The sequence below is a fragment of the Rhizobium sp. Leaf341 genome (assembly GCF_001424325.1).
Lineage (GTDB): Bacteria > Pseudomonadota > Alphaproteobacteria > Rhizobiales > Rhizobiaceae > Ferranicluibacter.
This window is the reverse complement of sequence record NZ_LMPE01000012.1, coordinates 113560-228902: the sequence shown is the minus strand read 5'-3', so window position 1 is coordinate 228902 and position 115343 is coordinate 113560. Positions and strand designations below refer to the sequence as shown.

The following is a 115343-nucleotide window of genomic DNA, read 5'->3' as shown; positions in this document are numbered from 1 at the left end:
AGCATTGACGTCCTCTCGATTTAATGTAGGACAATAAACGCATCTGACGTCGTTTTGCGCAAGCGAAAAGCCTATAGACTTTGAAATGCCCAACATAATGTTGAGACCTCGCAAATGTCGGCACGAATGAACACGGCCTCGGACCTGCCGGACACCAAGGCGTCGGCGGTGGACGAGGTGGTGATGCAGATCCGGGCCATGATCCGGGACCGCCACATGGGCATCGGGGATGTTCTGCCGGGCGAGGTCGAGCTTGCCGAGATGTTTGCAACCAGTCGCGGGACGATCCGCGAGGCCATCCGCACGCTGAAGGCCTATGGCATTGCCGAGTCCCGCCAGAAACTCGGCGCGGTGCTGACCGACGGGCACAACACCGCGATGCAGGATCTCTTCGCGTTCGCCATGGAGGTTTCAACGGATGCGTTCCAGGACATCCAGGGCTTCAGACGCCTCACCGAAATGAACCTCTTCGATCTCCTGGTGGCGCATCTGGATGCCGAAACCTTGGCAAGGCTGGACGCCATCAATGCCGCCATTCCCGCGGCGACAAGCGCCGACGAAGCCTCGGAACGCGATTTCGCCTTCCATATGGCGCTCGTCAGCGCTGCCGGCAATCGCACGCTGACACAGACATATGGCATGCTCCAGCCTGTCATCCGCCGATTGATGATGGCGGGCAAGACCAAGCGTTCCACGCTGGACCATGTCTTTGCCGAACATCAGGCGATCGTGGAGGCGTTGCGCAGCCACGACCGGATCGGCTTTGCCTATCATATGGATCGGCATCTGAGCGCAGGGCTCGTCTTCATGCCCGACGCCCGGATTCCCGGGTCGAGACAGTCAGAGGAGATGGGCCGTGCGTGAGGAGAAGCGCGAATTGGCGCAGAAGATCGCCGTCGTCACCGGCACCACGGGCATCGGACGGGCAGTCGCCCTCACGCTCGCCGACAGCGGTGCGACCGTGTTCGCGCTCGGCATCGACCAGCAGGCCAACGCGGCGCTGCGCGAGATCGCAACGGCGCGCGGCCTTGCCGTGTCCGTGCTCGACGTCGATGTCTCCATTCCCACGGCGGTCCAGGCGGCCATCGCCACCGCAGCGGCACCCGCCGGGGGTCTCGACATCATCGTCAACGCCGCTGCGATCCATCCCTATGGCGATGCCACACAGACGTCGTTCGAGACGTTTCTGCGCTGCATGGCGGTCAATGTCGGCTCCATCCATTTGACGGCCCAGTTCGGCGTTCCCGAGATGCGCAGGCACGGCGGCGGCGTGATAGTGAACCTGTCGAGCGTGCAGGGCCACGCCTGCCAGAGCGGCGTCTCGGCCTATGTCGCCTCCAAGGGTGCCATTCATGCGATGACACGGGCTATGGCGCTCGATTTTGCGGCCGACCGAATTCGCGTCGTGTCGATCAGCCCGGGTTCCGTCCGCTCGCCCATCCTGGAACTGGCCGCTCGCACATTCGAGGGCCCGGAAGCGGATATCGAAGAGGTCTTCCGGCGGTTCGGCGCCGCGCATCCGATCGGGCGAATCGGTGAGCCGGAGGAGGTTGCCGATCTCGTGGCGTTCCTCGTCTCGGACAAGGCCGCCTTCATCACAGGCTCAGACCATCGGATCGACGGCGGCCTCACCGCCGGCATCGGCGTGCGATAACATATCAAGGAGAACGCCATGACGGACAAGCTGCTGCGAAGCACCATCAACCGCTCTCTGCGCGAGGCCGAGCTCTTCATGGCCTCCCATGGATATGTCCTGCCCCCCTTCGCCAATTGGACCCCGGCCGACATGCAGAGACGCCGGGGCGAGATCGGCAACATCATCGATGCGGGCCTCGGCTGGGACATCACCGATTTCGGCCTCGGCGATTTCGAGCGGACAGGGCTTCTCCTGTTCACGACCCGCAACGGACGCCTTGCCGACCTGAAGCGCGGCGGCGGCATGCTCTATGCCGAAAAGGCCATGATCTCGCGAGAAGGCCAGATCACGCCGAGCCACACCCACCTTCTGAAAACGGAGGACATCATCAATCGCGGCGGCGGAACCCTGGTGGTCGAACTCTTCGGCGACACCGAGGGAGCCTGCAACCGGAGCAAGGGAACGACCGTGCTCTGCGATGGCATCGAGCGCGTGCTGCCGCCCGGCGCACGGCTCACTCTCGAGCCGGGTGAAAGCGTTACGCTCCGGCCGGGCGACTGGCACGCGTTCTGGGCGGAAAGGGCCGACGTTTTCGTCGCGGAGGTCTCGACCGTCAACGACGATGCGGCCGACAACATGTTCGAGAACCCCGCCGTTACCCGCTTCTCCGGGATCGAGGAGGACGAGGCCCCGGCCCGCCTGCTTGTGTCCGACTACGCAACCTGGCTTTCCTGAAAGCGAAAAGGAGGGGCCCATGAAAGCGCTGTTTCTCGACGCTGTCGGACAATTCGCCCTGCGGGACACCCCCAGGCCCGAGCCGGGTCCGCACGACCTGCTCGTGCGCGTGGAAGCGTGCGGCATTTGCGGCACGGACCGGCATCTCTTTCTGGGGGAGTTCCCCGCAAAGCCACCGGTCACGCTCGGGCACGAGTTTTCCGGGATCATCGAAGCCGTCGGCGCGCGCGTCTCTGGTTTTGCGCCGGGCATGCGCGTAACCGGCGATCCGAACATTGCCTGCGGTCGCTGTCCGGAGTGCCACCGGGGCCGCGTCAATCTCTGCCATCATCTTCAGGCGATCGGCATTCATCGCAATGGCGGCTTTGCCGACTACGTCCTTCTGCCGGAGACACAGGCGTTCGCCCTGCCCCCGTCGCTCGATCCGCTCCACGGCGCCTTCTGCGAACCTCTCGCCTGCTGCCTGCACGGTGTCGATCTCGCGGAGATCAAGCCGGGCTCTTCCGTCATCGTCATCGGCGGGGGCGTCATCGGGCTGCTCGTCGTGCAGCTCGCGCGTTTGGCAGGCGCAACCGAGGTTGTCCTCCTGACGCGCAGCGAAAGCAAGCGCAGGCTGGCCGAGGGTCTCGGCGCAACCGCAACGCTCGACCCTTCCGGCGGCAATGTGGTCGAAAGCACCGTCGGGCCTCATGGCGCGATACCGGGAGGCGCGGATGTCGTCTTCGAATGCGCCGGGCTTCCCGAGACCGTCGAGCAGGCACCTCACCTCGCGCGACGCGGCGGCACGGTCATCATCCTCGGTGTTCTCCCGCAAGGTGTGACGGTCGCGCTCTCGCCGTTCGACCTCTTGTTCCGGGAGATCAAGCTGATCCCCTCATTCCTCAACCCCTTTACCCATGCCCGGGCCGCAGCGCTGATCGCCGCGGGCACGATCCAGGTCGCACCCCTCATCAGCCGGACGATCCGTTTCGATGAAGCGGCCGACGCCATCTCCCATCCTGCCGGAAGCGGCGAGATCCGGGTTGTCGTCGTCCCCTGAGCGTCGGCATCATCGCGCATGTCCTCAGGATCGGCGGAACCGCCGCTTTAGAAAGCGCGACGTCTTGTAAGTCACGCCGGCCGGCCGCTCGGGATCGGTGATATCGGACTCTGCCATCAGCTCCTCGGCCGTCGTCAACTCCCGCATCGCGACCGGCACGAGACGACGTCCTGTCTCGGGTGTCAGCCGCTCGATGGCCTTGACCAGCGAGCCGTGCTCGACGATGGCATCAGCCACTTCTTGCGCCGTCCGCCCGAGATGTTCCCCGATCAGCGCATCGCGACGGGTTGCAATCGTCTGCGCCGTTTCAGGCTCGTTTTCCCGCGCCTCAATCAGCACGTCGCATTCCGTGTCGTAGCCCATGGATCGGTTGTTGAGATTGGCGGAGCCGAGCTTCAGGATCCGGTCGTCGGCAATCATGATCTTGGCATGGACATAGATAGGCGTACCCGCATCATTGACCGGATAGAGAAGTCGGAACCGGTCGAACCTGTCGGCATCCCGCACATGCTTCATCAGCCGAATGCGGGCGGAATCCATGACCTGCGCCTCGAGCCAGCCGTTCGCCCCTTGCGGATTGATGACGACGACCTCGGGTCCCTCCGGCTCCGCAAGGCGAGCGGCCAGCGCTTCGGCGATCCGTCGCGAGGCGAAGTACTGGCTTTCGATATAGAGCGTCTTTCGCGCGGCAGCGATGATCGCAAGTGTTGCCGTCTCGATCTCGACGACCTGCCGGCGCCGGTCGTACTCCGGCAGGGTGCGCGCGATGCCGAGATCGATATTGCGGAAATCCACGGCGAGATCGTCCGGCCAGGGGTTTGATCCGCTCTCCACGGGTGCGAGCGTCTCCCCCGTGGCCTCGAGCCAGCGGGATCGCGCGAGTTCGGCCAGGGCAGCCGCCGCTTTACCCGAAAAGCACGTGGTCGCGTCGTGCCAGGGATCCTGCGCGAACCCCAGCGGCGAGCGGCGGCGCTTGTCCTTTTCGAGGTGATCCGTCGTATCCCACCGCCCGACCGTCATGTCGATCCCGCCGCAGAAGGCAACGGCGTCGTCGATGATGAGGAGCTTCATGTGATGGGCCGACATGGCCGGGTGAGCGCTGTCGAGCTTCAGGCTGACGCGATCCGAAAACAGCCAGCCGAGCATATAGACCGGCGTCTCGCCGCGGACGAGCGAGGCGAACAGGCCCATATCCCATTTCAGAATACGGATGTTCAGCGCATCGTTTCTCTTGGCGAGCCAATTGAAAAACCGACCGAGCTTGTCGGGCGTTCCGTCCGTGCTCTTGCCCGGCACCAGATCGATGCGCGTGTCGAAATCCCAGCCGATCAGCACGATCGATGTCTTCGCCTTCAACATCGCCTGCCGCGCATGGCGGAAGAAGGCCTCGGCATCGACGATGACCGAAAGCCGATCCGCCCGCGCGATCCGCCAGCAGGTTTCTCCCTCTGCCAGTATCGTGTCCATCACCCCTCGCTTCCGTCAACGTTCCGCAGCACAAGATAGGGCCTGTTCAACGCCCGGCCATCTCCCGATGCCACGGAAGTTCGCGTGACCGACCTTGCCGCGTTGATCTGCAGCGCTTGATGGTCGAGGATGCGTCGAACGCAATGCCGGAGACATGGAATGGTGATGGTGCAGGACAAAACGGACGAGATCCAGCAGCGGATGACGATCCTTGGCGAGCTCGATATCGCGGCCTTTCTCCCCTGGATCCATCGGCATGCGGCAAAGCTCGGACTAAGCCAGACGGTCGCCCACGCCGACGACGCACGGATTGAACTCGACCTGCGCGGCCCCGAGGCCCTGATCGACATGATGGAGATCGGCTGCCTGCTCGGGCCGATCGATGTCTGGGTCGAAACGATTGCCCGCGCACCGTGTAACGCCCAGTTTCCCAACGCAAAAACAACAGTTTGATGGGAATGACGAGAAACCTGTTGCCCGTTATTTGATCACGATTGCCAATGCGTTTTTTCTATGCAAACGTAAGCCCAACGGAGCTGAGAGTCCGGCGGTCTGCTCGTTCTCTCTCCTCGACAAACTTGGACCTTCCCGGGAATTTGACGCATGCGCTCCGATACGACAGGCTTTTGGACGCCAGTCGCCCTTTCTGCCGACGTCCTGGCCGGAACTGTCATCCCGGCACGCGTTTCCGCAGGAATCATTGCCCTCTGGCGCAGTCAATCCGGACAGGTCGCAGCCTCCGCAGATCGCTGTCCTCATCGCGGCATGAGCCTCTCGCACGGTTTCGTGCGCGGTGAGGCCCTCTCCTGCATCTACCACGGCTGGAGCTATGGGCAGGACGGGCGCTGCGTCCGCATTCCCGCGCATCCGGGCCTGACGCCCCCGGAGACCATCCGTGTCACGACCTATGCGGTCCGCGAGAGCGATGGCATCGTATGGGTCGCGGAAGGCACGCCGGCGTCCGATCCGCCGTCGCTTGCCGGATGGATCCCGCTGCGGACCCTGACCGTCGAGGCCGACCGTGAGGCGATCGAGACGGCGGCGGGCGCTTCGGCCGATGCGGACGGCTTGCTCGAGACGACCCGCGCCGACGCGCGGCTCTGCCTCCTGCTCTCCCCGTCTCAGCAGGTTCGCACCGGGATGCAGACCGTCACCCACGTGCTTGTCGCAGACGGGTGCTTGCCGCCTGTGCGCATTGCGGCGTCGAGGAGCGCCGAGAGGCTGCGGCGCAGGGCGGAGACCGCCGCCGAGAAAGGACGCTTGCCATGACGGACGATACCGCCTCCGCTCAGGCCATGACCGACGAATGGTATCCGGTCGGCCTCATCAGCCAGCTCGACAAGACCGGAAGGCAAACCGCCCTGATGGGCGAGCCGATCGTCGTCGCTCACGATGCCGATGGCCAGGCGCTCGTGACGGGCCATAACGGCCGGCGTCTCCCGGTCAAGCTGCGCTACGGGCATGTCTGGTCGTCGCTGGGCACGCCGAAAAAGGATATTTTCGCGATCCCCGAGGCCGATCAGCCCGGTCGCCGCTTCGTGGATGTCGGCGTGGTGCGCGTGCGGTGCTCGCCGCTGCGTGCCGTCGAGAATTTCCTCGATATCGCGCATTTCCCGTTCGTCCACACCGATGTGCTCGGCGCCGAACCGCACACCGAGGTCTTGAACTACACGGCGGAAATCCGTCCGGATGTGGACGAGGTCTGGGCCACGGAGGTCAAGTTCTACCAGCCGCAGGCGTCGAAGTCCGCCAGCGGCGGCATCACGACGGAGTACATGTATCGTGTTCCTGCGCCCACCTGCTCGGTGCTCTACAAGACCTGTCCGCCGCGGCCGACCGAGTGGGATGTGATCACGCTTTTCGTCCAGCCGCTGGCCGAGGATCTGTGCGACGTCTGGCCGTGGATGGCGCTGTTCGACGACGAGACGGCCATGACCGATCTCATTCACTTCCAGCAGATGATCTTTCTTCAGGACCGCTCGATCCTCGAAAACCAGGTCCCCCGTCTGCTGCCGCTTGATCCGGGCATGGAGATTCCGACACGCGCGGACTTAACGTCGATTGCCTATCGGCGCTGGCTGAAGCGGCACAACTATACCTATGGCGCACAGCTGGTGGCGCGATGATGAGACTGTACGACTACGTCCTTTCGCCGAGCTGCTACAAGGTTCGCCTGATGGCGGCGCTTGCCGGCGTGTCGCTGGAGTTGAGACCCGTCGACTTCCACCCCGGAGCGGAGCATCGGGGACCGGAGCTGTTGTCGCTCAACCCGGCCGGCTCGCTTCCCATCCTCGTCGACGGGGACCTCGTCCTGACGGAATCCTCGGCGATCCTCGTCTATCTCGCGGGCAAGGCCGCGTTGCAATGGCTCGGACGCGCGTCGCCGGTCGATGCCGCGCGCGAGCAGCAGTGGCTGTCTTTCTCGAGCCGGCTGACGACATCGCTCGGGTCGGCGCGTCTGCACGAGATGTTGCTGCGTCCCGGCGACATCGGCGCCCTGCAGGCGGCGGGCATCGCCGCGCTTCGCGAGCTGGAAGCCGGGCTCGTCGAGCAGCGCCTGCAAGGCCGGGCGTTCCTTGTGGCCAATGCGCCGACGGTCGCCGATATCGCGTGTTTTCCGTATGTCGCGCTGGCACCGGACGGCGGCGTCTCGCTCGACCCCTACCCCGCGATCCGCCTCTGGTCGCGCGCTCTTCGCGCGCTTCCCGGCTTCATCGAGATGCCCGGAATTCACCGCCTGCACGAGCTGAAACCCGAACCTCTTCTCGAACCGGGCGTGGTCTGACATGAGCGGCTATCTCCTCACGAACTGTGCAGCCGCGATCGTCGACGAGGGCGATGGACTCCGTGTGCGTCGCAATGTCGACCTGCTGACGGTGGGGTCCGCCATTTCCGCGATTGGCGTCGATATCGCGCGCGATGCCCTGCCCGCGGGCACCGAGGTTCAGGATGCCAGTGGCTGGTTCGTCTATCCCGGCCTCGTCAACACGCATCACCATTTCTTCCAGTGCTTCGTGCGCAATCGGGCCGATCTCGACTGGACGAAGCTGTCGGTGATCGAATGGCTCGATCGCATCTATCCGATCTTCTCGCAGCTTACCGAGGCCTGCTTCTACCAGTCGTCGCTGACCGCCATGGCCGAACTGATCAAGCACGGCTGCACCACCGCTTTCGACCACCAGTACAATTTTCCGCGACACGCCGGAACGCAGCTGATCGACCGCCAGTTCGAGGCCGCCGACCTCCTCGGCATGCGGTTCCATGCGGGGCGCGGCGGCAACACGCTGCCGAAATCCGAGGGGTCGACCATTCCCGACGAGATGCTGGAGACGACCGATGCGTTCATCGCCGACTGCGCCCGCCTGATCGATCGCTATCACGATGCCCGCCCCTTCAGCATGCGCCAGGTCGTCGTTGCACCCTGCCAGCCGGTCAACTGCTATCGCGAGACCTTTGCCGAGTCCGTGTCCTTGGCGCGCGATCGCGGCGTGATGCTGCACACGCATGTCGGCGAGGGCGAAAGCCCGGTCATGCAGGCCCGCCACGGCCGCCGCACCGTCGACTATCTGGAAGAGCTCGGCTTTGCCGGGCCGGACACCTTCTACGCCCATTGCTGGGAGCTGACGCACGACGAACTGCGGACGATGGCGCGAAGCGGCACGGGCGTCTCGCACTGCCCGGAGCCCGTCTACCTCGTGGGCGCCGAGGTGACAGACCTTCCCGCCATGTCCGCCTTTGGACTGCGCCTCGGGCTCGGCTGCGATGGCGCCGCCTCGAACGACAATTCCAACCTAATGCACTGCCTGCACTCGGCCTACATGCTCCAGTGCCTCGTCTCCTCCCGCCGTGCGCATCCGGTACCCTCGCCGGTCGATTTCCTGCGCTACGGGACGAGCGGCGGCGCGAGCCTGCTCGGCCGCAGCGATATCGGACGTCTTGCGCCCGGCATGGCTGCGGACCTCTTCGCCATCGACACGCGGCGCATGGACTATGTCGGCACCCGCCACGATCCCTTAAGCCTGATTGCACGCGTCGGCATCGGTGCGCCGGTGGACATGACCATGATCAACGGCCGGATTGTCTGGCAGAACGGCGAATTTCCGGGTCTGGACGAAGCGCAGATGGCCGCCGATGCCGAAGCCGCACTGGCAAACGTTGCATTCTAAGACAATAACAACACAGGGAACCGTACTCATGAACACCGATCTGACACGCCGACACCTGATGAAAGCCGCCGCAGCGACGGGCCTTGTCGGCGCGCTGGGAAGCCGCCTTGCCATGGCCGCCGACGAACCCTTGGGAATCGCCCTGGTCATCCCGTCGCCGATCGGTGATGTGGGCTGGGGGCACGCTCTGGCGGCCGGGCTCGAGCCGATCAAGGCAGCCTACGGCGACAAGGTAAAGGTCACGATCCTCGAGAACATCGCCGAAGGACCCGATGCCGACCGCATCATGACGAAAACCGTTGCGGACGGAAACAAGGTGCTGATCGCCGGCTCCTTCGGATACCAGAACGGCGCGCTGCAGATCGCCCGCCGCGATCCCGGCGTGACCGTGCTGCATGCTTCCGGCTTTCAGGTTGCACCGAACTTCTCACCCTTTGCCGCCAAATATTTCCAGGGCACCTACCTGCTCGGCATGGCCGCGGCCGCCCTTTCCAAGACGGGCAAGCTCGGCTCGGTCTCGGCTTTCGCCATTCCCGAGCTGATCACCTCGATCAACGCCTTCACGCTCGGTGCACAGGCCGTCAATCCGGCGATCGAAGTCTCCGTGGTCTGGGTGAACTCCTGGTTCGATCCGGCCAAGGAGCAGGAGGCCGCCAAGGCGCTGATCGCACAGAAATGCGACGTGATCTTCTCCAATGCGCAGGACACGCCCTCGGTGGTGGCCGCCTGCGAGGAGGCCGGAATCTACGCCTTCAACCTGAATTCCTCGATGAAGAAATATGCCGAAAAGACGTATCTCGGCTGCGTGTCGACCGACTGGTCGCCCTTCTTCAAGGCCTCCGTCGAGGCCCATCTCGCCGGCACGTTCAAAGGTGCGAACGCGTTTCTCGGCGTTGCGGAAAAGGTCGTGGAGGTCGTCGACTGGAACCCCGCCATCCCGGCCGACACGATGACCAGGATCAAGGATATCGAGGGACAGATTGCCGCCGGCAGTTTCTCGCCCTTCACAGGCCCGATCACCAAGGCCGACGGCAGCGAAGGCGTGGCGGCCGGCGTCACGCTGGCGGATCCGGAGATCATTGCGATGAACTGGCACGTCAAGGGTGTCGTCACGCCTTTGCCCAAGTAAGTCATGCGCCCCCCGCTCCTGTCGCTTCGCGGCATCTCGAAAAGCTATGGTCCGATCAAGGCCAATCAGGACATCGACCTGGATGTCGGCGAGAGCTCGATTCATGCGATCCTCGGCGAGAACGGGGCTGGCAAATCGACGCTGATGAAGCTGATCTACGGCGTCGAAACGCCAGATGGCGGAACCGCCGTCTGGCAGGGTGCGCCCCTGACCCTCGCCTCCCCTGCCGACGCGCGGCGTCAGGGGATCGGCATGGTCTTCCAGCACTTTTCCCTGTTCGAGACCCTGACGGTCCTCGACAACATCCGCCTCGTCGTGCCGGGCCGCAAGGCGGCGCTCGTCGCGCGTGTCCGCGACATCGGGCGCAGCTTCGGGATCGAGGTGGACTCCTTCGCCCAGGTCCATGCGCTTTCCGTCGGCGAGCGGCAGCGGGTGGAGATCATCCGGTGCCTGATGACGGAGCCGAAGCTCCTCATTCTCGATGAACCCACCTCCGTTTTGCCGCCGCAGCTTGTCGAGACGCTGTTCGAGACGCTCCGGCGCCTGCGCGACGGCGGCGTTTCGATCCTGTTCATCTCGCACAAGCTGGAAGAGATCCGCGCGATCTGCGACCGGGCAACCATCCTGCGCGGCGGGCGGGTCACAGGGCATGTCAATCCGCGCGACCACAATGCGCAGGATCTGGCGCGGATGATGATCGGCCGCGACATGCCGGAGCCGATCCCCGCCGTCCCCCTCGCCGAGGGTGAAAAACGGCTGGAGATCACCGGCCTCGACCATATGCCGGACGATCCGTTCGCCGTCCCGCTGTCGAAGATCACGATGTCTGTCCGCGCCGGCGAAATCCTCGGCATTGCCGGCATCTCCGGCAACGGCCAGCGGGAACTGGCCAGTCTCATCTCCGGCGAAACGACGCTGGGACGCGAACATCCGGACCGCATCTTCATGATGGGCCGGGATGTCGGGCGGCTGCGTCCGGCGAAGCGCCGCGCTCTTGGTTTTGCTTTCGTGCCGGAAGACCGTCTCGGTCGTGGCGCGGTGCCGGAAATGTCGCTGGTGCTCAACGGCCTTCTGACGGCGCATCCGCAGAACCTCCTCAAGCGCGGCCTCATCGATCGAACGCAGGCACTGGCTTTCACGACCGACTGCATCCGTGACTTCGACGTGCGCGCGCAGGGACCCGAGAGCGAAGCCGGCTCCCTTTCGGGCGGCAATCTTCAGAAATTCATTGTCGGCCGGGAGATCATGCTGGCACCGAAGCTGCTCTTCCTCGCGCAGCCGACATGGGGCGTCGATATCGGCGCGGCCTCCGCCATCCGGCAACGGCTCATCGCGCTTCGCAATGCCGGCATGGCCATCCTCGTCGTTTCCGAGGAGCTCGAGGAACTCTTCGAACTCTGCGACACGATCCAGGTCCTGCACCACGGGACGCTAAGCCCCCCGCTTGCGACCCGGGACACGCTGCCGGAGGAGATCGGCCGCTACATGATCGGCGCACAGGCGCAAGCAGGAGATATCACGGCATGACGGGATCGGCGCTTTCCATGGTTCCGTCTCTGGTGCGCCGCGATCGCGCATCGCTTGCGGCGACCCTCATCGCGCCGCCGGTCGCGCTCGCCGTGGCGATCCTCCTCAATCTGCTCCTCGCCATGGCGATCGGTCGCAGTCCGTCGGCTGTGCTGCATGCGATGCTGCTCGAACCCTTCCTGTCCTGGGCCTCGTTCTCCGAGGTGCTGCTGAAGACCGGCCCGCTGTTGCTGATTGCCCAGGGGCTGGCGATCGGCTTTCGTGCGCGGGTCTTCAATATCGGCGCAGAAGGACAGTTCGTGCTCGGCGCCATCTTCGCCTCCGCCATCCCGGTCTGGTTTCCCCAGGCGACAGGCGGCTGGATCTGGCCTTTGATGCTGCTGCTCGGGGCGATCGGCGGCGCGCTCTGGGCCAGCATCACGGCGTTCTGGCGGGTGCGGCTCAATGCGAACGAGATCCTGGTGTCCCTGATGCTGAGCCTGGTCGCGGTCCAGCTGCTCTATTTCCTCCTCCTCGGACCATGGAAAGATCCGAACGGCTTCAATTTTCCGCAGTCGGTGCTGTTTCAGGTCGATGCGATGGTGCCGACGCTGATCCCGGGAACCCGGGTCAACGTCTCCCTCCTCCTCGCCGTCGCCGCGTCCCTCGCCGCCTGGGTGTTCATGCAGAAAAGCTTTCTCGGTTATACGCTGCAGGTGGGTGGCATGGCACCGCGTGCGGCAAGCTACGCCGGCTTCAACGAAAGTCGCGCCATCTGGCTGTCTCTCCTGATCGGCGGCTTTGCCGCAGGTCTTGCCGGCGCCGCCGAGGTTGCCGGGCCGCTCGGCCAGCTGCAGCGCTCCATTCCGACGGGCTACGGTTATGCAGCGATCATCGTCGCCTATCTCGGTGGTCTCCATCCCCTCGGCATCGTTCTCTCGTCGCTGGTCATGGCGGTGATCTATATCGGCGGAGACAATGCGATGGTATCCGCCAACCTGCCCATTGCCGTGGTGCGCGTCTTCCAGGGGATTCTGCTCCTCTCCTATCTCATCGCCGTCGCCTTCGTGCGCTACCGTCTCGCCTGGCCGACGGCCGCAAGGAGCCCGACATGAACGCGATCGAATTCATCCTGGCCGGGATGCTGGCCGCCGCCACGCCGTTCCTGCTCGCAGCCCTCGGCGAGATGGTGGTCGAGCGCGCCGGCGTTCTCAATCTCGGGGTGGAAGGCCTCATGGCACTCGGTGCCGTCATTGCCTTTATCACCGTCTATCACGGTGGCGGCCACCTTCTGGGGTTTCTCGCAGCGGGCGCTGCGGGCACCCTCCTTTCGCTCGTGTTCGCCTTTGTCGCGCTCGGCTTTCGGGCCAATCAGGTCGCAACCGGTCTTGCCATCGGCATTCTCGGCCAGGGCCTCTCGGCGTTGTTCGGCAAGTCCTATGAGAGCCTGACGGTCAAGGGCCTGCCGAAGCTTTCCGTGCCCGGCCTTTCCGAGATCCCGGTCATCGGCGGTCTCTTCGTGCAGGATCTTGTGGTCTGGCTGTCCCTTGGCGCAACGCTTGCGATCTGGGCCACGTTCACCTTCACGCGGGTCGGCCTCGTCCTTCGTGCGGTCGGAGAAAATCCGAAAGCGGCCCATGCGATCGGCTATCCCGTGATCGCCGTGCGGGTCGCAGCGATCGCGTTCGGCGGCATGATGGCGGGGTTTGCCGGAGCCTATGCGGCGGCGGTCTATACGCCGCTCTGGGCGGACGGCATGATTGCCGGGCGTGGCTGGATCGCGATCGCACTTGTCGTCTTCGGCACCTGGCTCACCGGTCGCATCTTCCTTGGCGCCTGCCTCTTCGGCGCCGTGTCGCTGATGTCGCTCGCAGCGCAGGCCGGCGGGCTCGACCTGCCTTCGCAGCTTCTGTCGAGCCTTCCCTATCTCGTCACCATCATCGTTCTCGGCATCATCTCCGCCGACCGGCGCCTTCTCAAGCTCAATGGTGTCGCATCGCTCGGCGAGCCGTTCGAGCGATAGCCCGCGGCCCCGGCATCCCGCGACGTCAGGGCCTCCCAGCAGTTCGCGCCGTCATCGAGGCTTTGGGCTTCACGCGCCAGAGGTTTCCCACTCCCGGAGCAGCGTTTCGCTGTCCGTCACGACGCCGAGATGCAGCGAGATCATGGCGAGGGCTGCCTTTTCCAAAGGCTCGTCGGTTCCGCGCACCAGATCGTCGAGAACCGTGACGCGGTATCCAAGATTGGAGGCGTCGAAGGCGGTGTTCAAGACGCAGCAATCCGCCATGCATCCGGTGAGGACGACCCGGCGGGCTCCCATGTTTCTCAGGAGAAAGTCCAGGTCCGTCGGATAGAAGGCCGAGAGCCGCTTCTTGCCGTCGACGATCATGTCGGAAGGCTCCACACGCGTGACGAACTCCGTCCAGCGGCTGCCTGCAAGGGCATGCGCGTCGGCATTCGGGATGTCGCCGACAAAGAGCGGGAATGTCATGCGCCACGCGGCGGGGATCCCCTTGACATCGTCCACGCCTCCGGGCCGCAGGGTGCTGCGCACGTGGATGATCGGCACCCCGAGTTCACGGGCACGGTCATGGAAGCGATCGACACCCTTGACGATCTGGCGAGCCCGAGGCGCGGGACAGGGACAGTCCGGATCTTCCGACAGATGGCCCTGATGGAGGTCGATGCTGATCGCGACCGTATCCTCACGCCTTGTGAATTCCTGGAAATGGTCGGGTAGCTCGACGGGTTCGCCATAGACGCGTGCCTTCATGATACCTCTCTATCGTTCTTGAGAGCCCGGGGCCGCGTCAGCGGCGCTCCTCGCGCACGTAGGGCTGGCCGAGCGCGCCGGGTTCGTCGCTCGGCCGGTTCAGGTGCCGGATGGAGACCCAGATCATGACGCCGAGCGTGGCGAGATAGGGCGTGGTCATCAGGAGATATTGCGGGAGGACGACGCCGGCGGCGGCAAGCTTGGGGATGACCGCCTGGATGGAACCGAACAGGAGGGCCCCCGCGGCCGCCCGCCACGGATTCCAGCGCGCAAAGATGACCAGCGCAATGGCGATCCAGCCACGACCGGACGTCATGTCGTCGATCCAGACCTTGACGTTCGCAACGGCGATATAGGCTCCGGCGAGGCCGACCAGGGCGCTGCCCGCCGTGACGGCGAGAAAGCGCGTCATCGATACGGGCACGCCCATGGCGTCGGCCGCTTCCGGGTTTTCTCCGACGGCGCGGAGGCGCAGGCCGAACCGCGTCCGCTGCAGGAGATAGGACACGCCGAAGACGATCGGGATCATCAGATAGACGATCACGTCCTGGCGAAAGAGGATCGGCCCGATCACGGGGATATCGGCGAGCACCCCGAGGGAAACCGGACCGAGACCGGAGAACGCCTTGCTGGTCCAGCCGAACAGATTGCCGAGAAGGCTCGTCAGCCCCTGGCAGAAGAAGACGATGACGAGACCGGCGATGACCTGATTGACCCGGAGCACGATGACCAGGAACGAGAAGAGCACCGACACGGCGGCTGCCGCCAGCATCCCGGCCATCATCGCCACCAGCGGATCCGGCCTGAACGTCAGGAGAACGGCCACGGAGGCCAGGGCACCGACGAGCATCAAGCCCTCGGCCGTCAGGTTGAGGACGCCGGCACGCTCCGAGAAGATGAGGCCCAACGCGGCAAGGGCATAGGGCACGGCGAGCTGGGGAATCGTGGCAAGCCACGTCACGAAAAATGTGGTCATGCGCGGTACCTGATCCAGTGAACGCGATGGATGACGAGGAAATCGGAGGCGGCAACGCTCATGACCACCACGGCCTGGATCAGCTGAACCATCGACGGGGGAATGGCGTAGAAGACTTGAAGGTTCTGTCCGGCGATGACGAGGACCGACATCAGCAAGGCCACCACGGCTGCGGCAACCGGGTTGTTGCGCGCAAGGAAGCCGATCAGGACCCCTGAAACGCCGTAGCCCGGAAAGAAGGATTGCGTCAGCCGCCCCTCCTGACCGCTGCTCACCACGAAGCCTGCCAGTGCGGCGAGACTGCCGGACACAAGCACGACGAAAAGCACCATGTTCGCCACGGGCAAGCCCAAGGCCCGTGCGACACCCGGGTTTGCGCTGACGAACCGCATGTAGAACCCCGCGCGACTTTGCGCGACGAGATAGGTCATCAGGAGGGTCATCCCCCCGGCAAGGACGAGCGAGACACTGACCCCGCTGTCCAGGGTCGGCAAAAGCTCCGACGCGGCATAGGCGGGCGAATGCGGAAAACCGTCGTCATCCTTCCAGGCGCCATACAGAAGATGCAGCAGGACGTAATAGGCGACGTAATTGAGGAGCAGTGTCGAGATGATCTCGTTGACCGAGAGGCGCAGTTTCAGGAAGGCAGGGATTAAGGCCCAGAGGGCACCGCATGTGACGGCGGCGAGCCCCATCAGCGGCAGGCGCGCCCATTCCGGACCGAGATGCAGAAGCGAAACGAGGGTCGCTCCAACCCCGCCGAAGATCATCTGGCCCTCGATCCCGAGGTTCCAGAAGCGCACGCGAAATGCCATCGCCGCCGCGAGACCGACAAGGATCAGCGGTGCCGCCTGAACCAGAACGGCTTTGAAATTCATCGGGTCCAGGATCGTTGCGGTGACGAATTCGTCGGCGAGGCTCTCTGCCGGCACGCCGACCAGAATGAGGGCGAAGGCCGAAAGGCCAAGGCCTGTCACCAGAGCGGCCGCGAGCGCAAACAGGCGCAACGGGAAGCTGGCGCTTCGGCGAACCTCGATCGATATCTGCCCGAAGCGCCGCTGGCGCCCGGCAGCCTGCGCCTTGGCGATGACCGCGTTGCCGGTGGTGTCGATGGGAGATGCGCGTCGCGTCGCCTTGGAAACGTCGTCACGCATGGCCCACCATTGCCCCGCCGATTTGCTGCCGGTCGAACGGCGCCGTGAATTCCCCAACGAGTTTGCCGCCCGCCATGACGCCGATGCGGTGCGCCAGTTTCATCGCTTCATCGAGATCCTCGCTCACGAGGAGGACGGCCGCACCGTTGCGCGCCGATGCCTGCAACCGGGCATGCACGGCCGCCGTTGCGCGGGCATCGAGGCCTCGACTGGGGCTTTGCGCCACGATGATGCTCGGCGGGTCCGAAAATTCGCGCGCGATGACCAGTTTCTGCGCGTTCCCGCCGGAAAGCAGCGCTGCCTTCTGGGACAGCGCGCGGACGCCCTGAACGTCGAAGCTGGACAGCGCCTCCTCGGCATTCTTGCGCAGACGGCCACGCCGCAACCAGAGCCATGAGCCGTACCGCCCACGGGCCACGTCGCCGACGCCGTAGTTTTCGGCGACCGAGAGACCTCCTGCCAGCGCGTACCGGTACCGGTCGGCCGGAATGAATGCGACACCATACCGTCGCAGGCGCGCCGGATCCGCCGCGTTGACGGTCTCTCCGGCATCCTCGAACTGAACCGAGCCGGAGCCAGCGCGGCGCAGACCCATCAGCACTTCGGTCAGCTCGCTCTGGCCATTGCCGGACACGCCCGCAATCGCATAGATCTCGCCCGCCCGCACATGAAAGGAAACGGCGTCGACCGCCTTGGTCCCATCCGCGCGCCGGACGGAAAGGCCCAGCGTCTCCAGCCGTCGCCGTCCGAAGACCGGTTGCGTCTCCCGCGCCGTCGGCAGGGTCTCCCCGACCGTCAGGCGGGTCAGTTCCTCCAGCGAGGTGCCCTTGGGGTCGACGGAGCCAACGGTGCGCCCACCCCGCAGGATCGTCACGCGATCCGCAAATCGCTTCACATCCATGAGCTTGTGCGTAACGAGAACGACCGCCGTTCCGCTTGCGGCCAGTCGTCTCAGGGTCAGCATCAGCTTTTCGGCTTCCTGATCGGTCAAGACGGCCGTCGGTTCGTCGAGAATGAGGATCCGCGCGCCGGCAATCAGCGCCTTGATCACCTCGACCCGCTGCTGTTCGGCGATGGATAGACTGTCGATGCGGGCATCCGGATCGAGCGTGCCACCGAGTGCGGCTGCCTGCTCGTGGATGGCGGCACGCATCGCCAGGCGTTCGCCCTTGGCCGACACGAAGCGATCGGCGGAACCGAGCCGTGAAAGGAGCACGTTGTCGAGAATGGAGAAGGGGCGCACGAGCTTGAAATGCTGGTGCACCATGCCGATGCCGAGAGCTGCAGCTTCTCGAGGACCCGAGAGCCGGGTTTCCCGCCCTGCCAGTCTGAGCGAACCGCTGTCGGGGGTGTAGAGCCCGCAGCAGATATTCATCAGCGTCGACTTCCCGGCTCCATTCTCGCCCAGCAAGGCATGGATTTCGCCTGCCGCCGCAGAAAAGCTGGCCCCGTCGAGCGCCTGGAAACCGTCGAACGCTTTGCTGACGCGCTCGAGCTCCAGAAGGGAATGGGTCATGGACATGCTTTCCGGATGTGTGGACTGCGCCCGGCGCTGGCGAAGGACCATCGCCGGGCCGTTGCCGTTACTTCTGCGAGATGACGCCGGGCACGAACCAGTCCATCGTCCACAGTTCGGGATCGGTGATGGCGACATTTGCCGCCAGACGCTCTTTCCCGTCCCGGTCCTTCAAGGGCCCGGTGAAGACCGGATTGCCGTCGATGATCGACTGTCGCGCCGCCATGATCTTCTTCTTATTGTCGGCGGAGACGGCCGGTCCGCAGCAGGCGATGTCGGTTCCACCTTCCTTGATTCCCGGAAAGGCCCCATACGGCGCAGGCTCCCAGCTTCCCGCCTTTATTTTTTCGATCTCCGGCGCCAGGAATTTTGCCCAGGTCCACACCGAGGAGCACTGCGTGGCCTTCGGAGCGAACTCGGTCAGGTCGCGATGGTGCCCGGTGCCGTAAACGCCCCGTTCCTGCGCGACGATCTGCGGCGTGGGCGTATCCACATGCTGGCCGATCACGTCGATGCCCTCATCGATCAGTGCCGATGCTGCGGCCCGTTCCTTGACGGGATCGTTCCAAGAGCCAGTGAACACCACCGTCAGGGTCGCGTCGGGATTGATCGTCCTTGCGCCGAGTTCGTAGGCATTGATCGTCCAGTTGACCACCGGAAGCGGGTTTGCGGCGACGAAACCGAGCTTTCCGGTCTTGGAGGCGGCGGCTGCTGCCATGCCGCAGAGATACTGGCTCTGATAGGTGCGCCCATAGAAGGATTCGAGATTCGGACCGTTGGTGATGCCGCTGGCATTGAGGAAGGCAATCTTCGGATAGGACTCGGAAAGCTTCTTGAACGTGTCGGAGTATCCGAAGGCGGTGCCGATGATGATGTTGTAGCCACGCTGGATGAAGCGTTCCACCGGCGGGCTGATGGAGGCCGAATCTTCGGACACCTTTTCCACCATCGGGATCTTCGCACCGAGCGCCTTTTCCAGCGCAGGGCGAGCCTCCTCGAATGCCTGGCTCCACCCGCCGTCGTTCTTGGGCCCGAACAGGATGACGGCGGCCTTCGGCGCTCCCTCCACCTTGAATTCGGCAGCCGATGCGAGCGACGCGGCAAAAATGGAGGCGGCGGCCGCTAGAATGACGGCCTTCTTTCGTCTGATCATTCGTCAGTTCTCCTGGGATTGGCCGACCGCGAGAGAGGTCGGAGATCGAAGTGCAGTCACAGCATTTTATTGATTCGAAAGACGTTTCCCTCAGGATCGAGGAGGACGGCCTGGTACCAGTTGTAATAGGTCGTGTAGGGCGGCTTGATGAGCCGCGCACCCATGGACACCGCAACCGGCACGAGGCGATCGACGTCCTCCGGCTGGTCGACGTCGATGTTGAGGAGGAATTTGATCCCCGTCGGTCCGGAGAATTCGCCGAGGCCGAGAAGGTCGTAAGCGTCCTGCGCGTTGAAGCCGAGACAGCTTTGCCCCGTCCTCAGGCCGACGAAGATCGGCGAGCGGATGTCCGGAATCTCTTCGAAACCGAACAGGTCGCGATAGAAACCCGAAAGCGAGACGATGTCTTTCGTGAAGACGTTGACATAGGACAGGTTCACGGGGCCGACCCTTGCTCGGAGAAATCGATAGGCGCGCGGGCATGCGGACACGGCAGACGGAAGACGCCGTCCGTGTCCTGCCGTCCTTCGCGGGGATGGATCAGGCGGCTTTTTCGCCCTTGCCGAAGGTCGTCTGCTTGACGAACTTGCTTTTCAGATGGTCGCCGGACGTGACGCGCTCGTATTTGGCAGCCCCACCCTTTTCGATGCAGCCCGGCAGGCACTCGATGATCGCGTCGTAATTCGGCTGATGGAAGAACACGATCGAAAGGCGATCCACGTTGTCTTCCGACTCCAGCGACGGGTTGACCACCCGGTGAACCGTCGAGGTCCAGGTATCGTTTGTCCACTGCTGCATGAGATCGCCGATGTTGACGATGAAGGCCCCTTCGATCACGGGGACGCCGACCCAGTCGCCGGCTTTGTTCTTCACCTCGAGGCTGCGATCTCCGCGTTCCTTGCGCAGGATGGTCATGCTCCCATAGTCCGAATGGGCGCCCGCGCGCAGCTGGCCGGGAAGAGGCTCCATCGTCTGCTTTGGATAGCGCAGCACGCGCATCATCGAGATGTTGCGGTCGATCGTCTTGTCGAAATAGTTTTCATCAAGGTCGAGCGCCAGCGCGAAGAGCCGCATCAGGTCGGTCGCGAGCGCGTCGACGGCCCGAAAGTATTCTTCCCAGACGTCCTTGAGGGCGGCCGGCACCGCGGGCCAGACGTTAGGCGCGAAATGCGGACCGGCGCTTGCCGATGTGTAGTAGGGATCATTGGCCGGTACGTCGACGGGCCCGATGGAGAGGGACTCCTTGATATCCGGCGGTGTCGGCTCATCGAGACTGAACGACAGCCCCTCGCCGCCCACGGCGGAGTATCCGCGAACCTGGTCCGGAGCCGGCCGGTCGCATTTGACCTTCTCGCCATGTGGCAGCGCAAAGAATTCGGCGGAGACGGCATGAGTCTTGCGAAGAAGATCTTCGGAAATGCCGTGCCCGGAAACGACGAGAAAGCCGATGTCGCGGCACGCCTGTCCGATCTTCGCAGCGACGGCTGCTTTTCCTTCGGCAGACCCTTCCTTGTAGGGGGCAAGATCGATTACGGGAACTTCAAGCAAGGTCATCGGTGTCTTCCTCGATCGGTTGGGCGCGTTCGAACGCTGTTCGCTCATGCTGCAGACAGGAAATGCAAACGATATGCCAACCGCAAAACCAAGCTTTCCCGCCGATCAAGGGCTTTGAAATTTACCAGTTGATCAAAAAACCTTCACTTAAATTAAGATCGTCTAAAATTTAGGCGATCTGCTCTGCTCGAGGATGCGTTCGATGCGATGTGCGCCGACACTGTCCCGAAACCTGTTCTCACGGCATCCGGCACGGCGCCAAATGCTATGTAAAACTTAGAAAAGAGGCGTTGAAAAGCGGCGCTACAGGCGTAGTTCCCCGATGCGAGGATCATGTCATGTGGAGGATATCATCATGTTCAAGCTATGGCCCGGAATGGTTGCGGCGAGTTGCGTCGCGGCCGTGATGGCAAGCGCACCCGTCTACGCTGTTGAACCTCCGGCGTCCCCGCCGGCAGACACGCCGTTGAAGGCGTTCGTCACCTCTGTCGAGGCGGACAAGTCGATCACGTTCCGCCTTTTTGCCCCTGCGGCAAGGTCGGTCGCCGTGGTCCTCGGGCAGCAGGCGCCGATGATGATGACGCGGGGCGAGAACGGCGTGTGGACGGCCAAGAGCGACGTCCTCGCTCCCAACCTCTACGAGTATTATTTCAACATCGACGGCTTCCGCAGCATCGATCCGGGCACGAACCAGCCGAAGCCGCAGAGACAGGTCAATACAAGCCTCATTCTCGTGCCGGGCGGCATCCTGGACACCCGCGACGTGCCGCATGGCGACCTGCGCCTGGTGACCCTGTCGTCCAAGGCGCTGACATCGCAGCGGCAGATGCACGTCTACACGCCGCCCGGCTATACCGACGCATCGGAGCCCTTGCCGGTCGTCTATCTCTACCACGGCTTCGGAGACACCGTGGATTCCTGGGTGACACAGGGACGCGCGCCCCAGATCCTCGACAATCTGCTGGCGGAAAAGAAGATCCGGCCGATGATCGTCGTCATTCCCGACACCGAGGCCGATATCCCCGAGGCCATCGCCGAAAACTTTCCAGCATCCGAGCGTCGGAAGGACTTCTATCCGATCAATGCGGAGGCGATCGACCGCGAGCTGATGACGGATCTCATTCCCTATATGGAAAAAACGTACCGCGTACGCACGGATGCCGATGGCCGGGCCGTCGTCGGCCTCTCGCAGGGCGGCTATCAGGCGCTGGTCTCAGGCCTCTCGCATCTTGGAACCTTCGGCTGGGTCGCGACCTTCAGCGGCGTCTCGACCACCACGGTGCCCAACAAGGCCGTCGATGCCGCGCTGGACGCGCCGGATACGATCAACAAGGCGCTGCGGAACTTCACGGTGACCGTGGGCTCGAAAGATACGGTCACGGGAAAGGATATTGCCGGCCTGAAGGCAAAGCTCGACGAGAAGAAGATCGCCCACGAGTATCATGAGTACAAGGATCTGCAACACGAGATGGATGTGTGGCGACCGTCGCTGATCGCCTTCCTCGAAAGGGCCTTTAGGGAATAGCGCTCAATCGTCACCGCTTTTTCGAGATCCGATCTCCGACGATGCAGCTGACGTGCTGTCATACGTGTCCGGCACATACATGTCCGCCGGCACGGGCTTTCGGTAATAGTCGGCGTGCCGGGTGCGCGCCGGCAATTCGATCGACGGCTTCGGCACGTCTTCGTAAGGGATCTGCTGCAGGAGATGCGAGATGCAGTTCAGGCGGGCCTTGCGCTTGTCGACGGCGTCCACCACCCACCACGGGGACTCGGGACGGTGCGTGCGCTCCAGCATGTCCTCCTTGGCCTTCGTGTAGGCCTCCCAGTGAATGCGGCTCTCCAGATCCATCGGGGACAGCTTCCATTGTTTCAGGGGATCGCGGATCCGCATGTTGAAGCGGAAGGCCTGCTCCTCGTCGGTAATCGAGAACCAGTATTTGATCAGGATGATGCCCGAGCGTACGAGCATCGACTCGAACTGCGGAACCGACTGGAAGAACTCTTCGAGTTCATCCGGCGTGCAAAATCCCATCACGCGCTCCACGCCCGCCCGGTTGTACCAGCTGCGATCGAACAGCACGATCTCGCCGGCGGTCGGCAGGTGCTGAACGTATCGCTGGAAATACCATTGATGGCGCTCGCGCTCGGACGGCGCCGGGAGCGCGACCACGCGGCAGACCCGGGGATTGAGCCTCTGGGTCACGCGCTTGATGGCTCCGCCCTTCCCGGCCGAATCCCGCCCTTCGAACAGCACGACGACCTTCAGCTTCTTGTACTGGACCCAATCCTGCAGGCGGACCAGCTCATGCTGGAGGCGAAACAGCTCGCGGAAATAGATCTTGCGGTCGAGAAGCGGCGCGCCCGTTGGCGTGCCGTCTTCCTCGAAGAGGTCATCCAGCCGATCCTCCTCCAGCTGCATCTCCAGCTCCTCGTCGAAACTGTCGATGATCTCCGCCTTGATGCGGGCGAGCTGGGCCGGGTCATTGATGTTCATGGGGGCTCCGTGACGGAAGGCAGATGGCGGAAGGGGCGGATCGGGCAGTGGAGGACGTTACAAGCCTACCTGTGTCAGGAGAATGACGATGGTGTTGCAGCTGTCGGCGCGGCCGCGCGACCGCAATCATCAGGATCCTCGTTCGCGTGCATTGACTTAACAGCCATCTTGCGGCCCTGTCGACGCGTGCCGCGGCTGACGCTGTGCCCGATCGAAAGAACAAATGACAGCGATGCCAGGACGTCCACGGGGGACCCGACCGGGCATCGGAACTGAAAGGACGTTTTCTTGGCGACAGGCTTGATAGCGCTACTGGATGACATCGCGGCCATCGCGAAGCTCGCGGCCGCGTCTCTCGACGATGTCGGTGCACAGACGGCAAAGGCCAGCCTCAAGGCCGCCGGGGTCGTCATCGACGACACGGCCGTCACACCGACCTACGTGGTCGGCCTGTCGCCGAGCCGGGAACTGCCGATCATCTGGCGGATCGCCAAGGGCTCGCTGCGCAACAAGCTGGTGTTCCTGCTACCCGCCTGCCTGCTGCTCGGCACCTTCGCGCCTTGGCTGATCACGCCCCTGCTGATGCTTGGCGGCACCTATCTCTGCTTCGAGGGGGCGGAGAAGATCCATGCCGTGCTGTCGGGACATGGCCATGCCGATGCCGCCGCGGCATCGACTGTCGATCCTGCAACCCTCGAGGAGCAGAAGGTGTCCGGCGCCATCCGCACGGATTTCATTCTCTCGGCCGAGATCATGGCGCTGACGCTGGCCAGCGTCTCCACCTCGAACACCGTCACACAGGTCGCCGTGCTCGCCGCTGTCGGCGTTCTGATCACGGTTGCTGTCTATGGCCTCGTGGCCTTCATCGTCAAAGCCGACGATATCGGCCTTCACCTGGTCGCGACGGGCGGGACTGTCGGTCGGGCGATCGGGCACGGCCTTGTCAAGGGAGTGCCCGTTTTCCTCCAGATCCTGGCGATCGTGGGAACCGCGGCCATGCTCTGGGTCGGCGGGAGCATCGTCATTCACGGCCTGGCCGAATTCGGCCTTCATCAACCGGAACATCTCGTCGAGGGCGCTGCGGCCTACGCGCAGGCGGTCGTGGCCATCCTGCCGCAGGTGGTGCACTGGCTGGCGGCCACTGTGGTACAGGCAGTCTTCGGGGCCATTCTCGGCGGCATCGTCGTGCTCGTGATCACCGCGGCGACACCGATCTTCAAGACGCGAAAGACCTGAAAGAACAGGCTGTGCGGCGCGCGGCGCGCGATCACGAAGGGGGTGGCAGCCGACAGAATGCTCGCCACCCACGAAAGCGGTCTTGCGGGATCGCCCGTCTGATCGCATAAGCCCTGCATGTCTGATTCACGAATTTTCGTCGGCCTCAAGTCGGCCAAGAAGAAGTCCAAAGCCGCTGAGGCCCCCTCGGGACCGCAGTGCCAATGGCATGGGTGCGAGAAGATTGGCACGCATCGCGCGCCGGTCGGCCTCGGAGGTGAAGGCCTGTTCCTGATGTTCTGCCTGGATCACATCAAGGAGTACAACAAGGGCTACAATTTCTCTCCGGATCTGTCCGACCCCGTCGTTGCGCGCTACCAGCGTGACGCGATCAGCGGCGCGCGGCCTAGCTTCGGCAAGCCGATCCAGGAGGCGACGGAACTGCCGATGCCCTTCACCGTGCGCTCGGGTTCGGCAAAATCCTTGAACGCCCGCAAGAATGCGGCGCAACGCCTGATGCAGAAGCGCGAGGCGCAGGCGCGGAAACTGAAGGTGCTCGAGGCAAAGGCCTTCGAGACGCTCGGGCTTGCGCATGACGCGACGCCCGACCAGATCAACCGACGCTACAAGGAGCGCATCAAGCTCCACCACCCGGACACGAACGCCGGCAACCGCGCGTCGGAAACCGAACTCCAGGCGACGATCGAAGCCCACAAGATCCTGAAGCTCAACGGCTTCTGCTGAGATATCGACCTCCGTCGCTCACGTGACACCCGCGTCGTCGCCTCTCCCGACGACGCGTCAGCGTATCCGGGATCGCGATCGTCGCCGCCGCGAAGGATTTATCGCCCGATCCGCAATTCCTCTCGCGCAGAACCTCAGGATCCCTATAATCGCCTCCATGGATGCGAGCAGCATCGTCCACGGGGAGGAGAGACCGTGTCGCAAACCATCGCGTTCCTGCCGCCGCGGGCCGGGGTCCTGTCGCAACGGGCGCAGATCATCGCCGATCTCTCCGCCCTACTGCCGGACGGTGGACTGGTGCACGAGGCGCGCGAACTGGTTCCGTTCGAAACGGATGCCTATGTCGCCTATCGGCAACTGCCGCTCGCCGTCGCCCTGCCCCGCACGACGCAGGAAGTGTCCGACGTCCTGCGATACTGCAACCGCCATGGCATTCCGGTCGTCCCGCGCGGTGCAGGGACGTCGTTGTGCGGCGGGGCCATTCCACAGCCGGATGCCGTCGTCCTCGGTCTTTCCCGCATGTCCGCCATTCTGGACATCGATCTCGAAAATCGCGTTGCGCGCGTGCAGGCCGGCGTCACCAACCTCTCGATCTCCGAGACGGTCGGACCCGACGGCTTCTTCTACGCGCCGGATCCGAGTTCCCAGCTTGCCTGCACGATCGGCGGCAACATCGGCATGAACTCCGGCGGCGCGCACTGCCTGAAATACGGCGTGACCACCAACAATCTGCTTGGTGTAACCATGGTGCTGATGGACGGCACCGTCATCACGCTCGGCGGCAAGCATCTCGATGCGGCAGGCTACGACCTGCTTGGGCTGGTCTGCGGCTCGGAGGGGCAGCTCGGCATCGTCACCGAAGCCACGGTGCGCATCCTCGCAAAAGCCGAGGGCGCCCGGCCCGTGCTCTTCGGTTTTGCCACATCGCAAGAGGCCGGCGCCTGCGTTGCCGACGTCATCGGCGCGGGCATCATCCCCGTCGCGATCGAGTTCATGGACCGCCAGGCGATCGAGATCTGCGAAGCCTTCGCCAAGGCCGGCTATCCCCTCCATGTCGGCGCGTTGCTCATCATCGAAGTCGAGGGGTCGGAAGCCGAGATGGAGGCGATGCTCGCTGCCATCGTGACGATCGCCCGCCGCCACGGCGTGATGACGGTGCGCGAAAGTCAGTCGGCGACCGAAGCCGCCCTGATCTGGAAGGGCCGCAAGTCGGCCTTCGGCGCGACGGGCCGCATCGCCGACTATATCTGCATGGACGGCACGGTGCCGCTCGGCAAACTGTCCCATGTGCTGCAGCGGACAGACGAGATCTGCACCGCGCTCGGTCTGCGCGTCGCCAATGTCTTCCATGCCGGCGACGGCAACATGCATCCGCTCATCCTGTTCGACGCCAACAATCCCGAGGAGGCCGCAAAGGCCGAAGAGGCGGGCAACGAGATCCTGAAAGTCTGCGTGGAGGCAGGCGGATGCCTGACGGGCGAGCACGGTGTCGGGATCGAGAAGCGCGACCTGATGCGCTTCCAGTTCTCAGATGTCGATCTCGCCCAGCAGATGGCTGTCCGCTATGCCTTCGACCCCGATTGGCTGCTGAACCCCTCCAAGGTCTTTCCGCTCGAAGGGCGGCCAGCCGCATGAGCGATGTTTATCGTCCGCAAAGCGAAGCGGAGGCCTGCGAGATCATCCGGCACGCGGCCGGGGTACGGATGCCGCTATCTCTCGTCGGCAGCAACACGCGCGCCGGTCTCGGCAATCGCGTCGAGGCCGATATGGTCGTAACGTCGACCGGCCTTACCGGGGTCATCGATTACGATCCGGGCGAGATGGTCATGACGGCAAAGGCCGGGACCCCGCTGTCCGATATTGCGGCGCTCCTTGATGCCAACGCCCAGATGCTCGCCTTCGAACCGGTGGACCATCGCGGCATCATGAACACGCGGGGCGAGCCGACCATCGGCGGCGTTTTCCTGTCCAATGCCTCGGGCCCGCGCCGTCTCTCAGCCGGCGCCGCGCGCGACAGCCTTCTCGGCCTGCGTTTCGTCAACGGGCGTGGCGAGGCGATCCGTGCGGGAGGACGCGTGATGAAGAACGTGACCGGGCTCGACCTCGTCAAGCTGCTCGCAGGATCGCACGGCACGCTGGGCTTCGTTACCGAAGTGACCTTCCGTGTCTTGCCGCGCCCGGAAACCGAGGCGACCATCCTTCTTCGCCATCTCGACGACGCCAAGGCCAGTGAGGCGATGGCGGCCGCGATGGCCCAGGCCGCCGATGTTTCCTGCGCGGCAAACATTCCAAAGGCCTTGGCCAACGGCATCTCCGACAGTCTCGGCACCGCGGACGCCGTCACGGCTCTGCGTCTTGAAGGTCTTTCGGCATCGGTTGAGGTAAGGGTGACGTCGCTTGCGGCGAGGCTCTCCGCCTTCGCACCCGTCGAGGTGCTCGACGCTCCGACCAGCACGCGGCTGTGGCGTGCCGTGCGCGACGTCGCGCCGTTGCAGGCACGGCAGGATCGGCCTCTGTGGCGGGCGTCCGTCGCGCCGACGGCGGGCCATCGACTGGTCGCCGCGCTCCGTCAGTTTGTCGAGATCGATGCGTTCTACGACTGGCAGGGCGGTCTCGTCTGGCTCGAAATGTCTGGCGAACCGTTGGCCGATGTCGTGCGCCGGGCGATCGCGTCGGTCGGCGGCGGGCATGCGACGCTGGTCCGCGCATCCGATCACCAGCGATCCGGGATGTCCGCCTTCGAGCCGGAACCGGAGCCAGTTGCCGCCCTCTCCGCACGGATCAAGGGCAAGCTCGATCCGGCGGGCATCTTCTCGCCCGGAAGGATGGCGCCGGTCGTTCGGCCAAAGGCGGGATCGATGGGGATGACAGGATAAGAGATGCAGACATCCTTCACGCCCGAACAGTTGGCCGATCCGCAGGTCGCAGAATCCGAGAAGATCCTGCGGCGCTGCGTCCATTGCGGCTTCTGCACGGCAACCTGCCCGACCTATGTGACGCTCGGCAACGAACTCGACAGCCCGCGCGGGCGCATCTACCTCATCAAGGACATGCTCGAGAACGACCGACCGGCGGATCGCGAGGTGGTGACCCATATCGATCGCTGTCTCTCCTGCCTCGCCTGCACGACGACCTGTCCGTCCGGCGTTGACTACATGCACCTGATCGACCATGCGCGGGTGCATATCGAACAGACCTACAAACGCCCTTTGGCAGACCGGATGATCCGCGGCCTGCTCGCAGCGGTCCTGCCCTATCCTGCCCGCTTCCGTGCGGCGCTTGCGCTTGCGCGCATCGCACGGCCTCTGGCTCCGCTTCTTCGGAGCTTGAAGCCTCTCGTCCCGCTGTCCGCCATGCTTGAACTGGCGCCCCCTCGGGCAGCCGTGCGGCTACCGACGCCCGCCCTGCGCGAGGCCCGGCCCGCCCGCGGCCGCGTGATCCTGCTCGAGGGCTGCGCGCAGCCCACGCTTGATCCCGGTATCAATGCAGCGACGATCCGGCTCCTGACCCGGCGCGGCATTGCGGTCGCCGCGCCGAAGGGCGAAGGCTGCTGCGGCGCGCTGGTCCACCACATGGGTCGTGAACCCCAGGCGCTCGATTTTGCCCGCCGCAACATCGACGCCTGGATGCGGGAGATCGATGCAGGCGGGGTGGACGGTATCCTCATCACCGCGTCGGGGTGCGGCACGACGGTCAAGGACTACGGGCACATGCTGCGCCATGATCCGCTTTATGCGGACAAGGCGGCACGGGTATCGGCGCTTGCGAGGGACATCACCGAATATCTTTCGACACTGGAGCTGGAAACCCTTCCGAAACGCGACCTCGTCGTCGCCTATCATTCCGCCTGTTCGCTCCAGCACGGCCAGAAGATCACCGCGCTGCCGAAGGCGCTTCTCAAGGCGGCGGGCTTCACCGTGCGCGACCCCGCAGAGGGCCATCTTTGCTGTGGCTCGGCCGGAACCTACAACATCCTTCAGCCGGACATCTCGGCCACGCTCAAGCAGCGAAAGGTCCGGCATCTCGAAGCGACCAAGCCCGATGTGATCGCGGCCGGAAACATCGGCTGCCTGACACAGATCGGCTCAGGGACCGTGATCCCGGTCGTTCATACGGTGGAACTGCTCGACTGGGCCTATGGCGGGCCCAAGCCCGAAAAATTGACGGGCGGAACCGCAGAGCATGCGGCCCTGCCCTGATCGTCGTGCTCTCATACGATCCCGACCATCGGGCCCGGCGACATCGCCTCCGAGGCCTCGTCTCCAAGACCTTGTCTCCGGCGAGAGGGCGCTGTAGGGGGATGCTCACCTCCAACAGGCAAAAATCATGACGGATGTAAAACCGGGCGCGGCCGCCGGCGGCTCGATCCACTGGAGGCGAAACCTTGCCGTCTCCCTCGTCGGCTCGTTCACCACGATCGTCGCCATGACGCTGCTGCTCCCCTTCCTCCCGCTGTATGTCGAGGAGCTCGGCATGCGCGATCACGCCGCCATCGTGCAATGGTCGGGGATTGCCTATGGCGCCACTTTTTTTGCCGCGGCGCTGGTCGCGCCACTCTGGGGGCGTCTCGGCGATATCTACGGGCGCAAGCTGATGCTGGTGCGGGCAAGCCTCGGCATGACGATCGCGATCGGGCTGATGGGGGTCGCCGAGAATGTCTGGCAGCTTGTGGCCCTGCGGCTGTTTGTCGGCCTCGCGGGAGGCTATTCCTCGGGATCCATGGTGCTCGTGGCCACGCAGACGCCACGGGACCGGTCGGCCTGGGCGCTCGGCATGCTCTCCTCCGGCATCATGGCCGGCAATCTCGTGGGCCCGTTGATCGGCGGCGTGCTGCCCCCGATGATCGGGATCCGCAACACGTTCCTCGCAGCCGGCGGCCTGATCTTCCTTGCTTTCCTCGCAACGACATCCCTTATCCGGGAGGAAAGCGTGCCCGGCCGCCGGCAAGCGGCGAAGGCGGGTTCCGGCTGGGCCGCCATACCGGACAAGGCGCCCGTTCTCGCCATGCTGGCAACGGGCATGTTGCTGATGCTTGCCAACATGTCGATCGAGCCCATCATCACCGTCTACTTGGCGCAGCTGGTCGAAAGGCCGGAGACGGTGACGATGTGGGCGGGCGTCGTCATGTCGGCTGCCGCCTTCGGCAGCATCCTGTCGGCCTCACGGCTCGGGCATCTTGCCGATCGGATCGGCCACTGGCCGGTCATCGCCGGCGCTCTCGTTGCGGCCGGCGTGCTCTTGTTGCCGCAGGCCTTCGTGACGAGCGCCTGGCAGTTGCTGCTGCTTCGATTCCTGATGGGGATTGCGCTCGGCGGGCTCCTGCCCTGCATCGCCGCCGTCATCCGCCACGGGGTTCCGGATCGATCCGCCGGCACCGCGCTCGGTCTCTCCGTGTCCTCTCAATATATCGGCCAGGTCGCGGGTCCGCTCCTCGGCGGTTTCATCGGAGGCCATATCGGCATGCGGGTCGTGTTCCTCGGCACAAGCATCCTTCTCCTCGCCGGCGCGGCCTTCGTCTGGTCCGCCAAGCCGCCCCGGGCACGACAGGTCGATCCGCAGCCCTAATGCATATCGCCCGAAGGTGTGCAGCGGTTTCGGGAGACGACCTGCATCAAAACAAGACCTTTAGTTGTAGGTGATCGTGTCCGAAGCCCGCGGGCGATTGAAGAAATAGCGATCGAAGCTGTAGCCGCTGGAACCGGTGAAATAGGCGAAAAACGCCGAGACCGGCGTGGTCAGCGTATACTGCGCCCGCGTCAGGACAACCTGGACGCCTGCCTGCTGAATATTTGCAGGAACAGAGACGGTGCTTTTCGAGCCGGCCGCAAGCGGCGGCGTGTTGAACCCCGCTGACCAGTTGACGACCGCCGCACCTCCTGGGACGATATCCTCCACCGCCACGGTGATCTTCAGTGCGGACACGCTGTAGGGCTGCACGATGAAACTGGCGCCTGCCAGAAGCTTGTCGACATCGAGCTTGGTCCACGTCCCCTGCTGCGAGATCATGTCGCCGGTCGTCGCCGTGATTTCGTCCATCTTCCGGCTGACCGTCAAGGCGTGGCCGAGATCGGCTGTCCCCGCGAGGAGCGCGAGCAGGATGGGGAGCACCAGAGCGAACTCCACGCCGGACGTGCCCTCGCGACGCACGACAAATCCCCGCAGCAGCGTGGTCAGCCGACGGCAGCGTGGCAGATGTTCGTGCTGGATCATCAGAACGGCTCGTTACGAAAGAGGACGGCGGACCCAAGGAGGTAACGGCCATCCGCCAATCGCGCATTGGAAAGCGAAAAGAAGCTGATGGCGGTCCAGGGGAGGAAGGCCTGGACGAGGACATAGTCGCTCGTCCTGCCTGGATTGAAGCTCTCGTTGACGGCAAGGGTACCGCCAGGACCGATGGGATCGGCGGCCGCGATCGACGCGAGATCGGAAACAACGGCAACACGGACCAGCAGATTGTCCGTGCAGTTGAACAGCAGGGACATCTCGCCGCAGATCTTGGACTTGAAGTCGCCGAGCGAAACCGCGGCCGCGGCCACCTGCCCGGTGCGAATGGTCCGCGAAACCTTGCGCACCGAGGCATCGAGGCTCGCATCGACGAAGAACATCAGGGACACCTCGATGATCCCGAAAAGAATGACGAAAAGCGGCAAGGCCACGAGAGCAAATTCGATGGCCGCCACGCCCGTGCGATCGGCGAAGAAGCGGCGGATGAAGCGTGTCGCGCGCCGGGCCATCATTGGGTCAACCGAACGGAGCTGAGATATTGCTTGAACAGAGCGGACAGGCCGGCGGTGATGTCGGCCGACGAGGACGCCCCGATGAAGAGGCTCTTGGACGACGCACAATCTGTCAGCGCGTATGGAATATAGTCCCGCCGCGAGATGCTGGTGGGCACGGCGCTGTTCATCACGCCGCCCCAAGTCTTGCGCCAGTCGGCGCTCGCCATCGTCGCCCCCACGGTGCTGTTATAGCCCCAGTCGCTCGTGATCGGCAGGTATTCGGTGTACAGCACGGCAATCGTCGCAGCCTGCTTCTTGATCGGCGCGCACCAGGCCGGGTTCATCGGCGCGACCTTGTTCCAGTACCAGCCCGGCGATGAAATCCGGCTGCCGCTCCATTTGACGCCATCCGTCACCCATTCGCGTTGCGACTGGACCCCATCGGTCAGCAGTAGCACCAGTTTCAGCGGGTTGGATGCCGACGTACCGTCGCCACCTGCTCCGACCTTCTTTTCCAGAGCGGCCAGCGCCACATCGAAATAGGTGTAGGTCGTCGAGGTCGCCGCTGTCAGTCCATAGCTGTCATCGGTCAGACGCTTGCGGGCGGTGGATGTATCCGACGTCGGCGCGAGGACTTCGGTCGCGGTATCTCCGATCGAATAGAGGCCGACCTTGATCCTCGCATGATTTTGGTCCGCCTTGTCGATCAGATCCAGCACCTGTCCGACGGCATCGACGGACACGCCTGCGCGCAGCTTGATGTTCTTGGCGACGCTGTAGGTATAGTTGTCGGCGTAGCGAACGCCGTTGACCGTGTGCTGGTCGCCGGTGTGGCAGGCGAACTGGCAGCCCACGCCGTCATACATCGTCTGCTGCCCGGCGGCCGTCGCTGCAAGCAGCATGGACGGCGACTTGTCGAGGACCACATAGACGTTGAGATAGGAGGTGGACGGCCCCTGCACAGCGCTTTCCACGCTGACGGCAACGGAGTTGACGCTCGCGATCTTCATCAGGGTCGTCGGCACCGCGCCGCTCGCCGTTGCCGTGATGCGGTGGTTGGAGACGTCGATCGAGACAGCGCCGAGGACATAGCCGCTGTCCGCCTGGGCATGGAACCAGTCGGCGATCTTGCCCTTGAGAACGGTCGGATCTTCCGTATCGATCTGCTTGACGGCGGCGATCAACGCGGCATCGAGATCGCTCTGCATGCTCTGTCGGGCATTGTACGACCGGATATAGTCGATGCTCGCACCGACGGCGAGAACCATCGGCACCAGGGAGAGCGCAACCGTTACGGCGACGTTACCCTTCTTGTTGCCGGCAAGTCGCGCAGCGACGGACGTCAGATATCGGAACGGTCTGGAAAGCCTGTAAGTCACGATCGGCATCCGCTGATTGGAAGGCAGTATCGCCCCCATCAATAACAGCCGATGCTTACTAAACAGTATTCGCCTTCCAACTATTTTACCGGTTCCGACTTTACAGCCGGAAGATGCTCTAACGCAGAACGACCACGCGTTACCGCCACGATGCCTGTCCGTGTCCCGTTGCACATTTCGACGGGACTCGCGCGCCAGTATAGATGCGCGCGGCTCGTATTCCTCGAAACATCGCTACAAGGTGCCCATACAAAGTCTTACTTTGAGATGGACGCCTATGGGTGGCAGACATAGGCCCGACTGACCATGTTCCAATTGTCCTGAATACGGCGCACCGGGCCCTCAACTTCGATCTGGCTCCGCAGCCGGATCGCCGCGCTCGAGCTGCCGACCATGAGCTCGAACGTGCCCGCCTCGACGATGCGGATGCCCTCTGGCCCCGTAAAGGACAGCATATCGGTGGGAACGCGGAAGGTGACGTGGGCACTTTCGCCGGGCTCGAGATAGACGCGCTTGAAGGCTTTCAGTTCCTTGATCGGACGAACGACCGAACTCTGGATGTCGCGGACATAGAGCTGGGGCACATCGAACCCGGCCCTGTCCCCGGCATTTCGCAGGGTGAAGGAGACGCCGACGCTGCCGCCCTCGCTTTCAACGCGGGTCCGGTCGAGCGTCAGGTCCTCGTAGACGAAGGCTGTGTAGGAGAGCCCGTGGCCGAAGGGATAGCGGCTGCCGAAATGACGGGCAACGGGCGTACCTGCGCTCTTGAACTTGTGGTTATAGAAGTAGGGCGCAGCGCCGGCGCTGCGGGGGACCGAGACGGTCAGCCGGCCGGAAGGCTCGACGGCGCCGGTAAGCACATCGCACAGAGCCGGACCGCCTTCCTGCCCGCCGAAGAAGGCCATCACCTGGGCGGCAACACGGTCCTCGAGCCCGCCGAGCGTGTAGGGCCGTCCGGATGTGATGACCACGACCACGGGTGTCCCCGTTTCCACGACGGCCTCCAGCAAGGCCTGCTGAACGCCCGGCAGCGCCAGAGTATCGGTGTCCGAGCCCTCGCCCACGGTCCCGGTCTGGAAGATACCGGAAAGATCTCCGACGCAGACGATTGCGACATCGGCCTGTCGAGCGGCCTCGACGGCGGCCGGGATGAGATCGAGACTCGTGGAGACCGGAGAGGCCTGCGAGAGTGTGGTCATGTCGGGAACATCGCCCGGGAAAACCGGCGCACCCGACTGACGGCCCTCCAGAATATGGCAGCCCTTCGCGTAGCGGATCCGCTCCTTGCCGAAGCGCGCCTCGAACGCGGCGCGCGGCGTGACGACAGCCGTTGCGGCGTCCGTGAGATCGCTGACGATCAGGTGAACCGGGAACGCGTAATCTCCGAGCAGCGCCAGCGGATCGTCGGCCGTCGGGCCGATCAACGCGATCGTCCGGTTTTCGGCCAGCGGCAGGAGACCATCATTGGACAGGATGACGACGGACTGGTCGGCCACCCGACGGGCGACGTCGATCGCCTCCGGGGTCTGCAGCGCGATCCCGGCTTCGTCGGTAAAGGGCTTTTCGAAAAGTCCGAGGCGCATCTTTTCGGTCAGGATCCGCCGGACGATCTCATCGATCGTATCGGCGGCGATCAGACCGCGGTCCAGGGCCTGCTTGAGATGCCGGGCGCAGTCGTCGCCCGGCAGTTCGATGTCGAGACCCGCATTGAAGGCCAGGGCAGCAGCTTCGGCAGGATCGGCGGCGACGCCGTGATGCTTGTAGAGCAGGCTGACGCCGATGTAGTCGGCAACGACCAGCCCGTCGAAACCCCAGTCCGACCGCAGCACCTTCGTCAGGAGATGGTGCGAGGCGTGGCACGGTTCGCCATCGATATCGTGATAGGCCGGCATGACCGATCCGGCGTCCGCCAGCCGCACGGCCATCTCGAAGGGAAGAAGGAAGGTGTCGTTCAACTCCCGCCAGCCAAGATTGACCGGCGCATGATTGCGCGCGCCTTCCGAAAGCGAGTGGCCGGCATAATGCTTGAGCGTCGCCAGGAAGTCGCGGTCCCGGCCCTGCAGGCCGCGGACATAGCTGGAGGCCATGAGACCGACGAGATAGGGATCTTCGCCGAACGTTTCCTCCGTCCGCCCCCACCGAGCGTCGCGGGCCACGTCGAGGACCGGGGCAAGTCCCTGGCGGCAGCCGATCGAGCGTGCTTCCTGGCCGATGACCTTCCCCACCTCCTCGATCAGCGCCGGATCGAAGGTCGCACCGAAGGCAAGCGACGAGGGAAACAGCGTGCCGCCCTGCGCCATGATGCCTGACAGGCATTCCTCATGGGAGATCACGGGAATGCCGAGCCGGGTTTCCTCCACGAGGAATTTCTGAAGGCTGTTGAGGGCGCGAACGCCGGCAAGCGGAGCGACGGGGCGACTGCCGAGGGGCCGCGTGATCTGCCCGAGACCGAGAGAAAGTTTCGTCTTCAGACTGTCCGCATCGGCAGCGCCCGTGAATTCGTCCGCGCGCACATCGTGTCGCCCATCTTCCGACAGGAACAACCAGAAGGCGTGCATCTGTGCGATCTTTTCGTCGAGGGTCATTCGACCGACAAGATCAGCCACGCGTCGTTCGATAGGGTGTGAAGGGTCTTTATACAGTGCGCTCATCGTTGCAGGCCTGATTTTGATTGAAGCATGGCGTATGGTGACGAAGGATTAACGAGAATATCTGCAACCGTCAACATGCCAAGGTAGTGTAGTACCAAGGAAACAAGAACTTGAGCGCAGATTTATCGATGTACCGACCACAAACTTCCACCCCAAAATCCGTACTTATTGCGCAAACACGATCAAAACACGTCCCATTGTGGGCCACATGACGCGCGCGTAAAGCTAAGTCGTCGTCTTTCGTCGTGCATCTCGCGAAGAGTTTCAGGGTTGTTCGTCGGCGTTTCTTTACAAAAAGCGTAAATAAATCAGTAGGTTTTTTTGACTACCGCGTATTTTTATCCGCTCGTAACCGTGGATGTGTGGCCTTGTTAAATGATCATCATCATATTAAAGCTGATGCTTCCGATAAGCCGCGAAAAAAAATGCACGTGAGCTGACATGACGTGCGTAAGCAGCGACCGTCCGCGTAAGAGCGTGCCGACTTTCAAGGCCTCTGCCTCTTATCTGCCTTTCGTCTCGCCCCGCATCTCCGCACTCTCGTTGAACAGGAACAAGGATGGATGTCTTCCGGAACAATCAGGCGGGACTCTCGGGTCTCGATCAATTACGGGCCCTGCTGGCAGCGAACACGCCTCCGCCCATCAACCATACGATGCGGTTCGTCCTGATCGAGATCGCGGAGGGACGCGCCGTCTTTGAAGGAAACCCGGATCGCAGCGTCTACAATCCGATCGGTTCGGTCCACGGCGGATATGCCGCCACCCTGCTCGACAGTGCCTGCGGCTGCGCCGTCCACTCCAGGCTGGCGGCCGACCAAGGCTATACGACGCTGGAACTGAAGATCGCCTATCATCGTCCGCTGACCGAGGCGAGCGGTCCCGTTCGCGCGGAAGGACGGGTTTTGTCGATCGGGCGGCGCGCCGCGTTCGCCGAAGCAACGCTGACCGATCGGGACGGCAAGCTCTGCGCCAGTGCCACATCGACGCTACTGGTCTTTGCGATCGAGCGGCCGACGGCGGCCGTCTGACGGTGGCCAGCTGACGGCATCCCTGCACAGCAGGCCGCGATCGCCCGTCCCGCTTGCGGTCGAACGGCGCCATCATCGCTTGGCGGCGCCGGCGGGTCCTAGCCTTTCAGGGCCGCGGCCGGTGACTGGCGGTAGGCAAGCACGGCCGGGACCACGGCGAGCACGGCGGCAAACGCCACGACCGAGGCCGCAAAGACGATATCCTCACTGTCGAACATCACGGGCATCGTAAAGCCGTTCTGTCGGGAGACAATGTTGCCAATGATCTCGGAAGCAAGATAGCCAAGGCCGAAGCCAAGAAAAATACCGGCTAGGACGATGGCGAAGAGCTGAAACCAGATGATCCGGAACACGACCGTGCGCGGCGCACCAAAGGCGCGAAGCGCCCCGATCTGACGCCGACGCTGCGCGACATGCATGATCGTCACCAGGAGCAGGGCGGCGGCGATCAGGGCCTGCGTGCCGATCGCGACGGCGAGCAGGAGAACCTTGGCGTCTCCAAGCGTCGCATAGAGACGTGTCAGAACCTCGCCGGGAAAGACGGCGAGCGTCGTGCCGGAGCGATATTCCTGGCGAAGTTTGTACGCGTCGGCGATGGTCCTCGGCTTGACCAGCACGGCCGGAAGTCCGGCGGCATGCGCCGCCCAGTCCTCGTCGAGAGCGGCCGCGGGATCGGCACTGTGCTCCAGGTCGCCGCTTGCAGGTCCGGCCGACGAATGTTTGGCCTGTTCACCTTCGGCCTCCGCATGATCCGCCTCGGCGTGACCCATGCCATGCAGGTCCCACACCGCCTGGATCGGAACGAGGATGGCCCGGTCCCAGGGAGTGCCCGTGGGCTTCATCCGGCCGACGACGGAATAGGCGATCCCGGTATGGGTATGGCCCCCGCCTTCGGCCGTGCCATGCATCGGCTTGATCACGGCGGCCATGGCCAGATCGACCGCCGCGCCGATGACGGCATCACCCTCCCGGCGGAAACCCGCCCCCTCCTGCAGCTGCGGCGAAAGATGGGCGACAAGCGCTGACGATGTGCCGACCAGTGGATAGCCTGCAAAACTGTCACCAAAACCGATCGGTGCGGCAAAGGCGACGCGCGGATCGGTCGCCAGCCGCTGGAACACGGCGCCGTCCATGAGCGGCAGGGGGGCCGCCTGAAGAAAGATCGAGGAGAGCACCAGCTGCGTCTCGCTCCCGGCGGCTCCGATCACGAGGTCGAAGGCATTGGCTGCGCGCGCGCTTCCGAGCCGAAGGGCGCGCTCCTGCAGAATCACGGAGACGGCCAGCGCCACGGCAACGGCCACAAGAAGGAGGATGGCAAGCGTTCCGGCCTTGTGGCGGCGGATATCGGCGAGGATGAACCCGATCATGGCGTCACCGCCCGGCTATCCTGCGTGATCTTCCCGCTCTGGAGCGTGATCCGCCGCGGCAGGCGCGCGATGAGCCCCGGATCGTGCGAGACCACGATCAGCGTTGCGCCGACCGCCCCGGTGAGACCGACCAGAAGGTCCGCGACGATTTGCCCGCTCGCCTCGTCAAGGCTGGCTGTCGGCTCGTCGGCAATGACGACGCCCGGTGCACGCACGAGCGCGCGCGCAAGAGCGACCCGCTGCATTTCGCCGCGCGACATCGTCTCGACCGCTTGGCTCGGCCGCTCGAGACCCGTGCTGGCCAGGAGATCGCGTGCCCGGCGCTTGACGGCCGCGGACGCCTCCGAAGCGAGGCGCGCCGGCAGCAGCACATTGTCGAGCGCCGACAAGCCGGGGAACAGATGGAAGTCCTGCATGACGAGCCCGACATGCGTCCCGCGCCATCGGTCGCGCCGATGCTCCGCAAGACCCGCGAGATCGGTGCCACTCCAATCGACCTGCCCCTCCCGGAGAGGCTCCAATCCTGAAATGACGTTCACGAAGGTGCTCTTGCCGGAGCCCGAAGCGCCCGTGACCGCAAGGATCTCGCCGGCACCGACCTCAAGATGCGGGATCGCAAGAACCGGTGCACCGAGGCCCGGATAGGAAACCGAGATATCCTTGAGGGTCAGGGACAGCATGGGCTCACACCGACCAGTATCGGGCGCTTCGAAGGCGCAGGCGGCTGACGAAGCCCGTCTCGGGGTCGGTCCACGTACCGACGTCGAGCATGCCGGAAACGGAGATCCGCGTCCCCGGCTGAACGAAGGTCTGTGCCGCGTCGAGATAGACAACCACGATATTGTCCGGCCAATCCGAGTCGGACGAGCAGAAGGGGCAGATCGACATGGGAATTTCGGTGAGGACGAAGAAGGTCGCCTCGGCCTTGAGGGGCGGCGCCATGAACCCGCTCATCGTCACGCTTTGCCCGTTCAGCCTTTTGACCGTATCGGAGAAGGTCAGACCCAGCACGCCGACGCTGCCATAGAGATCATCGAAGCCGACCTCCGTGGCAGCATGGGCCCGCGGCACTCTCGTCAGCACCGGCAAGGCGGCGAGCAGGCCAAGCAGGGTACGGCGTCGCATGGGCTTCGTCTTCGTCATCGCGTTTCCTCGAGCGGGCGGCGGACGCGCCCGACCATATCCATTTAAAGCAAGGCCGCCCCAACCTCGATCGACCGGCATGAACAGCGGCGAGGCCGTCCGGCAAGCCCATGCGCACCGGACGGCCGCGCCCAGGCCGGATCGCCGCTTATTTCGCCCCGATCTTGTCGGGTGCGCCGAGGGCGAGCGTGTCGGCAAGAACCCGGTAGATGTCGCTTTCTTCCAAATAGCCCTTGAACGCTTCGGCACCGGGACCGCTCGCCTGAAGCACGACGTCGTCCACGGCGTGGACGGCGCTTTCCGAGGCCCGCGGCAGATTGCCCTCGCGCAGAACGGCACCGGGGACGTCCTTGTAGGCCGGGTTGGCGACATACTCCTTCTTTTCATTCTGAACCGTCGGCTCGAACGGGCCTTCAAGCTTCGGACGGAACGTCTCGTAGTAATCCGGGAAATTGCTGGAGAAGACAGCAAGACGGCGCGTCGGGTCGACCTTGTCCGGATAACCGTCCCCGTCCTTGTCCTCGTAGTTCGGGAAGCCGGCATCGGCGTAGACGCCGACCTTCTGGCGCATCTCGGTGCCCGGCTTTTCGTCGTCGATCGTGCCGACGATGGACATGCCATGCGTGTGGTCGCCGGTGACGACGATCAGCGTTTCCGGGTTTTTTGCAGCGAAGTCGCGCGCGACGGCGACGGCCTTGTCGAACTCGATCGTCTCGTACAAGGCCCGGTCCCAGTCCATGGGGTGGGACATCTTGTCGATCGACGCGCCTTCCACCATCAGGAAGAACCCCTCCTGGTTCCGGGAGAGCTGGGTCAGCGCGGCGTTCGTCATGTCGACAAGGCCCGGCTGGTTGGGGAATTTGGAAACGGTTCCCTTCTTGAGGAAGTCCCGGTCGAGGACCGTATCCATGTTGCCTGTGTGGAACAGCCCGAGAAGCTTGGCCGCGTTCGTTCCGGAGGAGGCCGCAAGCTCCGTCTTGTCGGTCGCCAGCGCATAGCCGGCGTCCTTGAACAGCTGGATGTAATCCTTGTCGTCCTTGCGCTTGGAGCCCGGCGTTGCCTGCGGAAGGAAATAGGCGGAGCCGCCGCCGAGGATGACGTCCGGCTGAACGGCGTAGAACATGCCGACGATATCGGCCTTGTCGGCGCGTTTGCGCGTGTGGGCGACCACGGCGGCTGGTGTCGCATCCTCGATCTCGGCAGTCGACACGACACCGATCGCTTTCTTCGTGGTGCGGCGCAGGGCTTCCGCAATCGTCTCGACCTTGGGATCATCGAGGCTTGCCGGTGTCCGGTCGGCATAGACGCCGAGCGCGTTGACGGCGGTCTTGTGCCCCGTCATGTAGGCCGACATCGTATTGGCGCTGTCGGTCGCGATCGCATCCGTTGCCGACGTCCCCACGAAGGCCATGTGATCGAGATCGTCCATGGCGAGGCGACCGTTGGCTTTGCCCTCCGTCATGCCCTTGGACATGATGCGGGCGCCCGTCCGATGCGCGACGGACAGACCGTCGCCGAGAAGGAAGATCACGTTCTTCGCCTTGGGCTGGGCGATGGTGTCGTAGACCTCCCACGTCACCGATTTCGTTTCGCCGCCCGCCGTGACATCGACCTTGTAGCTGCCGGCCTTGAGGATCCGCGCCCCGCGCAGGATCAGGGCGGAACCGAGGACCTTGTCCTCCTTGCCCTTCTCTTCAGCCACGAACGCCGCAGCCGATCCGAGAGCTGCGACATAATCCTCCCCGTTGACCGTGATCTTCACGTCATCGGCCTTCACCACGCCGGGCAGCTCGACCTTGAAGTCGAAGGGCGATCCGGCAAGGATCGTTGCGCGCGAAAGCGGATAGACCGTCGTGGCCTGGGCCGTGCCGGCAAGAATGGTGGTTGCGACGAGCGCAGCAAGAAGGGTCCGCATGATAACCTCGTTCGGATCGCGTGAGACTGTTTGCGGCAGCCTTAACCGTCCTGTGTGACGGTGGGATGATGGTCAGGCCCCCTCGCTCGAGCCGAGCGATCGACGCGCCCCCCTTCGAGGTGCGCGTGCGCGCGGCGCCGGCGGCCATTCTGCCTGTTTGATCGTCGACATCGTGAAGCGGCGCGGCAATCTCCTTCGGCTGCCGCGTCGCTGCTATTCATCCGTCCGCAAGGTACGTGTCCCGAGCGTCAGGCGAATGTCCGCCTCAAGACGGGCACCCGTCGGATCACGAGGATGTCTAACCCGACCATGGCGACGATCAGCAGGCCCGAGAGCGGAAACATCACGCCGAAGACCACCGCCATGCCCCAGAGGACGCCGTAGACCCTGCGGCTCGTGGGATAGGGCGGCACGCCGAGGCGGCCGGCCGGCCGGCGCTTGAGCCACATCACGACGGCGGCCACCGAGGACAGGATGATCGCGAGGCACGTCGCCAGCATCAGGAGCTGGTTCACACGTCCGAACTGCTGGCCCATGTGGATGTTGATCCCGAACTCGGTGATCTTGGCGAGCGGACCGTAGTCGGCATAGCCGATATCGACCAGAGGTTTCCCACTATACTGATCGATATGAATCGTGCGTACCTTTGAAAGGTCGTCGGGAAAGACGGCCGTCGTGAAGACGCCGGTCGCGTCGTCTGGAAGCGTGACCTCGAACCCCGGTGCCAGGCCGCGCGCGTGTGCGATCTCTACGATCCTGTCGATGCCGAGAGGGGCGGCCTCCGCGCCCTTTCCCATCGGTTCCGCTGTCATCGTGCCATCGCCCGTCATGGGATGCGACATCGGCATCGGCGAGGCCTCCATCGTCCATCCGACGGTCTGCAGGGCATGCTGAGCGTGCTCGTTGGATGTCGGAACGGCATCCCAGAGCGCCGCGGGATACCCCGTGCCGGTCGCCACCGCCAGTTCCGTCAGCTTGCCGCCCCAGAAGGACGACCAGGGCAGGCCCGACAGCGCGAGGAAGGCGATCAGACCGCCGGCGACAGCCCCGGTGACGGCATGGGTGTCACGCCAGAACACGCGACGCGACGGTGTTCCCCGCACGCTCAGCACCCCGCCGGTCTGCCGCCGCGGCCACCAGAGATAAAACCCGGAGATGACGAGGATGATAGCGAATCCAGCCATCGCCTCGATGAGACGATTGGCATAGGGACCGAAATACTCAAGGCTGTGCAGCTTGCGCACCACCTCGTTGAATTCCTGTCGTTTCAACATCGTGGCGAGGATCGCGCCGGAATAGGGGTTCAGGAACACGTAGGCTGCGCCATCCGCCGTTTCGAGGGTGACGCGTGCCGAGGAGGTCGGACCGGCGGGAGGCCGGTAGGCCTTTACCCGCGCTGCCGGGACAGCCGTCTGCGCACGGCCGATGAGAGCGCTCGGCGCCTGTTGCGGCGTCGATTCCAGGGCGACGACTGTACGATGGGCGAAGGCCGAGTGGTCGATTTCGTCGCGGAAGAGATAGAGCGAACCGGTGACGGCCAGCAGGATCATGAAGGGAACGGCGATCAGGCCGGCATAGAAGTGCCATCGCCAGATGGCGCGGTAGAGGTCGACAGACGGAGCGGAATCGCCCGCCGGCCGCGATGGGGTGACATCAGTCATGGTCAATCCTCGAACGGGTGCGCAGATCGGCGCAGAACAGCGCGCGGATCGGCGGAAAAAGCGTGAAACCGAGACATCGGCCGGCGTGGAAACGCGCGCCGCGGCGGACGTCTTCAGCTCGGATGAGGCGGGCCGTCAGCCCGTCAGCTGCTTTTCCGGATCAGGCGGGCGGCCCTTGGGCGTCGTAGCGCCTGACATCCACAATGGCGGACAGCGGCGTGGCGACGTCGACGGGTTCGTCGATAAAGACAGAAAACCGGATCGGCAGGCCGGTATCGTCGACGGGTGCCAGAAGGGACTGCACGTGCACGCCGGCATGGCAGAGCGTGCTGCAGGGGCAATCCTGATGATGGCCATCGGCCGGGCGATGCGCGCCCTGTTCCGACACGCAGAGGACCGAGAGGGGATCCGGCGCCGCCATCGCGGCACTGGACCATCCAACGATCAGCGTCTGGATCGCAAAGGACAAAGCGAGCAGGACGCCGAAGAGCCCTCCCGTCTGCCTGTCTTCGATGATCCGGCGCAGAAATGTCATGCCTCAGGAATGACACACTCCATCTCGCCTGTCATCGCGACATTTTGGAGCAAGAGCGCGTGTTCTGGCGACTGCGGCGACGCATGTTGCTCGCGGCGAGCTTTGCCAGGACCGAGCCGCGCCAACCGCTTCCCGCCAGTATCGTGCCGCGCGATCGGCGCGGTCTTCCAACGGGTCGTTCTCCCGAAAAGGGCAGCCGCCTCGAACTGAAAGGCGGCCGCGCCGAGATCCGGCAAGCAGAGCCTCAGCTTCTCGGCTTGAGGTTCTCGGGGTCATAGAGCGGCTTGTAGCCCACAGCGACGATCTCGACCGGGTAGCTTTCGTTGAAGTACTCGACGGTCAGGGTTCGCCCGACGACGCAATGCGACTGCGGGATATAGGCGAGCGCAATGTTCTTGCCGATCGTCGGACCGTAGGCGATCGAGGTCGTGTAGGAGCGGCGACCGAGATCGTCGACCAGCACGGCGCCCGTTTCCGGATCGATGACCGGCAGCGATCCGACCGGATAACGCTTGACCCCGTTCGCGTCCGTGTTCTCCGTCATGACCAGCGTGCAGAGCATGGCGGGTTGATGCGGTCGCGCCTTGTATTCGAGGTGCTTGGCCTTGCCGCGGAAATCCGCCTCCTTGACCTTCGGACGGGCCAGATCCGCCTCGATCAGATTGTACTGCGTCAGGAGGTCGGCATTCTGCAGACGCAGGCTCTTTTCCATGCGGCGGGAATTTGCGTAGGTTTCCACCCCGAAGGCCATCACGCCGGTTGCGCGCAGCGCGTCCCAGACGGCCAGGCCGTCTTCGTACTTCATGTGCAGTTCCCAGCCCTGCTCGCCGACATAGGAAATGCGGAAGGCCGTCACGGTCACGCCTGCGATCTCGATCGGCTTGATCGCCGCGAAGGCAAAGTTTTCGGGATCGAGCGCGGCGGGATCGGCGACGACCTTCTTCAGCGTTTCGCGCGCGTTCGGACCCCAGATCCCGATGGTCGTGAACGCTTCCGAGACGTCGGTGATGGTCACGTCGAGGCCGCGATCCTGCGCGACGCGCTTCATGTAGTGGAAATCGCGCGGGCCTGCATCTGCGCCATTGATGAGGCGGCAGCGGTCGGCCATGCGGATCACCGTAAAGTCGGCACGAACCATGCCCTCGTCATCGAGGAAGTGCGTATAGATGCCCTTGCCGATGTTGCCGTCGCCGCCGATCTTGGCGGCGCAAAGCCATTCGAGGAGGTCGACATGATCGGGCCCCGCGATGTCCACCATGTGGAAATGCGACAGGTTGACGATGCCGCAATCCTCGCTCATCGCCAGATGCTCGGCGTTGGAGACCCGCCAGAAGTGACGGTTGTCCCACTCGTTCTCGCGCACCGGTACCCGGTCGCCATAGGTTTCGAGCAGGTGCTCATTGGCCTTGTAGCCATGGGCCCGCTCCCAGCCGCCGAGCTCCATGAAATAGCCGCCCAGTTCCTTTTCACGCTCGTGGAAGGGAGAGCGCTTGGCGCCACGGCCCGAGGCGTAGGGCTCGCGCGGATGAATCGCCGGGAAATAGATCTTCTGCGCCGCTTCGTAACTGCGGCCCTCGATGAACGCTTCCGTCAATTGATGCGGGTAGAAGCGGGCATAGTCGATCGAGCTGTGGTCGATTTCGGTGCGCCCATCGGTCATCCAGTCGGCGATCAGCTTGCCGTAGCCCGGACCGTCCTTGACCCAGATGGCCACGCAGTACCAGAGGCCGCGCACCTTCTGGCTTTCCCCGCAAGACGGACCCCCGGCGGCGGAAACCTGCAGGAGGCCGTTGAACGAGTGCCCTTCGTTGTAGCCGAGTTCGCCGAGGATCGGCGTCAGCTCCATCGCGCGCTCCAGCGGCGTGAGGATCTGCTCCATGTCGAGATCGCGCTGCGAGGGTGAGAGGCGTGCTTCGTGCTTTTCGAGGATCTCGCGGGGATGACAGAGGCGCGGGTTGTCGGCCTCGTAATAGCCCCACTCGATCTGTCCGCCCTCGGTCGTGTTCGGATCGCCGGTGTCGCGCATATAGGCGGAATTGCCCTGGTCGCGCAGCAGCGGAAAGCCGATTTCCTTGCCGGTGCCGGCAAATTCATTGTAGGGGCCGAAGAAGGTCAGCGGGTGATCGACCGGCATGACCGGCAGGTCCTCGCCCACCATTTCCGCAATCAGGCGTCCCCAGATGCCGGCGCAGACGATGACGTGATCGGCGAGAATCGTTCCGCGATGCGTGACAACGCCCTTGATACGGCCGTGTTCGACGATCAGCGACGTTGCCGGCGTGTTGCCGAAGATCTTCAGCTTGCCGGATTTTTCAGCGGCATCGATCAGCTTGCCGGCGACGGTCTGCGACCGCGGAATGACGAGGCCGGCGTCCGGATCGAAGAGGCCGCCCTGGACCTGGTCTTCCTCGATCAGCGGAAACATCTGCTTGATTTCCGAGGGGCTGACGTAATGCGCCCGCGTGCCGAAGGCCTTGGCGGAGGACAGCTTGCGCTTGATTTCCTCCATCCAGCTGTCGTCGCCGGTGCGAGCCACTTCGAGGCCGCCGATGCGGGCGTAGTGACCCATCTTTTCGTAGAAATCGATCGAGTACTGCGTGGTCCAGACCGAAAGGTAATCATGGCTGGTCGTGTAGCAGAAGTCCGAGGCATGCGCCGTCGAGCCGATATCGGTCGGAATGCCCGACTTGTCGATGCCGACGATATCGTCCCAGCCGCGCTCGACGAGATGATGCACGATCGAAGCACCGACGATGCCGCCGAGCCCGATGATGACGACCTTTGCCCTGCTTGGAAACTCTGCCATTGCCTGCCCCGTGTCTCTGATCTTGTGCGATTGTAGAGCTTAGCCCGTGCGACGCCTGATCTGAAAGCGACAAGGACTGGCCGCGAAAAACGGTGGTACAGGGTCCATCTGCGACGTCTCCGCCCGTCTCGTCCGGCATGAAAGCAGCACGTTGATAAACAGGCCCTTTATGAGAAACCTTTGATCGCCCTGCGCGTTTCGAAGCGAATTCTTACCGACACTCCGTCCAGCACAGGAACTCCCCGATGAGTACAATGGCGGCAAGCGCACATGTGGCGCCTGTAGAACCTCGGTCGCGGTCGGTGAAAGCCCTCAGCGCCGTCAACTTCTTCCTCGCCGACGTCCGCGACGGACTCGGACCGTTCCTCGGCATCTTCCTGATCGGCCAGGGATGGAGCACGGCGACCATCGGCGTCGTCATGACGATCGGCGGCATTGCCGGCATGCTGGCGACCACGCCGCTTGGCGCGCTTGCGGATGCCTCCAAGGCAAAGCGCTTCATGGTCGGGTTCTGCGCAGCCCTGGTCATCATCGCGTCGCTGGCCATTCTCTTCGTTCCCACCCTGACCTTCGTCGCGGCCTCGCAGATCGCGACAGGCATCGCAGGGGCCGCCATCGGTCCCGCCGTTGCCGGCCTGACGCTCGGTCTCGTCGGACAGAAGGGGCTCGCCCCGCAGCTCGGACGAAACGAGGCCTGGAATCACGGCGGCAACGTCTTTGCGGCGGCTGGCGCCGGTTTCTTCGGCTATGAATTCGGGCTCACCGCCGTGTTCATCCTGATGACGGCCATGGCCGCGGGCTCGATCATCGCCGTCTTGATGATCCGGCCCGGCGACATCGACCATGATGCCGCGCGCGGGATCGAGAAAAAGGCGGGCCAGGACGCCGACGCGCCATCCGGCTTCAGCGTCCTTTGGAAATCGACGCCCCTGCTGATCCTCGCCGCGACGCTCATGCTCTTCCATTTCGGCAACGGCGCCATGCTTCCGCTCCTCGGGCAGCAGGTCGCGACCCAGGCGGAGAATTCCACCGCGCCGGCCAAGGGCGGGACGACGGACACTGCAGATGCAGGCGGAAAGGCCGATGCCGCGACCACGCTGCCTCCGGGGCAGAGCAAGCCGGGCCAGCCCGCAGCCCAGCCGGTCAGCCAGCCATCGTCTCTGCAGAGCCTCCTGTCGGACCCCGTCTCCTACACGGCCGCGACCGTCATCATCGCCCAATTGACGATGATCCCGATCGCCCTTCTCGCGGCCGGCTTTGCGGGACGGCGCGGCTATTTCCTGCTTCTCGTCGCGGCCTTGGTGGCGTTGCCCGTTCGCGGGTTGATCGCCGGTCTCTGGCCGAGCCCCTATGCGCTCATCCCGGTCCAGATGCTCGACGGCGTCGGTGCCGGCCTCCTCGGGGTTGCTGTGCCCGGTCTCGTGGCGCGCATGCTGAAGGGCACGGGCCACATCAATGCCGGCCTCGGCGCCGTCATGACCGTGCAGGGCGTCGGCGCGTCCCTCAGCCCTGCGATAGCCGGCGTCATCGTCTCCCATTACGGATTTTCGGCGGCCTATCTGACGCTGGCAGGCTTTGCCGTCTGCGGATTGGCCATCTGGCTTGTGTCGATGAAGAAGGTTGCAGCCGCCTGCGCCGGCGACTGATCGCGGCCAGCGCACCTCCGGTCGCAAGCGCCCCGCCAGCCGGCCGGGGCGCTTATTGCCGTCGCTCGCGGCTCGCAGCGACCCGCTCTCTCCGGCCGAGGTAAAGCTCGATTGCCGCACGCGTCAGGAACGATGCGAGACCGACCAGGATTGCAACGATCCGGATCCGCGCTTCGTCACGGTCGACCTCCGACTGCCGCGCCGACAGGAGCGCCTTCTCATTTTCCGTGATCGAACCGATCACGCGGCGGATGTCGTCCATCGTGGCGCGGTCCATCATGGCGATTTCCAACTGCCGGGCCGCCTCGAAACCGTCCGCGTCATGAGCCGCGATCGATCGCTTGAGTTCGCCGAGCTTCTCGTCGATCATTCCGCCGAGCGTCTCCACCCGTTTGATCTGTTCGGCATTGTCGGAGATGTGCGATCGCAAGCTGCGCCGCAGATCGGACAGTCGTGTCAGGGCTTTGTCGTAGGGTTCGAGGTATCGGCGGTCGCCACTCAACAGGTAGCCACGCTGTCCCGTCTCGGCATCGTCGAGGCCGATCAGCACATCCTTGGTCGTATCGATCGCCTCATAGGTATGAACGACGAGGTCCTGATGATCGCTGAGGAGCATATGCGTCCAGGTCGTTGCGACAACACCGGCGGCGATCACAACGCCGACCGGTATCGACCGCAGCAGAACCGGCGTCGTCAGGTATCTGGCACGCAGCGCACCCCAGGAGGAGTTCATCGTTCTGGCTCTCCCATGGCCGCCCGGGCCGTCGCCGGCGCTCCGCCGACAACGACCGATCCGTGACCGTCAACCGTACGATGTTCCTGGGAACGCCGTATCGTGGGAGATGAAGTGGGACAAGGACCTCTGCGGACAAGCTGGTTCATCGCAAAGGGCAAAAATATAATGGAGCGCCCTTCTTCCCTGCTTGTTCGCCTCTGACCTTCGCCCCGTCCGTCGATCCCGGCCTCGCTGCGGGTCCGTAGACGCCTGTTAGCCTTCGCGTGCCCTGCGCGCAAAATCGTTCACGGCCGCGAGTGTCGGATCGAAGCGTTTCTCTGCCTCGGCAAAGCGGAGGAAACCGACCTTCTCGACAAGAATCTCGGCCGGTGTCGGCTGCCGCGAGAACAGCGCCATGACCTCGTCCATGAAATCGCCAAGCGGCATGTAGCCGTCGCGTGTCGACTGCCCCGGCGTCAGCTCGGTCTGCACGGCGGGTGGCGCAAGCTCGATGACCTCGACCTTGCCCTTGAGCGCTTCCCGCAAACTCACCGTGTAGGAATGCATCGCAGCCTTCGTTGCGGAATAGGTCGGCGTCGCGATGAGGGGCACGAAGGCGAGACCGGAGGTGACGTTGACGATCGCGGCGTCGGGCCGTGTCGTCAGATGATCGATCAGGGCGTTGGTCAACCGGATCGGGCCAAGGAGATTGGTTGCGATGGTGGATTCCGCATCGGCAAGATCGCGCGACCGCGTCAGGTCCTCGAACATCATCACGCCGGCATTGTTGATGAGAACGTTGATCTCCGGATGATGGCGGACGACCGTCTCTGCGAAAGCGTCGATGCTTGCGGGATCCGCAATATCGAGCGCATAGCCGACGATCCCGTCATGGGTCGCGGCGACTTCGTCCAGGCGCTCCTGTCGGCGCCCGGCGATGATGACGGTGTTGCCCTGAGCGTGAAATCGCTCCGCCAGTTCGCGCCCGATTCCGGACGCGCCGCCGGTCACGAGAATGGTGTTTCCGCTGGTTTTCATGGTCTGCCTCGCACAATGGATTGGTTGGCGTTGATTGTGCATCGAAGCTAACGTTGTTACTCTCCATCGAACAGAAGGCACCGAAAAGATTTATACGCACCTGAAGGAGAGTGTCGATGCGAAGCCTGCCCGCTGACGCGCCGCTGCGCGTCATTCCCGACGTGGTGGATCCGCGTGTCGAGGCACTGGTCCACGAGCTGATCGGGCGCGTTGCCGACAAATGGACGATGCTGATCCTGGAAACACTGGAGGAAAAAGGCGAGTTGCGCTTCACCCAGCTCAGCCGCGAGATCGGCACCATCAGCCAGAAGATGCTGACCCAGACGCTCCGGCAGATGGAGCGCGACGGGCTGATCAAGCGCAAGATCCATCCTGTCGTTCCGCCGAAAGTGGAATATCGGCTGACCGAGCTTGGCAGGAGCCTTGGGGAAGCCTTCTGCGGCGTGTGGATCTGGGCGGAGGAAAACCTTGCCAAGGTCCATGAAGCGCGCGAGACCTTCGAGACCGCGGCCAAGGCCTGACTCTTCAGGCACGACACCAGGACGTCCGGACGGGAGCCCGCATGGCAGACGCACATCGCAACAGAGCAGCACAGATCGAGGCGCGCCGGTGACGCCCTCCACGGGTATTTTCGACACCGACGAAGGCCAACGTGTCGCGAACGCCGAAGCCGCGGGCTGGCGGCGCTGGGGCCCCTATCTCAGCGAGCGGCAGTGGGGCACGGTGCGCGAGGACTACAGCGCCGACGGCGATGCCTGGTCCTTTTTTCCGCATGATCATGCGCGCTCGCGCGCGTACCGCTGGGGCGAAGACGGAATTGCCGGCTTTTGCGACGAACATCAATATCTGTGCCTGTCGCTGGCGCTCTGGAACGGCGCGGATCCGATCATCAAGGAGCGCATGTTCGGCCTCGCCAACGAGGAAGGCAATCACGGCGAAGACGTCAAGGAGGTCTGGTGGTATCTCGATGCGACGCCGTCGCACAGCTACCAGTCCATGCTCTACCGCTATCCGCAGGCAGCCTTCCCCTATGACGATCTCGTGGCAGAGAACGCCCGCCGCAAAGGCAGCGATCTGCCGGAGTACAAGCTCGAGGACACCGGCGCGCTTGATGACCGCCGATATTTCGACGTCGAGGTCAGCTATGCCAAGGTGACGTCGGACGACATCCTGATGCGCGTCTCGGTCGTCAACCGTGGGCCGGACGCTGCGTCTCTCCATGTCCTGCCGCAGCTTGTCTTCCGCAACATCTGGAGCTGGGGCGCTCCGGGCGAAAAGCCGGGGATGACGCTTTGCGAGGACAACAGCGTCGCGACCCGCCATCGCCTGATGCCGCCTTGCCGTTTCCAGGCGCTGCAGCCGGCGCAAATGCTGTTTTGCGAGAATGAAACCAACATCCGCCGTCCCGATATCCGCCGGCATGGAGAGTGGAGCCCGTCCCGCGAGGCCGATGGCGATACCCTCTACAAGGACGCCATCAACAACCACCTGATCGGGGGAAAAACGAGCACCCTGCCCGGCCACGGCACCAAATGTGCGGCCCTGTCGGAGCATCGCATCGCCTCAGGCGACACGCTCGTGCTCCGCTACCGGCTGTCACCGACAGACGGTAGCGCGCCGCTGTCGGTCGAAACCTTCGATGCCGTCTTTGCCCAACGGGCGCAGGAGGCGGACGCGTTTTACGCCTGCGTGCAGGCCGATATCGCCGATCCGGATGCGCGGCTCGTGCAGCGGCAGGCGCTCGGCAGTCTTCTCTGGTCGAAGCAGGTCTATCGCTATGACGTCAAGCGGTGGCTCGATGGCGATCCCACGCAGCCACCGCCGCCCGAAAGCCGGCGTTCCGGCCGGAATGCGGACTGGACGCACCTCGCCAATACCGATGTCGTGCTGATGCCGGACAAGTGGGAATATCCCTGGTACGCCTCCTGGGATCTCGCCTTCCACGCCATCAGCGCGGCTCTCGTCGATCCTGCCTTCGCCAAGACCCAGCTCCTGTTGCTCACCCGCGAATGGTACATGCATCCGAGCGGGCAACTGCCGGCCTATGAATGGGCATTCGGCGACGCCAACCCTCCGATCCACGCCTTCGCCGCCTTGCGCGTCTACCGAATGGATGCGGCGCAAAGCGGCACGGCCGATCGCGCCTTCCTGGAGCGCATCTTCCACAAGCTGATGATCAACTTCACTTGGTGGGTGAACCGCAAGGATGCGGCCGGCCGCAACCTCTTTCAGGGCGGATTTCTCGGCCTCGACAATATCGGCGTCTTCGACCGCTCGAAGCCCATCCCCGGCGGGGGCTATATCGAACAGTCCGACGGCACCGCCTGGATGGCGATGTATGCGCTGAACCTTATGCGGATCGCGCTGGAACTGGCCCGGGAAAATGCGGTGTACGAGGATGTCGCGTCGAAGTTCTTCGAACACTTTCTAACCATTGCCTCGGCGATGACGCATGTCGGCGGCAGCGAGGCAGAAAAGGGAGAGAGCGGACGCGGGCTATGGGACGACGAGGACGGCTTTTTCTACGATGCGCTGGTCCTGCCCGACGGCAGCGAGACGACCCTGCGCGTCCGCTCGCTCGTCGGGCTGATCCCGCTCTGCGCCGTGGAGGTTCTGGCTGCCGATGTCGCGACGCGGCATGCCGATTTCGCCGCGCGCCTTGGCTGGATGCTGAGGCATCGGCCGGACCTTACCGGCCAGGTTTCCCGCTTCACCGAACCGGGGCAGGATCAGCGCCTGCTGCTCTCGCTCCTGCGCCGACAGCGCATGACGGCGCTTCTGACGCGCATGATGGACGAAACCGAGTTTCTGTCGCCTTTCGGCCTGCGCTCCCTGTCGAAAGCGCATGATCAGGCACCGTTCGCACTCGATCTCGACGGCGCGCGCTTCGAAGTCCGCTACGAACCGGGCCTGTCGAGCACAGCGATGTTCGGTGGCAATTCCAACTGGCGCGGACCTGTCTGGATGCCGCTCAACGTCATGATCATCGATGCGCTGCGCGCGTTCGACCACTTCTACGGAGAAGGCTTTACGATCGAGTTTCCCGCAGGCTCCGGCCAGATGCTCGGCCTGCCCGCGATCTGCGACGAACTCTGCCGCCGTCTCTGCGCGCTGTTCCTGAAGGACCACGAGGGCACGCGCCCGGCCATGGCCCGTCCCGGCACGACCCGCGATCCCGCCGATATCGACCGTATCACCTTCAACGAGTTTTTCCACGGCGACACGGGAGAGGGGCTCGGCGCGGCACACCAGACGGGGTGGACGGCTCTGGTCGCCTTGCTGTTCAAACCCTATCGACCCAGCTGATCGCGGAAAAAGAAGCCCGAGGACGGTCTGCAACGGCGCTCCATCTCCCGCCCGCCAGCCACTTCAAAAAGCGCAATCGAGATCTATCTTGAAAAGCGATCGTTGATGGAGAGTGAGAGATGACCGGGGTTTGGGAAAGCGCATCGCGGGCACCAGGCGGCGCTCCTTGGAAGCGCTGATCTCGACCTACGGCATCTGGGCCGTTCTCATCGGCGCCGGCGTGGAGGGAGAGGCGGTTGCCTTCCTCGGCGGCGTCCTCGCGCATCGCGGACTCCTTGTCTACTGGCAGGTGGCCGCTGCCGCCGCGTTCGGGTCATTTGTCGCCGATCAGCTGTTCTTCCTGATCGGCCGCCATTCCGCGCGGTTTCGCTTCGTCGCCCGCCTCGAAGCGACCGCGGCCATGCGCCGGGCAACGGGGCTGCTGGAGCGGTATCCGGTCGGCTTCATCCTCGCATTCCGCTTCATTTACGGCATGCGCATCATCAGCCCGCTGCTGATCAGCCGCACCAATATCTCTGCCCTGCGCTTCCTCGTGCTGAACGGCATCGCGGCCTGCCTCTGGGGCATGGCCATCACCGCCGTCGGCTTTCTTTTCGGCAACGCGGTGCAGATCCTTTTCGGCCATCTGCGCCTGCACATTCATCTCCTGATCGCGATCGCGGCACTCGTTCTGGCGATGGCGGCCACCGCCGTGGCCGTGCGCTCTCGATCCCGATAACCGGTCCCCTTCTTACGGGAAAATGCTCATGCCTGAACGCCTGAAAACACCAAGCCTTGACCGAGCCACCCTTCAGGAATTCCTCGGCGGCTTGAGCGAAGGCGTCATGTTCCTGGACAAGAAAGGACGCATCACCTTTGCGAACGCGGCCGCGCTTGCGATGCATCGGGTCACGCGCATCGATGACCTCGGTGGCGACGCCAAGGGGTATCGACGGACGTTCACGCTGCGCTATCGCAACAATCATCCGCTGGAGGAGGGAGAATATCCGATCGAGCGCCTTCTGGCGGGGGAGACCGTCGAGGACGTGACGGTGGAGATCTCGCCGGCGAGCGATCTCGATGTCGCCTGGGTGCACACCAACCGGAGCATGGTGATCACGGGAAAGGACGATGACGAGGCCGTTCTGGCCCTGGTGCTGCGCGACGAGACGCCCCGCTTCGAGGCGGAAGAGCGCTTCGAGCGGTCGTTCAACGCCAATCCTGCACCCGGTCTCATCTGCCGTCTGGACGATCAGAGGTTCATCCGTGTCAACCAGGGCTTTCTGGAAATGACCGGCTTCATGAAGGAAGACATCATCGGGCGGACGGTCGAGACGATCGGACTGTTTTCCAACTGCGAAAGCGGCGAGGATGCGCTGACAAAACTCGGCGAGGGCCGCGTCATCCGCCATCGTGAGGCGCTTGTTCCCCTGCCGGCGGGCGGCGACCGTCTCGTCATCGTTGCAGGCGAGCCGATCGCGGTGGTGGAAGAGCCCTGCATGCTCTTCACCTTCGCCGACCTCGACGCACGCCGGAAAGCGCAGAATGCCCTGCGCCAGAGCGAGGAGCGGTTCTCGAAGTCCTTTCGCCTGTCGCCGGCACCCGCAGCCATCTCGCGGCTGGACGATTTCGTGTTTACGGAGGCGAACGACGCCTTCCTGCAAATCTCCGGCTATGCCGCAAGCGATGTGATCGGCCGGACGGCCGGCGAGCTGCGCCTCTGGGACGACGTCCCGGCGCGCCGCGGTCTCGAGCAGAAACTGCGCGACAACACGTTCGTGCGCGACGAGCCGATGCGCATGAAGCAGAAGGACGGCGCATTCGCGGAATGCCTCGTTTCGGCCGAACGCGTCGAGATAAACGACGAACAATGCGTCATCTGGGCCTTGCAGGACGTCACCGAGCGCAGGCGAAGCGAGGCACAGCTGGTGGAGGCGATCGAGAGCGTGATGGCCGACACCTCCTGGCTGAGCCGCTCGATCGTCGACCGGCTGGCGACGCTGAAACAGACCTCGACCACGGCGCCAAGGGCGCAGCTCGTCGCCTTGAGCGACCGGGAGCGGGAAATCCTGGGCCTGATCTGCAGCGGGCAGACCGATGCGGAGATGAGCGACACCCTGCATCTCTCCAAGAACACGATCCGCAATCATATTGCGTCGCTCTACGGCAAGATCGGCGTCAACCGCCGCGCCGCAGCGGTCATCTGGGCCAGGGAACGCGGGTTTACCGGCCCGCCGGATGCCAAGCTGAGCAAGCGACCGGGCCGGCAGAAATAGCCGAATAGCGCTTCTCGACCCCCAAAAAGGTCATTTGATACTAGGCCAACTGGTATTTTTCGATCTGAAATCTCTCCTCCGACCTCCTTATTTCCCGTGTCATGACAGCGACGGACCCGCTGCCATGTGAACCTGAACACAGGATTGAAGGAGAACCGAAATGGACAAGAGTCGCATCGAAGCCGGCGCCAAGGACGTCAAGGGCACCATCAAGGAAGCCGTCGGCAAGCTCGTCGGCAACGAGCGCCTCGAGGCCGAGGGCAAGGCGGACAAGCTCGAGGGCAAGACCCAGAGCACGCTCGGCAAGGCCAAGGATGCCGTCAAGGACGCGCTGAAATAAGTCCCCTCCCCGCGGCCCGTGCCAGAGCCCGGCCCCATCTCCCGCGGGGGCCGGGACAGGTGAGATGATCCGACCTTGAGCGACCGACCGAAAGCCCGATTGAGAGGCAGAGCCATCATGTTGTTTCCCGTTCTTTCGAACACCATCCTCACACCGGACTTCGGTTCGACCGAAGCGACGATCGCCTGCGTCCTTGCCTATACGTATGGACTGGAGGAGTGCCGGATCGACGTCTCCGTGCGCGACGACCACATTCTGTTGTCGGGCACCGCTCCGAGCAGCGAAATGGCCGATATGGCGATCGGCATCGCGGCCGACCTTTCCCCGCGCCGTGTCCTCAGCGACATCGAGATCATCGCGCCGAAGGCTGCCTGCTGACGGGTGCGCGCTGCCGGAACCCTTAAAAACATCACACAGACTTAGCCAATTTGGAGTATCCCCATGAAACAGACCCTCATCCTCGCTCTCGCCGCAACGCTTGCCGTCGGCACCACCGCATCGGCCGCGGACATGACGTCGTCCAAGACGCCTGCGAAGAAACATCATGGCCGCGTGGTCGCAGACGAGCCGCGGGAGCGCCTCGGAACCCTGTCCTGCGAGGTTGCCGGCGGCATCGGCCTGCTGATCGGATCGAGCAAGGCTGTCGATTGCACCTTCGCCCAGCGCGACGGCAAGACAGAGCGGTATACCGGCACGATCGGCAAGCTCGGTCTCGACGTCGGCGTGACCGGAAAGTCGTACCTGCGGTGGATCGTCGTCAACACCGTGCCGACCACCGTCGGCCAGGGTAGCCTCGCGGGCACGTATGTCGGCGCCTCCGCAAGCGCGGCTGTCGGACTGGGCCTCGGCGCAAACGCGCTTGTCGGCGGCAATTCCAAGAATTTCGGCCTTCAGCCCCTGAGCGCGCAGGCCGGCACCGGCCTGAATGTCGCCGCCGGGATCTCCCGCCTGCAGCTCCGGCCTGCGAGCTGATGATGGCCAGCAGGTGATGGCCAGCAGGTGATGTCCGACTGGAATGGTTGCCGGCCGATGACCCCCGCCTGATCGTGGGTGGTGCAACCGGGAGCGAACATTCCCTAGGAAAGACAAGAATGGGAAGGGCGGGACCGGAAGGTTTCGTCCTTCTCTGCGCAGGGCGCAGCGTCCCCCGCGCGTCAGCGCTTCACATGATCGATGAAGGCCCGAAGCTTCGGCGCCATGTCGCGGCGGCTCGGATAATAGAGGTAGAAGCCCGGAAATCGCGGACAGAATTCCTCCAGCAGTGGCACCAGTTCGCCGCGCGCAACAGGCACACGGAAGCTTTCCTCAAGGCCGAACGTGATGCCTGCCCCGGCAATGGCGAGGCGGATCATCAAAGCCATGTCGGTGGTCGTGATGGCATCGTCGACCGCGACGGAGAAGGCTTTTCCGCCCTCTTCGAACTCCCAGCGATAGGGCGCGACATCCACGCCGGCGCGCCACCCGATACAGCGCCGCCCGCTGAGCTCGCGCGGATGCACCGGGGTTCCCCAAGCGCGAAGATAGTCCGGCGATGCGAATGGGAGCTGCCGCTGCTCGGCCGATACAGGGACGGCAATCATATCCTGCGCAATGACCTCGCCAAGCCGAACGCCGGCATCATAGCCTTCCGCCACGATATCGAAGTCCTCATCCGTTACCGTGACGTGCAGCTTCACGTGCCGATGCGCCTCCGCGAACGTCGCCAGCAGCGGGCCGGTCAGAAAGCTCTCGGCGATCGAGGAAACCGCAAGGCGCAAGCGTCCACGCGGCGGGCCGGACGGTACGCCTGCGTGCTCCATGGCCGCGGTGATCTCGGCGACTGCCGGCGCCGCACGTCGATAAAGATCCTCTCCGGCTTCGGTCAGCGTGACGCTTCGTGTGGTGCGCGCCACCAGCGCGATGCCGAGTGCTGCTTCGAGCTTGCGGATCGTTTGGCTGACGGCGGACCGCGTGACGCCCATGCGATCCGCGGCAGCCCGAAAGCTTCGCGCTTCGGCCACGATGACAAACACAGAGAGCGCATTCAGATCAGGGTTCATTGGTTAGGTTTCCTTACCAGAATGGTGAGCAGCGGGCAGCTTATCGCGACAATCTCGACGACGTATCGTGTCTCTATCGACATCTGCAACACAGAAAGGCAGACAGGATGGACAAGATCGTTCTCATCACAGGCGCGTCCAGCGGCATCGGAGCCGGCATCGCGCGTGAACTTGCAAAGGCCGGGACCACGCTGGTTCTCGGCGCCCGTCGCATCGATCGGCTGAACGACCTCGCAAGCGACCTTCGTGCCGAGGGCGCGCAAGGGTCATGGTCCGCGCGCTGGACGTGACGGATCGCGCCGACGTCGCCGCGTTCGCAAAGGCCGCACGGGAGGCCTTCGGCCGCATCGATGTCATCGTCAACAATGCCGGGATCATGCCGCTGTCGTTGATGGCCTCGCTGAAGGTCGAGGAATGGGACCGCATGATCGATGTCAACATCAAAGGTGTTCTCTACGGCGTCGCCGCCGTCTTGCCGGAGATGACGGCGCGCGGTTCGGGCCACATCATCAACATTGCCTCGATCGGCGCCTTGAGCGTCTCGCCCACGGCCGCGGTTTATTGCGCAACCAAGTTCGCCGTTCGGGCGATCTCCGACGGGCTGCGGCAGGAACACGACAAGCTTCGCGTCACCTGCATTCACCCGGGTGTCGTGGAGAGCGAACTGGCCGCGACCATCACCGATCCGATCGCCCGGGACGCAATGAAAGCCTACCGCGCCGTCGCCCTGACCCCAGATGCCATCGGCCGGGCCGTCCGCTTTGCGATCGAACAACCCGACGACGTGGACATCAACGAAATCGTCGTCCGCCCCACGCGTTCGCCGAACTGAGCGAGGACACGACGGTCTGTGCGATCCAGGGTCGGCCGCATTTGAGTCCGGTCTTCCTGCATCGGGGTTCGATACCGTTGTCTCCGGTCCTCATTCCCGGGGCTTTACCTGACCAAGCGTCGGTGCCTACTATCGTGATACCGTCACGGAGCCCATGGTTGGGAAAGGCCGGCGACAGGCTCTTGCATCAGGTCGCGGCATCGGGACAGCGCGGCACGGCAAAGATCGGGGAGAGAGAGATGAAAGCTTTGGGCGTCGGCCTCATCGGAACGGGGTACATGGGCAAGTGCCACGCACTGACCTGGAACGGCGTGCGGCAGGTCTTCGGCGACATTCCTGCACCGCAGCTTGTGTCTCTCGCCGAAACCAATGCGGAGATGGCGGCGCACCGCGCCGGCATCTTTGGCTTCCGCAAAGCAACCGGCAACTGGCGCGACCTTCTGGCAGACCCGGAGGTCGACGTGATCTCGATCACGACGCCCAACGCCTTTCATCCGGATATGGCAATCGCCGCTCTTGGGGCCGGCAAGCATGTCTGGTGCGAAAAGCCGATGGCGCCGGCCCTTGCCGATGCGGAAGCCATGCTGGCGGCGGCGCGCAGCAGCGGCAAAGTCGCCATTGTGGGTTACAACTATATCCAGAACCCGGCCATCGCCCAGATCCGCCGCCTGATCGAGGAGGGCACGATCGGCAAGGTGAACCATGTTCGGGCCGAGATGGATGAAGACTTCATGGCCGATCCAGAGGCATTCTTCTCCTTGAAGAGCGAGGCAAGCTCCGGCTACGGCGCGCTGGACGACTTTGCCGTCCATCCGCTATCGCTGCTCTGGTCTCTCTTCGGCCATGTGCAGGAGGTCATCGCTGACCTTCGCAAGCCCTATGCAGACCGGCCGACACGGGCAGGCGAGCGGAGAGAGGTCGACAACCACGATATCGCCAGCGTGCTCATGAAGCTCGAGGGCGATATCTCGGCGGTTCTCATGACGAACCGCTCGGCCTGGGGCCGCAAAGGCCGCATCGCGCTGCAGATCTTCGGCTCCAAGGGATCGATCCTCTACGACCAGGAGCGCATGAACGAGTTCGAACTCTTTACGACCTCAGGACCGGAGGCGACGCGCGGCTTTGCCCGTGTCCTCACAGCGCCCGTTCATCCGCCTTACGACCGCTTCATCCCGGCCCCGGGCCATGGCCTCGGCTTCAACGATCTCAAGATCATCGAATGCCACCAGCTTCACCAGGCCATCGCCGGCAAACCCTTCACGGCCGTCACGTTCGAAGAGGGTGTGCGGATCGAGCGAAGCATCCACGCCATGGCGCAGTCGTTTCGGGAAAAGCGCTGGGTGGCCGTCGAATGATGGGGCGTCCGGACGTCTGCTTACGCGGGCGGCGCTGCGCAGTGCGTGCTGTCACCAATCCTCGTGCGACGGAATGTCATCTATGACCAACTCTCTGTGGCTTCGTCGGCGCGAAGGTCCGTCCGTTCGGGGCCTTAGCCGAGGCAATGACGCGCATGCTTGAATGGCTTCAGCTTCAGCTGTCTGCGGCGCTGCCCGGGCGGTCTGCATCCGACGAGCAGTTCAAGCGCCTGCGAGATGCGGAACTGGAAGGGCTGGCTGTGGCCTTTCGCGTCCGGCTATGCGCCGTCGCCGTGATCGCCGTCTGGTTGCTCGTCAGCACCGCCTGGCCGCGCAACGTCTATTATCTCGCCGTCAGCTTCGTCTTTCTCGCGTTGAGCTACGTTCCGTATGCGACGCGGCATCATCGCGCCGCATGGACGATCAAGCTGGCCTGCACCATCCTCGATGTCGCCCTCATCACCGCCACCATTCTCCTTCCGCCCCTGGGCGACCTTGCTTCCGACTGGCCGATCCAGACCCGTACGCGCGGACCGGAATTCCTCTACCTGCTTCTTCTGCTGGCAGAATCGGCGCTCACCTACTCCCCTATCCTCGTCGTATGGACGGGCGGCATCATCCTCGCGGTCTGGTCCTTCGGCATCAACACGCTCTATGACCGGCCCGACACGGTCCGGTTCGACGCTTCCGGCACGATGTCGGACATGCAGGCGCTCGAGCGGTTTCTCAATCCCTACTTCGTCGGTCTCATCCAGATGTGGGTCCAGCTGGTGACGACCGGCCTGATCACGCTCATCCTGGCCATCGCGGTCCTGCGCAGCCGCAACACGCTGATTTCCCAGATCAAGGACAACACGGCTCGCACATCGCTGGCCCGCTATGTTTCTCCGGACGTTGCCCATGCCATGGGCGACGGCGCCCCGCGTTTCGGCGAGCCCACGAAACACGAGGTTGCGATCATGTTCGTGGATATCGTCGGCTTCACCCGCATGGCCGAAAAGCGTTCGCCAGAGCAGGCGCTCAATCTCCTGCGGAGCTTCCAGGAGCGCGGTTGCAGCGTGCTGTTCCCGTGCGGGGGCACGCTCGACAAGTTTCTCGGTGATGGTTTCATGGCGACCTTTGGCGGCGTGCAGCCGCAGAAGGATGCGGCGGAGCGCGCGCTCTCCTGTGCTTTCCAGCTGCTCGACACCTATGCGGCGTGGTCGGAGAAGAGGCGACGGCGTGGCGCTCAGCCGGTCGATATCGCGATCGGCCTCCATTTCGGCGAAGTGATCGTCGGCAATGTCGGGACGAGCGAACGCCGAGAGTTCACCGTCATCGGCGATGTCGTGAACGTCGCCAGTCGCCTCGAGCGCGCGACCCGCCATCTTGAAGGCAGCCTTGTCGTTTCAGACGCCTGTCTGCAAGCAGCCGGGGGCGTTCCACCGGGGCGGAAGGTCGCGCACACGCTGACGATCGACATCCGAGGCAGAAACCGCAGCGTGCTTGCCCATGTCTTCTAGCGACGTCAGCGCCCTCTCGCCACGTGCCTGAGGGGGAAAGCCCCTCGAACGCAAGCGTAGAGTTACCGAAGGGCCCGCCGTACCAGCAGGGCGCTGAACCAATTCGTATAGGATAGTGAAAACTTACCATCTTTGGGTGCCGATGGTCACCATTTCTTGAGGGCTTGCCCCTAATGCTGTTTCCGATGGACTCCGACAGCGTCGCTGCCGGAGGGGAGGAATGACAGATGATGCTGCCCCATACCGATAACCGGCGACGGCGACGCGCGGTCCTGGCCGTGGCATTCCTGTTCATTCTCGTCGCCAGCATCTTTGCCGGCATCGTCTTCCGCTCGATCGATGCGATGCGGGAGACCGCCAACCGGATCGATGACGAACGCGCGCTGGATGCGACCTCCGCGGCCGTGGATGCGCTCCGCACGCAGCTTTATGGCATTCTCCACGACAATGCGACCTGGGACGGGGCGTACAAGCAGCTCAATTCGATCAACCGCAAGTACTGGGTCATCGAGAACTGGGCCAATACCGGGGCGGACAACCCGGCCTATGATACGGCTATTGTGACCGACGCCCGTGGCAAGGTCATCGTTGCCTACAAGGATGGCGAGGAACTGACCGAACCGCCCGCGGTCTTCTTCGGCGACCACTTCACCACGATCGTGCGCAATGCCGATCGGCTCGGCGAACAGGCCGGCATCACGCCCGTCTACGCCGTCCGTTCCGAAAGCGGTATCGCGCTGATGGCTGCCGCCAAGATCCGCCCGAGCACGACCAGCACCCGGATCGAGGAGCGCAATCTCTACACCCTTTTCATGGCACGGCATCTGACGCCGCGGGTGATCGGCGATCTTGCGCAGAGTTTCCGCATCGAGAAGCTCAGCCTCAGCCCCACACGGTCCGAGAGCATGTTGAACGTGCCGCTGACCGATCTCGACGGCACCGCCATCGCCTATCTCAGCTGGCCGTCCAAGCTGCCGGGCAGCCGAAGTTTCCTCACGGTCAAGACGCAGCTTGCCGTCGGCGCCGCCATCCTCATGGTCTTTCTCACCGGCATCGCCATGGCCGGATGGGTGGCGGTTCGCAAACTGCGCCAGGACGAGGCAGCGGCGCGGCACGCGGCGCTCCGCGACGCGCTGACCGGCCTCTGGAACAGGCGTGCCTTGCTGGAACACCTGACCGACCTCACGCGAAACGGACAGCAAGGCACCGTGGAGCTGTGTCTCCTCGACCTTGACGGGTTCAAGCGCGTCAACGATGCCTGGGGGCACGCAACGGGCGACGAGCTCATCGCCTCGGTCGCCGCGCGGCTGCGGGACATCCTGCCGCCGGAAGTCTTCATTGCCCGCCTCGGCGGCGACGAATTTGCAATCGTTGTGGCCAGAACGCCGGAGACGCGCATCGCGGACGATACTGCCGATAGGGCGCTTGTGGCGGCCTGCGACGTCTTCTTCCTGGGAACACGGCAGATCCAGGTCGCCGCCAGTATCGGACGCGCGGTGGCGGGTCTGTCCGATGTGGATATGGGCGACCTGATGCGGGCGGCCGACGTTGCCCTCTACCGGGCAAAGGACCTTGGCCGCGGTCGCATCGTCACCTTCGACAGCGAGCTCGAGCAGCGTCGACGTGACGACATGACCATGGAGCAGTACCTCAAGAAGACGCTGGAAACCGACGGGATCGAGGTTTTCTACCAGCCGCTTTTCCGGAGCAACGATCAGTCGATCTGCGGCGTCGAGGCATTGGCCCGCTGGAGCAGCTCCCCGCTCGGGCGCGTCCCCCCGGATGTCTTCATACCGGTCGCCGAAAAGGCCGGCCTCATCGAAACCCTGGGATTGCAGGTGCTGCGAACGGCCGTCGAGGCATCCGCGGCCTGGCCCGGGATCGGCGTCTGCGTCAATGTCTCGCCGGTCCAGCTGCAGGACCACGGGTTCGCCCATGCAGTGGCATCGATCCTGTCCAAGGCGGGCTTCGATGCCACGAGGCTCACCCTCGAGATCACGGAAGGCGTGCTGATCAGCCATCCGGAGCAGGCCCTGAGAGCGATTACGGCCCTGAAGGACCTCGGCGTCGACATCGCGCTCGACGACTTCGGAACGGGCTTCGCCAGCATCGGCATGCTGCGCAGTTTTCCGTTCGACCGCGTGAAGGTGGACAAGTCGCTGGTGGCGGCATTGGATACGAAGCATGACGCGGCGCCCGTGCTGCAGGCGACCGTCGCCCTTGCCAGCGCGATGGGCATCGCCGTCACGATCGAGGGGATCGAAACGGAGTTGCAGGCCGGGATCGCCCGCCTTTACGGCTGCGACGTCATGCAAGGCTATCTCTACAGCAAGCCTCTGTCGGCGGCGGATTTGTCGGAACGCTATTTCGAGCGCCCGCAGCGACGGCTCGGCACCGGTTCCGGGGCCTGAAGCGGGTTTCCGCGCCGGAGATCCGCGATCGATAAAGATCCCTGGCCCGGCTCGCCAGCGGCTGACGACACCGCAGGCTTCCATCCTCGCTCTCATTTCCTGTTGCCTTGGCTCAAGATTCCTATGGAATCTTTATATCTTTGCCATGTCCACCGACTCGAATTCCTACGCCGGTCAGCCGCATAGTCTCGGCGACGCCGGTGCCTTTGCGTGCCGGGTCACGACAGAAACGACAGGTGCAACATGACATTCGATTATATCCTCAGCGGTGGCGTGACCCTCTGCATCACCGCCTATCTCGCCTACGCCCTCTGGCGACCGGAGCGCTTCTAATGCATGTCGCCCGAACGTGTGCAGCGGTTTCGGGAAACGACATGCATCACAACAAGACCTCAAAACGCGTCGTGTGAGTCCTTTTTCACGCAACGCGCTTTAGCCGCATCGCTTCGGCCCTGCCCCCACACCGGCATCCTTCCGTCGTGGTCGAGGCTTTTGCCTCCCGCAGGCACCCGACACTTTTCTTCCGACGTTCAACCATCATCCGGGGTCTCTGATGAGCAAACCCACATCCGCGAGCATCTTGGATGCCCGCATCCTCGTGCCTGCCATCGGCGGCGCGTTTCGAAAACTCGACCCGCGAACCCTGGCCAAGAACCCGGTCATGTTCGTGGTCGCCACTGTTTCCGTTCTGACCACGATCCTCTTCGTCAAGGATCTTGCATCGGGTTCGGACGGTCTCGGCTTCTCGTTCCAGATCATCCTCTGGCTGTGGTTCACCGTGCTGTTTGCCAATTTTGCGGAAGCCGTGGCCGAGGGTCGGGGCAAGGCGCAGGCAGAGTCGCTCCGCCGCACCCGCTCGGAAACGCAGGCCAAACTGCTGATATCGGCCGACAGCCGTACGTGGAAGGATGTTCCCGGTGCGACGCTCAAGGTCAACGATATCGTGCTCGTCGAAGCCGGGGACATCATTCCCTCGGACGGCGAAATCATCGAGGGGATCGCGTCCGTCAACGAAGCGGCGATCACCGGTGAATCCGCGCCCGTCATCCGCGAGTCCGGCGGCGATCGATCCGCGGTGACCGGCGGAACACAGGTTCTGTCCGACTGGATCAAGGTGCGCATCACGGCGGCCGCCGGATCGACCTTCATCGATCGCATGATCGCGCTGGTCGAAGGTGCCGAGCGTCAGAAGACCCCGAACGAAATCGCGCTGAACATCCTCCTGGCCGCCATGACGCTCATCTTCGTCATGGCGACGGCGACGATCCCGGCGTTTGCCGGCTATGCCGGCGGCTCCATCCCGATCATCGTGCTCGTCGCACTGTTCGTCACGCTCATCCCCACCACCATCGGCGCCCTTCTCTCCGCCATCGGCATCGCGGGCATGGATCGCCTGGTCCGCTTCAACGTCCTCGCCATGTCCGGCCGCGCGGTGGAGGCAGCGGGCGACATCGATACGCTGCTCCTCGACAAGACCGGGACCATCACGCTCGGCAATCGGCAGGCGACTGCGTTCTGCCCTGTCACCGGCGTGACGGAACAGGATCTCGCGGATGCGGCGCAGCTTGCGTCACTGGCCGACGAAACCCCCGAAGGCCGCTCCGTCGTCGTGCTCGCCAAGGAGAAATACGGCCTCCGCGCGCGCGACATGCAGGATCTGAATGCGACCTTCGTGCCCTTCACCGCGCAGAGCCGGATGTCCGGCGTCGATCTGGAGGGAACGTCGATTCGCAAGGGCGCCGTGGAGTCAGTGCTCCGCTATCTCCAGGCCGAAACCGGAACAGGCGCATCGACACAAGGGGAGGCACGGGCAAAGGAGGCACAAGCGATCGCGGATTCGATTGCGAGAGCGGGTGGCACGCCGCTCGCGGTCGCGCGGGACGGCAAGGTGCTCGGCATCATCCACCTGAAGGATATCGTCAAGGGTGGCATCCGGGAGCGCTTTGCGGAGTTGCGCCGCATGGGGATTAGGACCGTCATGATCACCGGCGATAACCCCATGACGGCTGCGGCCATCGCGGCGGAAGCCGGGGTGGACGACTTTCTGGCCCAGGCGACGCCCGAGAACAAGTTGCAGCTTATCCGCGACGAGCAGGCGAAAGGAAAGCTCGTCGCCATGTGCGGCGACGGAACCAACGACGCGCCGGCGCTCGCTCAGGCCGATGTCGGCGTCGCCATGAACACCGGCACGGTCGCAGCCCGCGAAGCTGGAAACATGGTCGACCTCGACAGCGACCCGACAAAGCTGATCGAGATCGTGGAAATCGGCAAGCAATTGCTGATGACGCGCGGCTCGCTGACGACCTTCTCGATCGCGAACGACGTCGCCAAATACTTCGCGATCATCCCGGCAATGTTCGTCACGCTGTATCCCCCTCTCGACACGCTGAACGTCATGGGCCTCGCCACGCCCCAAAGCGCGATCCTCTCGGCGATCATCTTCAACGCGCTCATCATCATCGCGCTCATCCCGCTTGCCCTGAAGGGTGTCGCGTACAAGCCGATCGGTGCGGGGCCGTTGCTGCGCCGAAACCTCCTGATTTACGGCCTCGGCGGCCTCGTCGTGCCGTTCGCCGGCATCAAGCTGATCGACATGATCGTGTCGGCGCTCAACCTCGCCTGATCGGAAAAACCAATGACCATCGCAGTATTCATCCTCGGCATGACCCTCTTCGGACTGCTCTTCGCCTTGGCCTCGGCGCTCGACAAAGCCTGATGCGGGAGACCTCGAAATGATACACGCCATCCTCTTCGTCATCATGATCATCGGCGGCATGGCCCTCCTCTCCTGGCCGCTCGGGCGCTATATGCACTGGGCCATGGATCCCGGTGCCGGCCAAGGCAAAGCGAACCGGCTGACCGCTACGTTCCAGGCGATCGGCGGGGCCGCAACGGCGCCGACGCAGGACTGGAAGCGCTACGTCGTCTCCCTCCTCGGCTTCAATGTCGTCATGTTCGTGATCTGCTTCGCGATCCTCGCGTTGCAGCCGTATCTGCCGCTCAATCCCGACGGCCGGCAGGCGCTCGAGGGCAGCCTGATCTACAACACGACCAGCTCCTTCGTCGCCAACACCAACCTGCAGCATTACTCCGGCGAAGTCGCGATGAGCTACCTGTCGCAGCTTGCCGCGCTGATGTGGCTCCAGTTCGTCTCGGCGGCCGTCGGCCTTGCCGCCCTCGCGGCGCTGGCGCGCGGGCTTGCGGGACGCACGCTCGGCAACTTCTTCGTCGACGTGCAGCGCGCAACATTCCTCGTTCTGCTTCCGCTCGCTCTCGTCGTCGCCCTCCTCCTGCTCCTCACCGGCGTGCCGATGACATTCGAGGGATCGGCGGTCGCGACCACGCTCGAGGGCGTCCAGCAGACCATTGCGCGGGGTCCTGTCGCTGCCTTCGTCGCCATCAAACAGCTCGGCACCAATGGCGGCGGCTTCTTTGGCCCGAACAGCACGCATCCCCTCGAGAATCCCTCCTTCTGGTCGAACGTCCTGCAGACCATGTCGATCATCATCATTCCCATGGGCTGCGTCTGGATGTTCGGCGGGATCATCGGGCGGATGAAGCATGCCGCCGTGCTGTTCACGGTCATGCTCGTCCTCATGGGCGCCCGCATCACCGGCGCGGTCGGCTTTGAATCCGCACCGACCCACGCCTTTGCAAATCTGCCCATCACGCAGGATGTTGGCAATCTCGAAGGCAAAGAACTGCGTTTCGGCACGGCGGCCGGCCCCGTCTGGGCGGTCGTGACGACCTCCACCAGCAACGGCTCCGTCAATGCCATGCACGACAGCCTCAATCCACTGACGGGCCTGATGCCGATGATCGGCATGTGGCTCAACGAAGACTTTGGCGGCGTCGGGGTCGGAATGATCAACATGTTCCTCTACATCGTCGTCGGTGTCTTCATCGCCGGCATGATGATCGGCCGCACGCCCGAATATCTCGGCTGGCGCGTCGAGGCGAAGGAGGTCAAGTTCGCCATGATGGGTCTTCTCAGCCACGGCTTCTTCATTCTCGTCGGCACGGCAATCTTTGCGGCGACACCTTGGGGTGCGGCGACGCTGAACAACATCGGCCCGCACGGCTTCAGCGAAATCCTCTATGAATTCTCGTCGGCCGCGGCCAACAACGGCTCCGGTTTCGAGGGTCTCGGCGACAACACCGTCGCCTGGAACATCGCGACGGGCACCGTCATGCTGCTCGCGCGCTTCATCCCGATCATCCTGCCGCTCGCCATCGTCGGTTCGCTGTCCGTCAAGCGCCGGGCCACCGAGTCCAGCGGCACTCTCTCGGTGGAGGACGGCACCTTCGCCGGAATGCTGACCGTCACGGTCGTCATCGTCGGTGCGCTGACCTTCTTTCCTGCAGCCACGCTCGGCCCCATTGCCGAACACGTCATGTTCATGAAGTGAGACCAATCATCATGGAAACTCTTCTCTCCAGCGTCCGCATCGCTCTTGCAACCATGCTGGTCTGCGTCGGCGGCTATACGGGCGTCGTCTGGGCGGTCGGTACGGCTGTCACGCCGCAGATGGCGCAGGGCTCTTTGATCACTACTGCAGACGGCAGGGTCATCGGTAGCCGACAGCTCGCACAGGCCTTCACGCAACCGCAATACTTCTGGCCTCGCCCCTCGGCCGTGGACTACAACGCGGCGGCGGCCGGCGGCTCCAACAAGTCACCGACAAGCACGGATTTGACCGACCGCGCGTCGAAAACGGCGGCCGCCTTTGGGGCAACGCCGCAGAACCCCCTTCCGGCCGAACTGGCGGCTGCCTCCGGCGCGGGTCTCGACCCGCACATCACCGAGCGCGCCGCGCGCTACCAGGCCGCGCGTATCGCCAGCGCGCGCAGCCTGCCGGTCGAGGCCGTCAACGCCCTCATCGACCGCAGCGCCTTCTCGCCGGGCGGGGTTCTGACGCCGGACCGGCTCGTAAACGTGCTCGAGATCAACCTCGCGCTGGACAAGACCGCCCTGCGTTAAGCACAAGATCGGTCGGCAGTCGCGTTGACCGGCGGCCGACCAACCATGGAGCGAAGGATGGCCAACGACAACCAGGGCGGACGGGACCGGCGACCATCCCCCGAAGCGCTCCTTGCCCAGGCGGACCGGGACGATCGTGGCAAGCTGAAAATCTTTCTCGGCGCAGCCCCGGGCGTTGGCAAGACCTACGAGATGCTGATGTCCGCCCGGGCCCGGCGCGCCGACGGGACCGACGTCGTCATCGGCGTGGTGGAAACCCACGGACGGAGGGAAACCGAGACGCTCGTCGCCGGACTGGAAACCGTCGCACGGACATCCGTCGACTACAAAGGACGCACGCTCGACGAGATGGATATCGATGGCATCCTCAAGCGCCGGCCCGCGCTCGCGCTCGTGGACGAGCTCGCGCACACCAACGCACCCGGAAGCCGCCATCCCAAGCGCTATCTGGACGTGCTGGAACTGCTGGCCAAGGGTATCGACGTCTACACCACGCTCAACATCCAGCACGTCGAGAGCCTCAACGACATCGTCGCCCAGATCACCCGCATCCGGGTGCGCGAGACGGTTCCGGACTCGATCATCGACCGCGCCGACGACATCGAGATCATCGACATCACGCCGCAGGACCTCATCAAGCGGATGCAGGACGGCAAGGTCTACCTTCCCAAGACGGCACGGCGCGCGATCGAGAACTACTTCTCGCCCGGCAACCTGACGGCCCTGCGCGAACTCGCGCTCCGACGCACGGCGCAGCGGGTCGACGACCAGCTTCTCACGCATATGCAGGCCCATGCCATCCCGGGCCCGTGGGCCGCGGGCGAGCGCATTCTCGTCTGCCTCGGTCACGGTCGCAACGGACCCACGCTGGTCCGCTACGCCCGACGACACGCCGACAGACTGCGGGCGCCCTGGACCGTCATCCATCTGGAAACCGCAAGGTCGGCCTCTCTCGCAGAGGCGGACAAGGATCGGCTGGCGGCCTGCATGCGGCTTGCCGAACAGCTTGGTGCGGAAACCGTGACGTTGCCGGCGTCGCGCGTGTCGCGCGAGCTGCTGGCCTATGCGACGGCGAACAACGTCAATCATCTCATCATCGGCAAGTCCGAACGGTCCTGGTGGCGGGAGCGGTTCGAAGGATCGGTCACGCACGATCTCATCCGCCATTCCGGCACCATCAGCGTGCATGTCATGTCGGACGGTGGCGAAGACGTCGCGCCGCGCGGTGTCCGGACGGCCGCACCGGCCACGCGCATCAGGATGAAGGACTACCTCTCCAGTCTCGCCTTCGTTTCGATGGCCGTGCTGATCGGCATTCTTCTCGACCAGACGCTCAATGTGCAGAACCTTGCGCTGGTGTTCCTGATGGGCGTTCTCGCCTCCGCCGTCAAAGGCGGGCTCGGTCCCGGCCTGTTTGCCTCCTTTCTCGGCGCCACCGCGTTCAACTTTTTCTTCCTGGAGCCGCGCTATACGCTCACCATCCGCGACCCGGAAAGCGTGGTCGCTCTTCTCTTCTTCCTCGGGACCGCCCTCATCGCCAGCAACCTTGCCGCCGCGGTCCAGAGACAGGCTATGGCCGCGCGACAGCGGGCGCGAACGACGGAAGACCTCTATCTCTTCTCTCGCAAGCTTGCGGGAACGGGCACGCTCGACGACGTTCTCTGGGCAACAGCCTACCAGATGGCCTTGATGCTGAAGGTCCGGGTCGTCCTCCTTCTGCCGGAGGACGGGACGATCGCGGTCAAGGCCGGTTATCCGCCGGACGATACGCTTGTCGATGCGGACATCGCGGCAGCGCGCTGGGCGTGGGAGCACGATCGGCCCGCGGGACGTGCGGCCGATACGCTTCCCGGCGCCAAGCGCCTCTACCTGCCGCTGCGCACCGGCCGCGGCGCGATCGGCGTGGTCGGGCTCGACAACGACAGACAGGGGCCCCTGCTGAACTCCGACCAGCAGCGCCTGTTCGATGCGCTTGCCGACCAGGCTGCTCTCGCCATCGAGCGGATCCAGCTCGTCGCAGACGTCGACAAGGCCAGGCTCGCTGCGGAAACCGACCGGCTGAGGACGGCGCTCCTCACTTCGATCTCGCATGACCTCAAGACCCCGCTGGCCGCCATCATGGGATCTGCCGGCACCATCAAGGATTTCGGCGGCGGCTTGTCCGAAGACGCAAAGTCCGAGCTGCTGACGACGATCATCGAGGAATCAGAGCGTCTCAACCGTTTCATCGCCAACCTCCTCGATATGACCCGCATCGGATCGGGCGCCATGATGCCGAACGCCTCGCCGCACTTCGTCGGCGATATTGTCGGGTCCGCTCGCGCGCGCGCGGCCAAGATCACGGTGGACCATCGCGTGGAAACGGGGATTCCCAACGATCTGCCCATGGTGAAGGTCGATCCGGTCCTCCTCGAGCAATCGCTCTTCAACCTGATCGACAATGCCGCCAAATACGCTCCGGCGCACACGACGATCCGCATCGAGGCCAGCGCTGCCGAGGGCACGGTTCGCCTTTGCGTGATCGACGAAGGACCGGGCCTGCCGCCCGGAGACGTGGAGCGCGTTTTCGACAGTTTCTATCGTGTCCGCAAGATCGACCATGTCAAAGCCGGAACCGGCCTCGGTCTGTCGATCTGCCGGGGTTTCGTCGAAGCGATGGGCGGAAGCATCGTCGCGGGAAATCGACCGGACACCTCTGGTGCCGTCTTCGAGATCCGACTACCCATAGCGACGATGGCAGGAGGACCGACATCATGACCCATGCCGCCGTCAAGATCCTCGTCGTGGACGACGAGCCCCCGATCCGAAGGCTGCTGGACGTCGGCCTGTCATCGCAGGGATTCGCGGTCAAAGGCGCGCAGAACGCCCGTTCGGCAATCGAGATGGTGCAGTCGGATGTTCCTGACCTCGTGCTCTTGGATCTCGGCCTGCCCGACATCAATGGACATGACCTTCTCAGCCGATGGCGGGCGGAGAACGTTCCTTTTCCGATCGTCATCCTGTCGAGCCGCACGGACGAGGCAGGCATCGTTCAGGCACTGGAGATCGGCGCGGACGACTATGTCACCAAGCCGTTCGGCATGAACGAACTCGTCGCGCGCATTCGCGTGGCTTTGCGCCATCGGCTGCAGACAAACGGCGAGAAGCCGATCTTCCAGGCGGGTGATCTGTCCGTCGATCTCGTCAAGCGGATCGTCAGGGTGCGGGGAATGGACGTCAGACTGACACCCAAGGAGTATGATATCCTCAGGCTTCTAGTCCAGCATTCGGGACGCGTCCTCACCCATCGCCTGATCCTCGAAAAGGTCTGGGGGGAGATCAGCGACGTCCAGTATCTCAGGGTCTATATTCGGCAGCTGCGCCAGAAGATCGAAGAAAATCCCGACCATCCTCGCTACATCCTGACCGAAACGGGCGTCGGTTACCGGCTCGTCGAGTGACCCTTGGTCCCTTCCTCCGGCACACGCCGCAACCCCGGATGTCTCGGACCTGGGGACGCTGCACCGGGCCATCTCAGGGCCAATGCAGGTCGCCCGAAGTGTGCAGCGGTTTCGGGAAACGACATGCATCAAAACAAGACCTTAAAGCGCGTTGTGAGAACCCCTTTTCACGCAACGCGCTTTAGCCTGCGCGAGACGGCGGCGCCACCTTGCCCTGCTCGATCAGCCAGGTAACCGCCTCCTCGACCGCCTGAAGGGAGGTATAGCGTGGCACAAACCCGAGCAGCCGTTTTGCTTTTTCCATGGAGCAGTTGGGACTGCGGGCAATATGTTCCCAGGTGGCTTTGGCGTCTTCCGCCGGCCGGTCCGCCGCCCACTGATCGTATGGCAGGAACGTGAGAACAGGATCGCGTCCGAACCAGCGCGACATGCGCTCGGCATAGCCGCGCAACGTCAGGGCTTTTTCCGACACCGCGTGGAAACTTTCCCCGATCGCGCTCGCACGGGACGAGAGAGCGGCGAGAAAGAGCCGCGCGACATCCTCCGCATGCACGTGATGCACGGTCTCAAGGCCGAAGTTCGCCAAGGGGAGCTGCTCGCCGCGAGCAAGGATCGAAAACACCTCTGGATTGAAATTGCCCTGGGGGTTGAGCGGGTTCCACCCGGGACCGACGATATGTCCCGGGTGAAGGACGGTCGCGGGAAAGCCTTCGCAGTGCGCTGTCTTTAAAAGGTAGGTTTCGATGTCTGCCTTCTGGATTCCGTAGTCGCCGAACGGATGCTTCGGTGCGTCTTCAGGAGTGGGAACGGCGACCGGCGTACCATGTGTCCAGATTGTGCCCGTGTGGAGGAAGTGGCCGACATGTCCCTTCAGCGCATCGACCAGCATCTCCGCGCTGGGTTTCGTAAAGCAGATCATGTCGATGACGATGTCCGGCTTCAGCGACCGGATGTCTTGACCAAAGGTGCCCGCACGTTCCCGCGCGTCCCGATCCATCGTCAGCCGTTCCGCATGTCCCCAGGCGGCATGCGGCGTGTAGGGGTCGGACATGCCGCGGCTGATCGCGACGACCTCGTGTCCCGCCTCGACAAGGGCGGGAACGAGATAGGTTCCAACATGCCCTGTTGCTCCGATGACGATCACACGGGACATGAGATGACCTGACTTGCTGGTTGAAGGGCTCGCCATCGGAAACGCACGTGCCCTTCCCAGGTTCCGGCCCGACATCCGGGCGGATCGCGCCGCCCTCTTTCGAGGCGAACGCCGGCACTAGAGGCCGGCGATCGTCCGCAGATCATCCACGGCGCCGGGCGCTGCCGCAAGAACGGGCGATCCGCGCGTCAACTGCGCGCCTTCGACTGGAAAGGGATGATGCCAGCCACCCGCTTCGCGCACGAGGCAATAACCCGCAAGGCAATCCCAGGCATGCATATAGGGCTCGTAGTATCCGACAAGCCGGCCCGCCGCGACATAGGCGAGCATAAGCGCACCGGACCCATTGCGGATGAAGTTGCCACCGGCCTCCAGCAGCGATTCCACCATTTTGCCAACGAACGCCGGGGTGACGTAATTGTTGGCGCCGATCCCGGTGACAGCATTGCGGATGGTGCGCGACGGATCGAGAACCAGCGCGCGCCCGTTCAGTGTCGCCCCCTTGCCATCTGCGCCAGCATAGAGCTCGTCGAAACAGGGCGCGTAGATCACGCCGATCACCGGCTTGCTGTCACGCAGAACCGCGATCGAAACGCACCAGCTCGGCATGCCGTTGACGAAGGGGCTGGTGCCGTCGATCGGATCGACCACCCAGGTGTAGCCGGATGTGCCTGCAGCAAGGCCGTATTCCTCGCCGAGAAAGCCGTCATCGGCATGGGCCTCCGCCACGGCCGCGCGTATCAGGTTCTCCACCTCGCGATCGGCGATCGAGACCACGTCCTGGGCATCACGCTTGGTTTCGATGACCAGCGTCTCGCGCCGGTTGAAGTAGTCGAGAGCGACGGCGCCGGCGGTGCGGGCGATCGTTTGCGCAAGCGCGAAGCGGGCGTCGAGATCATGCGTCATGGGTAGTCCTTCACTGCGAGACGGCTCAATCGTTGATAATGGCAATGCCGCGACCTTTGAAGCCGACAGCGACATCGGTTGCCGGCGGCAGCGCGCGTTCCACGGCGGGATCGACGACGAACAGTTTGCCCGTGCCGGTTTCCACCTCGTATTCCACATGGTCGCCAAGATAGGCGGCGTGGGTAATCCGCCCTGGAAGTGCGGCCGTCGAAGCCGGTTCCAGGGTAATCGAGTTCGGCCGCACGGCGAGCTTGGCCGGGCCCGGCCGGGCATTGCGGCTGGGCACGCGATGTTCGAGTGCCCCGATGCGGATCGTCGCGTCGGCGCCCTCGACGCGAATGACATCGCAGGCCACCACGTTCGCCTCGCCCATGAAATCGGCGATGAAGGCAGACGCCGGGGCTTCGTAGAGATCGCGCGGCGAACCCTCCTGCGCGATCACGCCGTCCTTCATGATGATGATGCGGTCGGACACGGCCAGCGCCTCGTCCTGGTCATGGGTCACATAGACGGCGGTGAAGCCGAGGCGCTGCTGCAGCTCGCGGATTTCGGTGCGAACCTGGCGGCGAAGCCGGGCGTCGAGGTTGGACAACGGCTCGTCGAGCAGCAGCACCTGCGGTTCCAGCACGAGGGCGCGGGCAACGGCCACGCGCTGCTGCTGCCCACCCGAAAGCTCGGCGGGAAGACGCGCGCCCATGCCGGCGAGACCCACGAGCTTCAAGCCTTCCTCTGCCCGTTCGCGCGCCTCCTTGCGCTTCATGCCCGACGATTCCAGGCCATAGGCGACATTGTCGAGCGAACTCATATGCGGAAACAGCGCGTAGGACTGGAACACCATCGAGACATCGCGCTCATTGGCCGGCAGCATGGTGACGTCCTTGCCGCCGATGAGAATCTGCCCCGAGGTGGGATGTTCGAGGCCGGCGAGCATGCGCAGCGTCGTGGTCTTGCCGCAACCCGAAGGCCCGAGCAGGGTCACGAGCTGGCCCGGTTCGATGGTGATCGACAGGTCGTAGATGGCGGTGAAGGCACCGAATTGCTTCTTCACATGCTGAAAGACGACGGAACCGGCGCGGGGATGAATCATGCTGTTTTCTCCTGACCGAGAAGAGAGGAAGGTGCGGAGCGAAGGCCCGCGACGCGATTTTCGCGCCGCAGCCGCCGTTCGCCGACGAGAAGCTGGAAGCCGGCGATGACGACGATCATCACGACGATCAGCATGGAGGAATAGGCGATCGCCACGCCGTACTCGCCGTTTTCGACGAGACCGACGATATAGGAGGTCGCCATGTTGTATTCGGCGCTGACGAGGAAGATGACGGCGCTGATCGAGGTGATGGCCCGCACGAAGGAATAGACCAGCGCGGCCGTGATGGCGGGACGCAGGAGCGGCAGGATGACCTTGCGCACCGTGCGGAAGCTGGTCGCGCGCAGCGTCAGCGACGCTTCGTCCAGGCTTTTGTCGAGCTGGCTCATCGCTGCCACACCGCCCCGCACGCCGACCGGCATGTTGCGGAAGACGAAGCAGGCGATGAGGATCAGGGCCGTGCCGGTCATTTCCAGCGGCGGCAGGTTGAACGCCATGATGTAGCTGATGCCGATGACGGTACCGGGAATGGCAAAGCTCATCATCAGCGCGAACTCGAACACGTTGCGACCGACGAACTTCTGGCGGACGATGATGTAGGCCGTGAGCAAACCGACGGCGGCCGTCAGCGGTGCCGAGATCAGCGCGATCTCCATGGTCGTCCAGAAGGAATTCCAGGCGACGCCCGTCCAGGCGATGACACCATCGCGCATCTCGATCGAGAAGGCCTTGATGTAGTGATCGAGCGTCAGCGAATTGTCGAGACCCCAGGTTTTGACGAAGCCGCCGAACAGGATCATGCCGTAGATGACGATCGTGAACAGCATCCAGGGGACGACAAGCGCATGGACGCCGATCGCGATCGAGCGGGGCAGCGCGATATGGGCGCCGCTATCGCCCTTGCCCGTGACGGTGGCGAAATTCTTGCCCGAGAGCCAGTAACGCTGTGTGAGAAACGCGGTGAGCGTGAAGCACAGCAGGATGATCGCAAGCACGGCGGCGCGCGAGGGGTCGTTCTGCGAACCGACGACGGCGAAGAAGATTTCGGTCGAAAGCACGCCGTGGCTTCCACCGAGCACCAGCGGATTGCCGAAATCGGCCATGCTTTCGATGAACCCGATCAGAAACGCATTGGCGATGCCTGGCTTCATCAGCGGCAGGGAAACCCGCCAGAATGTGCGCCACCGATCGGCGCGCAGCGTCTGCGACGCCTCTTCCATGGAGGGACTGACGCCCTCGACCACACCGATGAGGACCAGGAACGAGATGGGCGTGAACGACAGGACCTGGGCGATCCAGATGCCCGTCATCCCGTAGAGCCAGCGGCCGGGCTCGATACCGAACAGGTTCGACAAGGCTTCGGTCACGACGCCGGCACGTCCGAACAGCAGAGTCAGCGCCAGACCGATGACGAAGGGCGGCGTGATGATGGGAAGGACGGTGAGGAGGCGCAGACCCTTTTTGAAGGGGAAGCGCGTGCGCGTGGCGACCAGCGCGAAGGCAAGCCCCATGATCGTGGATCCGCCCGCCGTCATGATCGCGAGAAACAGCGTCCGCCAGGCGACGCCGCAACGCTCGCCCCCGAGAACGCAGCCGAGGCTCCAGATGGCGGGATCCTGGATGTTGCGGGTGAACCCGTCTGGATTGAGCGAGCCATCGAAATCCTGGAAGGCGCCAACCAGCATGCTGCCGACCGGATAGAACACGAAGATGGCGACGAGGAAAACGAGAAGCGCGATGGACGCGACGACGAAGGCATCGCCCTTCATCGCGCCACGTTCGGCAAGGCCGAAGGAAAAAAGCAGCACGAAGACGAGCGCGGAGAGCATGGCGCCGGCCCCCATGGAGGGTTGCCCATCCGCCATTGCGCCGAAAAGCGTCTCGCTGATCGTCCAGGACCAGCCGGAATAGCCGATGGCCAATCCTTGCAGCGTCAGGAACGCGGTGCCGATCGCGCCGGATGCGACGAGGAGAGCTCCGCGTCGTTTCGGATCCTGCGTGAAGCGCGCGATGCCGGCAATTGCCAGCATGAGCGCCGCCACGGCCAGCCACCAGCGGCCATGAAGAAGGATCTGCAGAAGACCGGGCGAAACCGAGGCTTCTGCGGGAAAGCCCGACAGCCAGCCGAAGGCCAGAAAACCGCCCTCGATCCTGTACCAGGGGACGAGCAGGAAGGCGAGAATGCCAAGCCCGAGCGTGATATCAAGTCTGCGGTTTCGATTGTCCGTGTCGGTCTTCATGCCGATCCCCTCTCCGAGCCATGCCCTGTTTCCTGTGCCCGCGCCGGCCGACAGCTGCGTCGGCCGGCGCGGGGTGCGCGCCTCAGTTGGCGTTGGCGCTGATCTCGCGGTCCCAGCGCTCGAGCAGTTCCTTGCGCTTGGCCGGATCGCCATAGGTCTTGAAGTCGTAGTCGATCAGCTTGATGTCTTCGAAGCGCGGCGCTTCCTTGGGAATTTCGGCCGATTTGTTGGAGGGCAGCTGGAAGGACTTGGCGTCCTTCATGCGCGACTGGACGGCCGGCGTAAGTGCCCAATCGTACCAGATCTTGGCGTTGTCGAGGTTCTTTGCACCCTTGACGATCGACATGGAGCCGATCTCGTAGCCCGTGCCCTCGCAGGGCGCGACGGCCTTGACCGGGAAGCCTTCCGCCGTCTGCGCGACGGCATCGTGCATGAAGACGATGCCGATGGCCGTTTCGCCGCGGGCTGCGGCCTTCACCGGCGCCGAACCCGACTTGGTGTATTGCGAGATGTTGGCGTTGAGCTTCTTCAGATAGTCGAAGGCCTGATCTTCACCCATGATCTGGGCCAGCGACGCCAGGGCCGTATAGGCCGTGCCGGACGAGTTGGGATTGGCGATCTGGATCTCGCCCTTGAACGCGGGGTTGAGAAGATCGGCCCAGCACTTCGGCTCGGTAAAGCCCTTGGTCTTGAAGATCTCGGTGTTGTAGCCCCAGCCGAGCGCGCCGGCATAGACCCCGACCGTCTTGAAACCGGACCCCTCGGCCTGCTTCTGCGCCCAATCCTGCAACTGGTCGAGCAGCGGCGATTTGTACTCTTGCGTCAGCCCGTCGGATGCCGCCTGCATATGGGGATCACCCGTGCCGGCCCACCAGATATCTGTCTTGGGGTTGCGGGCTTCCGCCCGGATCTTCGCATAGGTTTCGCCGGATGACAGGCGCACCATGTTGACCTTGATGTCGTGATCCTTCTCGAAGTCGCCCTTCATCTGCTCACAGATCACGACGTCGGCCGAGCAGATCAGATTGAGCGTGCCGGCCGCATGCGCTGACGTGGCCGTCAGTGCCGTCGCGGCCGTCATCAGCATGCAGGCTGTATAGGTTTTCATGGTCTTTCCTCCTGGTTGAACTTTGTAAGCGGGTTGCCCGAGCCTCCGGACGGCATGGCGATGCCGTTCCCCTGTCATGCGCAGCGGGTGACGTGTCTTTTCCGGCAATGGTTTGCGTTCAGGGTATTCCGCGGATCTCGCTATCGAAGCGTTTGAGAAGCCGACTGCGTTCTGTGGGCGAGCCGAAGGTCGCAAAGTCGTAGTCGACCATCCGGATCATCGAAATATCGGGCGCGCCCGGCGGCAAGGATGCACCGGCATTGGACGGAACCTGGTTCTGACCGGCGGCCGCGCCTGTCGCCTGCCCTTCGGCGCTGAGGGCGAAACCGACGAAAGCCCGGGCAGCCTCCAGATTCTTTGCACCTTTCACGATGCTGACGGCCCCGATTTCGTAACCCGTGCCTTCGCACGGCGCCACGATTTCAAGCGGATACCCCGCCTGACGCAGCGTCACGGCATCGTGGATGAAGGAGATGCCGATCAGCGTCTCGCCATGAGCAGCATCCTTCACGGGTGCGGAGCCGGACTGCGGAAAAGCACGGATGTTGGTGCGGAGCCGACCCAGATACTTGAACGCCTCGTCTTCTCCGAAGAGCTGAACCAGCGTGGCCAAGGCCGTATAGGCCGTACCCGACGTGGTGGGATCGGCAAGCTCGATCGCCCCGACATAGGTGCCGTCGAGCAGATCCTTCCAGCAGGCGGGAGCCTGCAGACCCTTCTGTTTCAGCAGATCGGCATTGTAGGCAAAGCCGAGCGCTCCGGCATAGATGCCGGCGGAATGGCCGCCTGAAAGATCGAAGAAATTGTCCGCCCAAGGCAGCATCGTCAGCGTCGATGGCGGCTGGTAAGGCTGCAACAGGCCTTCGGCCGCTGCCTGCAGATGCGTGTCTCCCGTACCGCCCCACCAGACATCCGTCTGGGGATCAGCCCGCTCCTGACGCACCCTGTCGAGGATCTCGCCGGTGCTCTTGCGCGTCACGGTCGCGTCAATCTTCAAATGCGTCAGGACGGCCTGCTTCATCGCGGCGCACCAGGCCTCGTCGACGCCGCATAGGACGTTGAGCCGCGCCAACGGCTCTGACCGTGCCGTCGCGCCGAACGACACGAATGCCGCCGCCATCAGACAGATGAACGTCCTCACCAAGATCCTCCTCTTCCCGGAACGATGCCGCTCCGACCTCCGCCGTCAGAATGGCAGATACGGCGAAGGCTTCAAGAAAGGAGTGGTTACCGTTGTTACAGCCAGACTTTCGAAGGATTGCGAGCCTTACAGATATTACATTTGTGACAGTTCCCGTCATCGGCGAGGATTTGAACAATTCCTCCGGAAGTCTATGATGCAGCAGGAGGAATTTCGGCATGCAGGTGAAGATTCTGATCGTCGAGGACGATCCGGATATGGCGGAGATGTTGTTTGATCTCGTCGAGGCGGAGGGCTGGACGCCCTTTGTTGCCGGATCGGCGGAAGAGGCGACGGTGTTTCTCTCCCATGAGGCGGTGCATCTCGTGCTGCTGGACCACAATCTGCCTGGTGCGTCTGGACGCACGTTTGCCCAGCGCGTCCGGAGCAGCCTGGATGTCGGCATCATCATGGTGACGGCGGCCGGCAGTTCGGCCGAGCGGGTTCTGGGTCTCGAAACGGCAGCCGACGACTATATCGTCAAGCCGTTCGAGCCCATCGAACTCGCTGCCCGGATCAAGGCGGTGTTGCGTCGCTCGATCCTGATGCCGAAACCCGAGCGTGTCCCCGAGGCGGGCGCGCAGCCGGGCTCCGATCGCGCGTCCCCGACGTCGGCGCTGCATCTTGGGAACTGGACGATCGATCTCGATCGCAGACTGGCCATCTGCGAGGGCCAACCGGGAAAGACGCTGACGGGCGCAGAGTTCGCGCTTCTGGAATTGCTGGCCGAAACGCCCAATCTGGCCGTGACCCGCGCGCAGATCCTCGAGCGGCTCGGGAGCGGCACGGAGCGCTACGTCGATCGGAACGTGGATGTGCTTGTTCTGAGACTGCGCCGCAAGATCGAGCAGAACCCGGAATTGCCGCGCTTCATCAAGACGCGGCGTGGCCGAGGCTATGTGCTGGAAACGGCCCGCCGCGAGACGGAGCAATGACCCATCGGGCCTTCTTCTCCTCGATCGCCTTCCGTCTTCCCGCGGCCATCCTCATCATCGGCGCCTTGGTTCTCGGCATTTCCACCATTGCCATTTTCGGGCTTCTGAAAGCCCGCAACGAAATGGCGACGTACGGCACTCAGGCCTTCGTCAGCCTCGGCAAGTCCGCCGCCGTTTCCAAGCAGGTGTCCGATCTCGTTTCCAGCGCGCCCTTCCTGATGAATGCGACGTCGCCCTATCGCATTTCCAGCGAAAGTCGCGCCGTCCTAACGCAGGTCGAAGCATTGATGCGCATGATGCAGCCGCGGCGCGAGCGCGCAAGCGCACCCGCCGACACGGGAGCGGTTCTTGCTCTGCTCGGAAGCATCCGACAACAGACGATCTCCATGCTCGACAATGCCGAGGCTGCACAGGCGCACAAGTCGGATGCCGCGATGGCGCTGAGCCAGATCGCGACACGGGACATGTCCACCGTTCGCAACCTGCCACCGACGCTCAATGCCCTCGCCCAATCCGCTTCGACTTCGGACAGCCTGTTCCAGCTCGGGGAGCTTCAACGACGCTACGTCCGGGATCTGTCCATTGCCGAGGCGGCGCCCGTGCGCATGGATCAGGCGGCGCTCGATGCGCACCGTCGCATCTTTGCGGCGCAGACGCGCTACCTCAGAGAAATGTTTTCCATTCGCGCTGCGATCACGCGCCTGCATGCCGTCTCGCGCGAGCTTTCGCTCGCCGTCGAGGCGCAGAACGATGGCGTCGTGCAAAAGCTCGGCGACGATGTCCAGGCGATCTCGCACATGCTGCAAAGGCTGTTGAGCATCGTCGTCGTGACCGCCCTTCTGATGCTGGTCGTTGCCGCCCTCGCCATTCGCTCGGTCATGCGGGTGTCCCGCGGGATCATCGATCTTTCCGCCGGCATGAACGCGCTCGCCGGAGGACAGAAAACCATCGACGTGCCGCGCTATCGCGGCGACGAGACGGAACTGATCCGGCTGGGGCAGGCTTTCAGCGCCTTTCGGGAGAGCGTGGATCGCGTCAGCCAGATGCGGCGCAAGGCGGACACGGCGGCCAAGACGATCCGCGCGATCTTCCGCAGCATGAACGAGGGCATCGCCCTCTTCGATTCCGCCGGCAAGCCGCTGGCGATGAACCGACGGGTGATCGAGCTTCTCGGCGGCGGCGGCGCCTCGCGAAAACTCCCCTTGCGACGCTTCATGGAGGGGGTCGCAGACGTCGACATCCGGGGCCTGGAGGAGGCGCTGGCGAAAGAGGATCGGCCGGGAACGCCGTTCGTCTCGCGCCAGCGCCGCCCCGATGGGCAGGTGGTGGAACTGTCCCTCTCGCGCCAGCGGGACGGCGGTTTTGTGCTCCTCGCGCGCGACGTTACCGAAGCCGACCGGCAGGAAGCCGAGGCGGCAAAGGCGCTTCGGCTCGGCGGCATCACGCGCATGACCCACCAGCTCGCCCACGAGGTCGGAAACATGATCGGCATCGTGACCGGCAGCCTCGGCCTGCTGGAGCGCGAGGACGGCCTGACCGACCGCCAGAAGCGGCATCTCAACCGCATCCGAAAGGCAGCGGACCGTGGCCGCGCGCTATCCTCGAGCATGTTGTCGGTGGCGAGCCAGCAGCAGATCTTTCCCGTCTCGATCGATCTCCGGGCCGTCCTCACCGGCATGATCGACGTGCTCGAGATCGCCGTCGGCGAGAAATGCCGGATCAGCCTGTCGACCCAAGGCGACCTGCCCCCGGTCTTTCTCGATCCCGCCCTCTTCGAGCAATCCATCCTCAACCTCTGCCTCAATGCCGCAGCCGCCATGCCGGACGGCGGCGACATCACGATCTCCGCAGTGCGGGACGGGCCATCCGTCATCGTATCCGTCGCGGACGCGGGCATCGGCATGACGCCGGAAGCCATCGACAAGGCCTTCGAGCCCTATTTCACGACCCGCCTCAAGGACGGAGGCGCCGGCCTCGGCCTTGCAACCGTCTATGGCTTCATCCGCCAGTCGGGCGGCGATGCGAGCATTCACTCCCGTCTGGGCCACGGCACCGTGGTGACGCTGGCTTTTCCGGATCCCACCGCCGACACGGCATGACGCGTCAGCGTGGCACGCCGCTCGGAGCTATCGTGCCGGCGGCTCCGCAAGCGACATCGGCGGCCGGGCCGGGACGGCAGGGTGCGCTTGTCCGGTGCTGTTCGCCGGCACACGCGACCTTCCCGCCTTGAGACTCAGGCCGATCCCGGTTGAGGCATCCTTGCGTGCGTCCGGATCGCGAACACGGCGACGGCAGCGGTGAGGCATATTGCGCCCGCAGTGAAGACGGCGGGCAGGTAACTGGCGTAGAGACTACGGGTCAGTCCCGCCCCCCAGGCTGCCAAGGCAGCGCCGATCTGATGGCCGAGAAAAACCCAGCCGAAGACGATCGTCGAGGCGCTCCCGAACCGGTCGGTGATGAGTTTAACAGTGGGTGGAACCGTTGCGAGCCAATCGAGCCCGTAGAACAGCGTGAAAAGACTGAGCTCGTAAAATCAAAGTCCGTGTAGGGAAGATAGAGCAGTGAGAGCCCGCGCAGGCCGTAGTACCAGAAGAGGAGCCAACGGCCGTCAAACCGATCGGACAGCCACCCCGAAGCGATGGTGCCCACGAAATTGAAAGCCCCGATGGCTGCGAGCAGGCCGGCGGCCATGACCGGCGCGATGCCGAAATCGCCGCAGATCGCCACGAGATGGGTCTGGACAAGCCCGGTTGTCGTCGCGCCGCAGACGAAAAAGGTCCCGAACAGGATCCAGAACGTGCTGGACCGGGCGGCCATCGCCAGGATGCGGATCGGCGCAACCAGCGTTTTCGCAAAAGAAGACAAGCCCTGTTCCGGCGGAGGCGCCTCCGCAGCGCCGTAGGGCAAGAGGCCGATGTCCTCGGGTCGCTCGTGCATCAGCAGAAGCACCACAGCGGAGCAGAGACCGAGCATCGCCAGCAGGAGGCCGAGCGCAGTGCGCCATCCCCAGGCTTCCGACAGGGCCGCGAACACCGGAAGAAAGACCACCTGCCCCGTCGCCACGCTGGCGCTGAGAAGACCGATAACCAACCCGCGCTTCGCAGCAAACCAGCGCGTCGCGACCGTCGCCCCGAGGACCATGGCGGTCAGGCCGGTTCCAAGACCCACGACGACACCCCAGAGGAGAAACAGCTCGGTCAGGCTTGTCATCACGAACGAGCCGCCCACTCCGGCTGCGATGAGGGCAAGCGCGAAAACGGAAACGCGTTTCACGCCGAAGCGGGTGAGGAAAGCGGCCGCAAACGGGCCCATTGCGCCAAAGAGCAGAAAGCGAATGGCAAAGGCTGCAGAGATATCGGCCACGTCCCAGCCGAACTCCGTCTGCAGAGGCTTCATCAACACCCCGGGGGCTCCGACAGCACCTGCCGCCACCATCATGGTCAGGAATGTGGTCGCGACGACAATCCAGCCATAGTGGATGCCCTTCTGCGAGAACCATTCCGTGATCGGTGAGACATGGCGCCGGAAGGTCATGGTGTCCCCATTTATCGGTATATACACGTACCTGGTTATGAAAGATCAGATCGAACGCAGGATATCTTCGAGTGCTGTGATCTTGATGGGACCAAGGCGCGCCTCCATGTCTCTTTGACACTGATCCCAGATGGGGCCGGCCCGTGCCAGCAATTCGGCGCCGGCGCCGGTAAGCCCGACCGTCGCCTCTCGCTGGTCCCGGTCCGCCCGTCCGGTCTCGACAAGTCCCATACGGCTCAGGACCTTGATGTTTCGCCCGATCGTCGAACGATCCAGCTGAGCGCTTTGCGCGAGATCGGTCATGCTGACGGGCTGCAGCCGTTCGATGCGGCGGAGAAGGGAGAACTGAGCGATGTTGATCTGAAGCGGCGACAGCGCTTCGTCATAGATTGACGAAACCCTGCGGGCCGCCTCACGGAGCATCATCGAGTAGCAACGGTTCATGTTTTCGTGTATATACCCGTACATGACCCGTGTCGAGGTTCCGGTCGTTCGCGCGTGCCCAGGCAACGCAACAGCCTCTCTCATACCCTTGCCCAACGCCGTTGAGTAAGATGCCGTTCATCATATATCATCAAGCTTTCGGGAAGAGATCGGTGCCATGAAAGTCACGAAGGAAAAGGCGGAAGAAAACCGTCAGCAGGTAATCGAGAGCTCCAGCCGGCTGTTTCGAGAGAAAGGCTTCGATGGCGTCGGCGTCAGTACGCTGATGCAGGCGGCGGGCCTGACCCATGGCGGCTTCTACAAGCAGTTTGAGTCCAAGGACGACCTGATTGCCCAGGCAACGGCGGCCGCGCTCGCGCAAAGCACGCAACGCATGTCGTCCCTGATCGGGGACGAAGCGCCCGATGCGCTGAAGAAGGCCGTCCGCTTCTATCTGTCCGATCAGCATCGGGACGGCGTTTCGCAGGGTTGCGCGTTCGCTGCCCTCGCACCGGACGCGGCGCGCCATGGTCCGAAGGTTCGCCGCGTCATGCAGCGCGGCGTCGAAGACCAGATCGCTCTCCTCCAGTCCGTCGCCGGTTCCAACGGCGAGATGGCCGACCGTTCATCGGCAATCGCGACGATGGCGACGATGGTCGGGGCGCTGGTTCTTGCGCGTGCGGTGGAGGACGACGCGCTCTCGAAGGAAATCCTCGCGGCCGCAGCCGGTTCGGTCCTGGCGGAATGAGGGTGTCAGTCGGGCTCAGACGACGCCGGGAAGGCTGAAGACCCGCTTTCCGGATCGACATTTCCGGGGCGTCTCACGCCGGACTCCAGGAAGCGCCGTGTCTCCTCGAGGATGCGGTCGGACAGATCTTCGTCATCCACGACCCTTGCAATCACCATGGCGCCGACCATTGCCGCCCAGTTGCCGATGGCAGCGCGCCGTTCGTCCGTCTGCGGATGCGGCGACATTGCGGACGTCAGCGTCGCGATGATCTGACGCGCGCCGGCCGTCATCACGGCACGCGCCTGCGGGGTCTGGTATCGCATCTCGGACGCGAGCGCCGCAAAGGGGCATCCTTCCGCAGCATTGTCTCGATGCTCTGCGGAAAGATAGCGTTCCACGTGCTCGCCGACGCTGAACGGTGCGTCGGCGCTCGATGTCAGGATATGCGCCAGCGCCTGCGCGACCAGATCGTCCTTGGAAGAAAAGTACCGGTAGAAGCCGCCATGGGTGAGGCCGGCACATTGCATGACGTCTACCACGCTGACGGCGCTCACGCCCCGGTTTCGAAAGAGCCGGGCGGAGGCGTCGAGGATGCGTCGCCTGTTTTCCGCGACCTGTTCACGCGTGACCCTCATGGCGCTTTTCTCCGCCCCGGATATGCCTCAGCGGATGATCCGCATCAGCCCAGCTTGTGTTATCCCGACGTGTGGTATCGGGCGGCGGCGGTCGTGTGGCCCGTATCCTCGAGGAGCGATTTGCGCGCGGCCTCCATGGATTGCCAACGCGCCTCCTCGTGAAGATGCGGGATGGTCACGGCCTCGCGCCGATCGAAGCCGACGAGAGCGGCGTCAACAAGCTCGGCGGCCTCCATCATCGGAGGGCGCTTGGCTTCCTCGACGAAATTCCAGATGTCGGTTCGTGTTGCCGCAGGCGCCACCGCCTGGACGTAGACACCTTGCGCGGCGAGCTCGAGTTGGAGCGCCTGCGACAGCGACAGGACGAAAGCCTTCGTCGCGGTATAGACCGAGGTCGCCCATTCCGGCGCGAGCGCGAGAACGGAGCTGATGTTGATGATGGCGCCCTCGCCGCTTTGCGCGAAGCGCGGCGCGACGGCGTGTGCAAGGCGCAACACGCTGGTGGCATTCAGGGTAACCAGTTTCGTCAGGTCCTCGATGCTCTGCGTCACGAAGGTGCCGCCGACATTGCCACCGGCGTTGTTGACGAGGATGCCGATCGAGGCATCGTCGCGCAGTCTCTTCTCCACGGTCAGCAACTGTGTCTCGTTCGTAAGATCGGCGGGCAACAGCTCGACGGATACGCCGGTCTCTTCCTTGAGCCGTGCGGCAAGCGCCTCGAGCGTCGCGACGTTTCTGGCGACGAGCACGAGGTCGTGCCCACGTTCCGCGAAGCGCTGCGCATACATGGCGCCGATGCCGGTGGAAGCGCCGGTGATGAGGACGGTGGGTTTGGAGGTCATGGAAAACTCTCTCTGTCTGGTTCGTTGAAGGATGACGTCAACGCCGAGCCCATCTCGGCGGGATGGGTCTTCGGCCTATTGAACGGCGACGACGACCTTGCCTTTCGCGCGGCCGGTCTCGACATAGGCAAGAGCATCGCCCGTCTGCTCGAACGGGAAGACCCGGTCGACGACGGGCTGGATCGCGCCGTCTTCGACCAGGGCGGCAATCTCTGCCAACTGGCGACCGTCGGCGCGCATGAAAAGGAAATCGTAGCGAACGCCGCGTTTTCGCGCCGCTTTCCGGGTCCCCCTGCTGAGCAAAGTGAAAACAAGTTTGAGAAACGTACCCAGCCCCGCCGATGTCGCGAATGCCGGGTCCGGAGGGCCGGAGATGGAAATGAGGTGTCCACCGGGCTTGAGCACGCGAAGCGCTTTCTGCAACGTCTTCTGGTCCTGGCTGTGCAGGACGAGATCGTAGCCGGATAGCAGGGCTTCGAAATCCTCGATTTTGTAGTCGATCACGATATCGGCGCCCAGGCTTCTGACAAGCGCGGCGTTCTTTGCACTCGTGGTGGTGGCGACCGTCGCACCCAGATGCTTGGCGAGCTGGATGGCAAACGTCCCGACACCGCCGGAACCGGCCTCGATGAAGACCTTCTGGCCTTTTTTGACCTTGCCGAGCTCGACCAGTGCCTGCCAGGCTGTCAGGCCTACCAGTGGGATCGATGCTGCCTGCGTCCAGTCGAGATTGCCGGGCTTGAGCGCGACGTCGCTTTCGTGGACCGAGATGCGCTCCGCAAAGGTGCCGATGCGGCGATCGCGCGGCCTTGCATAAACGGCATCGCCGACCGCGAAACGTTGAACGTCCCGACCGACGGCCAGAACCGTGCCGGCAAGGTCGTGGCCGAGAATGAACGGAGGCTTGTACGGGAGCAGAGCCTTGAACGCCCCGTCGCGGATCTTGGAGTCCAGCAGGTTGATGGCGGTCGCCTTGATCTCGATGAGGACATCCTGGGCCTCGATCACGGGTTCGGCCCGGTCGACCATGTGCAGAGCGCCGTTCTTTTTGTAGGTCTCGACGATGAAAGCCTTCATGGGCCTATTCTCCAGAATGGACGTGCAAGCCGTCAGGCTGCAGGGAACCGCGGGGTCGTTTTCTTCAAGACGCCACCCGGTCGTAAGATGTCGGTATCGCGGTTTGCCGTCCGCCGTGGGTCGGCCCGTGCGACCGGCACGTCGCGGCACTACCCCCGCTGTCGCCTCCGGCGATGCCCTAGCCGAGGCCGAACTGTTTGTGCAGCACCCTGTCGAACAGGGAGCGGGGCAGAAAGCGACGAGCAAAGGCGCCTTGTCGCGCCACCTTGCCCGAGGGATAGCGGAGCATCGGCGTGCTGTCGGACGCTGCGCGCAAAATGGTGTCTGCAACGCTCTGCGCCGTATCGGCCGCCCTCATCGCCTTGCCATAGGCGATATCGTAACCGGCACGAAGCCGGTCATAGGCTGTCAGGGGTGCATCGGCCGGGACGGCACTCGCTTCGAACGCGGTATGCGTGGCACCCGGTTCGACGAGCAGAACCCGCACGCCGAAGCCGCGAACCTCGTGATCAAGGGCTTCGGAATAGCCTTCAAGAGCATGTTTGGTCGCCGAATAATGGGTATTGAACGGCGCGGGAATGAAGCCGAGCCCGGATCCGACATTGACGATGCGGCCGCGTCCCTGTGCTCGCATGATCGGCAGGACCGCGTTGGTAACCCGTACGACGCCGAGAACATTGGTATCATAGAGCGACCGGACCTGTTCAAGCGAACTCTCTTCCGCGGCACCGACGATACCGAAGCCTGCATTGTTGACGAGAAGATCGATGCGCCCGAGCTCCGCATGCGCCTGCGCGACGGCGGCGGCGACCGATGCGTCGGAGGTCACGTCACAGCCGACCAGCCGGATTCCGTCGCGAACCTCGCCGGGCTTTGCCGTCCGGCTTGTGCCGATGACCCGATACCCGGCCTTGGTCAGCGCAATCGCCGTCGCCTTCCCGATCCCGCTCGAGGCGCCCGTCAGGAAAGCTGTCTTCTGAGCACTGTCCATGTTGCACCTCTTGGTCTCGGCCGCCGGTTCGAAAGGGCCGCAGAGCCATCGACCTGTTTTGATGATGTCCGTCATCATTAAATATGACGATCATCATCATTAAGTCAAGGGCCTTCTTGACGGGCGGTCCATCTCCTGGTTTGCGGCGACCACGCCGACCGAAGATGTCGATCGATGCCCCGCCGCCTGTCGGGCCAGACGAGCGGGCGGACGCCCTTCCCAACCCTGCCGCTGCGCTGATGCAGCCGGTTCAGGCCATCCGCGCGGCGGCTTCCCCGGAGTAAACGCCCCACAAAGCGTCTTGCACGCCTAGAGCAGAAGAAACGCCCTGAAGTCGTTGACGTTGGTGCCCGTCGGACCGGTCTCGAACAGGTCGCCGGACGCTGAAAATGCGGACCAGGCGTCGTGCCGGGCAAGGCAGGCACGCATCTCGCAACCGGTCGCCCGCATGCGTGCGGCGGTCTGGCCATCGCAGAAGGCGCCGGCGTTAGTCTCGGAACCATCGATGCCGTCGGTGTCGGCTGCAAGGCCGGTGATGCCAGTGGAGCCGTCGAGGTCGATGGCGGCTGCCAGCAGCAGTTCGGTGTTTCGCCCGCCTTTGCCGCGCCGTGCGGGGTCGGCATGCTCCAAGCCCATGGTCACAGTGGTTTCCCCGCCTGAAAGGAGAACCATCGGGCCTTCCTGCGGGCGCTGGCCTGTCTGAAACTCCATGGCCAGCGCCGCATGCATGCGCCCGATATCACGGGCTTCCCCCTCGATCCGGTCAGAAAGGATCAACGGCGTAACGCCGGCCTCAAGGCTCAGGCGTGCGGCGGCCTGCAGAGAAACACGGGCAGAGGCAATGACATGAGCCTCGTGCCCGGCAAAGGCCGGATCGTCGGGTCGCGGGCTGTCTGCCGTGGCGATATGGTCGAGAAGGCGGGACGGGATTTTCATACCATAGTCCCGAATGGCCCGAAGCGCGTCACTGCGATCCGCATCGTCGGGAATCGTGGGACCGGAGCCGACAAAGGCAGGGTTGTCCCCGGGGACATCCGACACGACGAGGCTGACGACGCGCGCCGGGAACGCACGCTTGGCGAGGCGTCCGCCCTTGATCAACGAGACATGCTTGCGCACGACGTTCATGGCGGAAATCGGCGCACCGGAAGCGAGAAGCGCCTCGTTCAGCGCAATCTCGTCGGCCAGAGCGAATCCCGCCGGCGGCGAAGGCAAAAGGGCGGAGGCACCCCCAGAGATCAAGGCGATCACGAGATCGTCCGGCGTCAGGCCGGAGACTTCCGCCAACAATGCCTGCGCCCCGACGAGGCCCGCGGCGTCGGGGACCGGATGCGCGGCCTGCAGCACGCAAATCCGCGCGCAGGCGGCGACAGGACCATGCCGGGCGACGACCACGCCCTCCAGCGGACCATCCCAGACGCTTTCCAGGGCCTGCGCCATCTGACTCGCCGCCTTTCCGGCACCGATCACAACCGTGCGACCCTTCGGTCGCTCCGGCAGGTGGGCCCTGATCGCCTCCAGAGGATCAGCCGCACGAACAGCAGCCTCAAAGAGCGACGTGAGGAACGCACGTGGGTTCTCGATTGGCATCCGGGGTCCACCTTGCTGTCTCTTGCAACACCTCTTTTGGCAAAGCGAGCGACAGAATGCAAAGCCGAGGCGGCGACCCACCGAACATCCGCACCGCCATCAGAATGCACGCGGCGGAGACAGTCAGCGCATGTCGCGACCGGCCGCGACAAACGAAGCGCGTTGGCAACGCTGCGTTCGCGCAACACCGGCGCCCGAGACCGCGCATTTTTTCTCAAGCTCCCTCTTGAACCCGAAAAACGCCAAAACCAAATCGTTTCCTGCCGGTCGCTGACGCCAGGGCCGGCCTTGCCGGAGGCGCCGCTGCGGCGCTTCCGATCCCATGTTGCTTCAAGGAGGATATGGCTATGGCAACATCTTACGACTATGCGCCGCTCTTTCGCTCCAGCGTCGGCTTCGACCGGGTCTTCCATCTTCTGGAAAACGCCCAGCGCGCCCGCTCGATCAGCGACTGGCCGCCGTATGACATCGTGAAAACCGGCGACGACAGCTACCGGATCTCCGTTGCCGCCGCAGGTTTCGCGCAGGACGATCTCGACATTACCTTCCAGTCCAATCTCCTGACGGTGACCGGCAAGAAACAGGAGGTGTCGAATGATGGCTATCTCCACCGCGGCATCGCCGCGCGGCCGTTCGAGCATCGGTTCGAGCTTGCCGATCACGTCAGGGTGAAAGGTGCGAGCCTGGAGAACGGTCTTCTGTCGATCGACCTCGTTCGCGAAATCCCGGAGGCATTGAAGCCGCGGAAAATCGACATTGAGAGCAGGACAGCCATTGGGCAGAAGACCGCGCCGGCGCAGATCGAAGCGCAGAAGGCGGCGTGATCAAACCGTCGAGGAGGGGCGCTGCTGCGGCAGCGCCCCTTTGACATTTGGGAGTGACATCCCGGGTGTGACATCCCGGGGGTGACATCCGGGGTTGAGCGAGGTTGGGGCGAGGTTGGGAAGGAGCGCGCCATGAAACCGAATTTCTTCAGAAAGCCCGTGTCCATCGTCATCGGCCTCGGCTTTCCGGCCGAGATCCGCAGCGTGGCCGACGCTCATCGGCACCTTAGCGAGTGGCCCATGTCGATGCGAGACACTGCGCACGCGGTCGCCTTGAAGGCCTGCGAAGCGGCATTGCGGGGCGACATCGAGGCCGAGACGGCCCGCGGCCTCTTTGTCGCCTTTGCCGGGAGACACGACCTGCTCGCGCCGGACACGGCGGCTCTCTCCGCGTCCCGCCTGCGACACGACCGTGATCCGCATGTGCGCTGAAGAGCCCGGCGATGTCCCGTTTCGCCCACATGTTCCGCGCCGCCTAGCGGTCGGCAGTTCGGCGTGACCTCCGGCGGCCTTTCCGGGAAACCCTCGAACGCGCTCGTCAGCCGCGCGGCGAGTAAACGGGCGAGCGCTCTGCCCCGTGCGCGGACGACGGCGGCGCGGCCATGCTGTCGCGAACGATCAGACGGCTTGGAATGACCCGACGCGTGGCCTGTGGGCCATTTCCCTTCTCGATGGCCTGGAGGAGCAATTCAACGGCCGCACCGCCCATTTCCTCTGCCGGCTGTTCGATCGTCGACAGCGGCGGCGAACAGAAGGCGCAAACGGGAGAGCCGTCGAACGAGACGATCGAGAGTTCGTCCGGAATTGAAATGCCCATGCCTTTCAACTTGCTCATGAAGGAGATTGCCATATCGTCGCTCGTCGCAATGACGGCGGTCGGCTTCTCGGCAAGCGCCATGAAATCGTCGGCACCTTGCAGGCCAATCTCAAACCCCTGCTGGTAATCCAGCTTGCCGCCCGAGCGAACCACCGCCGCTTCCGGCAATCCTGCCATCTGCAGTGCTTCCAACACGCCGCCGAACCGCTCGACGTCGTGATAATTCCCGTCAGGTCCGGCGAGATAGAAAAACCGGCGATGCCCCAGACGAATAAGATCAGCAGTTGCGTCGCGAACGGCTTCGCGATCGTTGGTCACGACACTCGGCACGCCGGATGCGCTCATATCCAACAGCATGGAAACGATCGGCAAGCCGGCGCCCGCGAGCGAACGACCTTCCAGCTCCGGCAGCTTCGACGAGAGGATGATCGTGCCCCGGACCGTCCCGCTGTAGGCCAGGTTGAGGATATGCCGCTCGGAGGGCTCATCGCGCGCGAGGTTGGCGATCAGCAGGGTGTAGCCGCTCCGCAGCAGCGCCGTGTTGATGGCATGCAGCACCTGCGGGACGATCTGCGAAGCGCCGTAGTAGAGGGAACCCGGCAGGACGATCATGATGATATTGGACTTGCCGACCCGAAGACCGCGCGCCATGGCATTCGGCGTATATCCGAGCTGCTTGGCGGCGGCATCGATCCGGATCCGCGTCTTCTCGTTCACACGGCCGGGGTTGGCGAGCGCGCGGCTGACCGTCGAGATCGCCACGCCCGCAAGGACCGCCACATCGGCCATCAGGGGACCGGCCTGCTCGTCCCCGGGAATATCCTTGTCCTTAGGCACGTTCCATCATGCTCCTGCAGGCTCTCCGTCGCACTTGTACGGTCATAGACGATTTCTCGCAAACATTTGCTAAAAAGCACTTGCTTAAAAAAAAGGCCTGGCTATTATCTCATCATGGCAAACGTTTGCCATATCTGACGGGGCGGCCAGTCGACGTTGTACTGACGTGACGGTCGACGCTCAGGAACAGCATGCTCTGCCCTAAGGAAGGTGTATCCATGACAGATGGTGTTAGACTTCGTTTCGGTGTTGATCTCGTCACCTTCTTCCATCCCGGTTTCTGGGATGTCGATACTCACGATGCCATCATCGCCTTTGCACGCTCGGCGCCACGCGCCTTCTGGGACAAGACCCTCGACAGCGTCCAACAATCAGGCGTCACGGGCGTCGAACTGACCTTCTCCCCCTTCAACTGGCAGGATGCGGTCAAGACATATGGCTCCGTCGATGCTTTCGCAGCCGAACTCTCACGGCGTGGGTTGACGCTGTGCAGCGGCTTCTTCGCCGAGCTCGAAGCCTCCGGCGATTTTACCAAGGCGGAGGCGCAAGCGGCGATTATTGCCAAGGCCGAGGCCTATGCCGATTTCCTGAAGGCGTGTGGCAGCGACATCATGGTGATCGGCGCCCCCTTGCGCCAGACCTTGGGCGCGCAGCCGGTGGAGTTTTACGATTTCGATCGGGCGAAACGCATCGCCGATTTCCTTAATCGGCTCGGCGCCGCTCTTTTCGCACGCGGCATCCGTCTTGCGCTTCATACGGAAGCCCATTCGATCTTCGCCGCCGCCCGCGATGTCGATTTGATGATGATGCTCACCGATCCGGCCTATGTGCATATGTGCCCGGATACGGCGCATATCATTCTTGCTGGATCCGACCCTGTGCAGATGGTCGATCGCCATCACGAGCGCATGATCATCGCCCATTGGAAGGATGCGATCGGCCCGATGCCGGCCGATACGCCGATCGACGAACACATCCACGATCGTCACCGCCCTTATTTCTGCGACCTCGGTCTCGGGAGGGTCGACTGGCCGGCCTGGACGAGACTGCTGCGCGATCAGGGTTTCAAAGGGTGGGCAATCCTCGAGCTCGACGCCGCGCCGAATCCCGTGCGTGACATTGCCAACGGGCTCACGCTCGTCCGACAGGCGCTGCTCCCGATCTATCACTGACACAGTCCTCACAGTCGATGAACGCGCCCCGAAAGGGCGTTTTTTGGAAGGGTCGAACGATGAAGAACAGGATGATGCTCTTTCTGGCCGGTGTCGCATGCGCCGGGTTTCTGACCACGGCCGAGGCCGGGAACAAGCCGACGATCGAGGTGCTATCCTCATGGACGTCGGGCGGCGAGGCCGCTGCCCTCAACGTCATCAAAACGGAATATGAAAAGCGAGGCGGTGTCTGGAAGGACTCCTCGATCGCCGGCTTTGGCGCAGCGGATGCAGCCTTCCAGAACCGTATGGTCGCGGGTGACCCGCCGGGGGCGAAACAGGGCATTATCGGATTGGCTGCCGCCGACTTCCTGAAGCAGGGACTGTTCAACCCCATCGATGACATCGCCACGAACGGAAACTGGGCCGGCGTCTTGCCCAAGTCGCTTCTCGATCTCGCTTCTTATGACGGACATGTCTATCTCGCACCCATCGGCGCGCATGGCGAAAGCTGGATGTTCTATTCGAAAGACGCCTTCCAGAAGGCGGGTATCGAGGCGGAGCCGAAAACCTGGGACGAGCTCTTTGCCGGCTTGGATAAGCTGAAAGCGGCGGGCTTGGTCCCGGTCGCTTGGGGCGGCCAGCCCTGGCAACAGACGAAGGTCTTCAACATGATCCTGCTTTCGCAGGTCGGGATCGACGGTTTCCTGAAGATCTACGTCGACAAGGACACAAGCGACGCCTCCCGAGAGGGTGTCCGCAAGACGCTGCAGATCCTTGGCAAGCTGCATGGCTACGTCGACGAAGGTGCGAGCGGCCGCAACTGGAACGATGCCACGGCGATGCTGATCACGGCCAAAGCCGGCGTGCAGTTCATGGGCGATTGGGCCAAAGGGGAATTTACCGTTGCCGGCAAGGAAGCCGGAAAGGACTATGGCTGCATGATCGTCCCGGAATCGCCGGGCATGGTCTATATCGCCGACTCCTTCTACCTCCCGAAAACTGGCAATGCCGAGACCGACACGGCACAGAAGCTCATCGCCGACGTCGCGATGGATCCGGCGGTTCAGGTCGATTTCGCCCTGAAGAAGGGATCGGTCCCCGCGCGTTCCGACGTCGACACATCAAAGCTCGACGTCTGCGCCCAGAAGGGTGTCGACTTGATGCGTGCCGGTGCCATCGTGCCGGACCAGGCGATCGTGCTGACGCCGCAACAGGTCGGGGCACTGGACGACTTCGTCGATGAATACTGGAACGGCAGCTTCAACGATGCGGATGCCGCGACCACGAACTTCTTCACCGTCTTGCAATGAGACCCTGCAGATGGCGCCGGACCTGCTCCGGCGCCGCTGATGCGCCTCCACGCCGCTCCTGACAAAGGGGGGTGCGATGACTGCCGCCTATCCCGCAACGAACTGGCGCCGCCCATGAAACCCAAGCCCAACCTGTCAGCGACCCTTGCCCTTCTGCCGACCTGGCTCGTGGCGGTGGTGGTCTTCATCGGCACCATGGCGTGGTCGATCCATCTTTCCTTCACGGGTTCAACGATCTTTCCCTCGTCGGACTATGTCGGCCTTGCCCAGTATGCAAAACTGTTTTCCTCGGCCAAGTGGCTCGCCTCGCTGCACAATGTCCTGGTCTTCGGTCTTCTCTACGTCGGTGGATGTCTTCTGCTGGGCTTTCTGCTGGCAGCAGCCCTCGATCGCAAGATCCGCTTTGAAAGCGTCTTCCGAACGCTCTTTCTGTATCCCTACGCGATGTCGTTCGTCGTGACCGGGCTCATCTGGCAGTGGATGCTGAATCCGACGCTCGGCATCCAGGCCAGCGTGCGCGCCCTCGGCTGGGAAAGCTTCGTTCTCGACTGGGCGGTGAACCGCGACATGGCGATCCATGCCCTGGTTCTGGCCGGCGTCTGGCAGGGTGCGGGTCTTGTCATGGTGATCGTGCTGGCCGGCATGCGCGGCATCGAGGCCGAACAATGGAAAGCGGCAAGGATCGACGGCATTCCCGTCTGGCGCATCTATGTCTCGATCATCCTGCCACAACTGGGTCCAGCGCTTGCCGCCGCCGGCCTGCTGCTCGGCATGGGGGTGATCAAGACCTACGATATCGTCGTCGCCATGACCAATGGTGGTCCCGGCAATGCGACGGAGGTGCCGGCCAAGTTCATCATGGACAATCTCTTCGGGCGCCAGAACCTCGGCCTGGCCACCGCGGGGGCAACGGTCCTCGTCCTCGGCGTGATCGCCATCGTCGCTCCGTTCCGGTACGCGATGTTCCTGCGCCGCAAAAGCACCGGAGCGCGCGGATGAGCCCGCGAAGCCCCAACGGCCCGATGCCGGCACACATCACCGTCGGCCGCGTCGGGCTCTATGTTTTCCTCCTCGTTGCCGTCCTCTTCTTCACGCTGCCGCTCTACATCATGGTCGTCACATCGCTGAAAACCATGGACGAGATCCGCCTTGGACAGATCTTCGCGCTCCCGGCGACGCTCGATGTGTCCGCCTGGGTCACAGCCTGGTCCGGCGCGTGCATGGGCACCGTCTGCGTCGGCATTCGCAACGGCTTCTGGAATTCCGTTGCGATCACCCTGCCATCGGTCGCATTGTCGGTCTTCATGGGTGCCGTCAATGGCTACGCCCTGTCGCTCTGGCGTCCGCGCGGAGCTCACCTGCTGTTCGGCCTTCTCCTGGCCGGCGGCCTCATTCCCTATCAGATCTATCTCTATCCGATGGTCCGGGCACTCGCGGCGGTCGGTCTCTATAATTCCTTCGCCGGCATCATCCTCGTCCATGTCATCTTCGGCCTGCCGCTAGTGACGTTGCTGTTCCGCAACTATTTCGTCAGCGTTCCCGAAGAACTGTGCAAGGCAGCCCGTGTCGATGGTGCCGGCTTCTGGCGCATCTTCTTTGAAATCATGCTGCCGCTGGCTGTGCCGATGGTAGCCGTCGTGTCCATGCTGCAATTCACCGGCATCTGGAACGACTTCCTGCTGGGCCTTGTCTTTGCCGGCCGCGACAACCTGCCGATGACGGTTCAACTCAACAACATCGTCAACACGACGATGGGCGAGCGCACCTACAACGTCAACATGGCCGCAACGATCCTCACCGCGCTCGTTCCGCTCGCCATCTATTTCCTGTCCGGTCGCTGGTTCGTCAGAGGCATCGCCGCAGGGGCCGTAAAGGGATAATGCCGCCATGCAGTCCGCTATTTCCATCAACAACCTCAAGATCGCCTATGGCAACCAGACCGTCATCGAGGAGATGTCGATCGACATCGCGCCAAAGGAGTTTCTCGTTTTGCTCGGCCCTTCGGGTTGCGGCAAGTCCACGCTCCTGAACGCGATTGCCGGCCTCCAGAACATCACCGCCGGCGAAGTCTGGATTTCCGGCAAGAATGTCACCTGGGAAGAGCCGAAGGATCGCGGGATCGGCATGGTGTTCCAATCCTATGCGCTTTATCCCCGCATGTCCGTGCGCAAGAACCTTTCCTTCGGCCTGCGCGTCGCGGGACTGCCGAAGCTGGAGATCGAGGCGCGGGTCTCGCGGATCGCTGCCCTTCTTCACCTCGACACGCTGCTGGATCGGCGCCCAGCCGAACTTTCCGGCGGGCAGCGTCAGCGCGTGGCCATTGGGCGCGCGCTGGTTCGAGAGGTCGATGTGTTCCTCTTCGACGAGCCGTTGTCCAATCTGGACGCAAAGCTCCGCAACGAGCTCCGCGTCGAGATCAAGAAGCTGCACCAGCGTCTCGGCAACACCATGATCTACGTGACCCATGATCAGGTCGAAGCGCTGACCCTGGCCGATCGCATCGCGATCATGCGGGACGGCGTCATCCAGCAGTTGGCCTCGCCTGCCGAGATCTATCACCGGCCCGCCAATCTGTTCGTCGCCGCCTTCATCGGTGCCCCGGCGATGAACTTCATCGAAGGCCGCATCAACACCGACAGGGGTTCGATCACCTTCGAGAGCAAGGGACTGCGCGCGGATCTCGACGGCTACGCCTTCAAGACGCCTCCTGCAACGGGACCGGCAACCCTCGGCTTCCGGCCGGACCATCTCGTGCTCGACGGCATCGCCCGTGGGCTGCCCACCCTTTCCGGACACGTCTCTGTCGTTGAGCCGATGGGGCCGGAGGCGGTCCTCTGGTTCGACTGGTTCGACAAAAGCCTTTCGCTTCGTCTGATGGGCGATGTCACGCTGAAGCCCGGCGATGCGCTCGCACCCGGCCTCGACATGACAAAGGCATCGCTCTTCGGGGCCGACGGATCGCGACTTTAGCGCAAACGGCATGTGGTCTTTCGCGAGACCCGGGAGGATTTCTCCCGTTATTGCTTCAAGACAGGATGTGAGCCGACATGACGGACAAACGATATGACGCACTGGTCATCGGCTCTGGTGCCGCGGGCTCATTCGCGGTCAAGGAGCTAACGGCACAGGGATTGTCGGTCCTTCTTCTGGAAGCCGGCGCGGAGGTCGGCCCGGAGGCTTTCGATCCTGAGCGCAAGAAACCCCCGACAAGCAGCATCAACATCTGGGAGCGCGCCCGCGCCACTGTGAAGGGGCAACCCATCCAGGCCCGTGCGGCTTTCTTCACCGAGCGCTTCAGCCACTTCTTCGTCAACGACCGCAAGAACCCCTATACAACACCGAAACATGAACCCTTCCTCTGGATCCGTGGCCGCCAGAGCGGCGGACGGCTGCACAGCTTCGGGCGCGTGTTGCTGCGCTGGACCGACGACGACTTCAAGATTCATGCGAGAACGGGAAAGGGCGTTGACTGGCCGATCTCCTATGCGGAGATAGCGCCGCTTTACGCGGAGGTCGAAAGTTATCTCGGGCTCTACGGAAACAAGGACGATGTCTCCACCCTGCCGGACGGTGTTTATGCTAAGCGCGCCAGTCTGACGCCGGCGGAACAGACCTTCAAGCACGCGATCGAGAGCCGTTGGCACAACCGGCACGTGGTGTCCTGGCGCTATATCGCGCCGGATGCCGCACGGATCCCGAAACCGCTGCGTGAAGCCCTCGCAAGCGGCAATCTCACGGTAAGGTATAACGCCGTCGTGCGGCGCATCACCACCGATGACAAGAGCGGCCGCGCGACCGGTGCCGAATTCATCGACAGCGCGACGGGTGCCGTGTCAACGGCCCAGGCCGCCATGGTCGTTCTTGCGGCATCCCCCATCGAGAGCGTCCGCCTTCTCCTGAATTCTGCCTCCGGCAGACATCCGGATGGACTTGGCAACAGCTCGGGCGGACTTGGCCGCTACTTCATGGACCAGGTGCCATGCCTTGCCTTTGGCTCCTTCGCCGGGGCAAAGGGCTGGGCCATCGACGAGTCTGCCCCCATCGACCCGTTTTACAACCCCTCCGGCGGCATCTTCATTCCGCGTTTTGGCGAAGCGGATCCGGACCGTGGTGATTTCAACTATCAGGGCAGCGTGGGGCGCGCGCCTGCGTCAGATCAGCAGGCATCCCGGCTCGCCTTTTTCGGCTTCGGCCGGATGCTGCCCTATGCCGACAACCGAATCACGCTCGATGCCAGACGCACGGACGCCTGGAAGATCCCCGTCCCGCATATTCGCTGCGTCATGCAGGACGAAGAACATGCGCTGCTCAAACGCCAGGAGGAAAGCTTGATAGCGATGGTTCAGGGCGTCGGCGGCGATCTGGAGTTCATCGGTTCGCCGACCGGACTGAAGGAAATGGGGAAAGGCGCCTTTCCCGACGCCAGCGCCTTTAGTCGATGGATGTTCCGCACATGGTTCAGGAAGACCATGTGCATGGGCGCGGCGATTCACGAGACCGGCGGCGCCCGGATGGGCGAGACGCCCGAGGCAGCAGTTCTCAATCCATACAACCAGCTTTGGGATGCGCCCAACCTGATCGTCACCGACGCCAGCGCCTTCCCAGGAAGCGGCATCTCCGGCACGACGCTGACCGTGATGGCGTTGACCCTGCGCGCCTGCAGACATCTCGCACAGCAATACAGGCAAGGCGCTTTCACGGCCGCGTGACGGTCGGCCAGCGACCTCTCGAACACCAGTTGCCGACCGGCCCCCACTCCGGTCTGCGCCAAGCGCCTTCACGCGGGGCCTCGCTTTGCACCTTCCCGATTGTGCGGGCGGTCATCCCGTCATCGGTCGCGGCATTTTTTGGGAGGGCGGAACGAATATCACGCCTATCTGGTTTCGCGGAGGCATCCGGGAAAATCCATGACCACATCCAGTATCGCCGCTTCGTCTCATTCGGTCGCTGTCTTTGCCTTCGTTGCGCTGTCAGCCTTCTTGCTCTCCCATGCAGCTGCGGTCGCCAACACTCGTCTTCGACCGACCCCGGGAGCCACGGGCGTGGTCGAGAAGGTTGAGGCGAAGGGTGGCCAAAGCCACGAGGTGGCCGACGTTGCTCCCGCTCGGCCGGAGCGACGCGATCGCCTCGTCATCCTGTTTCATGGAATTGGCGGTCTCGGGGCGGTCATGTCCGTGATCGGCCATTCGTGGACGGCGACATTGCCGGACACCAGGTTTGTGGCGCCCGACGCACCGTCGCCGCACAGGTCGGGCGGCCGCCAGTGGTTCCCGGTCGATGACCAGGTCATGAAGCCCGACCGTATCCGGGACGCCCGCCGGGCTTTCGACGACCTCGTTTCCGGGATCGTCAAACGGGAGGGTTTCGATAACGCGCTGGAAAGGGTGGCCTTCGTCGGTGTTTCTCAGGGTGCCATCATGGCCCTTGATGCGGTGACCTCGGGTCGCTGGAAGGTTGGCGCTGTCGTAAGTTTTGCAGGCCTGTTGGCCCTTCCACCCACCGCGTCTTCCACGCAGACCCCGATCCTGCTGATGCATGGCGCCGCAGATAGAACGATACCGCCCATAGCCTCGGTCGCGGCAAAGCGACAGCTCGCGGCAGCGGGATACGATGTCACGCTGAAGACGTTTCCCGACGTGGGCCACACGATTTCATCGGACGAGGCAAGGGAAGCAGCCCAGTTCCTGCACGACCGCTGGAAATGAACGGGACGCTGGCGAGCCGCACCTTCGATCTTGCGGAAAACCGTGCTCCCATCGAAACGATCGGCACGCGCATCTCCTCGCACCTCAGGGTCTGATCGACGCAGCCGATAGACTGATCGATGATTGACGCGCGACCCGTGTGAGGACGAGAGCCCGTGAGGCGGAGCGTGGCACGACGCCGACCACCTCGCCGACACCGTCCCGAACGAACGTCGCCAACGGCTCTGCGCCATTGCCACCACCACCGCCACGAAACGGCGGGTTTTGGGCCAAAGTCATCCGGTTTTCGGATGATAATACATGACAGCCACTCTCTTTATATATCTTATTTTACACTTGCGTTATTTTGCACTCATTACTTCTACTATTGCGATTTTAATCAAGATTAAAGGCCGATCGCACACCTTGGCCGCACAGGGGAATTTCTGTTCTCGCTTCAAACGTGCCGAAGCATTTTCCGCTGACACGCCATTCGATTGATCTGCAGGAACGGGCCCATAAACATGAATTCTTGGAAGATAAGTACGAAATTTTTCGCGGCATTTTTTGTCTTGTTCATCACGATGCTCTCGACCGCCGCCTTCAACTGGTTGCAGGTCGGCATAGGCGATGACGCCACGAACGACGCCTTGAAGCGCTCCCGCATCATGCGGGGCATCGATGCGTTGATGGCATCCATGATCGACCAGGAAACGGGGATCCGCGGCTATCTCGTTTCCGGGAACGAAGACTTTCTTGCCCCCTATCGGTCCGGACAGACCCGTCTCGAGGAACAACAGCGTGCTCTGCGCGCGGAATGGACCAACAGCGCGGATCAGGTCGCCAGACTGGATGCCTTCGTCGGCCTGGCGTCGAAATGGCGCAATGACGTTGCAGAGGCCGAGATCAAGCTGATGCAGCAGAAGACCACACAGGCGGACGCACGGGCGCTGGAGTCGAGCGGCGCCGGCAAGGCCTCGATGGATGCGATGAGAGCCAAAGCGGGAGAGATGACCGACGTTGCGCAAGCCCGGCTCGCAACCGCCCTTGCAGCGCAGGATGCGGCTGTCGCCACCTCCTATGCGACGCTGTTGATGGCTTGAGCCGCAAGCCTTGTCCTCGCGCTGATCTGCGCGACGCTGCTCATCGTTTCGATTGCCAAGCCCATCCGGCGCATGACGTCTTTCATGGAGCGTCTGGCCGGCGGAGACACGTCGAACGAGGTGCCCGGCCGCGGCCGCAGGGACGAGGTTGGCGACATGGCGCAGGCCGTCGAGGTCTTTCGTCAGTCCGCGATCGCCAACCGGCAGTTGGAGGCAGAAGCGGAAGCCGCAAGACAGCAGGCCGAAGCCGATCGGATCCGCCTCACCGCCGAAGCAGAAGCCGCCGCACAGGTCCGTCTTACAGAAGCGACCGCCGGTCTTGCACGAGGGCTCCAGCGCCTCGCTGCCGGGGATCTGTCCTTCCAGCTGAATGAACCCTTTGCTCCCGACTTCGAGGCCCTGCGTCATGACCTGAACGGTGCCGTCGAACAGCTTGCAAACACGCTGCGTTCGGTTGCTCAAGCCACGGGCTCCATCGACAGCGGCAGCCAGGAGATCAGCCGCGGCGCCGACGATCTGTCGAAGCGGACGGAACAGCAGGCGGCGTCTCTGGAGGAAACGGCTGCGGCACTCGATCAGATCACCGTCAATGTCTCGAACTCATCCAAACGAGCCGACGAAGCGCGTTCCGTCGCGCTCCAGGCGAATGCCAGCGCCAGCGAATCCGGACGGGTGGTGGCCAAAGCCGTCGAGGCGATGGGGAAGATCGAGACATCCTCCAGCGAAGTCTCCAACATCATCGGCGTCATCGACGAGATTGCGTTCCAGACCAACCTGCTTGCCTTGAACGCCGGTGTCGAAGCCGCGCGGGCAGGAGACGCCGGCAAGGGGTTTGCCGTGGTCGCGCAGGAAGTCCGCGAGCTTGCACAGCGCTCGGCCAAGGCGGCGAAGGAGATCAAGGAGCTGATTCGCAATTCGTCCGTCGAGGTCCAGAACGGTGTGAAGCTTGTCAGCGAAACCGGCCAGGCCCTGCAGACGATCGAAAGCTACATCGTCACGATCAACCAGCATATGGATTCCATCGCGACATCCGCCCGCGAGCAGTCTGTCGGGCTTGGCGAAGTGAACACCGCCGTCAACCAGATGGACCAGGTGACCCAGCAAAACGCGGCCATGGTCGAGGAAACAAGCGCGGCTGGTGCAACCCTTGCCGATGAAAGTGGCAAGCTCCGCCACCTGATCGGCCAGTTCAACCTCGGTGGCCTCGGTGCACAGCCCGCCACACTGCGTCACATGGCCGCCGCCATGGGTGCGACCCAGCAGAGCGCCCGCCCGAGCGCTCCGGCAGCGGCATTGCCGATGCGAAAGGGCGTTAAGGCCGCAGCCGGAAACGCGGCTGTCAAGGAAAGCTGGGAGGAGTTCTGATCATGACAATGGCAACTACTGATATGCTCGAGATTATCGCCTTTCGACTTCACGATCAGGAATTCTGTGTCCGGACCATCACGATCCGCGAGATCCGCGGATGGGCTCCGGCGACACCGATCCCACAGGCGCCTGCCGAGGTGCTCGGCGTCATGAACCTCCGGGGAACCGTTATTCCCGTCATCAACCTCGCGCTCAAACTGGGAATGCGCAGTACGGAGCCGACCGAACGGAGCGCCATTGTCGTGACGGAGGTTCATGGAATGGTCATGGGCCTCCTTGTGGATCGCGTATCCGATATCCTGATGGTGCCAACAAGCTTGCTGCAACCGGTCCCCGACGTGACCTCGTCGAACGCCACGACCTTTTCCGAAGGCATCATCGCGCAGGCAAGCGGGATGATTTGCTTTCTGAACCTGGAGCGGATGTTCAACCGGAGCGAGGCCGAATTGATGGCAGCGGCGTAGGTCAGCCATCGATATCATCTCGCGCCGAGCAAACCTCCGGCAGATACGGTGAGGCCCGGACCTTTGCTTCTCCAGCAGAGGCACTCTCGGAGAGCCGGCGCGAGATCGCCGGCCAGCCAGCGGTGTCTCTCCCCTCGCCTGCGACGCTGCCGCAGGAAAGGGCCTGGCTTCATGACCGCGGCGAGACATGCAGATCTAACCGTCTCGATGAAAGCGGGTCGGCCTTCCGCTTCCATTTCACGCGGCGTTACACTGCTCTCGTTAGTCGCCCGTGATGGCGGAGGACCAGTCCGACAGCGCCCATGCAGTTGTCGTTGTCGAGGAAGCGGCCGGTGACAAACGCGGGGTTGGCGCCCTCTCCGTCTCCTGCCTTGACCAAGGTGTGCCGGTTGTAGGCCGCGCGGATGGGAGCAAGGAGCATTTCGCCCGCTGTCGCCATTCCGCCGCTGATGACGAAAAGGCCGGGATTGAGAATGGTTCCGACCGTTGCAAGCCCGCGACCTGCCGCCTCGCCCGCATCCTCCAGCAGGCGCTGGAAGCCAAGGTCGCCGGCCTGCGCCATCTTCACGAACTCCGCCATCCCGAGACTGCGGGCGAGGCGGCGCTCCGCGATGCCGAGAACAGCAGCGCCGCTGCAGGAAAGCTCCATGCAACCACGGTTGCCACAGGTGCAGAGATCCCCCCGAGGATCGAGCACCATGTGGCCGAATTCTCCCGCCGTACCGGCCGCACCGGTGAGAACCTTGCCGTTGGCGACGATGGCGCCGCCGATGCCGAGATCGAGCTTGAAGAGCACGAAATTCTCAAACCCTGCGGCAGCCCCCCACATCATCTCGGCAAGGGCCGCGCAGTTGCTTTCGTTGTCGGCGAAGATCGGCTTCTGTAAGACGGGTTCGAAGGTTGCACGCAGATCGACGCCCTGCCAGCCCGGAAGCTGCGACCCGCGCATGATCCGTCCGCTGGACGCGATAGGCGCCGACACTGCGAACCCGACGCCCAATAGCCCGGAATACGGCAGACTGTGCTCTTTGTAGATGTTGTCGATCGTCTGCTTCGCAGTCCGCGTTGCTTTTTCCGGCTTGTAATCGCGCTCGAGCGGGATTGCCACATCGGCCACGATGTTGTGGGCGACATCCGCCAGAACCACCCGCAATTCGTTGCGTCCGAGCAGAACACCGAGACAGGTGCCCGCTTCCGGATTGAGGGAATGGGCAAGCGCGGGACGACCAAGGCCTGGACTGCGCGTCTCTACCTCGACGACCAGGCTCGATCGCCGGAGATCGGCAAGGATCGTGGAGACGGTGGAGCGCGCGAGACCGGTCGTGCGAGCGATCTGGGCAGCACTGACCGCGCCGTGACCGCTGAGCGCACGCACCACGCGCGCCACAGGCGTATCGACCTGACGCTCGTCGAGAAGGCCTCGCAGTCCGCCGCTGATCATATTGGCCATATCGCGTCCGTCCCCTCGCCCATTCCCGCGTTTTTCCATGAGTCTGACGACGTCATCTACGACAGAACTGGCGCGCCGACAATCGCCATATCGTCGGACTTTTGTCATGGCTGACAGAATTCATATTGACAAACGGACGATCCGCCAGTCTAAAAAGCAGCGAGGATGAGGAAAACGCACAGGGAGGACACCATGCGCTTGATCACGAAAGCACTTCGGACCGGCACGATGCTCGCAGCACTTGCGATGGGCACCGCGGCGTCTGCAGAGGATATCACACTGTGGACGCTGAATTTTAGCTCTGAGGCATCGAATGCCGCCATGCAGAAAATCGCCTCCGACTTCGAGGCCGCAAACCCCGGCGTCAACGTCGAGATCGTCACGCGCGGCGTCGATGATCACAAGACGGCCCTGCGCGTTGCCGCAGGATCGGATCGCGGACCCGATATCTTCTTCAGCTGGGCCGGTCTCGGTCTGGGTGGCGAGTACATCAAGGCGGGCCTCAGCCTTCCGCTCGACAAATATTATGCGCAGTACAAGTGGGACGAGGAGCTGGTGCCCGCCGCCGCGTCCTTTTCCAAGATCTATGAGGGCGGACGGCAGGGCGTGCCCTTCACGTTCAAGGGCGAGGCGCTCTACTACAACAAGGCCCTGTTCACACAGGCCGGCATCACCGAAGCGCCGAAAACCTATGACGAACTGGTCGCGGCTGCAGAAAAGCTGAAAGCCGCCGGCATTCCCGCCATCACCTTCGGCGGCACGGTCAATTGGCATCTCATGCGCCTAATGGACGTGATCCTGGAGTCCAAATGCGGCATCGAAAAACATGATGCGCTGATGAACATGAAGATGAGCTGGAAAACCGAGCCCTGCGCTGCGGCATCCTTCACCGAGCTCGACCGGTGGAGCAAGAACTACATTCTCAGCCCCTTCATGGGCATCGACAATGCCCAGTCCTTCAATCTCTTCGTCGGTGGTCGGGCGGCCATGATGCTGGAGGGCGACTGGCTGGTGCAGCAGCTCGCAGAGGCCGGAAACCTCGACGACTACGACGTTTTCCCCGTTCCCACCGGTACCAACCGACTCTACGGTTTTGCCGAGTATCACTACATCAGCAGCAAGAGCAAAAATCCCGACACCGCGGCCAAGTTCCTCGACTATTTCATGTCGACACCGGTGCAGCAGGCAAGCCTCGGGCAGTTCAGCACCACCTCCATCAACAAGAACGTCACCTACAAGGACCTGCGTCCTCTCGACCAGAAATGGGTCGACATCTTCAACACCTATACGCAGGTCTACATGAACGGCGACCAGGCCTTTCCGCTCGACGTAACGACGGAGTATTTCCGGGTCATCAACGAAGTGGCGAGCGGCAACATGGCGGCGGCGGATGCCGGCGGCCAGCTTCAGGCCTTCATCGACAACCGGCGCTGATTGCCGGTTGCCTGCGCCGGCCCTGAGCAAGGGCCGGCCCTCTACCCTCTGCATCCATCGCCCGCGTCGGACTTGCCGCGCCGTAGAGCCTGCCTTGCATGGAGTGTCTCATGACGTCCAGATCCCTGTTCTCCGACCAGCGCACCCAGGCGGCAATGCTGATCGCTCCGGCTTTCATCATCTACGTCCTGTTTGCGATTTATCCCATGGTGGACGTGGTGGCCCTGAGCTTCCAGCGCTGGAACGGCCTTGACGCCCACAAGGAGTTCGTCGGCCTCAACAATTACGTCGACATCTTTACCAAGGATCCGGTGTTCTGGGGCGCGTTCCGCAACACCGTCATCTGGACGATCCTGTCGACGATCTTTCCCCCGCTGGTCGGGCTGATGCTGGCCCTCGGGGTCAACCAGCCGATCTTCGGCCGTAACGGCCTGCGGGCGATCTTCTATCTTCCGGTCATCATCGCGCCCATTGCGGTCGCCACCATGTGGCGCTGGATGTACGACCCGTTCTTCGGCCTTTTTGGGCAGGTCCTGACCTCCCTCGGTCTCCAGACCTGGATCCAGGACTGGCTCGGAAACCGCAACATCGCGCTCTACTCCGCATTCGTCGCCTATCTCTGGCAGACGGTCGGTTTTTCCATGGTGCTCTTTCTCGCCGGGTTGCAGGGCGTCAGCAAGACGCTGATCGAGGCGGCCCGTATCGATGGCGCCGGACGCTGGCGCGTGTTTCGTCACGTCACCTTTCCGGCGCTGAAGCCGACGATCACCATCGTCCTCGTGCTGGCCATCATCTCTTCGCTGAAGGCATTCGATATCATCTACGGCCTGACCGGCGGCGGGCCGGCGCAGTCGACGCAGATGCTGGCGCTCTGGGCTTTCACCCAGTCGATGCAGATCTTCGACTTCGGTCGCGGCAGCGCCATCTCCGTCGTCCTCCTGCTCATCACCCTATGCGTCGTCATCCCCTATCTGCGCTGGACGCGAAACGCCGAGGAGACCGAGCAATGACACCGACGGAAGCCTCTCCGTACGACAATACATTGCAAAAGCCCCAGCGGGACTGGGTGCTGGTGGCGCTGTGGGCGACGCTCGTTCTGGTCGCGCTCATCTGGGTCGCACCCTTCGTCTTCATCATCTTCACCTCTCTGAAGTCCAATGCGGCGGTGATGGCGTCCAGTGCCTTTGCCCCGCCCGTCGATCCGAAATTCGCCAACTACACCGGCGCCTGGGACCGTGGTCGCTTCAACACGACGTTCTTCAACAGCGTCATCATCACCGTCATCAAGGTACCCCTTGGTCTGTTTCTTTCGTCCATGGCTGCCTATGCCCTCGCGAAAATCCCGTTCACGGGCCGCAAGATGCTGCTTCTCGTCATTCTCTTCGGCACGATGATCCCCTTCCAGGTGATGCTCGCACCGCTCTTCACGCTGGTGAACCGCCTGCACCTGATCGACACCTATCCCGGCGTCATTCTGCCTTACCTTGCCTTCGGCATTCCCTATCAGGTCTTCATCCTGCAGAGCTTCTTCCGGGGTATCCCGAAGGAACTGAGCGAGGCGGCCCGCATCGACGGGGCTTCGCATTTCACGATCTTCCGACGGATCTTCCTGCCGGTTTCCCTGCCCGTGCTGGCCGCCTTGCTCATCCTCGACTTCGTGTCCACATGGAACGAGTTTGCCATGGCGCTCGTCCTTCTGCAGGACCGCGACATGTGGACCCTTCCCCTCGGCCTTTCGGCTTTCCAAGGACAATTCTCGAGGGACTACGGCCAACTCAACGCCGCCATCGTGATGACGGTGCTTCCCGCCGCCATCGTCTACCTCATCTTCCAGCGCTACTTCGTTTCCGGACTGACGTCCGGCGCGGTGAAGGGCTGAATCTCCATCAAGGACGCATGATATGACCGACAACAGCATCGCCAAATGGGACATCTTCGAAGCCAGCCTGACGGGCCCCTCCTCCGGCAATCCGTTCATCGAGGTCGAGCTCGAGGCCGACTTCAGTCAGAAGAGTCGTCGCGTGCGCGTGCCCGGCTTCTATGACGGCGATGGCGTCTACAAGATCCGCTTCATGCCCGACAACGAGGGCGAATGGACGTATGTGACGCGCTCTTCCGCACCCGAACTCGACGGCCAATCCGGCAACTTCCTTGCCGGACCGGCGCGACCCGATGTCCACGGACCCGTTCAGGTCGCCAACAGGTTTCACTTCGCCCATGCCGATGGCACGCCGTTCCTATCGTTCGGCACGACCTGCTATGCCTGGACGCATCAACCTCTGGACCTGCAGGCCCGGACGCTGGAGACCTTGAAACAGGCGCGCTTCAATAAGATGCGGATGGGCGTCTTCCCAAAGGATTACCCGTTCAATATCAACGAGCCGCTCCATGACGTCTATGAGCGCGACGCAGACGGGGAACTCGATTTCGACCGGCCCAACCCCGAAAGTTTCCGCCACTTCGAAAATCAGGTGAAAGCGCTGGGCGATCTCGGCATCGAAGCCGACATCATCATCTTCCATCCCTATGACCGCTGGGGATATTGCGACATGAGCGCCGAGCAGGACTATCGCTACGTCGCCTATCTCACCGCACGCCTCGCTGCGTATCGCAATGTCTGGTGGTCGCTTGCCAACGAGTATGACTTCCTCCTCGACACCAAGCCCATGGGCCAATGGGACCGCTACTTCCAGATCATCGAGGAGAATGATCCCTACCATCACCTGAAGTCGATCCATAATGGCGACGTCAACGCGAATTACGATCATCGCCGCCCCTGGGTCAGCCACGTCTGCATCCAGAACTGGGACGTGAAGCGCACGCAGGAATGGCGGGAGGCCTACGGGAAGCCGGTCGTCAACGACGAGCCGGAGTATGAGGGCAACATCATGCTGTCCTGGGGCAATATTTCCGCCCGCGAACTGGTCCATCGCTACTGGATCACCCTGCTGCGCGGCGGCTATGCGGGTCATGGCGAAACCTTCATGCATCCCGACGACATCCTCTGGTGGGCAAAGGGGGGCGTGCTGCACGGGGAGGCCTGGAAGCGGATCGGCTTCCTGCGCGATCTCCTGCAGGAGGAAGTGAAAGACGGCCTGACGCCGATCGCGCGCGAGGCGAACTGGCCATGGAGCCGCGTGTCCGGCGCCACCGACGGCGACGTCACCTATATCTATCTCGGCGAGCACCAGCCCGTCATCTGGGCGCCGGGCCTGCCGCAGGAGGCTGGAGACTATGACGTTGACGTGATCGATACGTGGGAAATGACGGTGACGCCCGCCACGATCGTCGATGCCCCAGCCAACCATCCGACCCGGCATGGCGCGTCGCTCCGCCCGCGCCGTCCGGATGCCGCTTTCGCCGTGAAACTGCCGGGCAAGCCGAACCTCGCCATCCGCGTGCGGCCGAAGCGCTAGGAGGAACATGGAATGTCGACCGTTCAGATCCGCGACGTCCGAAAATCCTATGGCGCCCATCCTGTCCTCCACGGTGTCGATATCGACATTGCGGACGGCGAGTTTGTCATTCTCGTCGGCCCCTCGGGCTGTGGGAAATCGACACTGCTGCGGATGGTGGCCGGTCTGGAGACCATCACCGGCGGTACGATCAGCATTGACGGGCGCGTCGTGAACGGAGTGGAACCGAAAGACCGAGATATCGCGATGGTCTTCCAGAACTATGCGCTCTATCCCCAGATGACGGTGGCGCAGAACATGGGCTTCGCGCTGGAGTTGGCGGGCGCCGGCAAGGACGAGATCAAGCGCAAGGTGGACCATGCCGCGGGAATCCTCGGTCTCGAGCCCCTTCTCGACCGCAAGCCGGCCCAACTTTCAGGTGGTCAGCGCCAGCGCGTCGCCATGGGTCGCGCCATCGTGCGCGATCCCAAGGTTTTCCTGTTCGACGAGCCGCTCTCAAACCTCGATGCCAAGCTGCGCGTCAAAATGCGCGCGGAGATCAAGGCGCTGCATCACCGCCTGAAGACGACGATCGTCTACGTCACCCATGACCAGATCGAAGCCATGACGATGGCCGACAAGATCGTCGTCATGCAAGGCGGTCATATCGAGCAGATCGGAACGCCGCTCGATCTCTACGACCATCCGAAGAACGTCTTCGTCGCTGGCTTCCTTGGATCGCCCGCCATGAACTTCCTCGACGGCGTTATCGTCGGCGAAGACGGCGCCTTCCTTGAACTGAACGGCGCCGGCCGCGTGCCGCTTCCAGCGGGCCTTCGTTGTGCCGCAGGACAATCGGTCATCGCCGGCATCCGTCCAGAGGAGATCGGCATCGCCGACACCGGCGGCATATCGGCTGAGGTGCTCGTGGTGGAGCCGACAGGCTCGGAAACCCACCTTGCTGTCCGGCTCGGCTCGCAGGAGATCACCGTTGTCCTGAGGTCCCGCATCGCACTGGTCCCCGGCGAACAGGTTCACCTTTCACTGGGGACAGCGCCGCTGCATGTGTTCGACAAGGAAACGAAGGAGCGGTTGCCATCATTTTCATGAGATTCCAAAGGGCTACGACGAGCGGTTGCGCGCGCCGAGCGATATCTGAAACTCCTCGCTGCAACTTTCGCCAGACCTTGCGCATGCCGTAAAGTCAGAGTTTCGCGCTTGACACCAGACGTCGCGCGACCTTCGTGGACATTTTGTACCGAGCGCGGGTCGACAGGCGATCCGCGTCGATGGGCTCAGCAATGGCCTCATGACATGCCGACGGGGCACGCCGCAGCAGCTCGCAGCGGGCTTGACCCCGAGCGCACGTCGGCGGCGGTCGATGAGAGATCATCGCTTCTCTGCACAGTCGAGCGCAGTCCGCCGGGAAGGATGTGCGCCTTGGTGCTGGGTCACTATTGAACCGACGAATGACATGGTGTTGAGGCGGTGTGCGCGACGATGTCGCTTCGCCCGCAGTGGGTAGAGAGAACCCCATTCGACCACGATATCGCGAGGTTGGGCCCATGCGCTCACGCTGACTGAAGACGCATCATGGGAAACGAACTTTGCGGGAGGAAATCCCTCTCGCCGGCTGGCCCGCCGCTATCGGCAAGGTCGCTTTCCATGATCGCCAGTATGCGCGGAAGCGCTCTTTCGAAGGCCTCGACGCAGGTCGCATCGAACTGGGTTCCAGCCTTCGACCGGATGTGCTCGACAGTGCGCTCCACGGTCCATGCGGCCTTGTATGGCCTTTCGGTCGTGAGGGCGTCGAAGTTGTCGGCAATCGCGACTATTCGTCCGGAGATCGGGATCCTGTTGCCCGCGATTCCGTGGGGATAGCCCGTGCCGTCCCAGCGCTCATGATGGCTGCCGGCGATCTCGGCCGCGAGCCGGAGCAGACTGGATTTCGACTCCCGCAGGATGTTCCAGCCGACGACGGTGTGGCGCTGCATGGTGATGAACTCGTCCTCGGTGAACTTGCCCTTCTTGAGGAGCACGGCATCCGGGATGGCGACCTTTCCAATATCGTGCATCGGAGATGCAAGCCGGATATCGGAGCAATCACGCGGCGAAAGACCCATGCAGACGGCGATGGCTTCGGAATACAGTCCGACCCGACGGGTGTGCCGCGCGGTTTCCAAATCCTTGTAGCTGGCCGCGATGGTCAGGCGATCGATGATCTCCTCCTCGCGCTCGCGTATCTCCCTGACCGCCTTGTCGACTTCTATCCTCAGCCACTCCGCCTTGTCGGCAAGCTTGTTGCGCGCGTCGACGAGCGCCATCAGGTTCTTGATCCTTGCCTGGAACTCCAGCGGATTGACGGGTTTCGTCAGGAAGTCGATCGCGCCCGCGTTCAGCGCCGTCATTCTGGTCGCGGCATCGGTGTCGGACGTAACGATCACGACCAAACTGTCCCGGTGTTTTTCGAACCGCATCAGCTCGACCAAGAGCTCGGCCCCCGTGAAGCCGGGCATCTGGTAGTCGATGACTGCAATGTCGTAGTCCAGATCGGACGCGCATGCGAGAACGTCCTCGGGCAGTCCGAAGGGGACGGCAACACAGTCGGGAATGCGTTCAACGAGCTTCGTGAGGAAGGCAAGGTTCGTCCTGTTGTCGTCGACGAGAAGTATGCGCATCCGTCGTAATCCCTCATGCGGCTAGGTGCCGTCGGCTATCGGCTATGGTTCCATGAAGTTCGGCAAGGTCGGCGTCGCCGACGGCACTGTCCCGCAGTTGCTGCGACCTGTCGGCAACGGCCTGCAGGCCAACGCTGCTGGCGGCGCCTTTCAGCGTATGGAGGATACGATCGACGTTTCCTCCATTTCCGGAAAGCGCGGCGTGCAGTTCGGACAACAACTGTGACGCATCATCGAAGAAGCTTCCCAGCAGTTCGTCGAAAGCGTCCGGCCCGAGCACCTCGATGATCTCCGCCCGGCGCTTCTCAAATGCGTGGTCGGGACCGGACACGGTGATCGGCACGTCGGCATCGGCAGGAAGTTGCGGCAGGGCCGTCTCTTTTCCCGTGATCGACAGAATGACCGTACGTAGCTGTCTCATGGTCACAGGCTTCGACTGGAACGCGCTCATTCCGGCCTCATGGCAAAGACGGCAATCGTCGTCGGAAGCGTTCGCCGTCATCGCCACGATCGGAACGGCGCGCCCATCCTCCTCGGCGGACCTGATGCGCCGTGTCGCTTCGATCCCGTCCATCCTTGGCATCTGCATGTCCATCAGGATGAGGTCGTAACGGTGCCGTGCCGCCATCTCGACGGCCTCAAGGCCGTCGGACGCGATCGCGACCTTCTGACCCAGGTGTTTCAGAAAGCCTGCCGCGACCTGCTGGTTGACGAGGTTGTCCTCCACCAGAAGAATGTCCAGCGAGGGGACGGGCCCCGTGCGCTCCTGCGTCTCATCCGTTGCTGGCAATGCGAGCGGGTCGGCCGGGTTGCGCGGTATTTCGAACCAGAACGTGCTCCCCTCGCCTTTTCGGCTTTCGACCCCGATCTGACCACCCAGCGCCTCGACGATCTGGCGGCTGATGGTCAGGCCGAGCCCTGTACCTCCGTAGCGCCGGCTAATCGTCGCATCGCCCTGCGAGAAAGGCTGAAAGAGGCGGTCGATGTTCTCCTTGTCGATGCCGATGCCGGTGTCGATGATCTCGAAGCGCATGCTGTCCTGGGCTTCTGCATTCCTCGTTTCGGCCAGCCTGAGGGTGACCGATCCTTCCTCGGTGAACTTGATGGCGTTGCTCAGCAGGTTCAGGAGAACCTGTCGTAGGCGGGTCGGATCCGACATGACGACAGGCGTTTCCAGGCATTCGGGCAGATCGAGATGGATACGGGTTCCATGTTCCGTCGCGCGGTCCCGGAGCATGTCGACGGCTCCGCCGACGATCGATGCGACGTCTATCGCCCGGATCTCGATGTTGAGGCGACCATGCTCGATCTTCGAGAAGTCGAGGATCTCGTTGATGATCTCGAGCAGGGCCTGCCCTGATCGCCGGATCGTCTGGACCCCCGGTGCAACCGTCGGCGGCAGGTTCGACAGTTCCAGCAGTTCGGCGGTGCCGAGGATGGCGTTAAGAGGTGTTCTGATCTCGTGGCCCATGGTCGCCATGAACTGCGACTTCGCGCGGTTCCCCGCCTCGGCCGCCATGTAGGACTCTTTCAGCTTGTTGGAGATATCCTCAAGTGTAAGTCCAGCTAGACGGACCGAATTCAACTGTCTTCTGAGCGTGAAGATCAGGACGCCGACGCAGCAGACGAGCAGCGCAACGACACCTGCCGACTTCCACTGAAGGCCAAGAACGGCGTCTCTTGCCTCTGCTCGCTCGACGCTGACCGTGTTGTTCGAATAAGTGAGGAGTTCTTCCGTGTGCTTGATAAGGGCTTCGAACTCCTGGTCTGCCCCTTTGAGGTCCGCAGCATCAACGTGCGCACCACCGGATATTCTATCGAACAGCGGGGTCTGGTTCGAAACGGCCCGACGGATTGCGGACACGCCGGCCGACACGTCGCCATCGTTTCGGAAGCCGTCGTTGAACGACGTCTTGTCGAGGATGTCCATTCGCGAATAGAGGATGTCGAAGCGGGTGGACAGGGCCTTGATCCGGGGCTCCGTGAACGCCCCCTCCGCAAGCATGACATGGACGGTCTCGTGTAGTCTCCGCGCCTCGCGGTCGAGCTGGTAGACGGACCAGAGGGC

99 protein-coding genes and 2 pseudogenes (2 of these 101 only partly in view) are annotated in these 115343 nt (G+C 63.4%); 60 read left to right on the top strand and 41 right to left on the bottom strand.

Annotated elements, in window-relative coordinates; genetic code table 11:
• A protein-coding gene (gene uxuA / locus ASG03_RS14015) for a mannonate dehydratase (RefSeq protein ID WP_062694031.1) crosses the window boundary here: on the bottom strand, positions 1 to 5 show its 5' portion. The gene continues 1186 nt to the left of window position 1, outside the view; only the first 5 of its 1191 coding nucleotides appear in the window; the start codon lies at positions 3 to 5; the stop codon falls past the left edge of the window.
• A 109-nt stretch (positions 6 to 114) separates the two neighbouring features.
• On the opposite strand from uxuA, the gene ASG03_RS14010 reads away from it, so the two are divergent.
• From ASG03_RS14010 to ASG03_RS13995, 4 genes are read left to right on the top strand one after another with little or no spacing between them, the layout of a single operon-like run.
• Positions 115 to 864, top strand: coding sequence for a FadR/GntR family transcriptional regulator (locus ASG03_RS14010; protein ID WP_244475258.1), 750 nt, complete (start codon positions 115 to 117; stop codon positions 862 to 864).
• Positions 857 to 1654 carry an SDR family NAD(P)-dependent oxidoreductase gene (locus tag ASG03_RS14005; RefSeq protein ID WP_062694030.1) on the top strand — a complete coding sequence of 266 codons (798 nt, stop codon included), beginning with the start codon at positions 857 to 859 and terminating at the stop codon, positions 1652 to 1654. The genes ASG03_RS14010 and ASG03_RS14005 overlap by 8 nt, the downstream gene beginning before the upstream one ends.
• 18 nt (positions 1655 to 1672) lie before the next feature.
• Complete coding sequence (locus ASG03_RS14000) at positions 1673 to 2371, top strand: D-lyxose/D-mannose family sugar isomerase (protein WP_244475257.1); 699 nt, start codon at positions 1673 to 1675, stop codon at positions 2369 to 2371.
• Between the two features lie 19 nt (positions 2372 to 2390).
• Positions 2391 to 3410, top strand: a complete 1020-nt coding sequence (locus ASG03_RS13995; protein ID WP_062694029.1) for a zinc-dependent alcohol dehydrogenase family protein — start codon at positions 2391 to 2393, stop codon at positions 3408 to 3410.
• Positions 3411 to 3434: 24 nt separating this feature from the next.
• Here ASG03_RS13995 and ASG03_RS13990 read toward each other — a convergent pair whose 3' ends face one another.
• Entirely contained in the window at positions 3435 to 4877 is a 1443-nt protein-coding gene (locus ASG03_RS13990; RefSeq protein WP_062694028.1) for a phospholipase D-like domain-containing protein, read from the bottom strand.
• Positions 4878 to 5042: 165 nt separating this feature from the next.
• On the opposite strand from ASG03_RS13990, the gene ASG03_RS13985 reads away from it, so the two are divergent.
• The 9 genes from ASG03_RS13985 to ASG03_RS13945 all read left to right on the top strand — a co-directional run bounded on the left by ASG03_RS13985 (position 5043) and on the right by ASG03_RS13945 (position 13701).
• On the top strand, positions 5043 to 5330 hold the full coding sequence (locus tag ASG03_RS13985) for an acylphosphatase (protein ID WP_062694057.1): 288 nt from the start codon (positions 5043 to 5045) through the stop codon (positions 5328 to 5330).
• A gap of 150 nt (positions 5331 to 5480) precedes the next feature.
• Positions 5481 to 6146 carry a Rieske (2Fe-2S) protein gene (locus ASG03_RS13980; protein WP_062694027.1) on the top strand — a complete coding sequence of 222 codons (666 nt, stop codon included), beginning with the start codon at positions 5481 to 5483 and terminating at the stop codon, positions 6144 to 6146.
• Complete coding sequence (locus tag ASG03_RS13975; protein WP_062472745.1) at positions 6143 to 7003, top strand: aromatic ring-hydroxylating oxygenase subunit alpha; 861 nt, start codon at positions 6143 to 6145, stop codon at positions 7001 to 7003. Before ASG03_RS13980 ends, ASG03_RS13975 begins: the two co-directional genes overlap by 4 nt.
• The gene (locus tag ASG03_RS13970; RefSeq protein WP_062694056.1) at positions 7003 to 7662 is read left to right on the top strand and encodes a glutathione S-transferase family protein; all 660 of its coding nucleotides are present in this window, start codon (positions 7003 to 7005) and stop codon (positions 7660 to 7662) included. Before ASG03_RS13975 ends, ASG03_RS13970 begins: the two co-directional genes overlap by 1 nt.
• Position 7663: 1 nt before the next feature.
• The gene (locus ASG03_RS13965; protein ID WP_062694026.1) at positions 7664 to 9043 is read left to right on the top strand and encodes an amidohydrolase; all 1380 of its coding nucleotides are present in this window, start codon (positions 7664 to 7666) and stop codon (positions 9041 to 9043) included.
• A gap of 28 nt (positions 9044 to 9071) precedes the next feature.
• Positions 9072 to 10172 (top strand): BMP family ABC transporter substrate-binding protein, encoded by a 1101-nt coding sequence (locus ASG03_RS13960; RefSeq protein ID WP_062694025.1) that lies wholly within the window; start codon positions 9072 to 9074, stop codon positions 10170 to 10172.
• Positions 10173 to 10175: 3 nt separating this feature from the next.
• Positions 10176 to 11699 carry an ABC transporter ATP-binding protein gene (locus ASG03_RS13955; RefSeq protein ID WP_062694024.1) on the top strand — a complete coding sequence of 508 codons (1524 nt, stop codon included), beginning with the start codon at positions 10176 to 10178 and terminating at the stop codon, positions 11697 to 11699.
• Entirely contained in the window at positions 11696 to 12793 is a 1098-nt protein-coding gene (locus ASG03_RS13950; RefSeq protein WP_062694023.1) for an ABC transporter permease, read from the top strand. Before ASG03_RS13955 ends, ASG03_RS13950 begins: the two co-directional genes overlap by 4 nt.
• On the top strand, positions 12790 to 13701 hold the full coding sequence (locus tag ASG03_RS13945; RefSeq protein WP_062694022.1) for an ABC transporter permease: 912 nt from the start codon (positions 12790 to 12792) through the stop codon (positions 13699 to 13701). Before ASG03_RS13950 ends, ASG03_RS13945 begins: the two co-directional genes overlap by 4 nt.
• A 69-nt stretch (positions 13702 to 13770) precedes the next feature.
• Here ASG03_RS13945 and ASG03_RS13940 read toward each other — a convergent pair whose 3' ends face one another.
• The 7 genes from ASG03_RS13940 to ASG03_RS13910 all read right to left on the bottom strand — a co-directional run bounded on the left by ASG03_RS13940 (position 13771) and on the right by ASG03_RS13910 (position 20804).
• Positions 13771 to 14451, bottom strand: coding sequence for a cysteine hydrolase family protein (locus ASG03_RS13940; protein ID WP_062694021.1), 681 nt, complete (start codon positions 14449 to 14451; stop codon positions 13771 to 13773).
• 37 nt (positions 14452 to 14488) lie between these two features.
• Positions 14489 to 15427: an ABC transporter permease gene (locus tag ASG03_RS13935; protein WP_062694020.1), complete on the bottom strand. Its 939-nt coding sequence runs from the start codon at positions 15425 to 15427 to the stop codon at positions 14489 to 14491.
• Positions 15424 to 16581, bottom strand: a complete 1158-nt coding sequence (locus ASG03_RS13930; RefSeq protein WP_082475759.1) for an ABC transporter permease — start codon at positions 16579 to 16581, stop codon at positions 15424 to 15426. Before ASG03_RS13930 ends, ASG03_RS13935 begins: the two co-directional genes overlap by 4 nt.
• Positions 16574 to 18097 carry an ABC transporter ATP-binding protein gene (locus ASG03_RS13925; protein WP_200934707.1) on the bottom strand — a complete coding sequence of 508 codons (1524 nt, stop codon included), beginning with the start codon at positions 18095 to 18097 and terminating at the stop codon, positions 16574 to 16576. The genes ASG03_RS13930 and ASG03_RS13925 overlap by 8 nt, the downstream gene beginning before the upstream one ends.
• 67 nt (positions 18098 to 18164) lie before the next feature.
• The gene (locus tag ASG03_RS13920) at positions 18165 to 19250 is read right to left on the bottom strand and encodes a BMP family ABC transporter substrate-binding protein (protein ID WP_062694019.1); all 1086 of its coding nucleotides are present in this window, start codon (positions 19248 to 19250) and stop codon (positions 18165 to 18167) included.
• A gap of 56 nt (positions 19251 to 19306) precedes the next feature.
• Positions 19307 to 19690 carry a VOC family protein gene (locus tag ASG03_RS13915; protein WP_062694018.1) on the bottom strand — a complete coding sequence of 128 codons (384 nt, stop codon included), beginning with the start codon at positions 19688 to 19690 and terminating at the stop codon, positions 19307 to 19309.
• 100 nt (positions 19691 to 19790) lie between these two features.
• Positions 19791 to 20804: an isopenicillin N synthase family dioxygenase gene (locus ASG03_RS13910; RefSeq protein WP_062694017.1), complete on the bottom strand. Its 1014-nt coding sequence runs from the start codon at positions 20802 to 20804 to the stop codon at positions 19791 to 19793.
• A 355-nt stretch (positions 20805 to 21159) separates the two neighbouring features.
• Between ASG03_RS13910 and ASG03_RS13905 the strand changes: the two genes are divergently transcribed.
• Complete coding sequence (locus tag ASG03_RS13905; protein WP_062694016.1) at positions 21160 to 22329, top strand: esterase; 1170 nt, start codon at positions 21160 to 21162, stop codon at positions 22327 to 22329.
• Between the two features lie 3 nt (positions 22330 to 22332).
• On the opposite strand, the gene ppk2 is transcribed toward ASG03_RS13905, so the two are convergent.
• A complete protein-coding gene (ppk2, locus tag ASG03_RS13900; protein ID WP_062694015.1) occupies positions 22333 to 23301 on the bottom strand; it encodes a polyphosphate kinase 2 in 969 nt (322 codons plus the stop codon).
• A gap of 288 nt (positions 23302 to 23589) precedes the next feature.
• Between ppk2 and ASG03_RS13895 the strand changes: the two genes are divergently transcribed.
• From ASG03_RS13895 to ASG03_RS13870, 6 genes are all read left to right on the top strand, one after another.
• Positions 23590 to 24537, top strand: coding sequence for a DUF808 domain-containing protein (locus ASG03_RS13895; RefSeq protein ID WP_062694014.1), 948 nt, complete (start codon positions 23590 to 23592; stop codon positions 24535 to 24537).
• 117 nt (positions 24538 to 24654) lie between these two features.
• Positions 24655 to 25260 (top strand): J domain-containing protein, encoded by a 606-nt coding sequence (locus ASG03_RS13890; RefSeq protein WP_062472720.1) that lies wholly within the window; start codon positions 24655 to 24657, stop codon positions 25258 to 25260.
• Between the two features lie 195 nt (positions 25261 to 25455).
• Positions 25456 to 26895 carry an FAD-linked oxidase C-terminal domain-containing protein gene (locus ASG03_RS13885; protein ID WP_062694013.1) on the top strand — a complete coding sequence of 480 codons (1440 nt, stop codon included), beginning with the start codon at positions 25456 to 25458 and terminating at the stop codon, positions 26893 to 26895.
• Entirely contained in the window at positions 26892 to 28136 is a 1245-nt protein-coding gene (locus ASG03_RS13880) for an FAD-binding protein (protein WP_062694012.1), read from the top strand. The genes ASG03_RS13885 and ASG03_RS13880 overlap by 4 nt, the downstream gene beginning before the upstream one ends.
• A 3-nt stretch (positions 28137 to 28139) precedes the next feature.
• Positions 28140 to 29459, top strand: coding sequence for a glycolate oxidase subunit GlcF (glcF, locus tag ASG03_RS13875; RefSeq protein WP_062694011.1), 1320 nt, complete (start codon positions 28140 to 28142; stop codon positions 29457 to 29459).
• A gap of 127 nt (positions 29460 to 29586) precedes the next feature.
• Positions 29587 to 30825: an MFS transporter gene (locus ASG03_RS13870; protein ID WP_062694010.1), complete on the top strand. Its 1239-nt coding sequence runs from the start codon at positions 29587 to 29589 to the stop codon at positions 30823 to 30825.
• A gap of 60 nt (positions 30826 to 30885) precedes the next feature.
• On the opposite strand, the gene ASG03_RS13865 is transcribed toward ASG03_RS13870, so the two are convergent.
• The 4 genes from ASG03_RS13865 to ASG03_RS13850 all read right to left on the bottom strand — a co-directional run bounded on the left by ASG03_RS13865 (position 30886) and on the right by ASG03_RS13850 (position 35964).
• The gene (locus ASG03_RS13865) at positions 30886 to 31470 is read right to left on the bottom strand and encodes a TadE/TadG family type IV pilus assembly protein (RefSeq protein ID WP_082475758.1); all 585 of its coding nucleotides are present in this window, start codon (positions 31468 to 31470) and stop codon (positions 30886 to 30888) included.
• Positions 31470 to 31997, bottom strand: coding sequence for a TadE/TadG family type IV pilus assembly protein (locus tag ASG03_RS13860; protein WP_062472710.1), 528 nt, complete (start codon positions 31995 to 31997; stop codon positions 31470 to 31472). The genes ASG03_RS13865 and ASG03_RS13860 overlap by 1 nt, the downstream gene beginning before the upstream one ends.
• Positions 31994 to 33367 carry a TadE/TadG family type IV pilus assembly protein gene (locus ASG03_RS13855; RefSeq protein WP_062694009.1) on the bottom strand — a complete coding sequence of 458 codons (1374 nt, stop codon included), beginning with the start codon at positions 33365 to 33367 and terminating at the stop codon, positions 31994 to 31996. Before ASG03_RS13855 ends, ASG03_RS13860 begins: the two co-directional genes overlap by 4 nt.
• 266 nt (positions 33368 to 33633) lie before the next feature.
• Positions 33634 to 35964, bottom strand: a complete 2331-nt coding sequence (locus ASG03_RS13850; RefSeq protein WP_200934706.1) for a glycoside hydrolase family 3 N-terminal domain-containing protein — start codon at positions 35962 to 35964, stop codon at positions 33634 to 33636.
• Between the two features lie 604 nt (positions 35965 to 36568).
• Here ASG03_RS13850 and ASG03_RS13845 point away from each other — a divergent pair.
• The gene (locus ASG03_RS13845; RefSeq protein WP_062694007.1) at positions 36569 to 37039 is read left to right on the top strand and encodes a PaaI family thioesterase; all 471 of its coding nucleotides are present in this window, start codon (positions 36569 to 36571) and stop codon (positions 37037 to 37039) included.
• A 98-nt stretch (positions 37040 to 37137) separates the two neighbouring features.
• On the opposite strand, the gene ASG03_RS13840 is transcribed toward ASG03_RS13845, so the two are convergent.
• From ASG03_RS13840 to ASG03_RS13805, 7 genes are all read right to left on the bottom strand, one after another.
• Positions 37138 to 38406 (bottom strand): FtsX-like permease family protein, encoded by a 1269-nt coding sequence (locus tag ASG03_RS13840; RefSeq protein WP_062694006.1) that lies wholly within the window; start codon positions 38404 to 38406, stop codon positions 37138 to 37140.
• Positions 38403 to 39086 carry an ABC transporter ATP-binding protein gene (locus ASG03_RS13835; protein WP_062694005.1) on the bottom strand — a complete coding sequence of 228 codons (684 nt, stop codon included), beginning with the start codon at positions 39084 to 39086 and terminating at the stop codon, positions 38403 to 38405. The genes ASG03_RS13840 and ASG03_RS13835 overlap by 4 nt, the downstream gene beginning before the upstream one ends.
• Positions 39087 to 39090: 4 nt before the next feature.
• Positions 39091 to 39549: a hypothetical protein gene (locus ASG03_RS13830; protein ID WP_062472698.1), complete on the bottom strand. Its 459-nt coding sequence runs from the start codon at positions 39547 to 39549 to the stop codon at positions 39091 to 39093.
• 148 nt (positions 39550 to 39697) lie between these two features.
• Positions 39698 to 41464 carry an alkaline phosphatase gene (locus tag ASG03_RS13825; protein WP_062694004.1) on the bottom strand — a complete coding sequence of 589 codons (1767 nt, stop codon included), beginning with the start codon at positions 41462 to 41464 and terminating at the stop codon, positions 39698 to 39700.
• 248 nt (positions 41465 to 41712) lie between these two features.
• Positions 41713 to 43125, bottom strand: a complete 1413-nt coding sequence (locus tag ASG03_RS13820; protein WP_062694003.1) for a PepSY-associated TM helix domain-containing protein — start codon at positions 43123 to 43125, stop codon at positions 41713 to 41715.
• A 160-nt stretch (positions 43126 to 43285) separates the two neighbouring features.
• Positions 43286 to 43660 (bottom strand): hypothetical protein, encoded by a 375-nt coding sequence (locus tag ASG03_RS13815; RefSeq protein ID WP_062472692.1) that lies wholly within the window; start codon positions 43658 to 43660, stop codon positions 43286 to 43288.
• 244 nt (positions 43661 to 43904) lie between these two features.
• A complete protein-coding gene (locus tag ASG03_RS13805) occupies positions 43905 to 46466 on the bottom strand; it encodes a GcvT family protein (RefSeq protein WP_062694002.1) in 2562 nt (853 codons plus the stop codon).
• A gap of 245 nt (positions 46467 to 46711) precedes the next feature.
• On the opposite strand from ASG03_RS13805, the gene ASG03_RS13800 reads away from it, so the two are divergent.
• Entirely contained in the window at positions 46712 to 48112 is a 1401-nt protein-coding gene (locus tag ASG03_RS13800) for an MFS transporter (RefSeq protein ID WP_062694001.1), read from the top strand.
• A 52-nt stretch (positions 48113 to 48164) separates the two neighbouring features.
• On the opposite strand, the gene ASG03_RS13795 is transcribed toward ASG03_RS13800, so the two are convergent.
• Positions 48165 to 48845 carry a CHASE3 domain-containing protein gene (locus ASG03_RS13795; RefSeq protein ID WP_062694000.1) on the bottom strand — a complete coding sequence of 227 codons (681 nt, stop codon included), beginning with the start codon at positions 48843 to 48845 and terminating at the stop codon, positions 48165 to 48167.
• A gap of 255 nt (positions 48846 to 49100) precedes the next feature.
• The gene (locus tag ASG03_RS13790) at positions 49101 to 49865 is read right to left on the bottom strand and encodes an SDR family oxidoreductase (RefSeq protein ID WP_062693999.1); all 765 of its coding nucleotides are present in this window, start codon (positions 49863 to 49865) and stop codon (positions 49101 to 49103) included.
• Between the two features lie 116 nt (positions 49866 to 49981).
• Here ASG03_RS13790 and ASG03_RS13785 point away from each other — a divergent pair, with 116 nt between their 5' ends.
• From ASG03_RS13785 to ASG03_RS13755, 7 genes are all read left to right on the top strand, one after another.
• Positions 49982 to 50386 (top strand): winged helix-turn-helix transcriptional regulator, encoded by a 405-nt coding sequence (locus tag ASG03_RS13785; RefSeq protein WP_062693998.1) that lies wholly within the window; start codon positions 49982 to 49984, stop codon positions 50384 to 50386.
• A gap of 88 nt (positions 50387 to 50474) precedes the next feature.
• Positions 50475 to 53171: an MGH1-like glycoside hydrolase domain-containing protein gene (locus ASG03_RS13780; protein ID WP_062472678.1), complete on the top strand. Its 2697-nt coding sequence runs from the start codon at positions 50475 to 50477 to the stop codon at positions 53169 to 53171.
• 166 nt (positions 53172 to 53337) lie between these two features.
• The gene (locus ASG03_RS13775; RefSeq protein ID WP_244475256.1) at positions 53338 to 53889 is read left to right on the top strand and encodes a DedA family protein; all 552 of its coding nucleotides are present in this window, start codon (positions 53338 to 53340) and stop codon (positions 53887 to 53889) included.
• Positions 53890 to 53917: 28 nt separating this feature from the next.
• The gene (locus tag ASG03_RS13770) at positions 53918 to 55426 is read left to right on the top strand and encodes a helix-turn-helix transcriptional regulator (RefSeq protein WP_062693997.1); all 1509 of its coding nucleotides are present in this window, start codon (positions 53918 to 53920) and stop codon (positions 55424 to 55426) included.
• Between the two features lie 160 nt (positions 55427 to 55586).
• The gene (locus ASG03_RS13765) at positions 55587 to 55766 is read left to right on the top strand and encodes a CsbD family protein (RefSeq protein WP_062693996.1); all 180 of its coding nucleotides are present in this window, start codon (positions 55587 to 55589) and stop codon (positions 55764 to 55766) included.
• Between the two features lie 117 nt (positions 55767 to 55883).
• Positions 55884 to 56144 carry a BON domain-containing protein gene (locus tag ASG03_RS13760; protein ID WP_062472673.1) on the top strand — a complete coding sequence of 87 codons (261 nt, stop codon included), beginning with the start codon at positions 55884 to 55886 and terminating at the stop codon, positions 56142 to 56144.
• Between the two features lie 63 nt (positions 56145 to 56207).
• A complete protein-coding gene (locus ASG03_RS13755) occupies positions 56208 to 56738 on the top strand; it encodes a DUF992 domain-containing protein (protein WP_062693995.1) in 531 nt (176 codons plus the stop codon).
• A gap of 182 nt (positions 56739 to 56920) precedes the next feature.
• On the opposite strand, the gene ASG03_RS13750 is transcribed toward ASG03_RS13755, so the two are convergent.
• Positions 56921 to 57805 carry a LysR family transcriptional regulator gene (locus tag ASG03_RS13750; protein ID WP_062693994.1) on the bottom strand — a complete coding sequence of 295 codons (885 nt, stop codon included), beginning with the start codon at positions 57803 to 57805 and terminating at the stop codon, positions 56921 to 56923.
• Between the two features lie 107 nt (positions 57806 to 57912).
• Between ASG03_RS13750 and ASG03_RS13745 the strand changes: the two are divergent.
• The 10 genes and pseudogenes from ASG03_RS13745 to ASG03_RS13700 all read left to right on the top strand — a co-directional run bounded on the left by ASG03_RS13745 (position 57913) and on the right by ASG03_RS13700 (position 72326).
• Positions 57913 to 58637, top strand: a pseudogene (locus ASG03_RS13745) (SDR family oxidoreductase).
• A gap of 239 nt (positions 58638 to 58876) precedes the next feature.
• Positions 58877 to 59992, top strand: a complete 1116-nt coding sequence (locus ASG03_RS13740) for a Gfo/Idh/MocA family protein (RefSeq protein WP_062694051.1) — start codon at positions 58877 to 58879, stop codon at positions 59990 to 59992.
• Positions 59993 to 60147: 155 nt separating this feature from the next.
• Positions 60148 to 61494, top strand: a complete 1347-nt coding sequence (locus ASG03_RS13735; protein WP_162241389.1) for an adenylate/guanylate cyclase domain-containing protein — start codon at positions 60148 to 60150, stop codon at positions 61492 to 61494.
• 227 nt (positions 61495 to 61721) lie between these two features.
• Complete coding sequence (locus tag ASG03_RS13730) at positions 61722 to 63905, top strand: putative bifunctional diguanylate cyclase/phosphodiesterase (RefSeq protein ID WP_062693993.1); 2184 nt, start codon at positions 61722 to 61724, stop codon at positions 63903 to 63905.
• A 243-nt stretch (positions 63906 to 64148) separates the two neighbouring features.
• Complete coding sequence (locus tag ASG03_RS13725) at positions 64149 to 64238, top strand: potassium-transporting ATPase subunit F (protein WP_062693992.1); 90 nt, start codon at positions 64149 to 64151, stop codon at positions 64236 to 64238.
• A 220-nt stretch (positions 64239 to 64458) separates the two neighbouring features.
• Positions 64459 to 66528, top strand: a complete 2070-nt coding sequence (gene kdpB / locus ASG03_RS13720) for a potassium-transporting ATPase subunit KdpB (RefSeq protein WP_062693991.1) — start codon at positions 64459 to 64461, stop codon at positions 66526 to 66528.
• Positions 66529 to 66637: 109 nt separating this feature from the next.
• Positions 66638 to 68314, top strand: a complete 1677-nt coding sequence (kdpA, locus tag ASG03_RS13715) for a potassium-transporting ATPase subunit KdpA (protein WP_200934705.1) — start codon at positions 66638 to 66640, stop codon at positions 68312 to 68314.
• An 11-nt stretch (positions 68315 to 68325) separates the two neighbouring features.
• Entirely contained in the window at positions 68326 to 68886 is a 561-nt protein-coding gene (locus ASG03_RS13710) for a potassium-transporting ATPase subunit C (protein WP_062693990.1), read from the top strand.
• A gap of 57 nt (positions 68887 to 68943) precedes the next feature.
• The gene (locus ASG03_RS13705) at positions 68944 to 71643 is read left to right on the top strand and encodes a sensor histidine kinase (RefSeq protein ID WP_062693989.1); all 2700 of its coding nucleotides are present in this window, start codon (positions 68944 to 68946) and stop codon (positions 71641 to 71643) included.
• Positions 71640 to 72326, top strand: a complete 687-nt coding sequence (locus ASG03_RS13700; protein ID WP_062693988.1) for a response regulator transcription factor — start codon at positions 71640 to 71642, stop codon at positions 72324 to 72326. Before ASG03_RS13705 ends, ASG03_RS13700 begins: the two co-directional genes overlap by 4 nt.
• 181 nt (positions 72327 to 72507) lie before the next feature.
• Here ASG03_RS13700 and ASG03_RS13695 read toward each other — a convergent pair whose 3' ends face one another.
• The 6 genes from ASG03_RS13695 to ASG03_RS13670 form a co-directional block, all read right to left on the bottom strand.
• Positions 72508 to 73479 carry an NAD-dependent epimerase/dehydratase family protein gene (locus ASG03_RS13695; RefSeq protein ID WP_062693987.1) on the bottom strand — a complete coding sequence of 324 codons (972 nt, stop codon included), beginning with the start codon at positions 73477 to 73479 and terminating at the stop codon, positions 72508 to 72510.
• A gap of 117 nt (positions 73480 to 73596) precedes the next feature.
• Positions 73597 to 74385 carry an inositol monophosphatase family protein gene (locus ASG03_RS13690; protein WP_062693986.1) on the bottom strand — a complete coding sequence of 263 codons (789 nt, stop codon included), beginning with the start codon at positions 74383 to 74385 and terminating at the stop codon, positions 73597 to 73599.
• A gap of 25 nt (positions 74386 to 74410) precedes the next feature.
• Positions 74411 to 75472, bottom strand: coding sequence for an ABC transporter ATP-binding protein (locus ASG03_RS13685; RefSeq protein ID WP_062693985.1), 1062 nt, complete (start codon positions 75470 to 75472; stop codon positions 74411 to 74413).
• The gene (locus ASG03_RS13680; RefSeq protein WP_062693984.1) at positions 75469 to 77712 is read right to left on the bottom strand and encodes an ABC transporter permease; all 2244 of its coding nucleotides are present in this window, start codon (positions 77710 to 77712) and stop codon (positions 75469 to 75471) included. Before ASG03_RS13680 ends, ASG03_RS13685 begins: the two co-directional genes overlap by 4 nt.
• An 82-nt stretch (positions 77713 to 77794) precedes the next feature.
• The gene (locus ASG03_RS13675) at positions 77795 to 78820 is read right to left on the bottom strand and encodes an ABC transporter substrate-binding protein (protein WP_062693983.1); all 1026 of its coding nucleotides are present in this window, start codon (positions 78818 to 78820) and stop codon (positions 77795 to 77797) included.
• A 118-nt stretch (positions 78821 to 78938) separates the two neighbouring features.
• Positions 78939 to 79940 carry an ABC transporter substrate-binding protein gene (locus tag ASG03_RS13670; protein ID WP_062472637.1) on the bottom strand — a complete coding sequence of 334 codons (1002 nt, stop codon included), beginning with the start codon at positions 79938 to 79940 and terminating at the stop codon, positions 78939 to 78941.
• Between the two features lie 239 nt (positions 79941 to 80179).
• Here ASG03_RS13670 and ASG03_RS13665 point away from each other — a divergent pair, with 239 nt between their 5' ends.
• Complete coding sequence (locus ASG03_RS13665; RefSeq protein WP_062693982.1) at positions 80180 to 80935, top strand: response regulator transcription factor; 756 nt, start codon at positions 80180 to 80182, stop codon at positions 80933 to 80935.
• Entirely contained in the window at positions 80932 to 83034 is a 2103-nt protein-coding gene (locus ASG03_RS13660; RefSeq protein WP_062693981.1) for a sensor histidine kinase, read from the top strand. The genes ASG03_RS13665 and ASG03_RS13660 overlap by 4 nt, the downstream gene beginning before the upstream one ends.
• Before the next feature lie 259 nt (positions 83035 to 83293).
• Here the strand turns inward: ASG03_RS13660 and ASG03_RS13655 are convergent, their stop codons facing one another.
• On the bottom strand, positions 83294 to 84469 hold the full coding sequence (locus ASG03_RS13655) for an MFS transporter (RefSeq protein ID WP_338012401.1): 1176 nt from the start codon (positions 84467 to 84469) through the stop codon (positions 83294 to 83296).
• A gap of 45 nt (positions 84470 to 84514) precedes the next feature.
• Complete coding sequence (locus ASG03_RS13650; protein WP_062693980.1) at positions 84515 to 84913, bottom strand: MarR family winged helix-turn-helix transcriptional regulator; 399 nt, start codon at positions 84911 to 84913, stop codon at positions 84515 to 84517.
• 157 nt (positions 84914 to 85070) lie between these two features.
• Between ASG03_RS13650 and ASG03_RS13645 the strand changes: the two genes are divergently transcribed.
• Entirely contained in the window at positions 85071 to 85640 is a 570-nt protein-coding gene (locus ASG03_RS13645) for a TetR/AcrR family transcriptional regulator (RefSeq protein ID WP_062693979.1), read from the top strand.
• 5 nt (positions 85641 to 85645) lie between these two features.
• On the opposite strand, the gene ASG03_RS13640 is transcribed toward ASG03_RS13645, so the two are convergent.
• From ASG03_RS13640 to ASG03_RS13620, 5 genes are all read right to left on the bottom strand, one after another.
• Positions 85646 to 86257 carry a TetR/AcrR family transcriptional regulator gene (locus tag ASG03_RS13640; RefSeq protein WP_082475757.1) on the bottom strand — a complete coding sequence of 204 codons (612 nt, stop codon included), beginning with the start codon at positions 86255 to 86257 and terminating at the stop codon, positions 85646 to 85648.
• A 59-nt stretch (positions 86258 to 86316) separates the two neighbouring features.
• Positions 86317 to 87099 carry an SDR family NAD(P)-dependent oxidoreductase gene (locus ASG03_RS13635; RefSeq protein WP_062693978.1) on the bottom strand — a complete coding sequence of 261 codons (783 nt, stop codon included), beginning with the start codon at positions 87097 to 87099 and terminating at the stop codon, positions 86317 to 86319.
• A 75-nt stretch (positions 87100 to 87174) separates the two neighbouring features.
• Positions 87175 to 88176 (bottom strand): NADP-dependent oxidoreductase, encoded by a 1002-nt coding sequence (locus ASG03_RS13630; protein ID WP_062693977.1) that lies wholly within the window; start codon positions 88174 to 88176, stop codon positions 87175 to 87177.
• Between the two features lie 178 nt (positions 88177 to 88354).
• A complete protein-coding gene (locus tag ASG03_RS13625; protein WP_062694049.1) occupies positions 88355 to 89167 on the bottom strand; it encodes an oxidoreductase in 813 nt (270 codons plus the stop codon).
• A 309-nt stretch (positions 89168 to 89476) separates the two neighbouring features.
• Positions 89477 to 90757 carry a glycerate kinase type-2 family protein gene (locus ASG03_RS13620; RefSeq protein ID WP_062693976.1) on the bottom strand — a complete coding sequence of 427 codons (1281 nt, stop codon included), beginning with the start codon at positions 90755 to 90757 and terminating at the stop codon, positions 89477 to 89479.
• A 347-nt stretch (positions 90758 to 91104) separates the two neighbouring features.
• On the opposite strand from ASG03_RS13620, the gene ASG03_RS13615 reads away from it, so the two are divergent.
• Both ASG03_RS13615 and ASG03_RS13610 read left to right on the top strand, forming a co-directional pair.
• A complete protein-coding gene (locus ASG03_RS13615; protein WP_062693975.1) occupies positions 91105 to 91581 on the top strand; it encodes an Hsp20 family protein in 477 nt (158 codons plus the stop codon).
• A gap of 132 nt (positions 91582 to 91713) precedes the next feature.
• Complete coding sequence (locus tag ASG03_RS13610; RefSeq protein ID WP_062693974.1) at positions 91714 to 92013, top strand: DUF982 domain-containing protein; 300 nt, start codon at positions 91714 to 91716, stop codon at positions 92011 to 92013.
• Between the two features lie 106 nt (positions 92014 to 92119).
• Here the strand turns inward: ASG03_RS13610 and ASG03_RS13605 are convergent, their stop codons facing one another.
• Complete coding sequence (locus ASG03_RS13605; protein ID WP_062693973.1) at positions 92120 to 93235, bottom strand: LacI family DNA-binding transcriptional regulator; 1116 nt, start codon at positions 93233 to 93235, stop codon at positions 92120 to 92122.
• Between the two features lie 218 nt (positions 93236 to 93453).
• Between ASG03_RS13605 and ASG03_RS13600 the strand changes: the two genes are divergently transcribed.
• The 11 genes and pseudogenes from ASG03_RS13600 to ASG03_RS13555 all read left to right on the top strand — a co-directional run bounded on the left by ASG03_RS13600 (position 93454) and on the right by ASG03_RS13555 (position 104318).
• Complete coding sequence (locus tag ASG03_RS13600) at positions 93454 to 94407, top strand: sugar phosphate isomerase/epimerase family protein (protein ID WP_062693972.1); 954 nt, start codon at positions 93454 to 93456, stop codon at positions 94405 to 94407.
• A gap of 59 nt (positions 94408 to 94466) precedes the next feature.
• Positions 94467 to 95699: an ABC transporter substrate-binding protein gene (locus tag ASG03_RS13595; RefSeq protein ID WP_062472606.1), complete on the top strand. Its 1233-nt coding sequence runs from the start codon at positions 94467 to 94469 to the stop codon at positions 95697 to 95699.
• 114 nt (positions 95700 to 95813) lie between these two features.
• Complete coding sequence (locus tag ASG03_RS13590; protein ID WP_062693971.1) at positions 95814 to 96698, top strand: carbohydrate ABC transporter permease; 885 nt, start codon at positions 95814 to 95816, stop codon at positions 96696 to 96698.
• A complete protein-coding gene (locus ASG03_RS13585; protein ID WP_062693970.1) occupies positions 96695 to 97579 on the top strand; it encodes a carbohydrate ABC transporter permease in 885 nt (294 codons plus the stop codon). Before ASG03_RS13590 ends, ASG03_RS13585 begins: the two co-directional genes overlap by 4 nt.
• Before the next feature lie 7 nt (positions 97580 to 97586).
• Complete coding sequence (locus ASG03_RS13580; RefSeq protein WP_062693969.1) at positions 97587 to 98669, top strand: ABC transporter ATP-binding protein; 1083 nt, start codon at positions 97587 to 97589, stop codon at positions 98667 to 98669.
• A 77-nt stretch (positions 98670 to 98746) separates the two neighbouring features.
• A complete protein-coding gene (locus ASG03_RS13575) occupies positions 98747 to 100408 on the top strand; it encodes a GMC oxidoreductase (protein ID WP_062693968.1) in 1662 nt (553 codons plus the stop codon).
• Positions 100409 to 100606: 198 nt separating this feature from the next.
• The gene (locus ASG03_RS13570) at positions 100607 to 101404 is read left to right on the top strand and encodes an alpha/beta hydrolase (protein WP_082475756.1); all 798 of its coding nucleotides are present in this window, start codon (positions 100607 to 100609) and stop codon (positions 101402 to 101404) included.
• A 300-nt stretch (positions 101405 to 101704) separates the two neighbouring features.
• The gene (locus ASG03_RS21500; RefSeq protein ID WP_156381831.1) at positions 101705 to 101884 is read left to right on the top strand and encodes a hypothetical protein; all 180 of its coding nucleotides are present in this window, start codon (positions 101705 to 101707) and stop codon (positions 101882 to 101884) included.
• A gap of 71 nt (positions 101885 to 101955) precedes the next feature.
• The gene (locus ASG03_RS22260) at positions 101956 to 102486 is read left to right on the top strand and encodes a CHASE3 domain-containing protein (protein WP_062693967.1); all 531 of its coding nucleotides are present in this window, start codon (positions 101956 to 101958) and stop codon (positions 102484 to 102486) included.
• A 9-nt stretch (positions 102487 to 102495) separates the two neighbouring features.
• Positions 102496 to 103851, top strand: a pseudogene (locus tag ASG03_RS21115) (methyl-accepting chemotaxis protein); the annotation flags it as partial.
• A gap of 2 nt (positions 103852 to 103853) precedes the next feature.
• The gene (locus ASG03_RS13555; RefSeq protein WP_156379892.1) at positions 103854 to 104318 is read left to right on the top strand and encodes a chemotaxis protein CheW; all 465 of its coding nucleotides are present in this window, start codon (positions 103854 to 103856) and stop codon (positions 104316 to 104318) included.
• A 247-nt stretch (positions 104319 to 104565) separates the two neighbouring features.
• Here the strand turns inward: ASG03_RS13555 and ASG03_RS13550 are convergent, their stop codons facing one another.
• Entirely contained in the window at positions 104566 to 105768 is a 1203-nt protein-coding gene (locus tag ASG03_RS13550; protein ID WP_062472596.1) for an ROK family transcriptional regulator, read from the bottom strand.
• A gap of 228 nt (positions 105769 to 105996) precedes the next feature.
• Between ASG03_RS13550 and ASG03_RS13545 the strand changes: the two genes are divergently transcribed.
• The 5 genes from ASG03_RS13545 (at position 105997) to ASG03_RS13525 (ending at position 111707) form a co-directional block, all read left to right on the top strand.
• Positions 105997 to 107202: an ABC transporter substrate-binding protein gene (locus ASG03_RS13545; RefSeq protein ID WP_244475259.1), complete on the top strand. Its 1206-nt coding sequence runs from the start codon at positions 105997 to 105999 to the stop codon at positions 107200 to 107202.
• Positions 107203 to 107312: 110 nt separating this feature from the next.
• Positions 107313 to 108212 (top strand): carbohydrate ABC transporter permease, encoded by a 900-nt coding sequence (locus tag ASG03_RS13540; protein ID WP_062693965.1) that lies wholly within the window; start codon positions 107313 to 107315, stop codon positions 108210 to 108212.
• On the top strand, positions 108209 to 109081 hold the full coding sequence (locus ASG03_RS13535) for a carbohydrate ABC transporter permease (RefSeq protein ID WP_062693964.1): 873 nt from the start codon (positions 108209 to 108211) through the stop codon (positions 109079 to 109081). The genes ASG03_RS13540 and ASG03_RS13535 overlap by 4 nt, the downstream gene beginning before the upstream one ends.
• A 22-nt stretch (positions 109082 to 109103) precedes the next feature.
• Positions 109104 to 110618, top strand: a complete 1515-nt coding sequence (locus tag ASG03_RS13530) for a DUF5060 domain-containing protein (RefSeq protein ID WP_062693963.1) — start codon at positions 109104 to 109106, stop codon at positions 110616 to 110618.
• Between the two features lie 12 nt (positions 110619 to 110630).
• On the top strand, positions 110631 to 111707 hold the full coding sequence (locus tag ASG03_RS13525) for an ABC transporter ATP-binding protein (protein ID WP_062693962.1): 1077 nt from the start codon (positions 110631 to 110633) through the stop codon (positions 111705 to 111707).
• A 461-nt stretch (positions 111708 to 112168) separates the two neighbouring features.
• Here the strand turns inward: ASG03_RS13525 and ASG03_RS13520 are convergent, their stop codons facing one another.
• Both ASG03_RS13520 and ASG03_RS13515 read right to left on the bottom strand, forming a co-directional pair.
• Positions 112169 to 113275: an HD domain-containing phosphohydrolase gene (locus tag ASG03_RS13520; protein WP_062472584.1), complete on the bottom strand. Its 1107-nt coding sequence runs from the start codon at positions 113273 to 113275 to the stop codon at positions 112169 to 112171.
• 13 nt (positions 113276 to 113288) lie between these two features.
• Positions 113289 to 115343: the 3' portion of an ATP-binding protein gene (locus tag ASG03_RS13515; protein WP_062693961.1), read on the bottom strand. The gene runs 162 nt beyond the window's last position; the window shows 2055 of its 2217 coding nt (coding positions 163-2217); the start codon falls outside the window, past its right edge — the gene reads right to left on this strand; the stop codon is at positions 113289 to 113291.

Bases quoted from the DNA above. Each gene is read 5' to 3' on its own strand.
- glcF (WP_062694011.1), top strand. From the start codon at position 28,140: ATGCAGACATCCTTCACGCCCGAACAGTTGGCCGATCCGCAGGTCGCA.
- ASG03_RS13710 (WP_062693990.1), top strand. From the start codon at position 68,326: ATGGAAACTCTTCTCTCCAGCGTCCGCATCGCTCTTGCAACCATGCTG.
- ASG03_RS13955 (WP_062694024.1), top strand. From the start codon at position 10,176: ATGCGCCCCCCGCTCCTGTCGCTTCGCGGCATCTCGAAAAGCTATGGT.
- ASG03_RS13880 (WP_062694012.1), top strand. From the start codon at position 26,892: ATGAGCGATGTTTATCGTCCGCAAAGCGAAGCGGAGGCCTGCGAGATC.
- ASG03_RS13585 (WP_062693970.1), top strand. From the start codon at position 96,695: ATGAGCCCGCGAAGCCCCAACGGCCCGATGCCGGCACACATCACCGTC.
- ASG03_RS13930 (WP_082475759.1), bottom strand. From the start codon at position 16,581: ATGCGTGACGACGTTTCCAAGGCGACGCGACGCGCATCTCCCATCGAC.
- kdpB (WP_062693991.1), top strand. From the start codon at position 64,459: ATGAGCAAACCCACATCCGCGAGCATCTTGGATGCCCGCATCCTCGTG.
- ASG03_RS13935 (WP_062694020.1), bottom strand. From the start codon at position 15,427: ATGACCACATTTTTCGTGACGTGGCTTGCCACGATTCCCCAGCTCGCC.
- ASG03_RS13690 (WP_062693986.1), bottom strand. From the start codon at position 74,385: ATGACGCATGATCTCGACGCCCGCTTCGCGCTTGCGCAAACGATCGCC.
- ASG03_RS13595 (WP_062472606.1), top strand. From the start codon at position 94,467: ATGAAGAACAGGATGATGCTCTTTCTGGCCGGTGTCGCATGCGCCGGG.
- ASG03_RS13660 (WP_062693981.1), top strand. From the start codon at position 80,932: ATGACCCATCGGGCCTTCTTCTCCTCGATCGCCTTCCGTCTTCCCGCG.
- ASG03_RS13575 (WP_062693968.1), top strand. From the start codon at position 98,747: ATGACGGACAAACGATATGACGCACTGGTCATCGGCTCTGGTGCCGCG.
- ASG03_RS13760 (WP_062472673.1), top strand. From the start codon at position 55,884: ATGTTGTTTCCCGTTCTTTCGAACACCATCCTCACACCGGACTTCGGT.
- ASG03_RS13755 (WP_062693995.1), top strand. From the start codon at position 56,208: ATGAAACAGACCCTCATCCTCGCTCTCGCCGCAACGCTTGCCGTCGGC.
- ASG03_RS13910 (WP_062694017.1), bottom strand. From the start codon at position 20,804: ATGACCTTGCTTGAAGTTCCCGTAATCGATCTTGCCCCCTACAAGGAA.
- ASG03_RS13750 (WP_062693994.1), bottom strand. From the start codon at position 57,805: ATGAACCCTGATCTGAATGCGCTCTCTGTGTTTGTCATCGTGGCCGAA.
- ASG03_RS13785 (WP_062693998.1), top strand. From the start codon at position 49,982: ATGCGAAGCCTGCCCGCTGACGCGCCGCTGCGCGTCATTCCCGACGTG.
- ASG03_RS13730 (WP_062693993.1), top strand. From the start codon at position 61,722: ATGATGCTGCCCCATACCGATAACCGGCGACGGCGACGCGCGGTCCTG.
- ASG03_RS13765 (WP_062693996.1), top strand. From the start codon at position 55,587: ATGGACAAGAGTCGCATCGAAGCCGGCGCCAAGGACGTCAAGGGCACC.
- ASG03_RS13570 (WP_082475756.1), top strand. From the start codon at position 100,607: ATGACCACATCCAGTATCGCCGCTTCGTCTCATTCGGTCGCTGTCTTT.
- ASG03_RS13685 (WP_062693985.1), bottom strand. From the start codon at position 75,472: ATGATTCATCCCCGCGCCGGTTCCGTCGTCTTTCAGCATGTGAAGAAG.
- ASG03_RS13680 (WP_062693984.1), bottom strand. From the start codon at position 77,712: ATGAAGACCGACACGGACAATCGAAACCGCAGACTTGATATCACGCTC.
- ASG03_RS13525 (WP_062693962.1), top strand. From the start codon at position 110,631: ATGTCGACCGTTCAGATCCGCGACGTCCGAAAATCCTATGGCGCCCAT.
- ASG03_RS13535 (WP_062693964.1), top strand. From the start codon at position 108,209: ATGACACCGACGGAAGCCTCTCCGTACGACAATACATTGCAAAAGCCC.
- ASG03_RS14000 (WP_244475257.1), top strand. From the start codon at position 1,673: ATGACGGACAAGCTGCTGCGAAGCACCATCAACCGCTCTCTGCGCGAG.
- ASG03_RS13940 (WP_062694021.1), bottom strand. From the start codon at position 14,451: ATGAAGGCACGCGTCTATGGCGAACCCGTCGAGCTACCCGACCATTTC.
- ASG03_RS13665 (WP_062693982.1), top strand. From the start codon at position 80,180: ATGCAGGTGAAGATTCTGATCGTCGAGGACGATCCGGATATGGCGGAG.
- ASG03_RS13645 (WP_062693979.1), top strand. From the start codon at position 85,071: ATGAAAGTCACGAAGGAAAAGGCGGAAGAAAACCGTCAGCAGGTAATC.
- ASG03_RS13865 (WP_082475758.1), bottom strand. From the start codon at position 31,470: ATGATCCAGCACGAACATCTGCCACGCTGCCGTCGGCTGACCACGCTG.
- ASG03_RS13700 (WP_062693988.1), top strand. From the start codon at position 71,640: ATGACCCATGCCGCCGTCAAGATCCTCGTCGTGGACGACGAGCCCCCG.
- ASG03_RS13970 (WP_062694056.1), top strand. From the start codon at position 7,003: ATGAGACTGTACGACTACGTCCTTTCGCCGAGCTGCTACAAGGTTCGC.
- ASG03_RS13545 (WP_244475259.1), top strand. From the start codon at position 105,997: ATGCTCGCAGCACTTGCGATGGGCACCGCGGCGTCTGCAGAGGATATC.
- ASG03_RS13840 (WP_062694006.1), bottom strand. From the start codon at position 38,406: ATGATCGGGTTCATCCTCGCCGATATCCGCCGCCACAAGGCCGGAACG.
- kdpA (WP_200934705.1), top strand. From the start codon at position 66,638: ATGATACACGCCATCCTCTTCGTCATCATGATCATCGGCGGCATGGCC.
- ASG03_RS13655 (WP_338012401.1), bottom strand. From the start codon at position 84,469: ATGACCTTCCGGCGCCATGTCTCACCGATCACGGAATGGTTCTCGCAG.
- ASG03_RS13770 (WP_062693997.1), top strand. From the start codon at position 53,918: ATGCCTGAACGCCTGAAAACACCAAGCCTTGACCGAGCCACCCTTCAG.
- ASG03_RS13870 (WP_062694010.1), top strand. From the start codon at position 29,587: ATGACGGATGTAAAACCGGGCGCGGCCGCCGGCGGCTCGATCCACTGG.
- ASG03_RS13835 (WP_062694005.1), bottom strand. From the start codon at position 39,086: ATGCTGTCCCTGACCCTCAAGGATATCTCGGTTTCCTATCCGGGCCTC.
- ASG03_RS13800 (WP_062694001.1), top strand. From the start codon at position 46,712: ATGAGTACAATGGCGGCAAGCGCACATGTGGCGCCTGTAGAACCTCGG.
- ASG03_RS13995 (WP_062694029.1), top strand. From the start codon at position 2,391: ATGAAAGCGCTGTTTCTCGACGCTGTCGGACAATTCGCCCTGCGGGAC.
- ASG03_RS13795 (WP_062694000.1), bottom strand. From the start codon at position 48,845: ATGAACTCCTCCTGGGGTGCGCTGCGTGCCAGATACCTGACGACGCCG.
- ASG03_RS13530 (WP_062693963.1), top strand. From the start codon at position 109,104: ATGACCGACAACAGCATCGCCAAATGGGACATCTTCGAAGCCAGCCTG.
- ASG03_RS13735 (WP_162241389.1), top strand. From the start codon at position 60,148: ATGCTTGAATGGCTTCAGCTTCAGCTGTCTGCGGCGCTGCCCGGGCGG.
- ASG03_RS13635 (WP_062693978.1), bottom strand. From the start codon at position 87,099: ATGACCTCCAAACCCACCGTCCTCATCACCGGCGCTTCCACCGGCATC.
- ASG03_RS13640 (WP_082475757.1), bottom strand. From the start codon at position 86,257: ATGAGGGTCACGCGTGAACAGGTCGCGGAAAACAGGCGACGCATCCTC.
- ASG03_RS13540 (WP_062693965.1), top strand. From the start codon at position 107,313: ATGACGTCCAGATCCCTGTTCTCCGACCAGCGCACCCAGGCGGCAATG.
- ASG03_RS13960 (WP_062694025.1), top strand. From the start codon at position 9,072: ATGAACACCGATCTGACACGCCGACACCTGATGAAAGCCGCCGCAGCG.
- ASG03_RS13990 (WP_062694028.1), bottom strand. From the start codon at position 4,877: ATGGACACGATACTGGCAGAGGGAGAAACCTGCTGGCGGATCGCGCGG.
- ASG03_RS13705 (WP_062693989.1), top strand. From the start codon at position 68,944: ATGGCCAACGACAACCAGGGCGGACGGGACCGGCGACCATCCCCCGAA.
- ASG03_RS14010 (WP_244475258.1), top strand. From the start codon at position 115: ATGTCGGCACGAATGAACACGGCCTCGGACCTGCCGGACACCAAGGCG.
- ASG03_RS13920 (WP_062694019.1), bottom strand. From the start codon at position 19,250: ATGATCAGACGAAAGAAGGCCGTCATTCTAGCGGCCGCCGCCTCCATT.
- ASG03_RS13615 (WP_062693975.1), top strand. From the start codon at position 91,105: ATGGCAACATCTTACGACTATGCGCCGCTCTTTCGCTCCAGCGTCGGC.
- ASG03_RS13985 (WP_062694057.1), top strand. From the start codon at position 5,043: ATGGTGCAGGACAAAACGGACGAGATCCAGCAGCGGATGACGATCCTT.
- ASG03_RS13950 (WP_062694023.1), top strand. From the start codon at position 11,696: ATGACGGGATCGGCGCTTTCCATGGTTCCGTCTCTGGTGCGCCGCGAT.
- ASG03_RS13890 (WP_062472720.1), top strand. From the start codon at position 24,655: ATGTCTGATTCACGAATTTTCGTCGGCCTCAAGTCGGCCAAGAAGAAG.
- ASG03_RS13625 (WP_062694049.1), bottom strand. From the start codon at position 89,167: ATGGACAGTGCTCAGAAGACAGCTTTCCTGACGGGCGCCTCGAGCGGG.
- ASG03_RS13740 (WP_062694051.1), top strand. From the start codon at position 58,877: ATGAAAGCTTTGGGCGTCGGCCTCATCGGAACGGGGTACATGGGCAAG.
- ASG03_RS13555 (WP_156379892.1), top strand. From the start codon at position 103,854: ATGACAATGGCAACTACTGATATGCTCGAGATTATCGCCTTTCGACTT.
- ASG03_RS13965 (WP_062694026.1), top strand. From the start codon at position 7,664: ATGAGCGGCTATCTCCTCACGAACTGTGCAGCCGCGATCGTCGACGAG.
- ASG03_RS13820 (WP_062694003.1), bottom strand. From the start codon at position 43,125: ATGACTGATGTCACCCCATCGCGGCCGGCGGGCGATTCCGCTCCGTCT.
- ASG03_RS13980 (WP_062694027.1), top strand. From the start codon at position 5,481: ATGCGCTCCGATACGACAGGCTTTTGGACGCCAGTCGCCCTTTCTGCC.
- ppk2 (WP_062694015.1), bottom strand. From the start codon at position 23,301: ATGAACATCAATGACCCGGCCCAGCTCGCCCGCATCAAGGCGGAGATC.
- ASG03_RS13855 (WP_062694009.1), bottom strand. From the start codon at position 33,367: ATGCCGATCGTGACTTACAGGCTTTCCAGACCGTTCCGATATCTGACG.
- ASG03_RS13695 (WP_062693987.1), bottom strand. From the start codon at position 73,479: ATGTCCCGTGTGATCGTCATCGGAGCAACAGGGCATGTTGGAACCTAT.
- ASG03_RS13925 (WP_200934707.1), bottom strand. From the start codon at position 18,097: ATGACCCATTCCCTTCTGGAGCTCGAGCGCGTCAGCAAAGCGTTCGAC.
- ASG03_RS13675 (WP_062693983.1), bottom strand. From the start codon at position 78,820: ATGAAAACCTATACAGCCTGCATGCTGATGACGGCCGCGACGGCACTG.
- ASG03_RS13610 (WP_062693974.1), top strand. From the start codon at position 91,714: ATGAAACCGAATTTCTTCAGAAAGCCCGTGTCCATCGTCATCGGCCTC.
- ASG03_RS21500 (WP_156381831.1), top strand. From the start codon at position 101,705: ATGACAGCCACTCTCTTTATATATCTTATTTTACACTTGCGTTATTTT.
- ASG03_RS13975 (WP_062472745.1), top strand. From the start codon at position 6,143: ATGACGGACGATACCGCCTCCGCTCAGGCCATGACCGACGAATGGTAT.
- ASG03_RS13860 (WP_062472710.1), bottom strand. From the start codon at position 31,997: ATGATGGCCCGGCGCGCGACACGCTTCATCCGCCGCTTCTTCGCCGAT.
- ASG03_RS13945 (WP_062694022.1), top strand. From the start codon at position 12,790: ATGAACGCGATCGAATTCATCCTGGCCGGGATGCTGGCCGCCGCCACG.
- ASG03_RS13805 (WP_062694002.1), bottom strand. From the start codon at position 46,466: ATGGCAGAGTTTCCAAGCAGGGCAAAGGTCGTCATCATCGGGCTCGGC.
- ASG03_RS13830 (WP_062472698.1), bottom strand. From the start codon at position 39,549: ATGACGAAGACGAAGCCCATGCGACGCCGTACCCTGCTTGGCCTGCTC.
- ASG03_RS13630 (WP_062693977.1), bottom strand. From the start codon at position 88,176: ATGAAGGCTTTCATCGTCGAGACCTACAAAAAGAACGGCGCTCTGCAC.
- ASG03_RS13520 (WP_062472584.1), bottom strand. From the start codon at position 113,275: ATGCGCATACTTCTCGTCGACGACAACAGGACGAACCTTGCCTTCCTC.
- ASG03_RS13550 (WP_062472596.1), bottom strand. From the start codon at position 105,768: ATGGCCAATATGATCAGCGGCGGACTGCGAGGCCTTCTCGACGAGCGT.
- ASG03_RS13590 (WP_062693971.1), top strand. From the start codon at position 95,814: ATGAAACCCAAGCCCAACCTGTCAGCGACCCTTGCCCTTCTGCCGACC.
- ASG03_RS13790 (WP_062693999.1), bottom strand. From the start codon at position 49,865: ATGAAAACCAGCGGAAACACCATTCTCGTGACCGGCGGCGCGTCCGGA.
- ASG03_RS13620 (WP_062693976.1), bottom strand. From the start codon at position 90,757: ATGCCAATCGAGAACCCACGTGCGTTCCTCACGTCGCTCTTTGAGGCT.
- ASG03_RS13845 (WP_062694007.1), top strand. From the start codon at position 36,569: ATGGATGTCTTCCGGAACAATCAGGCGGGACTCTCGGGTCTCGATCAA.
- ASG03_RS13905 (WP_062694016.1), top strand. From the start codon at position 21,160: ATGTTCAAGCTATGGCCCGGAATGGTTGCGGCGAGTTGCGTCGCGGCC.
- ASG03_RS13725 (WP_062693992.1), top strand. From the start codon at position 64,149: ATGACATTCGATTATATCCTCAGCGGTGGCGTGACCCTCTGCATCACC.
- ASG03_RS13580 (WP_062693969.1), top strand. From the start codon at position 97,587: ATGCAGTCCGCTATTTCCATCAACAACCTCAAGATCGCCTATGGCAAC.
- ASG03_RS13650 (WP_062693980.1), bottom strand. From the start codon at position 84,913: ATGAACCGTTGCTACTCGATGATGCTCCGTGAGGCGGCCCGCAGGGTT.
- ASG03_RS13600 (WP_062693972.1), top strand. From the start codon at position 93,454: ATGACAGATGGTGTTAGACTTCGTTTCGGTGTTGATCTCGTCACCTTC.
- ASG03_RS13825 (WP_062694004.1), bottom strand. From the start codon at position 41,464: ATGCGGACCCTTCTTGCTGCGCTCGTCGCAACCACCATTCTTGCCGGC.
- ASG03_RS13815 (WP_062472692.1), bottom strand. From the start codon at position 43,660: ATGACATTTCTGCGCCGGATCATCGAAGACAGGCAGACGGGAGGGCTC.
- ASG03_RS13670 (WP_062472637.1), bottom strand. From the start codon at position 79,940: ATGGCGGCGGCATTCGTGTCGTTCGGCGCGACGGCACGGTCAGAGCCG.